The organism is Paracoccus sp. SMMA_5_TC, from assembly GCF_009696685.2.
Taxonomy (GTDB): domain Bacteria; phylum Pseudomonadota; class Alphaproteobacteria; order Rhodobacterales; family Rhodobacteraceae; genus Paracoccus.
Genome location: NZ_CP102355.1, coordinates 2,542,083 through 2,652,633 on the forward strand (window position 1 = coordinate 2,542,083; position 110,551 = coordinate 2,652,633).

Here is a 110,551-nt window from a genome sequence, read left to right on the forward strand (position 1 = left end):
CACCGATACCATCACTGCCCAGCAGCCGGTGGTCGCGATGGTCTTTGGTCAGTCGGGGCTGATGGCCGGCGCCGCCATCGCCGGCACCAAATACAGCCGCATCATCCCCTCGACATTCTAGCCAGGCACAGCCCGGCCCTAGCTGCCGTGGATGATGCGCACGTAATTGCGGGTTTCGGCATAAGGCGGCACGCCGCCATATTTCGCCACCGCCCCCGGCCCGGCGTTATAGGCCGCCAGCGCGAGGCGCCAGCTGCCAAAGGTGTTATACATCATGCGCAGGTAGCGGGCGCCGCCTTCCAGGTTCTGGATCGGGTCGCGCGCGTCCACCCCCAGTTTTGCCGCCGTTCCGGGCATCAGCTGGGCCAGACCCTGCGCCCCCTTGTGCGACCGGGCCGAAGGGTTCCAGCCCGATTCCTGCTGCACCAGGCGCAGGAAAAGATCCTCGGGGACGCCGTGCTTGCGGGCCATGGCGCGGGCATGGGGAAGATACTGACTGCGCCGATTGCCCCGATAGGCCGGGATCGCCGTGGGAATGTCCAGCTCCACCACGCTTTTCGTCGAGGTGCCGCCTGGTCGCAGCCGGGCCGATTGCTGATACTGCCCAGCCAGCCGGGTATCCATCAACCTGGTCTGCCGTTCGAACTGGGCCAGTCGGGACTTGCTGTCCTTGACCTGCAAGCGCAGACCTTGCGCGGATGCCGGTGCGGCGACGCTCAGCGCCAGCGTCAGGACGGCAGAAACCCGGCCGATACGGCCCAGCAGCGCACGATGGCTTGAAAGCATCTCTGATCCCTCATGCATGACGTGTCTTTTTTTTGGTCGGCAATATAGCCGAAATCGCGGCCGCCGCCGCAAGAGGATTCGTCTGCGGCTTTCCCGCCACAGATATCGGCGGAATCCTGCCGATGCGCCTTCCTTTACCTCGGCGCATCGCGGCACCGCTATCGTCCAGACTGCGGCCGCGCTACACCCGCGCAAGACAAGACAGAAAGGACTGGCGCATGGCAGGCAGCGTGAACAAGGTAATCCTGGTCGGCAATCTGGGGCAGGATCCGGAAATCCGCAGCTTCCAGAACGGTGGAAAGGTTGCGAATCTGCGCATCGCGACCAGCGAACAGTGGAAGGATCGCAATACCGGCGAACGTCGCGAACGCACCGAATGGCATACCGTCGTGATCTATTCCGAACCGCTTGTGCGCGTCGCCGAACAGTTCCTGAAAAAGGGCTCGAAGGTTTACGTGGAAGGCCAGCTCGAAACCCGCAAGTGGCAGGACCAGGCCGGCAACGACCGTTATTCGACCGAGGTGGCGCTGCGCCCGTTCCGCAGCGAACTGCATATGCTCGACGGCCGGGGCGGCGCTGGCGGCGGCGGACGTGACGAAGGCTATGGCGGTGGTTACGCGGGCGGCTATGGTGGCGGCAGCGGTGGCGGCGGCTCAACCCCGGCCGCATCGAACCGGCCCGACTTCGACGACGACATCCCGTTCTGATCGTCGCATCGCAACGATTTTCACGGCCGGCTCAGACCGGCCGTTTTCGTTTTCCCCGGGACAAGGGCCATGGCTTGTCTGGCCCTATCTTTCTGCGCAAACTGGCCCTGGACAGCGGCCGACAAAGGCCCCAGTCATCGCAAGCATGCTTTCGCCCGGAGCCCGGCCATGACCCTTGATCTGAACGCCAACGACATGTCCCATGTGGTCGCCGCCGACCGCAACCATGTCTGGCACCACCTCAGCCAGCACAAGCAATACGAAACCATCGACCCCCGAGTCTTTGTCGAGGGCAAGGGCATGCGCCTGTGGGATGCCACGGGGCGCGAGTTTCTGGACGCGGTGTCGGGCGGGGTCTGGACGGTCAATGTGGGTTATGGCCGCGAAAGCATCGCCAATGCCGTGCGCGACCAGCTGCTGAAGCTGAATTATTACGCCGGCGCGGCCGGCACCGTGCCCGGCGCCATTTTTGCCCGCAAGCTGATCGAAAAGATGCCGGGGATGAGCCGGGTCTATTATTCCAACTCGGGCTCCGAGGCGAATGAAAAGGTCTACAAGATGGTGCGCCAGATCGCGGCGCGCCATCACGACGGGCGCAAGTGGAAGATCCTTTATCGCGACCGCGACTATCACGGCACCACCATCGCGACGCTGGCAACCTCGGGTCAGGATCAGCGCGCGCAGCAATATGGCCCCTTCCCCGACGGCTTCGTGCGGGTGCCGCATTGCCTGGAATACCGCAAGCAGTGGGATGTCGAGAATTACGGCGAACGCGCCGCCGATGCCATCGAAGAGGTGATCCTGCGCGAAGGCCCCGATACCGTCGGCGCCATCGTGCTGGAGCCGGTCACAGCGGGCGGCGGCGTCATCACCCCGCCCGAAGGCTACTGGCCCCGCGTGCAGGAGATTTGCCGCAAATACGACATCCTGCTGCATATCGACGAGGTTGTCTGCGGCGTCGGCCGCACCGGAACCTGGTTCGGCTATCAGAATTATGGCATCCAGCCCGATTTCGTGACCATGGCCAAGGGGGTCGCCTCGGGTTATGCGGCGATTTCCTGCACCGTCACCACCGAACGCGTGTTCGAGATGTTCAAGGACGCACCCGAGGACGGGCTGAGCTATTTCCGCGATATCTCGACCTTCGGCGGCTGCACCGCCGGCCCCGCCGCCGCGATCGAGAACATGCGCATCATCGAGGATGAGGGCCTGCTGGAAAACACCGTGGCCATGGGCGATCGGGTGCTGGCCAACCTGCGCGCGCTGCAGGAACGCCATGCCGTGATCGGGGACGTGCGCGGCAAGGGACTGTTCTGCGGCGCCGAACTGGTCGCCGACCGCACCAGCAAGGAACCGGCCGAGGAAAAGCGCGTGCAGGCCGTGGTGGCCGAATGTCTGGCCCAGGGCGTCATCATCGGCGCGACCAACCGCTCGGTTCCGGGCTACAACAACACGCTGTGCCTGTCGCCGGCGCTGATCTCGACTGCCGATGACATCGACCGCATCACCGACACCATCGATCAGGCGCTGACAAAGGTGTTCGGCGGCTGACAGCGCGCATGAACCTGCGACCGGCCCCGCGCATGGCCCCGGGCCGGTCGTCACAGACGCGCAGCCCCACGCTTTCCCCGCGTCAAGCTGTGCCTTGCGCCACAAGCCGGCGCAATGATAGACCGGGTGCCACCCGGCGTCCGCAACGGACTGGCGGGACAGCAGAATGCACTACGTCGCACCAGGGGGAACACACAGGCATGACGATGACTCGGACCAGCTTTGACAAGAACGATCTGCTGGCCTGCGCCCGTGGCGAGTTGTTCGGCCCCGGCAATGCGCAACTTCCCGAACCGCCGATGCTGATGATGGACCGCATCACCGATATTTCTGCGGATGGCGGCCTGCATGGCAAGGGCCATGTGGTGGCGGAATTCGACATCCATCCCGACCTGTGGTTCTTTTCCTGCCATTTCCCCGGCAATCCGATCATGCCCGGCTGTCTGGGGCTGGACGGTTTGTGGCAGCTGACCGGCTTCAACCTGGGCTGGCGCGGCTGGCAGGGGCGCGGCTATGCCCTGGGCGTGGGCGAGGTCAAGCTGACCGGCATGGTTCGCCCGGACCGCAAGATGCTGCGCTATTACGTGGACTTTACCAAGGCGGTGCAGACTCGCCGCCTGACCATGGGGGTTGCCGACGGCCGCGTCGAGGCGGACGGCGAAACCATCTATGAGGTCAAGGACATGAAAGTGGCCCTGTCGGCCGCCTGACCAATGAACAAGGAGCACGCCATGCGCCGTGTCGTCATCACCGGGCTGGGCATCGTCTCGCCCATCGGCAACAATGCCGCCGAAGTCGCGCAAAGCCTGCGCGATGGTCGTTCGGGCATCGTCTTTGCCCCCGAATATGCCGAATACGGCTTTCGCAGCCAGGTTCACGGCATGCCGCAGATCGTGCTGGAGGATCATATAGACAAGCGCAACCTGCGCTTCATGGGCCCCGGCGCCGCCTACAATTTCATCGCCATGCAACAGGCGATCGAGGATGCGGGCCTGAGCCCCGACCAGGTGTCGAACGAGCGCACCGGGCTTGTGATGGGCTCGGGCGGGCCTTCGACCTCGAACCTGTTCGAGGCCCATCGCACCGTCATCGAAAAGGGCGCGCCCAAGCGGATGGGCCCCTTCATGGTGACGCGCTGCATGTCCTCGACCAATTCCGCCTGCCTCGCGACGCCCTTCAAGATCAAGGGCGTCAACTATTCGATCACTTCGGCCTGCTCGACCTCGGCCCATTGCGTGGGCAATGGCGCCGAGCTGATCCAGATGGGCAAACAGGACATCGTGTTCGCCGGAGGGGGCGAGGAACTGGACTGGACGCTTTCGTGCCTGTTCGATGCCATGGGTGCCATGTCGTCAAAGTATAACGACACCCCCGAAACCGCGTCGCGCCCGTTCGACGCCACCCGCGACGGCTTCGTCATCGCCGGCGGCGCCGGGGTGGTCGTGCTCGAGGAACTGAACCACGCCCTTGCACGTGGCGCCCGCATCTATGCCGAGGTCACCGGTTATGGTGCCACCAGCGACGGCTATGACATGGTGGCGCCGTCCGGCGAAGGTGGCGAACGCTCGATGCGGCTGGCGCTTTCCACCCTGCCCCCAGATCGCACCATCAGTTATGTGAACGCCCACGGCACCTCGACCCCGGTCGGCGATGTCGGCGAAATCAAGGCCCTGCGCCGGGTGTTCGGCGAAGGCTCGGTGCCGCCAGTGTCCTCGACAAAGTCGCTGACCGGCCATTCGCTGGGTGCGACCGGCGTGCATGAGGCGATCTATTCGCTGTTGATGATGCAGCACGGATTCATCGCCGCATCGGCCAATATCACCCAGCTGGACCCCGAAATCCGGCCCGAGGAAATCGCGATGCAGCGGGTGGACGGGGTTGAGTTCGATTCCATCCTGTCCAACAGCTTCGGTTTCGGCGGCACCAACGCGACGCTGGTGCTGTCGAAATACCGCGAATGAACCAGAACGAAGGTCACGGCATGAGCGAGTTGATGAAGGGCAAGCGCGGTCTGGTGATGGGGGTGGCCAATGACCGCTCGATCGCCTGGGGCATCGCCAGGGCGCTGGCCGAGCAGGGCGCCGAACTGGCGTTTTCCTATCAGGGCGAGGCCTTCGGCAAGCGGGTCGAGCCGCTGGCGCAATCCGTGGGCTCTGATTTCCTGCTGGATGTCGATGTGCTGGACGAGGCATCGCTGGATCGTGCCTTTGCCGCCATCGCCGATCGCTGGGGCACGCTGGATTTCCTGATCCACGCCATTGCTTTTTCCGACAAGAACGAACTGACCGGCCGCTTCATCAACACCAGCCGCGAGAATTTCAGGAACTCGCTGACGATTTCCTGCTATTCGCTGATCGATCTGGCCCGGCGTGCGCAGCCGTTGATGCGCAATGGCGGTTCTATCATCACCCTGACCTATGCCGGGTCGAACCGGGTCACACCGTTCTACAATGTCATGGGCGTGGCCAAGGCGGCGCTGGAATCCTCGGTCCGTTATCTGGCCAATGACCTTGGCCCCGAAGGCATCCGGGTGAATGCGATCAGCCCGGGCCCGATGAAAACCCTGGCCGGTGCCGCCATCGGCGGCGCGCGCAAGACCTATCGACATACCGAAGCCAATGCCCCCTTGCGGGCCAATGCCACGCTTGAGGCAATCGGCGGCACCGCCGTCTGGCTGTGTTCGGATTGGGGTGCCTGCACCACCGGCGAAATCGTGCTGGTCGATGGCGGCTATAACGTCCTCGGCATGCCGCAGCCGGAAAACCTGTGATGGAAACCCGGCATTTCCGGGCCGAGGATGGCACCCGCCTCGCCTATACCGATACGGGTGAGGGGCTGGCAGTGCTGGCACTGGCGGGATTGACCCGCACGGGGCGCGATTTCGATTATGTCGCGCCGCATCTGGACGGCGTTCGGCTGGTGCGGATGGATTACCGCGGTCGCGGGCAGTCCGAATGGTCGGGCGCCGCCACCTATACCGTCCTGCAAGAGGCGCGCGACGCCCTGGCGCTGCTGGATCATCTGGGCATCGAACGCGCTGCCCTGCTGGGCACCTCGCGCGGGGGGCTGATCGGCCTGCTGCTGGCGGCGACGGCGCATGATCGGCTGTCGGGCCTGTGCCTGAACGACATCGGTCCGGTGATCGAACGGCGCGGGCTTGAGCGCATCTTCGATTACGTCGGCCGCAATCCTGCGGGCAAGAGCCTGGAGCGTCTGGCCGAGCGTCTGCCCGCAAACATGCCGGGTTTTGCCAATGTGCCGGCCAGCCGCTGGCTGGAAGAGGCGCGGCTGCATTACGCCGAAACCCCCGAAGGGCTGCGCATCACCTATGACCCCGCCCTGCGCGAGGCGTTCCTGGCGGCCTTCGAGGGGCCGGCCGTGGACATGTGGCCGCTGTTCGATGCCACCCAGGGCCTGCCGCTGGCCCTGATCCGCGGGCAGAATTCGGACCTGCTGTCGCCCGAGACCGCCCGGGAAATGCAGCGCCGCCGTCCCGACATGATCTGGGCCGAGGTGCCTGATCGCGCACATGTGCCCTTCCTGGACGAACCCGAGGCACTGGCGGCGCTGCGCGATTGGCTAGACGCGGTCCGTATCCAGCGATCCTGATTATCCCGAAAGGCGGTTGGGCAGCCCCTGTCGGGGCTGCCGATGCGCCGTCATCCAGCCAGCAGCGCGGCGTTGCCACCTGCGGCCGTGGTGTCCACGCACAGGTGGCGTTCGTGGGCAACATGCGCCTGGTCGGGCCGGGCACAGATCAAGGGCGTGATCGGTCCCTTGCGCGCGGCCAGGGCCTTGGCATAGGCGCGGCCCTGATCCTCGGCACCCCACCACAGCACGGCGGAAAAGCCCTGCATCTCGGCCAGCGCCTCGGGCTCCAGCTGGCCGGACGCGGCCACCCCCTGCCCTTTCAGCGCCGCGACTGCCGCCATCTGCGCCTCGACCGCGCGCGGGCCGGGGCCAAGGCACAGCACCGGAGGCCGGCTGCTCAGCGACAGGCGGTTCAGCTCGCCGGTCGGGCCGGGCATCAGCATTTCCTCGACCCGGTGTTCGGCGGACCGGGCCAGCGCGGCGACAATGGCGCGGGCATCTGCGGGCTGGTCCCAGGTCTCGACCTCGGTCGCGACCGGCTGCGGTGCGAAGAAGCGCGGCAGATACAGCGGCCCGCCCGCCTTGGGCCCGGTGCCCGACAGTCCCTCGCCCCCGAAGGGTTGCGAGCCGACCACCGCGCCGATCTGGTTGCGGTTTACATAGATATTGCCGGCGTGGATGGCGTCGGCCACCTCTTGCACGCGGGAATCGATGCGCGTGTGCAGGCCAAAGGTCAGGCCATAGCCACGGGCATTGATGTCGGCGATCACCTTGTCCAGTTCGCCGGCGTGGAAGGTGGCGACATGCAGCACCGGGCCGAAGATCTCGCGCGGCAGGTCGTCGATCCCCCGCACGCGCAGCAATACGGGCGCAACGAAATGCCCGCCCTTGGGCGCCCAGACCCGGTGCAGGATGCGCTGTGCATTCTCTTCGACATAGCTGTCGATGCCCTGCTGGGCCTCGGCGTCGATCACCGGACCCACGTCGGTCGACAGCTGCCAGGGGTCGCCCACGCGCAATTCATCCATTGCGCCCTTGATCATCGCGATCAGATGCGGCGCGATATCCTCTTGCACGTAAAGGCAGCGCAGGGCCGAACAGCGCTGGCCGGCCGAACGGAAGCTTGAGGCGACGATGTCGCGCACCGCCTGTTCCGGCAGGGCGGTGGAATCGACGATCATCGCATTCAGCCCGCCGGTTTCGGCGATCAGCGGCGTGCCCGGCGCCATATGGGCGGCCATCGCCCTGGCGATGATCTGCGCGGTTTCGGTCGAGCCGGTGAACACCACCCCGCCCACGCGCGCATCCGAGGTCAGCGCCGCGCCCACGGTGCCGCCCTGACCCGGCAGCAATTGCAGCGCATGGCGCGGCACGCCGGCGCGGTGCAGCAGTTCAACCGCCATGGCCGCGATCAGCGACGTCTGTTCGGCCGGTTTGGCCAGCACCGCATTCCCTGCCATCAGCGCCGCCGCGATCTGGCCGGTAAAGATTGCCAGCGGGAAGTTCCAGGGGCTGATCGCGACGATGATCCCACGCGGGGCGCCGGTCGCGTTTTCGCCCTCGGCCGCGTAATAGCGCAGGAAATCGACCGCCTCGCGCAGTTCGCCCACGCAATCGGGCAGGATCTTGCCCGCCTCGCGCGCCAGCACGGCAAAGATGGGGCCAAAGTTTTCCTCATAGAGTTCCGCGGCGCGGCGCAGGGTTGCCGCACGCTCGACCGCGGGGGCATCCCAGATCGCGGCATCCTCAAGCGCGCGCGCGACGGTATCGGCATCGGCTTCGGTCACATGGGCGACCAGGCTGCCATCGGTGGGGCTAAGGACCGGAACGCGCTGGCCGCTGCCCGGGCGCAGGGTGATCGGCCCGGCGTCGGCAATGGCGCCGGCGCGGGCCTGGGCGATGCGCGCCAGCGTCGGCTCGTCGCTGAGGTCGAAGCCTTGCGAGTTCTGGCGGCGGGCGCCAAAGATCGCCTGCGGCTCGGCCAGCCCCGCCGGCGGCCTTGCCGACGCCAGCGCCGCGAACGGATCGCGCGCCACCTCCTCGGGGGATACCGATTCATCGACGATCTGATGCACGAAACTGCTGTTGGCGCCGTTTTCCAGCAGGCGCCGCACCAGATAGGCCAGCAGGTCGCGATGCGCGCCGACCGGGGCATAGATGCGGCAGCGGCCGTTGAAATCCTTCAGCACGATGTCGTGCAGCCTTTCGCCCATGCCGTGCAGACGCTGGAACTCAAAGGCGATGTCGCCCACCATTTCCAGCACCGCCGCCACGGTCTGCGCATTGTGGGTGGCAAATTGCGGATAGATCCGGTCGGCATAGCCGATCAGCTTGCGGGCATTGGCGATATAGCTGACATCGGTCGCGGTCTTGGTGGTGAACAGCGGAAAGCCGGGCATCCCCTCGACCTGGGCGCGCTTGATCTCGCTGTCCCAGTAAGCACCCTTGACCAGGCGCACCATGATCTTGCGGTCCAGACGGCTGGCCAGGTCGTAGAGCCAGTCGATGACCAGGCCCGCGCGCTTGCCATAGGCCTGGACCACGACGCCGAAGCCGTCCCAGCCGGCCAGCGAGGGGTCGGACAGCACCGCCTCGATCACCTTCATCGACAGCACCAGCCGGTCCTGTTCCTCGGCATCGATGTTCATGCCCATGCCGGCGGCCTTGGCCTGGCGGGCCAGCGACAGCACCACCGGCACCAGTTCGGCCATGACGCGCGCCTCTTGCGCGACCTCGTAACGGGGATGCAGCGCCGACAGCTTGATCGAAATGCCGGGGTTCATCTGCACCGAGCCCTTGTCGCAGGCCTTGGCGATGGCCGCGATGGCATCGGAATAGTCGCGGGCATAGCGCGCGGCATCAGCACCGGTCATCGCTGCCTCGCCCAGCATGTCGTAGCTGTAGGTAAAGCCCTGCGCCTCGCGGGTGCGGGCGCGCTCCAGCGCCTTGTGAATGGTTTCGCCCAGCACGAACTGCCGGCCCATTTCCTTCATCGCCCGGCCCACGGCGGCACGGATCACCGGCTCGCCCAGGCGACGGATGGCACCGCGCAGGGTGCCGGCGATGCCGCCCTGGTCGTCGTCCAGCACCTTGCCGGTCAGCATCAGCGCCCAGGTCGAGGCGTTCACCAGGCTCGAGGATGCCTCGCCCAGGTGCTTGCCCCAGTCCGAAGGCGCGATCTTGTCCTCGATCAGCGCGTCGATGGTTTCGCGGTCGGGCACACGCAGCATGGCCTCGGCCAGACACATCAGCGCCACGCCTTCGCGCGTCGACAGGCCGTATTCCGACAGGAAATGTTCCATCAGCGTCGGCTTGGCCTCGGCCCGGATGCGGCGCACCAGATCGGCGGCGCGATGGGTGATGGCGGCGCGCTGTTCCGCGCGCAAAGCGGCATCGGCCACCAGCCGTTCCAGCAGGGCTGTTTCGGATTGGAACTTTGCATCGGCGCCAAGGTCTGAAAGGGCAATGCGGGGCATCATTTTCTCCTGCGATATGAGGCGGGTGATACCGGGAAGCGCATGGACGATGTGACCATATTATGCCATCATTGCAGGAATACGCACCATTTTTTGACGGAATGACGGCACATGGACCAGATTCTGGACAATACCAACCGCAAGATCCTGCAGGAACTGGTGGAAAATGCCCGTATCCCGATCACCGAACTGGCACGCAAGGTGGGGCTGTCCAAGACCCCGGTGGCCCTGCGTATTCGCCAGATGGAGGAAATGGGCCTGATCACCGGCTATCGCGCCATCCTGTCGCCGCTGAAGCTGGGACTGACCCATGTCACCTATGTCGAGGCACGGCTGTCCGATACGCGGCAAAAGGCGCTGGAGCAGTTCAATGCCGCCGTGCGCGCCGTCCCCGAGATCGAGGAATGTTACATGATCGCCGGTGGTTTTGACTATCTGCTCAAGGTGCGGTCGCGGGATATGGCGCATTATCGCCAGATCATGGCCGAAAGCATCTCTGCCCTGCCCTATATCCACGCCACCAGCAGCTATGTATCGATGGAGGCGGTTGTCGAACAGAACTGGCCCGGCATCTGAAGGATGCCCGCCGGGTAATCCGTGCCCCAGACACGGCGGGCATCGCGCGCCAGCATTCTTGACTGCACTTCATCCAGCCGTCGCAACGCGGCGCGGGTGCATCCTGTCTCGTCCAGGGCGCGGCGCCAAAGGCGCAGGGCCGAACGACTGCTCCACGGCAGGGCGGCATGCGCCAGCCAATGGCGCAGCTCTGCCGGCAGAAGGTCATAGCCGGCCATGGGTGGTGCGTGCCGCCCGGGTAACGAACTGGCCAGGTTGCGCCGCATGCTCACGCCCCTCCTGCGCCCCAAGCAGGAAAGGGGTCACGCAGGCCAACCCAATCCATCGGGCGGAAATCAGTGGTCGGCAACAGCGCCGCATCCAGGGCCGCGGTGATCGCCCCCTTGTCCATCTCCAGCCCGATGAACACCAGTTCCTGCCGCCGATCCCCCCAGGGTTCAAGCCAATGGCGCCGCAGTTCCGCCCTGGCGTCCGGATGGGAAGGCCAGCGTTCGGCAGGCACCCCCGCCCACCATCTGCCAAGAGGCGTGACCGTCGAGATCGCCCCGGCAAGGCTGAATTCGGCCACCCAGTCGGGACGCGTCGCAAGCCAGAAATGCCCCTTGGCACGAATGACGCCAGGCAGATCGCCGTTCAGCACCCGATGCACACGGCCGGGATGGAACGGGCGGCGGGCGCGATACACGAAGGATGTGACCCCGTATTCCTCGGTCTCGGGGGTGTGGGCATCATGGCCGTAAAGTTCCTGCACCCACAGTGGATGCTGATGTGCGCGGTCGAAATCGAAAAGTCCTGTGTCCAGGATTTCCGCCGGATCGACCCGCCCGAAATCCGCCTCGACAATGCGGGCGTCCCGATTGAGGGCGCGAATGATGCGACGCGCCTGTTCGCAACGTTCGGGTCCGGCATCGCTGACCTTGTTCAGCACCACCACATCGGCAAACTCGATCTGATCTGTCAGCAGGTTCACCAGGCTGCGTTGATCGGCCTGACCCAGATGCTCGCCGCGATCCGCCAGAAAGTCATGGCTGGAAAAATCCCAGGTCAGATTGATCGCGTCGACGACCGTCACCATCGTATCCAGCCGGGCGACATCCGACAGGCTGCGGCCCTGTGCATCGCGGAAGTCGAAACTGGCAGCCACCGGCAGCGGCTCGGCAATGCCGGTCGATTCGATCAGCAGATAGTCGAAGCGTCCCGCTGCGGCCAGACGGCGCACCTCGATCAGCAGATCGTCGCGCAGGGTGCAGCAGATGCAGCCGTTGGTCATCTCGACCAGCTTTTCGTCGGTGCGCGACAGGCTGGCCCCCTCGCGCAACAGATCGGCATCGATGTTGACCTCGGACATGTCGTTGACGATCACCGCCACGCGGCGACCTTCACGATTGTTCAGGACATGATTGAGCAACGTGGTCTTGCCCGCCCCCAGAAATCCCGAAAGCACCGTCACCGGCAGACGCCGATCCCCCGCAGTCATGGCAACGCCTCATAAAAACGTAATGTTATTACGTATGAATTACCATTGACCTCGGCCGTGGGCAAGCGCTTTGACTGGCGCCTTCCTGCAAGCTGGGATAGAGCGGCCGAAAAGGGGGCCGCATGGATTTCAAATGGCTCGAGGATTTCCTGATCCTGGCGGAAACGCGCAGCTTTTCACGCTCGGCCGAACTGCGGGGTGTGACGCAAAGCGCCTTTAGCCGCCGAATCCGCGCGCTCGAGGAATGGCTAGGCACCGATCTTCTGTCGCGCGACAGCTACCCCGTCAGCCTGACCCCCGAAGGTATCGCCTTTCGCGAAACCGCCGAGGAAACCGTCCGCATGATCCTGGCGCGGCGGGCCGAATTTCGCGATCAGGCCCGCGCCCGCGGAGGAGAAATCTCGTTTCTGGCGCTGCACAGCCTGACCGTCACTTTCCTGCCGGGCTGGCTGATGCGTCTGAAAACGGCGGCCGGACAGATGACCAGCCGGGTCAAGCCGGAAAACTTCGACCGCTGCATCGACGCACTGGCCGAGGGTGGTTACGACTTCTTTCTGACCTATGCCCATCCGCAGGTGAACATCCCGCTGGACCCCGGCGGCTATCCGCATCTGGTCGTGGGTCAGGACAGCCTGGTGGCCGTCGCGCGTCCCGGCTGGCCGCCCGAGTGGCGACAGGACGGGATGCCCTTGCTACAATATTCACGCGGTTCCTTCCTGGGAACGCTGGCACGCATGGCCCAGGCCCAACCCGGCGCCCCACGTGTCTATGTCGCACATACCGACGAAGCCAGCATGGCCGAGGCGATGAAAAGCATGGCCGTTGCCGGACATGGTGTCGTCTGGCTGCCGCGCCTGCTGGTTGCCGGCGAAATCGAAAGCGGCCGGCTGGAAATCGTCGCACCCGAATTGCCCATGGAAATTCGTCTGTATCGCAATGCCGCCCGCGGTCGCGGCATCACCGGCCGGGTCTGGCGGGCGGCAGGTGAAATCGGCTGCGGTCATGCAATTCCGGAATAACCCAGCACGACTTGGCATTGGCGTTGCGGACGCAACGCCCCTAGATCGCGGGCATCGGGCGTGTCGGCGCCCATCATGCACATAATCGAAAATCCATGTTTCACGCATGCAGATCCCTGCCCGCCGACGCGGGCCGAACTGTCATGCCATCCGAGGTGACCATGACCCAGACCCGCATCGAACACGATCTGCTTGGCGACCGCGAGGTGCCCGCCGACGCCTATTGGGGGGTTCACACCCTGCGCGCGGTCGAAAACTTCCCGATCTCGGGGCGCAGGATCGGCGAGATCCCCGAACTGGTGCGCGCGCTGGCCGCGATCAAGCAGGCCGCCGCCTTGGCAAATGCCGATCTGGGGCTGCTTTCGGCCGAACGCCGCGATGCCATCGTCGCCGCCTGCGAGGAAATCCGCGCCGGCAAGCTGCACGATCAGTTCATCGTCGATCAGATCCAGGGCGGCGCCGGAACCTCGACCAACATGAACGCCAATGAGGTGATCGCCAACCGCGCGCTGGAAATCATGGGCCACGACAAGGGGCAGTATCAGTTCCTGCACCCCAATGAACATGTGAACATGAGCCAGTCGACCAATGACGTCTATCCGACGGCACTGCGGCTGGCGTCATGGCGCGGCCTGCAAAGACTGATCGCGGCATTGGCCAGCCTGCGCGGCGCCTTTGCCGCCAAGGCGGTGGAATTCTCTGACATCCTGAAAATGGGCCGCACGCAGTTGCAGGAGGCCGTGCCCATGACCCTGGGGCAGGAATTCAACACCTATGCCATCATGATCGGCGAGGATGAGGCGCGTCTGGCCGAGGTGTCGCATCTGCTGTGCGAAATCAACCTGGGCGCCACCGCCATCGGCACCGGCATCACCGCCCATCCCGAATATGCCGAACGGGTGCGCGCGCGCCTGGCCGAAATCACCGTGATCCCGGTGGTCACCGCCGCCGATCTGGTCGAGGCGACGCAGGACTGCGGCTGCTTCGTGCAGGTGTCGGGCGTGCTCAAGCGCGTGGCGGTCAAGCTGTCGAAAACCTGTAACGACCTGCGGCTGTTGTCCTCGGGGCCGCGGGCGGGTCTCAACGAAATCAACCTGCCCGCGCGGCAGGCCGGTTCCTCGATCATGCCGGGCAAGGTCAATCCCGTCATCCCCGAGGTGATGAACCAGATCTGTTTCGAGGTCATCGGCAACGACATGACCATCACCATGGCGGCCGAAGGTGGCCAGTTGCAGCTGAACGCCTTCGAGCCGGTGATCGCCTACAGCCTGTTCCGGTCGGTCGATCATCTGGTCGCCGGTTGTGCGACACTGCAGGACAACTGCGTGACCGGCATCACCGCCAATCGCGAGGTGCTCGGCGAAACCGTGCGACGCTCGATCGGGGTGGTCACGGCGCTGAACCCCTATATCGGTTACGCTGCCGCAACCGAGGTCGCGACCGAGGCGCATCTGACCGGCCGCGGTGTCTATGAGCTGGTGCTGGAAAAGGGGTTGCTGCCCAAGGACAGGCTGGATGCCATCCTGCGTCCCGAAACCCTGACGCGACCCTCCGCCCTGCTGGCCTGAGCAGGGCGTCGCCGGCGACAGCATGTCCTAGGCGTTGTCGCCGGCCACCTCGTCCAGCAGAAAGGCGCGAAACTTGCGAATCGCCGGGCGATTGCGCCGCCCCTGCGGATAGACCAGATAGAAATTCCGCCCGCTGCGGGAGATGATCGGGAACGGCTGGATCAGCCCGCCCGTCGCCAGTTCCAGCTGAAAGAAGCCCGGCTGCAACAGCGCGACGCCATAGCCGGCCAGCGCAGCGCGCGCCTCGTGCAGGTCGGTGCTCATGGTCAAGCCGGGCTTGTGCTGACTTTCCCAGTCCGCCACCCCGGCGGTGCGCATCCACAGCGCCCAGTTGGGATCGCCCCGATCCAGCAGCGGCAGCTTCAGCAGATCGGCGGGCTCGCGCAATTCGTGGCGGCGCGCCAGTTCCGGCGACAGCATTGGCGTGTATTCGACGGGCATAAGGAAATGCGCCTCGAGCCCCGGCCAGTTGCCGTTGCCGGCGCGGATGGCAACCGTCACATCCTCGCGCGCGAAATCGACCAGTGCGTCGCTGGTTTCCAGCCGAACGGCCAGGTTGGGGTTGTTCAGCTGAAACTTGCCCAGCCGCGACGACAACCACGCCCCCGCCAGCGTCGGCACGGTCGAGATGGAAAAGGTCGAGACCGCATCCGAAGCCGGCGCGGCAAAGGTTTCGCGCAGCATCTCGAATGCGTCGATGGTCGGACGGGCGAACATCGCGCCGGTTTCGGTCAGCGTCACCCCGCGCGGATTGCGCAGGAACAGCGGCGAGCCCAACCGTTCCTCAAGCACGCGAATCTGATAGCTGACTGCGGCCTGGGTCATGCCCAGCTCCTCGGCCGCGCGGGTGAAGCTGAGGTGACGGGCCACCGCCTCGAAGGCGCGCAGCGCCGCAAGCGGCGGGATGGACATAAGTTTGCCTTATACGGTCGTGCTGAGGCTTTGTTGGCAGTTTCCGTTGAAAAGTAGCATGTTGGCAGCATCCGGCAACCGCGCAATTCGCGGAAAGGAAAACAGGATGCCATATGACAACACGCCCATTCGGCGGCCATGGGGGCTTGCCGACCGACTGATGATGCTGTTGGGCCGCCGTGCCCATGACAATTTCCGCTGCCAGGACCGTATGGCGGCGCTGGACGATCCCGCGACGCGCCACGCGCTGAAGGATCTGCCCGATCACATCCTGCGCGACATCGGCGCCGAGGTGCATGCCAGCACCCGCACCGACGTCGAGGGCGAGGCGCTGCGCAAGCACCTGTGGTGATGGCGCGCGCCTAGCGCAGCCCCTGACAAAAGCGGCGGATGCGGTGGCAGGCATCCGCCAGCACCTCATCCGCAGTCGCGTAGGAAATGCGGAAATGCGGCGACAGGCCAAAGGCCGCGCCAAAGACGACTGCCACCCCGGTTTCATCCAGCAACGCCGTCGCAAAGGCCTGGTCATCGGAGATCACCCGCCCCCCGGCCGAGGTCTTGCCGATCAGATCCCGGATCGAGGGATAGACATAGAAAGCCCCCTGCGGCACCGGGCAGGTGATGCCCGGGCAATCGTTCAGCCCCGCCACCACCAGATCGCGCCGGCGCTGGAACACCGCCCGGCTGTCGCGGATGTAATCCTGCGGACCCTCCAGCGCCGCCAGCGCCGCATATTGGCTGACCGAACAGGGATTGGACGTGGATTGCGACTGCAAGGTGCCCATGGCCTTGATCAGCGGTTCCGGGCCGGCTCCATACCCGATGCGCCAGCCGGTCATCGCATAGGCCTTGGACACGCCATTCATGGTCAGTGTGCGGTCGCGCAGCCCCGGTTCGACCTGGGCGGGGGTCACGAAGCGAAAGTCGTCGAACACCAGATGTTCATAGATATCGTCGCTGAGCACCCAGACCTGCGGATGTCGCATCAGCACATCGGTCAGGCCGCGCATGTCATCGTGCCCGTATCCCGCCCCCGTCGGATTCGAGGGCGAATTCAGGATCACCCATTTGGTGCGCGGCGTGATCGCGGCCTGCAACTGTTCGGGGGTGATGCGGTAGCCGTTCTGCATCGCGCCCTCGACGATGACCGGGGTGCCGCCCGCCAACATCACCATGTCGGGATAACTGACCCAATAGGGCGCGGGGATGATGACCTCGTCGCCCGGGTTCAGCGTGGCCATCAACGCGTTATACAGGATCTGCTTGCCGCCGGTGCCCACAGTGACCTCGGCCGGGCTGTAATCCAGCCCGTTTTCGCGCCGGAACTTGGCGCAGATCGCCTGTTTCAGTTCAGCGATGCCATCGACGGCGGTATAGCGGGTGTGGCCGGCGTCGATGGCAGCCTTGGCCGCCTCGCGGATGTGCAGGGGGGTGTCGAAATCGGGCTCTCCGGCAGACAGGCTGATGATGTCGCGCCCGGCAGCGGCCAGTTCGCGGGCACGGCCTGTCATGGCGATGGTGGGCGAGGGTTTGACGCGGGCAAGCGTCTGAGACAAGAAGCTCATCGAACAGATCCTGTGGCTGGTTCCGCCCTGTCTAGGCGGGTGCCGATGCGCAGGCAAGCCGGAGGCAAAATGGACGACGACATCGCACGGCTGAAGCGGCTGCGGATGCGCAGCTGGCGGCGCGGCACCAAGGAAATGGACCTGATCCTGGGCCCCTTCGCCGACAGTCAGCTTGAGGGGTTGAGCGCCGAACAGCTCGACCAGTATGAGGCGCTGCTGGCGGAAAACGATCAGGATCTTTACCCCTGGATCAGCGCGCGCAGCCGCGGCGAAAGCTCCGGGCCGGCCGAACTGGCACCGATGCTGGACCTGGTGGCGCGCTTTGCCCTGGCGCGGCTGGCGGGGAAATAGCGACAATTTTAGCTAACTGCTTCGGAATTAACCGAAGATTGGGAAATATGGGGCAAGGTGGCGGAAACAAGCCACGAAACGGATACCGCATATGCATCAGCGCAGCCCTGCCCCATCGATGCCCGCACTGCGGGCCGTGTCGCGAAGCAGCCGCACGGAAGCCTATCTGGAAAGTCTGCAGATCCTTGAACGGCTGCATCGGCTTCTGCTTGATCTGGTCAAGGATGAATTCGAACGGATCGGCCGTTCGGACCTGACGCCGGTGCAGGCCCTGCTGATCTATAACCTGGGGGCGGCCGAGGTCACAGCGGGCGAGTTGCGCTCTCGTGGCATGTATCAGGGTTCCAACGTCTCCTACAATCTCAAGAAACTGGTGGAACTGGGATATGTCCACCACGAACGCTGTGAAATGGACCGTCGCTCGGTTCGGGTGCGGCTGACCGAACGCGGTTGGCAGGTGCGCGACTGCGTTGCGAACCTGTTTGCACGCCACGCCGAGGGGTTGGAGCTTTCGGGCGTCCTGGATGACCCGCCGATCGAGGCTGTTAACCTGCAATGGCGGCGGGTCGAACGGTTCTGGGTCGAACAGATCCGCTATATCTACTGATCGAATGACAGGCGCTGTTGCTGCGGCTGCCCCCTACCAGTGGCCTGTATTTTCCATGCTGGCCCAGGGCTCTTGCGGCGGCAGACGCTCGCCCGCCTGCAAGAGTTCGATAGAGATGTTGTCCGGGCTGCGCACAAAGGCCATGTGCCCGTCGCGCGGCGGTCGGTTGATGGTAACACCCGCTGCCATCAGCCGCTCGCACAGGTCGTAGATGTTTTCGACCTGATAGGCGAGATGGCCGAAATGCCGGCTGTCTGACGGCAGGCCGTCGTCGCCATCCCAGTTCCAGGTCAGTTCGACCGGGGTTTCCGGCTGGCCGGGCGGGGCCATGAACACCAGGGTGAACCGCCCCTGGTCGTTTTCGACGCGGCGAATCTCTTCAAGGCCCAGCAGGCGGTAAAAGGCGATGCTCTTGTCCAGATCCAGCACCCGGACCATGGTGTGCAGATAACGAATTTTCACGACGTTCCCTTCCTGATCTCGCAGCGTGACGGCTGACCTGCCAAAACGGCCGGCACGCCAGCGGGGTTCCTTCTGCAGTTCTTCGCGTATAACTACGCCGCAGGCAGTAAAGGAATCCCCCCATGACCCTGACGACCGAGCAACAGGCCCAGATCGATGAGTTGCGCGCCCAGCCGCGCCCCACCCTGCGTGCTGTCTCCGAGGGGATGGAGCGGCACCTTTACCAGCCGCATCCGGTTCTGGACCATGGCATGGTGCGGGTCATCGACTATATGGGCGATGATGCCGCCATTACCCAGGCCGCCCGGGTCAGCTATGGTCGCGGCACCAAATCGGTCAGCAATGACGAGGCGTTGATCCGCTATCTGATGCGGCATTGGCATTCGAGCCCCTTCGAGATGTGCGAGATCAAGCTGCATGTGAAGCTGCCGGTCTTTGTCGCGCGGCAATGGATCCGTCACCGCACAGCGAACGTGAACGAATATTCGGCACGCTATTCCATTCTCGACCGCGAGTTTTATATCCCCGCGCCCGAGCACCTGGCCGCGCAATCGACCGTCAACAACCAGGGTCGTGGCGAGGTTTTGCAGGGCGAAGAGGCTGCGCGGGTGCTGGACCTGCTGCGCCAGGACGCCATGCGCAGCTATGACCATTACGAGTCGCTGCTCAGTCAGGATGGCCAGCAGGGGCTTGCACGCGAACTGGCGCGGATGAACCTGCCCGCCAATATCTATACACAATGGTATTGGAAAGTGGATCTGCATAACCTGTTCCACTTCCTGCGGCTGCGGGCAGACGCCCATGCGCAATACGAAATCCGTGCCTATGCCGTGGCGATCTGCGACATCGTCCGCGATTGGGTGCCCCATGCCTATGCCGCCTTCCAGGACTATCGGCTGGGCGCGGTGCAACTGTCGGCGCAGGCCGTCGCGGTGCTGCGGCGTCGTCTTGCCGGCGAAACCGTGACGCAGGAAAACAGCGGCATGAGCAAGGGAGAATGGCGCGAGTTCGAGGCAATCTGGTCCTGATCGCGACCTTCTGCCCGGCCGGGACATCATCCCTGCCGGGCAGGCCATCCGCGCCAGATGAAAGTTCGGTCTAAAGTGCCGTCCAGCCGCCATCGACGGATATGGTGGTGCCTGTGATCTGGTCGGCCGCCGCCGAACACAGGAAAACAGCCGTCCCGCCCATCTGCTCGACTGTGGCGAATTGTCCCGACGGCTGGCGTTGCAACATGACCTTGGCGATCACGTCCTCGCGGCTCATGTTATGCGTCTTCATCTGGTCGGGGATCTGCTTTTCCACGATCGGGGTCAGCACATAGCCCGGGCAGATCGCATTGCAGGTTATGGCTTCCTGCGCGGTTTCCAGCGCAGTCACCTTGGTCAGGCCGACAATGCCGTGCTTGGCCGCCACATAGGCCGATTTGAACGGGCTGGCCGTCAGACCATGGGCTGACGCGATGTTGATGACCCTTCCCCAACCGGCCTGCCGCATCAGCGGCAGCGCCGCCGCAGTGGTGTGAAACGCCGAACTGAGGTTGATCGCGATGATCGCGTCCCATTTCTCGACCGGAAACTCGGGGATCGGCGCGACATGCTGGATACCGGCATTGTTGACCAGAATATCGCAGCGACCCGCCCGCTGGATCAGTTCGCGACACTGGTCGCCCTTCGACATGTCGGCCTGGATGTAGCGCGCGCTGACGCCGTGTTCGCGCGCCAGGTTTTCGGCCAGGGCATGGTCGTCGTCGCTGTCGGTAAAGCTGTTCAGCACGACATCAGCCCCGGCGCGGGCCAGTTCCTGCGCAACCCCCAACCCGATGCCTGAATTCGACCCGGTCACCACAGCCGTCTTGCCGCTCAGGAATTTCTGAAACATCGCCCTCTCCTGCCCTCATGACATTTTGACGGGGCGAGCATGAGCAAAAACCCCCGCCCGTCAAGCACGCCGCTCGGACCTGCCATGCGATCGAAACGGGATTGTTCGAATAAAAAAGCGCCCGCACGAGGCGGGCGCAAGTCATGAGGCAGGTTTCATACAGGCAAGAAACCTATCGAGCAGTGATTTATCTATACGCTTTTCGCCGGTTGAGTCCAATGGGGAAGTTTGCCTCGCGGCCAAGGGGCCGCTAATCTTGGCGCCAATCAGGTCAACGACCCCGAAACCAGGGCCTTCGAGCATGCGATTCTTCAAATTTACTAACGATTCCGCGATCTGGCGGACACTCGCCCTTTGCGTGTGTGTTGCATCCATGCCGCTGGCAAGTCCCGCCGAACCCGTCCATGCCATTGCAATGTATGGAGAACCGGCGCTGAAACCGGGCTTTACGCACCTGCCCTATGCCAATCCCGAAGCCCCAAAGGGCGGTGCGATTCGCCTTGCCGAAACCGGCACCTTCGATTCGCTCAATCCCTGGATCCTGATGGGGAATCCGGTCTGGCCGATCTTTACGCAGCCGGGATTGCTGACCGAATCGCTGATGATGCGATCCATCGACGAACCCTTCACCCTTTACGGGTTGCTGGCGGAAAGCGTCGAAACCGACCCTGAACGCAGTTGGGTCGAATTCACCCTGCGTCCCGAGGCGCGCTTTTCCGACGGCTCGCCGGTCACGGTCGAGGATGTGATGTGGTCCTATGAGACGCTGGGGACCAAGGGCCACCCGCGCTATACCTCGGTCTGGGCGCAGGTCGATAAGATGGAGCAGACCGGCCCCAACAAGATCCGCTTCAGCTTCAAGACCCGCGACCGCGAGCTGGCGCTGCTGATGGGGATGCGGCCGATCCTGAAAAAGGCCCAGTGGCAAGGGGTCGATTTCAGCCAGTCCAGCCTGACGCCGCCCATCGGCAGCGGTCCCTATGTCATCGACCAGGTCGATCCGGGCCGTTCCATCACCTTCCGGCGCAATCCCGACTACTGGGGCCGCGACCTGCCGGTGTCGCGCGGGCTGCACAATTTCGACACCATCCGCTACGACTATTTCGGGGACGCCGCCGCCATGTTCGAGGCGTTCAAGGCCGGCGAGATCGACGTGTGGCGCGAACTGGTCGCCGCGCGCTGGGACCGCGATTTCGACTTTCCGGCGATCCGCGACGGCCGGGTGGTCAAATCGGAAATCCCCCACCAGCGCCCGTCGGGCATCATCGGCCTGGTGATGAACACGCGCAATCCGCTTTTCGCCGACTGGCGGGTGCGCCAGGCCATGATCGAGGTCTTCAACTATCGTTTCATAAACCTGACGCTCAGCGGCGGCAAGGATCCCCGCATCACCAGCTATTTCGCCAATTCCGAACTGGCGATGCAACCGGGCCCGGCCCGCGGCCGCGAGGCCGAGTTGCTGGCACCCTATGCCGACAGCCTGCCCCCGGGCGCGCTGGAAGGCTATGTCCTGCCCGAAGGCGGCGACCGTGCCGTGGATCGGCAAGGCATCCGCGCGGCACTGGAGCTGTTGCGACTGGCGGGCTGGACGGTCCAGGAGGGCGAGTTGCGCAACGCACAGGGCCAGCCGTTCAAGTTCGAGATCCTGCTGAACCAGTCGGGCAGCGCCATGCGCACCAGCGCCGAAACCCGGCAGATCATCGACATCTTCGTCGAATCGCTGCGCAATCTGGGCATCCGGCCACAGGTGACGATGCTGGACGCCGCGCAATATGTCGAGCGCACCAACAATTACCAGTTCGACATGACCTGGTATGAACGCGGCCTGTCACTATCGCCAGGGAACGAACAGCGTCTTTACTGGGGCCGCGATGGCGTGACCAAGCCGGGCAGCCGCAACTGGATGGGCATGGATTCCCCGGCAGCCGAGGCGATGATCGATGCGATGCTGCAAGCCAGCTCGCCCGAGGATTACCGCGCCGCCGTCCGCGCGCTGGACCGCGTGCTGACCACCGGGCGCTACGTCATTCCGGTCAGCTATTCGCAGATTTCCCGCTTGGCCCATCGCGCCGACCTGCATTATCCTGAAAAGACGCCGCTTTATGGGGACTGGCCCGGCTTCATGCCGGAAACATGGTGGCGTGGGGAAGAACAATGAACCGCAGGCTGATCGCAACCTTGCTGGTGCTGTTGGCGTTGGCCGGATGCAACACCGTTGCCGGCGTGGGCGAGGATATCACCGGCATGTCGCGCCTGGTGCAGGGCAATCTGGGCGGCAGAGGAGGTTACTGATGAGATGGAGTAACGTTCAGGCCAACTGGTCCGCCTTTTACGAGGCGATCACCGAGAAATGGCCCGAAGTGGACGAGGACGACCTGGACGAGATCGACGGCGATCAGCGCGCCTTCATCCGCTATATCGCCAGAGTGACCGGGCAGGACATCGACGAGGCCAAGGACGAAATCCGCGAATGGCTGGCCGGGGAAATTCCGTCGGATGTGGTCATGGACCCGATCCACGACGGACATTCCATTGCCCTGTCGGCCAAATATGTCGGCGAAGGCGAGGACGAATATGCCGACGATGCCCGTTTTGGCGACGATGACGAGGATGCGGCCGATCTGGACGAGGCCCCGGGTCGCTGAACGCCCGTCGGTGGTTCCGTTTCAGGCGTCCAGATCGACCCAGACCGGCACGTGATCGCTGGGCTTGTCCTTGGCCCTTTCGTCGCGATCGATGCCCAGGTCGATCATCAGGTCCGCCGCCTCTGGTGATAGCAGGATGTGATCGATGCGGATGCCATTGTCCCTTTGCCACGCGCCGCCTTGGTAATCCCAGAATGTGAACGGCCCGCGCTGATCGCCGAAATGCCGGTCGCGCACCGCGTCCAGCCAGCCATCAAAGACGATCCGGCGCAGCGCCGCGCGGCTTTCGGGCTGAAACAGCGCATCCTCGCGCCATTTTTCAGGAAAGGCGGCGTCGCGCGGTTCGGGAATGACGTTGAAATCGCCCAGCATCACCGTCGGCAGCTCGGCCGTCAGCAGCTCGCGCGCCCGGGCGTGCAGTCGCGCCATCCAGGCCAGCTTGTAATCGAATTTGGGCCCCGGCTGCGGGTTGCCGTTGGGCAGATAAAGCCCCGCGACGCGCACCGCCTGCCGGCCGATCACCGTAGCCTCGATATAGCGCGCCTGTTCGTCCGACTGATCGCCGGGCAGCCCGCGCGCCACGTCCTCGAGCGGCAGGCGCGACAGGATCGCCACCCCGTTGAAGCTTTTCTGGCCGTGGGTTTCGATGTGATAGCCCAGATCCGCGATCGGCTCGCGCGGAAAGCCGTCATCCTGGGTCTTGATTTCCTGCAACACCACCACGTCGGGCAGCGCCTCGCGCAGCCAGCCGGTCAGCGTGTCGATCCGGGCGCGAACGCCGTTGATGTTGAATGTCGCGATCTTCATGGCGGCACACTAGCCGCGCGCCGCACGGCTGACCAGATCAGATCGAAAAGCTGGTGCCGCAGCCGCAGGACGAACTGGCATTGGGATTGTCGATGGCAAATCGCGCGCCAATCAGTTCATCGACGAAATCGATGGTCGCACCGGCCAGGAACGGCAGCGACACAGGATCGACCACCACGGTCTGCCCCCCGCCCTGCAGGACAAGGTCATCCTCGGCCACATCGTCCAGGCGGATGTCGTATTGAAAGCCCGAACAACCGCCGCCCGATACCGCGACGCGCAGCGGCCGGGCCGGGCCGTCGCCATTGATTTCGGCCAGCCGCGCAAAGGCACGTTCGGTCACGCGCGGTGGCAGGTTCAGTTCCAGGTTCATGGGGCGTTCCCGTTTCCGTCGTCAGGTTGGGAATATAGGGTTGCGCCGAAATTCTCGCAAGGAATGCACGGAGATCATGACGGTTCCCTATGCCTGCCACCCCCAGGACAGCCGCGGCCGGCGCTGGCCCGAACGCATGTCCACCTTTCGCAGCCCCTGGCAGCGCGACCGCGACCGCATCATCCATTCCTCGGCCTTTCGCCGTCTCAAGCACAAGACCCAGGTCTTTGTGGAACATGAGGGCGATTATTACCGCACCCGCCTGACCCATACCATCGAGGTGGCGCAGGTCGCCCGCACCATCGCCGGCGTGCTGGGGCTGAACGCGGATCTGGCAGAAACCGTCGCCCTGGCCCATGATCTGGGCCATCCCCCCTTCGGCCACACAGGCGAGGACGCGCTGGCCGCCTTGATGGCGCCCTATGGCGGCTTCGACCACAATGCCCAGGCGCTGCGCATCGTGACGCGCCTGGAACGGCATTACGCCGATTTCGACGGGCTGAACCTGACCTGGGAAAGCCTGGAAGGCATCGCCAAGCACAACGGCCCGGTCACTGGCGACCTGCCCTATGCCCTGGCCGAGGTGAATGCCGAATGGGATCTGGAGCTGTCCACCAACGCCAGCGCCGAGGCTCAGGTGGCCGCGGTCGCCGATGACGTGGCCTATAATCACCACGACCTGCATGACGGGCTGCGCGCGGGGCTGTTTGATGAAACCGACCTGGCGCAGCTGCCCGTGGTGGGCGACGCCTTTGCCGAGGTGGACGCCCTGCACCCGGGACTGGAGCCGATGCGCCGCCGGCACGAGGCGCTGCGCCGCGTCTTTGGCGTCATGGTCGAGGATGTGATCGCCGTGGCGCAGAACCGGCTGAGCAGCCTTCAGCCCCAAAGCGCCCAGGACATCCGCGACATGGACGGGCCAATCATCCGCTTTTCCAAGCCGCTCTATCAGAATCTCAAGGCGATCAAGCTGTTCCTGTTCACCCGCATGTATCGCGCGCCCTCTGTTGTGGCGGAACGCCAGCGCGTGACGCAGATGCTGAACGGCCTGTTCCCGCTGTATCTGAACGACCCGTCGAAGATGCCCGACCACTGGTTTCAGGCGGCCGAGGCGGCCGGCGACGAAACCGGCCGCGCCCGCGTCGTGCTGGATTACGTCGCCGGCATGACCGACCGCTTCGCCATTCAAGAGGCCGAGCGCCTTCTGGGCTAGAACGCGCCCGCTTTCCGCCGCCTATTCGGCGGCGTCATGCGCCTTCAGCCAATCCTGCATCATCTGGATTTCGGCGGTCTGGGCCTTGATGACCTCTTCGGCCAGCTTGCGCACCTGGGGATCCTTGCCGTGTTCCAGCACCACCTTGGCCATGTCGATGGCGCCCTGGTGATGCGGGATCATGCCGCGCATGAAGTCCACATCGGCGTCACCGCTGTAATCGATCATCATGTCGTCGTGCATGCGCTGCATCGCCGCCTGATAGCCGGCGCTCGCAGCGTCCTGGGCACCATGGCCCGCGTGATCCATCGTTGCGTGATCTTGGGCCAGGGCCGGTGTGGCCAGCACGGCAACCAGGGCAACTGCAATAAGGCGCATATCGTATCCTCCGCGTCAAATCCCGGAAATCAGGCCCGTTTTCGGAGCGGGACGCAAATGACAAGCCCGTCACCGGCGGCCGTCGCAAAACGTGATTGAACCCGCGCGGTCCCAGTGGCGTTTCCCCTGCAAACCCCCACGGAAATCGCATTTGCAGGAGCGACCGATGATCGTCAATTCCGGTTCGGCGAAATGGCAGGGCGGGCTCAAGGACGGGACGGGCAGTATCTCGACCCGGTCCGGCGCGCTCAGCGACCAGCCCTATGGCTTCAACACCAGGTTCGAGGGCAAGCCCGGCACCAACCCCGAGGAACTGATCGGTGCCGCCCATGCCGCCTGTTTCAGCATGGCGCTGTCCGGCCAGCTTGCCCAGGAAGGCATCACCGATGTGCGCATCGAAACCACTTCGGAAATCGGGCTGGACAAGGACGGCGACGGCTTTGCCATCAAGACCGCGCATCTGGTGACCCGCATTTCGGCCACCGGCGACAAGGCCGTGATCGAGGAATGCGCCCGCCGGGCCGAAAAGGGCTGCCCGGTCAGCAAGCTCTTGAACGCCCGCATCACCCTGGACGTGACGGTCCTGTGATGCTGATCCGATACGGCTATCGCATCACCCTGGAATCGGACGGGCCGGTTCCGCTGATCACGATGATGACCGCGCGCCCTGAACGCCGCATGGATCTGCGCGGCACCGAACAGTTCCGCACCGACCCCGAGGTGGCTTGCGCCACGCATCTGGACGTGTTCGGCAACCTGCGGATGCGCCTGACCGCCCCCGGCGGGCGGTTGACCCTGCAATCCGATGCGGTGATCGCCGACAGCGGCTTGCGTGACCCGATCTGCCCCGCGGCGCAGGAAATCCCGGTTGCATCCCTGCCCGACGAGGTGCTGCCCTACCTCGCACCCAGCCGCTATTGCGAATCCGACATGATGGGACAGATCGCCTGGGATCTGTTCGGCAATGTTGCGCCTGGCTGGCCGCGGGTGCAGGCGATCTGCGACTTTGTCCATCAGCGCCTGGTGTTCAGCTATGGCGATGCCGATGTGTTCCGCACCGCCCACAGTTCCTATGCCGAGCAGAAGGGGGTTTGCCGCGACTATGCGCATCTTGCCATAGCGCTCTGCCGCGCGCTGAACATCCCGGCCCGCTATGCCTTTGGCTATCTGGGCGACATCGGCGTGCCGCCCAGTCCCGACCCGATGGATTTCGCCGCCTGGATGCATGTCTGGCTGTCGGGTCGGTGGTGGGCGTTCGATCCGCGCAACAACAGCCCGCGTATCGGGCGCATCACCATCGGCCACGGCAGGGATGCCGCCGATGTGCCCATGATCGCCAGCTTCGGCACGCACCGCCTGGTCGATTTCAAGGTCTGGACCGATCAGGTCAAGGACGACCCGACCGATCCCCAAGACGGCTAGACCATCATTTCCTTGGTTGCGGTCAGCTTCAGTTCCGGGTGATCGCGCTGCACCCGGTCGATGTCCCATTGCAACCGCGTCAGATAGACCAGATCGCCATCATGATCGCGCGCCATGTGCTGCTTGTTGGCATTGGCGAACTGGTCGATGCGCTCCTTGGGGCCAGCCACCCAGCGGGCGCTGGTGAACTGCGACGGCTCGAACCGCACGGGCAGGCCGTATTCCAGTTCGATCCGGCTGGCCAGCACCTCGAATTGCAGCGCGCCCACCACCCCGACGATGAAGCCCGAGCCGATCATCGGCTTGAACACCTTGGCCGCGCCTTCCTCGGCAAATTGCATCAGCGCCTTTTCCAGGTGCTTGGCCTTCATCGGATCGCCCGCGCGTACGGTTTGCAACAGCTCGGGTGCAAAGCTGGGGATGCCGGTAAAGCGCAGCGCCTCGCCCTCGGTCAGCGCGTCGCCGATGCGCAGCTGGCCGTGGTTGGGGATGCCGATGATGTCGCCGGCCCAGGCCTCTTCGGCCAGTTCGCGGTCGGCGGCCAGGAACAGCACCGGGTTCGACACCGCCATCGGCTTTTTCGACCGCACGTGCAAAAGCTTCATCCCGCGCTCGAAATGCCCCGAGGCCAGGCGCACGAAGGCCACCCGGTCGCGGTGCTTGGGGTCCATGTTGGCCTGCACCTTGAACACAAAGCCGGTGACGGCGGATTCGTGCGGCGCGATTTCGCGTTCGGCCGAGTTCTGCGGCTGCGGCGGCGGCCCGAATTCGCCGATGCCGGTCATCAGCTCCTTGACGCCAAAGCTGTTGATCGCACTGCCGAACCAGATCGGGGTCATGTGCCCTTCCAGAAAGCTCTGGCGATCAAAGGCGGGCAGCAGTTCGCGCGCCATCTCGAGTTCCTCGCGCAGCCTGGCCAGCAGGTCGGCGGGCACGTGATCGGCCAGCCGCGGATCGTCCAGCCCCGAAATCTGGATCGATTCCGCCACCCGGTTGCGGTCGGCACGGTCCATGATCTCCAGCCGGTCATGCAGCAGGTCATAGGCCCCGACAAAATCGCGGCCCATGCCGATGGGCCAGCTTACCGGGGCGACATCGATGGCCAGGTTTTCCTGGATTTCGTCGATGATCTCGAAGGTATCGCGACTTTCACGATCCATCTTGTTGCAGAAGGTCAGGATCGGCAGATCGCGCAGGCGGCAGACCTCGAACAGCTTGCGGGTCTGGCTTTCCACACCCTTGGCGCCGTCGATGACCATGATCGCCGCATCGACTGCCGTCAGCGTGCGATAGGTGTCCTCGGAAAAGTCGCTGTGGCCGGGGGTGTCGACCAGGTTGAAGCGGTATTGGCCAAAGTCGAAGGACATCGCCGAGGCCGACACCGAAATCCCCCGGTCCTGTTCCATCTTCATGAAGTCCGAGCGCGTGCGCCGCGCCTCGCCCTTGGCGCGCACCTGGCCCGCCATCTGGATGGCCCCGCCGAACAGCAGGAATTTTTCCGTCAGCGTGGTCTTTCCAGCGTCCGGATGCGAAATGATCGCAAAGGTGCGGCGGCGGGCGATTTCGGGGGGCAGATCGGGTTGGTTGCTCATGCCCGGCCGTTTATCGCGGGCACGCGCGGTTCTCAAACGAATTGTTCGCGCATCAGGCGCTCTTCCAGCCCGTGACCGGGATCGAACAGCAGTCGGTGGCTGATCGACAGCTCGGTGCGAACCTCGACCCACAGCACGGAATCGACCCCCCGGGAATCGGCGTCGGCCATGACCGGACGCTTGTCCGATTCCAGCACGTCAAAGCGCAAGGTGGCCGAACTGGGCAATATCGCTCCGCGCCAGCGTCGGGGGCGAAAGGCGGCAATTGCGGTCAGGGCAAGGACATCCGACCCCAGCGGCAGAATCGGACCGTTGGCGGAATAGTTGTAGGCGGTTGAGCCCGCCGGCGTGCACAGCAACGCCCCATCGCAAACCAGTTCGCGCATCCGCACCTGCCCGTTGACACTGATCTGCAGACGCGCCGCCTGCGGACCCGCGCGCAACAGGCTGACCTCGTTGATCGCCAGGGCGCAGTGCTCATGTCCGTCGGTGGTTCCTGCTGTCATCGCCAGCGGATGAATGACGGTTTCCTCGGCCGCGCGGATGCGGGCGGGCAGGTCGTCATCGGAATAGGTGTTCATCAGGAAACCGACCGTGCCGCGATTCATGCCATAGACCGGCAGGCCGCGGTTCTGATGCATGACATTCAGCATCAGCCCGTCCCCCCCCAGCGCCACGATCACTTCGGCCTCGCGCATGGGAACGTGGCCATAGCGTTCTGACAGGGTTTCGGCCGCGGTAACCGCAGTTTCCGTGCTGCTGGCGATGAAATGCATCTTCATGCATGCCATCTTGCCGTCCGCACGCGCCGGCGCAAGCCCCTGCGACGGCGGCAAATCCTGCCGCATCGCCGTCGCATCCATCCTAGCCGGCGGCGACAAAACCCGCTAGAACCCCGCCAGGCCGCCTTTATGCATGAGGACCAGATGACCGACACCGGATTTTTCACCGAGACGCTGGATAGCCGCGACCCCGAAATCTTTGGCGCGATCCGCAAGGAACTGGGCCGCCAGCGCGACGAGATCGAACTGATCGCGTCGGAAAACATCGTCTCGAAGGCGGTGCTGGAGGCTCAGGGTTCGGTCCTGACCAACAAATATGCCGAAGGCTATCCCGGCAAGCGCTATTATGGCGGCTGCCAGTATGTCGACATCGTCGAAGAACTGGCGATCGAGCGCGCGAAAAAGCTTTTCGACTGCCAATTCGCCAATGTGCAGCCCAATTCCGGCAGCCAGATGAACCAGGCGGTATTCCTGGCACTGCTGCAGCCCGGCGACACCTTCATGGGGCTCGATCTGAATTCGGGCGGGCACCTGACCCATGGCAGCCCGGTGAACATGTCGGGCAAATGGTTCAACGTGGTCAGCTATGGCGTGCGCCAGCAGGATCAGCTGCTGGACATGGATGAGGTGCGCAGAAAGGCATTGGAACACAAGCCCAAGCTGATCGTGGCCGGCGGCACCGCCTATAGCCGCATCTGGGACTGGGCGGCATTCCGCGCCATCGCCGATGAGGTGGGCGCCTGGCTGATGGTGGACATGGCCCATATCGCCGGGCTGGTCGCGGGTGGCCAGCATCCCTCGCCCATCCCGCATGCGCATGTGGTCACCACCACCACGCACAAGTCGCTGCGTGGGCCGCGCGGCGGCATGGTGCTGACCAACGACGCCGATATCGCCAAGAAGATCAATTCGGCGGTGTTCCCCGGCCTTCAGGGCGGTCCCCTGATGCATGTGATCGCCGCCAAGGCCGTGGCTTTCGGCGAAGCGCTGCGCCCCGAGTTCAAGGACTATGCCGCGCAGGTCGTGGCCAATGCCCGCGCCATGGCGGACGAGCTGATGAAGGGCGGCATCGACATCGTGTCGGGCGGCACCGACAACCACCTGTGCCTGGCGGACCTGCGCCCCAAGGGCGTGACCGGCAAGGCAACCGAGGCGTCGCTGGGGCGTGCCCATATCACCTGCAACAAGAACGGTGTGCCCTTCGACCCCGAAAAGCCGTTCGTGACCTCGGGCATCCGCCTGGGCGCCCCGGCTGGCACCACCCGCGGCTTTGGCGAGGCCGAGTTCCGCCAGATCGCCCGCTGGATCGTCGAGGTCGTGGACGGCCTGGCTGCCAATGGCGAAAACGGCAATGCCGAGGTCGAGGCCAGGGTCAAGGCCGAAGTGGCTGCCCTTTGCGCGCGCTTCCCGCTTTACAACGGCATGTGAATGTCTGCCGGCGCGGGCTCAGACCAGTCCGCGCCGGGTCATGATCCAGACCGCGACCCCGGCCAGCACCAGCAACCCCAGGGCCACGCTGGCCGCAAAGCCTGCCATGCGCCCACGCATGCGCGCCCCCTGCCCCAAGGGCCGCAGATGCGCCAGCAGCGCGCGATGCGCCTGTCCCACGCGGGCCAGGTCGACCTGGCGGGCAAGGCGGGGGTTCTCGGCCAGGCGGTCGGCATCGGCCAGGATGCGGGCTTCGCGCCGCAGGCGACGCGGCAGAGCCCCACCCCGCTTGCGCAACATGATTTCAAGGCTGGCGTGCTGACCGCGACGCAGCCCGCCGTGGCGCGCGGCGATCAGGCTGGCGATTTCGTCAGCCATCGGCCTGATATCGTCAATCCGCATCGACATTTCCTTTCCCCAGCCAAGCTAGCCGCTCTGGTCACGGCTGACCAGTAGCGCTAGGCTGGCGGAATGATGTTGCAGTATACAGAAACCGGAACCGACACCGGGCAACCCCCGGTTTTGATTGCACACGGGCTGTTCGGATCGGGGCGCAACCTGGGCGGGCTTGCGCGGCGACTGGGCGAGACCCGGCGGGTGGTGCTGGTGGACATGCGCAACCATGGCGACAGTTTCCACGATCCCGACCACAGCTATCCGGCGCTGGCGCAGGATCTGGCGCAGGTGATCGACCATATCGGCGGACCCGCGGATCTGGTGGGTCATTCGATGGGCGGCAAGGCGGCCATGTGCCTTGCGCTGACCCGGCCCGATCTGGTCCGGCGGCTGGTGGTGCTGGACATCGCCCCCTACGCCTATGACCATAGCCAGAACGGGCTGATCGACGCAATGGAGGCGACAGATCTGACCGGCCTGCGCCTGCGGTCCGAGGCTGATGCACGTCTGGCACAACATATCGCGGATGCCGGCGTGCGCGCGTTTCTGCTGCAATCGCTGGACATGAAGGCCGAACCGCCGCGCTGGAAATTCAACCTGGCCGCATTGCGCGACCAGATGCCGTTGATCACCGGCTGGCCACGGATCGAGACGAACGGCTTCGACGGTCCGGCGCTGTTCCTGGCCGGAAACGAGTCGGATTATTGTCGCCCCCAGCAATGCGATGCCATCGGCCGGCATTTCCCGCAGGCGCAGATCATCCATATCCCGGGCGCAGGTCACTGGCTGCACGCCGACAAGCCCGCCGAAATCGCCGAGGCGGTGCTGTCCTTTCTGGGCTGACAGTCAGGCGCTCAGCCGCAATCCAGCGCCAGCCGCGCCTCGCCGGTATCGCCGGGCAGGCGCGTGATCAGACTGCCGGGAATCGCGCGGCAGCCGGTGGCCTGTTCAGCCGCCTGCCGCATCAGATCGGGAACCGGCGCCCTCTGCCGCGGCGTCAGGTAACCCAGGCGGATGACCTGAGCCCGGTTGCCTTGATGAAACACGGCAAAGCGGATGCCCTGTAGCGTGACATCGTGCCGCGCCGCGCCGAAAAACCCCGGCGAAGGCGAGGCGCAGGCGGAAACCAGCAGCACGATCAGACGGGCGAATCGCATCATGCTGGCATTGTCGCCTCGGCGGGTTAAGATCGCATTAACGGAACCTGACCAATAATCCGGCGTTTTTTGCTACAACCATGACCGAGCAGGAGCATCTGATGACCCGTTTTGCCAAGCTTATCCCTGTGTTTGCCCTGTTGGCGCTGGCCGCCTGCGAAACAGTCAAGGGCGCGGGGCGCGATCTGCAAACCGCAGGTCAGGTGGTTTCGCGCGAAAGCGCACAGGTGCAATCGGGCATGTAACCATTCCGCAAAGCGCGCCTCACCCCGGCAATTTTCCGCCGCCAGCCTGTCACCGCGATCAATTTCCCGCGGATCGCCACGACAAGCCGCGCAAGGCACTGGGAAGGGCGCGCGGCTCGGGCTAGAAAACCGGCATAGCACGATCACAGGACATTGCGATGCCCAGACTGACCATTCTATGCCCTCTGCTGGCTCTGCTGACCCTGGCCGCCTGCGAAACCATGCAAGGCGCAGGACGAGACATGCAGACCGCCGGCGCCTTGCTGACGCAACAGGCCGCCACCAGCCAAAGCCAGATCGGCAGCTACGCGCCCAGTGCAGCCGCCCCGGCACCTGGTTATTGATCCTGGCTTCGGCCGACGGGGGGCGGTATCGCGCCGCCCTTCTTGCTGCGCAAACGGCATGTTAAGATGAGCATCATCGCCTTGACGGGTCTGCGATCTGAAGGAGCGTGCGATGTTCGGAAACAGCGCCGAGCGGGCCGCCCCAGCTGCGGCCGACTATTCCATCCTTGACGACCTGCGACGATCCGAGCGCTATTACAGCCGCACCGCCCTGGTCAATTACATCTTTCACCATGCGGCGACCTGGGCCATCCTGGTGCTGTCGACGGCAATTCCGTTGCTGACACTGTCAGGCCTGCCTGATGGGCAACAGAAATGGCTGATGGCGATGCTGGGTGCGGCGGTGGCCGTGCTGCAGGGCTCGAAACAGATTTTCAACTGGCACGAACTCTGGATCACCTATCGCACCGCCCGGGAAGGGATCCGCCGCGAAAAGCTGCTGTTTCAATCTGCTGCCGGTCCATACGCGGCCTTGGGGGCGCCCGACCGGCAGGCACTGCTTGCCCAGCATATCGCCGCAATCCTCGAGGCCGAGGCAAAATCCTGGGTAGTCATCCGCGGCCGCGACAGAAGCGGCTCGGACAATGGCACGCCCAATCCGCAGGGGGTCGAAACCGGAAAGACGGAAACCGCGGACGACACGGCGAATGCCGCCTCCCATGCACAGCCGCCGGTCCGCCCAGGGGCCAAGGGCGGCTGACGCCGCCACGCAGCCAAGGCTCAGTTGTCCATCTTGAGCGCCTGGATGAAGGCGGTCTGCGGGATCTCGACCTTGCCGAATTGCCGCATCTTCTTTTTCCCGGCCTTCTGTTTTTCCAGCAGTTTCTTTTTCCGCGTCGCGTCGCCGCCATAGCATTTGGCGGTCACGTCCTTGCGCATCGCCGACAGGGTTTCGCGCGCAATCACCCGGCTGCCGATGGCCGCCTGGATCGGGATCTTGAACATGTGGCGCGGAATCAGCTCCTTGAGCTTTTCGACCATGGCCCGGCCGCGACTTTCGGCGCGGTCGCGATGCACCATGATTGCCAGCGCGTCCACCGGCTCGTCATTGACCAGGATCGACATCTTGACCAGATGATCCTCGCGGTATTCCGACAACTGATAGTCGAAACTGGCATAGCCCTTGGTCACCGATTTCAGCCGGTCGTAGAAATCGAACACCACTTCGGCCAGGGGCAGGTCATAGACCACCATGGCGCGATTGCCGGCATAGGTCAGATCCATCTGGATGCCGCGGCGGTCCTGACACAGTTTCAGCACATCGCCCAGATATTCGTCCGGCACCATGATCGTGGCCTTGATGCGCGGCTCTTCGATGTGGTCGACATAGGTCAGATCGGGCATGTCGGCGGGGTTGTGCAGGTCGCGCACCTCGCCGTCCTTCATGTGCAGCTTGAACACCACGCTCGGCGCGGTGGTGATCAGGTCCAGATCGTATTCGCGTTCCAGCCGGTCGCGGATCACCTCGAGGTGCAAGAGCCCCAGGAAACCGCAGCGAAAGCCAAAGCCCAGCGCCGCCGAGGTTTCCATCTCGTAGCTGAAGCTGGCGTCATTCAGGGCCAGTTTCTCGATGGCGTCGCGCAGCGCCTCGAAGTCATTGGCATCGACCGGGAACAGCCCGCAGAACACCACCGGTTGCGCCGGCTTGAACCCCGGCAGCGGCGTGTCGGTGCCCTTTTTCTCATGCGTGATGGTGTCGCCGACGCGGGTGTCGCGCACCTGCTTGATCGAGGCGGTCAGCACCCCGATCTCGCCCGGGCCCAGTTCGGGAATGTCCTGCATCTGCGGGCGCAGCACCGCCAGCTTGTCGATGCCATAGACGGCGCCGGTCTGCATCATGCGGATGCGGTCGCCCTTGCGGATCACGCCATCCATGACACGGATCATCACCACGACGCCCAGATAGGGGTCATACCAGCTGTCCACCAGCATCGCCTTCAGCGGCGCGTTCCGGTCGCCCTTGGGCGCCGGCAGGCGGGTCACGATCGCTTCCAGCACATCGGGGATGCCCAGACCGGTCTTGGCCGAAATCGGGATCGCGTCCGAGGCGTCGATGCCGATCACCTCCTCGATGTTTTCCTTGACCCGCTCGGGCTCGGCGGCGGGCAGGTCGATCTTGTTCAGCACCGGCACGATTTCATGCCCGGCGTCGATGGCCTGATAGACATTGGCCAGGGTCTGCGCCTCGACCCCCTGGCTGGCATCGACGACCAGCAACGATCCTTCGACCGCGCGCATCGAGCGGCTGACCTCATAGGCGAAATCGACGTGACCGGGGGTGTCGATCAGGTTCAGGATATAGGTTCGCCCATCGCGCGCCGGATATTCGATGCGCACGGTATTGGCCTTGATGGTGATGCCGCGTTCGCGCTCGATGTCCATGCTGTCCAGCAGCTGGGCCTTCATGTCGCGTTCGGCGACCGTGCCCGTCATCTGGATCAGGCGGTCGGCCAGGGTGGACTTGCCGTGGTCGATATGGGCCACGATCGAGAAATTGCGGATGAGATCAAGGTCGGTCATGGCGCGGCTATAGCGTGGCTTTGGCGTTGCGGAAAGGGGGATTCAGGGCGCAAGCAAACCTGCCTCGCGCAGCAGTCGCCGGCGCAGCAACGCCTCGCGCCACATGGTGTAGCACCCCGAGGCGACGATGATCGCGGCCCCGGTCATGGTCAGCGCATCCGGCCGCTCCCCGAACACCAGAAAGGCGAGGATCAGCGCGAACACCAGCCGCGCATAACGATAGGGCGCCAGCGCCGACGCCTCGCCCACCCTTGTGGCCGCCACCAGCAGCGCATAGCCACCGACACCCACCGCGATGCAGGCCAGAAACAGCAGCCATTGCCGGCCGTCAGGCATGACGAATTCCTGACCCAGAACCCATCCCATCAGCACCGAAGCGATCAGGATGGCGAAAAAGGCGGCGGCGGCAAGCTGTTCGGATCGCACCTGCGCCGGCACCCGGCGCGTCATCAGGTCGCGCGCAGCCAGCCCCACCACCGCCAGCAATGCCATCAGCGATACCGGCCGGAACCCCTCCAGCCCGGGGCGGATGACCAGCAGCACCCCCAGAAAGCCGACGATGATCGCGCTCCACCGTCGCCAGCCGACCGGCTCGCCCAGAAACAGCGCTGCGCCCAGCACGATCGCCAGCGGCAAGGCCTGCATGATCGCCGAGGTCGACGAAAGCTCGGTCAGAGCCAGTGCCACGACAATCCCGATCGAGCCCACCGCCTCGGCCAGGCTGCGCAACAGCACCACCGGCCGCAGCAGGTCAGGCGTGAACAGCCGCCCGCCTTTCAGCCACAGCATCCCGGCAAAGCTGGCAAAGCCCAGCAGCCCGATCAGCCCCAGCACCTGGGCATAGGGCAGTTCGGCCGCCAGCAGCTTGATGAACATGTCCTCGAAGGCAAACAGGACCATGGACACGACCATCAGCATCGCGCCGCGAAAGTTTTCGGTGACCATCTGGCCGTCGCCTCATGTCAGGGAATTGCAGAACCCGGGGTTTGCCGCGATCATAGGCAGATTGTCAGCCAAGCGAAAGGACGGGTCGATGAAATTCCGCGTCAGCGACATGAGCTGCGGCCACTGCACTGCCGCCATCGAAAAGGCCGTGGCCGAGGCCGGAGGCCAGGCAAAAGCCGATCTTCAGGATCACAGCGTCACTGTTGAAGGCCTGACCCCGGAACGCGCGGCCGATGTGATTCGAGAGGCGGGCTATACCCCCGAACCCGCCTGAGGCAGATATAGCGTCAGACCAGCCGGCAACGCCCAGATCCGTGCGCCCGTCGCCGTTGAGCGCGCCCAGGCTTTCTGCTAGCCTGCGGACGCAGAGGCGCGGCCGAAAGAGGGTGTTCAGCCCCGGTGCCGCACAGGCCCAAGCCGAGGAGACAGAGATGTTCGACCGCCTGATGATCGCCGCGGCCGCGGTGGTGCTGATCGTGCCGCCAGCCGTCGCCGGTCCAATCGATTCCGCCTGCATGCGATCGGATCGCGGAGCGCGCAGCACGCAGTTGTGCGGCTGCATCCAGCAGGTCGCAGACCAGACCCTGTCGCGCGCCGATCAGCGCCGCGCCGCACGCTTCTTTCAAGATGCCGACGCCGCGCAGAAGGTGCGCATGTCCAAAAGTGATGCCGACAACGCCTTCTGGGGGCGCTATAAGAACTTTGCCGCTGCGGCCGAGGCTTATTGCGCAAACTAGAGGTGTGAATGCGAATTGCCGTCCTGACCGGCGCCGGAATCTCGGCGGAAAGCGGCATTCGCACCTTTCGCGCCACCGATGGTCTGTGGGAGGAACACCGCATCGAGGATGTCGCTACCCCCGACGGCTTTCGCCGCAATCCCGTGCTGGTGCATCGATTCTACAACATGCGCCGGGCCGATGCCGCCCGCGCCCAGCCCAATGCGGCCCATCGAGCACTGGCGCGGCTGGCGCGTCACCATGACGTGACGCTGATCACCCAGAATGTCGATGACCTGCACGAACGCGGCGGCTCGACCGATGTCATCCACATGCATGGCAGCCTGCTTGGCGCCTTGTGCGCGCATTGCGGCCACCGCTGGCCGGCAACACTGATCATGCGCTCGCGCGATCCCTGCCCCGCCTGCAACACAGCCGCGACCCGCCCCGATATCGTCTGGTTCGGCGAGATCCCCTATCACATGGAACGGATCTGGGCCGCGGTCGAGGATGCAGACATCTTTGCGGCCATCGGCACTTCGGGTCAGGTCTATCCGGCAGCGGGCCTTGCCCAGCACGCCCGCCGCCACGGCGCGCAGACGGTTGAATTGAACCTGACCGCCTCGGCCATCAGCGGGGATTTCATGGACCACCGCACCGGGCCGGCGACGCAGGTGGTGCCCGCATGGGTGGACGAACTTTGCCGATGACGCTACGGGCCGCGCGCAGAGACTTGACGGCCCCCGTCGTGGCTGGTCCTGTGCCCGCCGCCACCCCGAACCGGACCGACATGACCGCACAGATCCTTGCCAATGCCCGCCTGATCCTGCCCGATGCCGTGAAAGCGGGGGGGCTGATCCTGGACAACGGCCGGATCGAGGCCGTCCTGCCCGATGGTCGGGTGCCGGCCGGCGCGCTGGACCTGCAGGGCGATTTTCTGGCCCCCGGCCTGGTCGAGTTGCATACCGACAACCTGGAACGCCACCTGCGGCCGCGTCCGGGCGTCGACTGGCCCCATGCCGGCGCGATATTGGCCCATGACGCCGAACTGGCGGGATGCGGCATCACCACCGTCTTCGACGCCATGCGGGTGGGCTCGATCCCCAGCGATTCCCCCGACGCCGATTACGACAAGTATGCCCGCGCGCTGGCCCACGAACTGGCAGCGATCCGCAATCGCGGCTGGCTGCGCATCAGTCACTTCCTGCATCTGCGGGCCGAGGTCTGTTCCGAAACGCTGCTGGCGGAACTGGACGAGTTCGGCCCCGAGGACGCCGTCGGCATCGTCAGCCTGATGGACCACACCCCGGGCCAGCGCCAGTTCCGCGACCTGTCCAAGCTGGCCCAATACGTTCAGGGAAAATACAAGCTGAGCGACAGCGATTTCGCCGACCATGTCGCCCGGCTGAAGGCCCTGCGCGCCCGGTATGGCGACGCGCATGAGGCGGCTGCGGTCGAAATCGCCCACCGTCTTGGCGCGGTGCTGGCCAGCCACGACGATACCACCGCCGAACATGTGGCCGTATCCGCCCGCCACGGGGTGCGGCTGGCCGAATTTCCCACCACGGCCGAGGCCGCCGCCGCCTGTCACGACCACGGCATCCGGGTGATGATGGGGGCCCCGAACCTGATCCGGGGCGGCAGCCATTCGGGAAACATCTCGGCCGCCGAGCTGGCGCGTCAGGGGCTGCTGGACATCCTGAGTTCGGACTACGTGCCCGCAAGCCTGCTCGCCGGGGCAATGATGCTGGCCCGGATCTGGGACGATCTGCCGCGCGCCATCGCCACGGTCACGGCCAATCCCGCCCGGGCGGCGGGGCTTGCCGATCGCGGCAGCATCGCGCCGGGCCAGCGCGCCGACCTGATCCGCTTTGCCACCATGGACGACACCCCGGTGATGCGCGCAACCTGGGTCGCGGGGCAGCGCGTCTGACCGCCCCGCCGCGCGCCGCCGAACTCAGGTGATCACATCGGGCTGGCTGCGGCCGGTGCGGGCGCCGATCCCGGCCAATTCGTCAGCGGCGCGAATGATGCCCGCCAGCGCCTGCTGCGGGTCGTCCTGCATCCGCGCGGGGTCGGTCTCCAGCCGCTCGAGATAGACGCGCAGGGTCGCGCCCTCGGTGCCGGTGCCCGACAGCCGCAGCACGATGCGACCTCCGCCTTCGGTGCGGATGCGCAGACCCTGCCCTTCGGCCCGCGACCCGTCCACCGGGTCGTCATAGGCGAATTCGTCCGCAGCCTCGATCCGCAACCCGGCGACGGTCTGGCCCGGCAGATCCGGCAATCGGGCGCGCAGATCGGCCATCAGCGCCTGCGCAGCAGCCGCATCGACCGCCTCATAGTCGTGGCGGGAATAGTAATTGCGGCCAAAGCGCGCCCAGTGTTCCGCCATGATCTGCGCCACGGGCTGGCGCCGCGCCGCCAGCACGTTCAGCCAGAACAGAACCGCCCACAGCCCGTCCTTTTCGCGCACATGGTCCGATCCGGTGCCCGCGCTTTCCTCGCCGCACAGCGTGGCGCGGCCGTCATCCAGCAGATTGCCAAAGAATTTCCAGCCGGTCGGGGTCTCGTGGCAGGGAATGCCCAGCGCCGCAGCCACCCTGTCCACTGCGCCCGACGTCGGCATCGACCGCGCCACCCCGCGCAGCCCGCCGGCATAGGCCGGCACCAGATGGGCATTGGCCGCCAGCACCGCCAGGCTGTCCGAGGGCGTCACATAGGCCCCTCGCCCCACGATCATGTTGCGATCCCCGTCCCCGTCCGAGGCGGCGCCGAAATCCGGCGCGTCGGGGCCGAACATGGCCTGCATCAGCTCGCGCGCCCAGATCGGGTTCGGATCGGGATGGCCGCCGCCGAAATCGGGGCTGGGTTCGGCATTCACCACCGACCCGGGGGCGGCGCCCAGATCGTGCTCGAGAATGGCGCGCGCATAGGGGCCGGTGACGGCGTGCATGGCATCGAACCGGATCCGAAAGCCCGAGGCGAACAGCGCCCGGATGGCATCGAAATCGAACAGGCGCCGCATCAGCGCGTGGTAATCGGCAACGGGATCGACCACCTCGACCTGCATCCCGCCCAGCATCCGCATTCCGGGCTCCGACAGGTCCACGTCCTGCGCGTCAAGGATGCGGTATTCGCTCAGGCTGCGGCTGGCGGCATGAATGGCGTCTGTCACCGCCTCGGGGGCGGGGCCGCCGTTGGCGATGTTGTATTTGACCCCGAAATCGCCCTGCGGGCCGCCCGGATTGTGGCTGGCCGACATGATTATGCCGCCATCGGCCCCACGCTGGCGGATCAGGTTCGAGGCCGCCGGCGTCGACAGCAGCGCGTTGCGCCCCACGATCACCCGCGCCGCACCCGAGGCCGCGGCCATGCGCAGGATCACCTGCGCCGCGCGATCGCTGAAATAGCGGCCGTCGCCGCCCAGCACATAGGTCTTGCCCTCGGCGCCGCCGGTCCCGTTCCAGATCGCCTGCACGAAGTTTTCCAGATAGTGCCGCTGCATGAACACCGGCGTCTTCTTGCGCAGGCCCGAAGTTCCGGGCTTCTGGCCGTCGATGGGCTGGGTGGGGACGATATGGATGGTCATGAAAGCTCCTGTCGGCCGTTGCCGGGCCCATGCTTGGCAGCTTGGCCGCGCGCAGGCAATCCCCCGGTCCGGGGCTAGAAATCCAGGCCCAGGTCCAGCGTGCGGGCCGAATGGGTCAGCGCCCCCACCGAGATGTAATCGACCCCGGTGGCCGCCACCTCGGCGATCCGCGCCAGGCGCATGTTCCCCGATGCCTCCAGAATCAGCCGGCCTTGCGTCATGCGCACGGCCTCGGCCAGGGTGGCGGTGTCCATGTTGTCCAAAAGCACCACATCGGCCCCGGTCTCGTCCAGCACTTCGGCCAGCTGGTCCAGCCGGTCGACCTCGATCTCGACGCGCATCATGTGCGAGGCGCGGGCCTTGACCGCCCGCAGCACCGGCCGGATGCCGCCGGCGGCGGCGATGTGATTGTCCTTGATCAGGATCGCATCGGACAGGCTGAAACGGTGGTTGAAACCGCCGCCGTGCAGCACCGCCTGCTTTTCCACCAGCCGCAGCCCCGGCGTCGTCTTGCGGGTGCAGGTGATGCGGGCGCGGGTGCCGGCGGTCTGGGCGACGTATTCCGCCGTCTGGCTGGCAATGCCGCTGAGCCGGCCGGCAAAGTTCAGCGCCACCCGTTCCCCGGTCAGGATCGAGGCCGCCTCGCCCTCGATCTCGGCCAGCACCGCGCCCTTGTCAAAACTTGCGCCGTCCCCGACCAGCGCGCGAAAGGCCAGGCCCGGATCGACCAGGCGAAAGGCGATGGCCGCCAGCTGCATCCCCGAGGCCACCCCCGCCTCGCGCGCGACGATACGGGCGCGGTAACGGGTGCCGGCAGGGATCACGGTGCGGGTGGTGATATCGCCATAGGTGCCCAGATCCTCGATCAGCGCGGCCCGCACCAGCGGCTCGAGGATCAGATCGGGCAAGGGGGGCATCGGGGTCATGGCTTCCTCTGGGTGATGGCATCGCGCAGCTCCAGCGCCTGGGCCAGGGTCATGCGCGAACGCTGGCCCTGCGCATGTGTCTGCGGAAAATCGCTGCGCCAATGGGCGCCGCGACTTTCCTGACGCAGCAAGGCGGCGGCGGCGATCAGCGTGGCGGTCGCGGTCATGTTCAGCAGCGCCGGACAGTCGGGCTGGGCGGCCTCGACCGCCGCGATTTCGCGCAGGCAGGCCTCAAGACCCTGGGCGTCGCGAATGACCCCGGCACCTCGTGTCATCGCCTGACGCAGCCGTGTCACCAGCGCCGGGTCCGGGCCGGGTGCCGGAGGCAACGCTGGCAGCACGACCGGCTCGGCAGCCACGGGCGCCGCGCCCAGGGTCTGCCCGATCGACAGCGCACAGCGACGGGCATAGACCAGCGCCTCGAGCAGTCCGTTCGAGGCCAGCCGGTTCGCCCCATGCAGCCCGGTCGCAGACGCCTCGCCGCAGACCCACAGCCCGGCCAGGCTGGCGCGACCCTGGTCGTCCACCGCCACCCCGCCCATGTGATAATGCGCCGCCGCCGCCACCGGAATCTGCTGGCGGGTGGGGTCGATCCCCGCCCGCAAGCAGGCCCCCGCCACGGCCGGGAAATCGTCCAGTATCCGCGCGCCCAGACAGGCACGCGTGTCCAGCATCGGCCGCAGCCCGGCCTGGGTCTGGGCAAAGATTGCCCGCGCCACCACGTCGCGCGGCGCCATTTCCGCATCGGGGTGCAGCGCCAGCATGAAGCGTTCGCCCCGGCTGTTGACCAGCACCGCCCCCTCGCCGCGCAGGGCCTCGGTCGCCAGGGGGGCGGGATCCTCGCCGATGTCGATGGCGGTCGGGTGGAACTGCACGAATTCGGCATCGGCGATCACCGCCCCGGCCCGGGCCGCCATGCCCATGGCCTGGCCGCGGATGCGCGGCGGGTTGGTGGTCACCGCATAAAGCCCGCCTGCGCCCCCGCCCGCCAGCAACACCGCCGGCGCCAGCAGCCGCAGCGGCGTCGAAACCTGCGGGCCCGCCAGACACAGATCGACCCCGACGACGCGGCCCCCATCCACGCAAAAGCCGGTCGCCATCACCCCTTCCAGCACCTGGACCGAGGGCGTCGCCCGCACCTGCGCCACCAGCGCCTGCATGATCTCGGCACCGGCCTGATCGCCGCGCACCCGCACCACACGCGCGAAACTGTGCGCAGCCTCGCGCGACAGCACATAGCTGCCGTCCGGCGCGCGATCGAAGGGTGTGCCCAGTTCGGTCAGGTCCAGGATATGGGCCCGCGCCTCTTCGGTGACCATGGCGGCCACGGCGGCGTCCACGGTTCCGGCGCCCGCCCGAAGGGTGTCGCGGGCATGGGCCTGGGCGCTGTCGGCCGGGTCCATCGCCGCGGCCACGCCGCCCTGCGCCCAGGCCGAACTGGCGCCCTGGCCCAGCGTTTCGGGCGAAATCATCAGCACCGGCCGCGGCGCCAGCTTCAGCGCCGCGTAAAGCGCCCCCAGGCCGGCGCCGACGATCACCACCCGCGGCGTCGCCAGCTGCGCCATTTCAGCCGGCAATCCGGCGCGACAGGTCGATCATCCGCTGCACCGCCCGGCGCGCGGGTTCGGCCACGGCGGGATCGACCTCGATGGCGGTGGTCATGGTGTGCAGCGACCACAGCACCTTTTCCAGCGTGATCTTCTGCATATAGGGGCACATGTTGCAGGGGCCCAGGAACTCGACATCCGGGTTCGCGTCCGAGATGTTGGCCGCCATGGAACATTCGGTGACCAGCATCACCTGCCGCGGCTGTTCGCGTTCCACCCAATCCTGGATATTCGCGGTCGAGCCGGCATAGTCCGCCTCGGCCACGACATCGGGCGGACATTCGGGATGGGCAATGATGCGGATGCCCGGATTCCATTCGCGGAAATCGCGCAGATCCTGGGCGGTGAAGCGTTCATGCACCACGCAGGCGCCGTCCCACCAGACGATGCGCTTTTGCGGCACTTTCCTGGCCACGTTCTGCGCAAGCCACTTGTCCGGGGTCATGATCACGGTATCGCCGTCCAGCGCCGCCACGATCTGCGCCGCATTGGCCGAGGTGCAGCAGATGTCCGAGGCAGCCTTTACCTCGGCGGTGGTGTTGACATAGCTGACCACCGGCGCGCCGGGGAAGCGCGCGCGCATCTCGGCGATGCCCTCTGCGGTGATGCTTTCGGCCAGCGAACAGCCTGCCTCCATGTCGGGCATCAGCACGGTCTTGGCCGGGTTCAGGATTTTCGAGGTTTCGGCCATGAAATGCACGCCGCATTGCACGATCACGTCGGCCTCGACCTCGGTGGCCTTGATCGCCAGGTGCAAGCTGTCGCCCACGACATCCGAAATGCCGTGATAGATCTGCGGCGTCATGTAGTTATGTGCCAGAACGACCGCGTTGCGCTCCTTTTTCAGCCGGTTGATGGCGGCGACATAGGGGGCATGGATCGCCCAGTCCGGCCAGGGCATCACCCGACCCATGCGGGCGTGGATGTCGGCCATGGCCTCGGCCAGTTCCAGCGAGGGCGCCAGATCGTAATGCGAGGCCAGCTCGCTGCGGATATGGGTCAGGTCGAGCATCTGTTCCCCCCTGGCTCTGCCTGCTGCACAAAGGCCCCGAACGCGCCCGCGGCCCCGAGGTCTCGTATCGCGCGGTTACTAAAAGAAAGCTGCGGGCACGGCAACGCAAATGCACCGCGTGCCACCAAAAGGCGCTAGCACCCGTGCCATTGTGCCGGGATCAGCCCGCGCAGGGCGTTGCCCACCCACAGCCGCACCTTGGGCAGATCTTCGGCCAGCAGGATTTCCTCGTGGCATTGGCCGCGCGCCAGCATGGTCCCCCGCAAGACGCCAGGCAACAGGCCGCAGCCAAGGGGCGGCGTGCGCAGCCCTTGGCCGCGGTCAAAGAACAGCGTGGTGATGCTGCCGTCGCAGACCTGTCCGTGCTGGTTCAGGAACACCACCTCGTCCAGCCCCGGCGCCAGCGCGGCGCGGGCGGCATCATAGGCCGCCCGGCGCGTGGTCTTGAGCCGCAACCACGGATCGTCGGCATCCAGCCGCGCCGCCGCCAGGCCCAGGCGCCATTCTGCCGCCGCAGCCGGCAGCGGCCCCGATTGCAGCGACAGGCCGCCCGCACGATCCAGCGTCAGGCGCAGGCGCGCGCCCTGCCCGGCCGGCCCGGTCAGCGCACGCCGCGCCGCCGCCAGATCGCAGGGCCAGCCCAGCGCCGCCGCCCCCCAGGCAAGGCGCGACAGATGCGCCTCGAGCAGCGGACAGTGGGTACCGTCCCACAGCACGGTTTCGATCAACCTCAGGTCGGGGTCGTCAGATCCTGCACGAAACGCGCTTTCCACAACGCTTCCTCCCATTCGCCATCCGGGGTCGAATCCTGCACGATCCCGCCGCCCACATTCAGCGTCACCTCGCCATCGGGCCAGACCGACAAGGTCCGGATGGCGACAGAAAAACAGGCCGCGCCATCCGGTGCCATCCAGCCGATCGCGCCGCAATAGATGCCGCGGGCAAATGGCTCGACCTCGCGGATGATCTGCATGGCCCGGATCTTGGGCGCACCGGTGACCGAGCCGCAGGGAAACAGCGCCCGCAACAGCGGCTCCAGCGCGGCCGGCTGTTGCAGGCGGCCGGTCACGCGCGAGCTCATCTGATGCACGGTGGCGAAACTGTCCACGGCGAAGAGTTCCGGCACCCGCACCGAGCCTGGATGCGAGATGCGCGCGATGTCGTTGCGCAGCAGATCGACGATCATCAGGTTTTCGGCGCGGTTCTTTTCCGATGCCGCCAGCGCCGCCGCCAGCGCCGCATCGCGCTGCGGATCGGGGTCGCGCGGGGCCGTGCCCTTCATCGGGCGCGTCTCGATCACGCCTTGCGCGTCAAGACGAAAGAACAGTTCTGGCGAGCGTGAAACCACGATGGGTCCGCAGCCCGGATCGGCATAGGCGCCAAAGCCGACCGGCTGGCGCGCGGCCAGCGCGGCGTAGAGTTCCCAAGGATTGCCCTGGCGCAGCCGGCTGGCGATCGGAAAGGTCAGGTTGATCTGATAGCAGTCTCCGGCGGCAATATAGTCCAGCGTGCGGTCAAAGGCGCGACGATAGTCACCGGGTGCAATCATCGGGCGCAGCGGATCCAGCCGCACCGCCGGCGGGGGCGGCAAGGCCGGGGCTGGGCCGGGGGCGTCATAGGCCCCCATGGCCAGCAAGGGGCCGCGCCGCGCATCGGGCATCTGTGCGGCCAGCGCCGGTTCCAGCGCATAGCCCAGTTCATAGGACAGACAGCCGGCAATCCACGCGCCCTGCCTGCGCAGATGTTCCAGCCGCTGCAGCGCCGGGGCAACCTCGGCCGGGGTTTCGGCCACGACCGTTTCCGCCGGGCCCTGAAACAAGGCCGGGCCCTGGGGGCCGAAATCGCACAGCAGGCTGCCCGGCGGCGGGGCGGGTCGCGTGGTCATGCGCAGCCAGCGCCCAGCGGCATGGTGAAGGTAAAGCGGGTTTCGGCCGGCGACGAGGTCACGCCCAGCGTGCCGCCATGCCCGCGCGCGATCTGGGAACAGATGTAAAGCCCCAGACCCAGCCCGCCATGGGCGCTGTCTGCCTGGCGGAAGAACGGCTGGAAAAGGCGCTGTTGCACCTCGGGCGGGATCGGAGTGCCAGCGTTGGACACCGATAGGCAAAAGTTGTCGGCATCGGTCACCGCCTCGAAGCGGATTGGTTGATCCGGGCAACCATGCGTCACCGCATTGCCCAGAAGGTTCGACACCATCTGCGCCATCCGGCGCGGATCGACCGCCACCGGCCGGTCGATGCTGATCCGGGGCTCGATGCTGCGATCGGGATGGGCGCGCAGGATCTCGCCCAGCGCCTGCTGCAACGTCTCGGCCAAGGGCACGCTGGCATCGGGCACGATCTCGATGCCCTGCGACAGTCGGCCGCGCGCCAGATCCAGCAGATTGTCCACCAGGTCTGTCATTCGGTCCACGGTCTGCTGCATGGTCACAACCAGCTGCGCTTCTTCCTCGGCAAGATCGGCGCGCGCAAGGATATTGGTGCCCGCGCGCAGCGCCGCCAGCGGATTGCGCAGATCATGGCCCAGAACCGCCAGGAACTGTTCGCGCAGCCGACCGATCCGGCGGCTTTCGCCCAGTTCCGCGCGGCCATCCCGCAGCGCCCGCCTGTCATCGATGGCGCGGCCGATCATCTGCGCAAACAGCCGGCACATGGGCAGGGCGGGGCCGCTCAGCAGAGGCACGGGCGTGGCACCGATCGCACAAAGGGTGCCGAAAACCGTGCCGTCGCCCAGCAGGATCGGCACCGAAAGATAGCTGCTGAGCCCGTATCGCGCCGGCACCGGATGGTCGGCATAGACCGGGTCGCGGGTGATATCCTCGATCACGATTTCCTGACGCAACTGCGCCACCTGGTGGCACAGCGTCGCCTCGGCCGGCAGCTGCTGGCCCGCCGCCAAGCCCGAACGCAGATGATCGGCCACCGCGCAGGCGGTCCACTGCTGCCCGGCCACGCGGCTGATGGCGGCAAAGCCCATGCCGCTGGTCTGGCAGACGACCTTCAGCAGATCGGGGACGAAGTCGATTTCGCCAATGATTTCGACCCAGTTTTCAGTGGCGGCGGACAAGCGTTCTCTCCTGCATTTCGGCGGCACGTTATCTTCTTGCAGAAACCTCGTCACGCGGTTTCGCAGGCGCGCCGCATCGCTGCCATCCGCCCGCCGCGCCCATGCCGTATTGCAGGCCACGGAAAGAACATTTATAGAACATTGCATGAAACGTTCCTTGCAGGACCGCCTGGCCATCCTGGCCGACGCGGCCAAATACGATGCCTCCTGCGCCTCCAGCGGCACCCGCCGGCGCGACGCCCGCCAGGGCGGCCTGGGCTCGACCGAGGGCATGGGCATCTGTCACGCCTATACGCCCGACGGGCGCTGCATCTCGCTTCTGAAGATCCTGCTGACGAATTTCTGCATCTATGACTGCGCCTATTGCATCAATCGCAGTTCCAGCAATGTCGCCCGCGCCCGCTTCAGCCCCGACGAGGTGATCTGGCTGGTGCTGGAATTCTACCGTCGCAATTATATCGAGGGCCTGTTCCTGTCATCGGGCATCGCGCGCAGCGCCGATCACACCATGGAACAGATGGTGCGGATCGCCCGCGACTTGCGGCAACGCCATGGCTTTCACGGCTATATCCACCTGAAAACCATCCCCGAGGCCTCGCCCGATCTGATCGCACAGGCTGGCCGCTATGCCGATCGGTTGTCGATCAATGTCGAACTGCCGACCGATCGCGGCCTGGCCGATCTGGCCCCCGAAAAGCGGCCGGGTCAGATCCGCGGGGCCATGGCCGACCTGCGGCTGCGGATCGAAGCCGCAGCCGAGCCCACCCTGCGCGGCCGGCGCCAGGATTTTGCCCCGGCCGGGCAATCGACGCAGATGATCGTGGGCGCCGACGGTGCCGATGACGCCACGATCCTGGGTGCCTCGGCCCGGCTTTACGACAGCTATGCGCTGAAGCGGGTCTATTATTCCGCCTTCAGCCCTATCCCCGATGCCTCGTCGCGGTTGCCGCCGGTGAAACCTCCCTTGCTGCGCGAACACCGCCTGTATCAGGCCGACTGGCTGTATCGGTTCTATGGCTTTTCGATGCAGGACATTACCAGCGCCCGACCGGACGGCATGCTGGACCTGGACCTTGACCCCAAGCTGGCCTGGGCGCTGGCCCATCGCGCCGCCTTTCCCGTCGACATCAACCGCGCCCCGCGCGAGATGCTGTTGCGCGTGCCCGGTCTGGGGCTGCGCACGGTCGAGGCGATCCTGAGCGCGCGCCGTCACCACCGCCTGACGCTTGATGATCTGGGCCGGCTGCGGGTGTCGTTGCGCAAGGTGCGCCCGTTCGTCTGCGCGCAGGGCTGGACGCCGCTGCGCCTGATCGACCGCAGCGACCTGCGCCAGATGTTTGCGCCGCCCCCGCAGCAACTGGCGCTGCTGTGATGCGACTGACGTTGCGGTCACAGGCCGATGCGGCCGAATGGCGCCAATTGGCGCGGGCGGCGTTTCAGGCCGGGTTGCCGCCGGAGGCGACGCGCTGGCAGGTGGATCCCGCCGCGCCATCCTGCCCGAAGGATGCAGGCCCCGCCATCCGCCCGCCGCCGCGCGTGCCGCGCGCCTTTCCCGATCTGGCAGCCAGCGCGCTTTGCCACGTTGAACCCGCGCGCTTCGAGCTGCTTTACAGCCTGTTGTGGCGCCTGCAGGATCGGCCGCAATTGCTGGACGATGCGACGGACCCCCAGGTATCGCGCCTGCGCCGGCTGACCCGGGCCGTGCGGCGCGATTGCCACAAGATGCACGCCTTTCTGCGCTTTCGCGAGTTGCCGGGCGATGGTCGGCGCCGCTTTGTGGCATGGTTCGAGCCCGATCATCACATCGTGGCCCGCGCCGCACCCTTTTTCGCTGCCCGCTTTGCCGACATGGACTGGCAGATCCTTACCCCTCGGGGCAGCGCCTGCTTTCACGCCGGCCGCCTGCGCTGCGACGAACATCCCGCCGCCAGGCCCGACCTGCCCACGGACGCGACCGAGGAATTGTGGCGCAGTTACTATGCCGCCACCTTCAACCCCGCTCGGCTGAAACTGCGGGCGATGCAATCGGAAATGCCCCGCAAATACTGGACCAACCTGCCCGAGGCGCAGCTGATCCCCGACCTTGTCGCGGGTGCCGAGGCCAGGGTGCGCGCCATGCAGCATCAGCCGCCGCGACAGCCGCCCGCTTTTCACGAACGCCTACAGGCCCGGCGCCAGGCGCAGGGCGCGACTGGCAAGGCTACCCCTGACGATCAGGGATGACATCGCCCTTTGTGACTTGAGGCGCGGCTTGCTGCTGACGCGCTGATGTGACCGGGCCGTGACGCCGCCTTACCCCTGCACCAGTGCGCGCAGGCTGGCCATGGTGCGGTCGTGATCCTGCTGATAGCCGATCAACCCGGCATAGGCGCCGTCGCGATCGAAGAGCAGCATCATCGAGGAATGATCCATGGTGTAGTCGCCGCCCTCTTGCGGCACCTTGCGCGCATAGATGCGGAATGCCTTGATCGCCTTGGCCATTTCCTCGGGTGATCCGGTGACGCCGGTCACGCCCGGCACCCAGGACAGGTATTCGCGCAGCGTCTCGACATCATCGCGTTCGGGGTCGACGGTGACAAAGAACACCCGCAACTTGTCCGCGTCCGCGCCCAGTTCCTCGCGCCAGGTGGCGATGTCGCCCAGCGTCGTGGGGCAGACATCCGGGCAATGGGTAAAGCCGAAGAAAACCGCCGAGGGCTGACCCTTCAGGGTTTCCTGGCTGAACGTGCTGCCATCGGTCGCGGTCAGCGCATAGTCGCCCTGCCCCAGGCTGGCCGCCCCCACCGCGGCGACCGATCCCCCGTTGCCGTGAACCGCGGCCAGACGCGGGGCCACGAACTGAAACCAGGCCACCGCCGCCAGCGCGGCCGCAACCAGCAACCACAAGGCCAGGCGCAAGGCCCCGACGCTGGATCCGGTTTTCCGCTGTGCCATCTGACTCTCCTGCCTTGCGCGCATCGCTGCCCCCTTGGGGGCCGGGCATGATCTGGCCGCTGGGCTGGCTGCTGTCAACCGGCTGCGCCATCGCCGCGCGCGACAAATCCGCGCGGCGGGCGGGGTGTTGTGCCTGGCCGCGCCACGGTTCATGCTGCGGCTTGCGGGTGAAAAGGGATATGTCATGTGGGACACGCTGCTGCTGATCGGAAAGGCCGCGCCGCTGGGTGACAGCGGCCTGGACAGCGCCATTGACAAGCGGCCGGTCGATCAGCCGCTGTTGCTGACCGCGACAGGCTTCGTCGGCGACGAGCAGGCCGACCGCCGCGTGCATGGCGGGCCGGAAAAGGCGGTCCATCACTATCCCCGCGATCATTACCCGACCTGGACCGGCGAATTGGCGGGGCTTTCAGGATCCGCGCCGCAGCCGGGGGCAACGGGGGCGCCAGCCCCCGCGGCGCGGCCTGCCCTCGATGGGCAGGCCGGGGCGGGCGCGCTCATCTCGGTGCAGACACTCCTCGCCCGACCAGGTGCCTTTGGCGAAAACATCTCGGCCACCGGCCTGACCGAAACCGATGTGGCGGTGGGCGACATCTTCCGCCTCGGCCGCGCCCTGGTGCAGGTGTCGCAGGGCCGACAGCCGTGCTGGAAACTGTCGCGCCGCTTCGGGGTGCCCGACATGGCCCGCCGGGTCCAGGACAGCGGCCGCACCGGCTGGTATTACCGCGTGCTGGAACCGGGCCCGGTGGCGCCCTGCGACCGCCTGATCCTGGTGGATCGCATCGCCCCAGACTGGACGCTGCACCGGCTGTGGCACGCGCTTTATGTCGAACGCCTGAACCGGGACGAACTGAGCGCCATCGCCGCGCTCGACATCCTGTCAGAGGGCTGGCGCCGCTATGCCGTGCGCCGGCTGGAAAGCGGTAGGGTCGAGGACTGGGCCCCCCGGCTCGAGGGCCGCGCATGAGCCTGATCATCTCGATCCAGAGCCAGGTGGTGATGGGCCATGTCGGCAATTCGGCGGCGGTCTTTCCGCTGCTGGCGGCCGGGCATCAGGTCGCGGCGGTGCCGACGGTCATCCTGTCCAACATCCCCGAATACCCGACGCTGCGCGGCCGCCCGCTGCCCGAGGATTTCTTTGCCGAATTGCTGCAGGGGCTTTGGGACCGGGAACTGCCGCAGCGTGCGGATTTCCTGCTGTCGGGCTATCTGGGCACGGCCGGAAATGCCCGGCTACTGGCCGATTTCGTCGCCCGCGCCAAGGCCGAAAACCCCGGCCTGCGCTATTACTGCGATCCGGTTCTGGGCGATGACGACCCAGGGCTTTATGTCCCGGCCGAAATAGCGCATATCCTGCGCGACCGGTTGTTGCCGCTGGCCGATCTGGCCTCGCCCAATGGGTTCGAGCTTGCCTGGCTGACCGGCACGCCCATTCGCAACCTGCGGGACGTGGACCGTGCCGCCCGGCAATTGCAGCTGGCTGCGGGGGCGCGGCTGATCGTGACCGGCTGCACCCTGGCGGACACCGCCCCCGGGATGATCGAAACCCTGATCCTCGATCAACAGGGCATTATCCGGCACCCCGCGCCGCGCCTGCCGGTGGCGCTGGCCGGAACCGGCGACCTGTTCGCAGCCCTGGTCACCGCATCGCTGGCCCAGGGTCAGGATCTGAACCAGGCGGTCGCATTTGCCCAGGCCCAGACCGCCCGCGCCCTGGCCGAAGGGGCGCGGCTGGGCCAGCGCGAAATCGCGCTGTCCGACCCGCAGTTCCGGGCCGCGCTGCTGGGCTAGCCCTTGCGCAGCGCGTTCATCAGGGCCGCGCCCAGCGCCCCGGGCTGATCCTGGACGCGGCCCGCGCCCTTGCTGGCCGGCGGCTTGGCCGCACGCGCATCCCGGCTGTCGCGGGTCGAGCCGCCACCATCCCGATTGCCACCGTTCTGGCCGCCGCCATCCTTGCGCATGGTCAAGCCGATGCGCTTGCGCGCCACATCGACCTCGGTCACCCGCACCTTGACCACATCGCCCACCTTCACGACCTCGTTCGGATCCTTGACGAAGCGGTCGGCCAGCTGGCTGATATGGACCAGCCCGTCCTGATGCACACCGATATCGACAAAGGCGCCAAAGGCCGCGACATTGGTCACTGTGCCCTCGAGCAGCATCCCCGGACGCAGGTCGCCGATCTGCTCGACCCCATCCGCGAAACTGGCGGTGACAAAGCTGGGGCGCGGATCGCGGCCGGGCTTTTCCAGTTCGGCCAGGATGTCGCGCACCGTAGGCAGGCCGAAATCGGCATCGACGAAATCCTGCGCCCGGATGCCGCGCAGTGCTTCGGGTTGCCCCATGATCTGGCGGATGTCGCGGCCGCAGGCGGCGACGATGCGGCGGGCCAGCCCATAGGCCTCGGGATGCACGGCCGAGGCATCCAGCGGCTCGTCCCCGTCGCGAATGCGCAGGAAACCGGCGCATTGCTCGAACGCGCGCGGTCCCAGCCCCGCAACCTTCTTCAGCGCCGCGCGGCTGCGAAAGGCGCCGGCGGCATCGCGATGGGCAACGATGGCCTGCGCCAGTGCCGGACCCAAACCCGCGACATGCGCCAGCAAGGGGGCCGAGGCTGTGTTCACATCCACCCCCACCGCGTTCACCGCGTCCTCGACCACCGCCTCGAGCGTGCGGGCCAGCTGGCGTTGATCGACGTCATGCTGATACTGGCCCACGCCGATCGATTCGGGCGGCACCTTGACCAGTTCGGCCAGCGGATCCTGCAACCGCCGTGCGATCGACACCGCCCCGCGCAGCGACACGTCCAGATCGGGAAACTCCCGCGCCGCCAGTTCCGAGGCCGAATAGACAGACGCCCCCGCCTCGCTGACGATGACCTTGACCGGCGCCTTGACTCCCGCCGGCAGCTTCCTGAGCACCTCGGCAACGAAGCGCTCGGTTTCCCGGCTGGCAGTGCCATTGCCGATGGCTACCAGTTCGATGCCATGGCGGACGATCACGGCGGCCAGCTGCGCCTCGGCTTCGCGCAGCTCGGACTTTGGTGGGAACGGATATAGGGTTGCCGTCTGCACCAGCTTGCCGGTGGCATCTACCGCGGCCAGCTTGACCCCGGTGCGGATGCCGGGATCAAGCCCGATGGTCGGCCGCGGCCCGGCGGGCGATGCCAGCAGCAGGTCCTTGAGGTTGCGGGCAAAGACCCTGATCGCCTCGGCATGGGCGCGGCTGCGCAATTCGGTCAGCAGATCGACATACATCGTATTCGACAGCCGCACCCGCCAGCACCATGCGGCGACCTTGCGCAGCCATTGATCGCCCGGATGTTCGCCCAGCGGCGCCAGTGCCGCACAGATGATGGCTTCGGCGCGCGCCGCACCACCCTCGGCTGGCGGGGCGATGTCGATGGTCAGCACCTCTTCCCTGGCGCCGCGCAGGATCGCCAGCGCCCGATGAGCGGGGATGCTGGCCCATTTTTCCGCATGATCGAAATAGTCGCTGAACTTGGCCCCGGCCTGTTCCTTGCCAGCCACGACCTTGGCGGCGATCACCGCCTCGGCCTGCATATAGGCGCGCAGACGCCCCAGCAGGTCGGCGTTTTCGGACAGCTCCTCGACCAGGATGTCGCGCGCCCCGTCCAGGGCGCCCTTGGCATCCGGCACGGCATCGGAAACATATGCCGTGGCCAGATCCTCGGGCGCGGCGCGGCGGTCGGCCTGAATGGCGCGCAACAGCGGCTCGAGCCCGTTTTCGCGGGCGATCATCGCCTTGGTGCGCCGCTTGGGTTTGTAGGGCAGGTAGATATCCTCAAGCGCGGCCTTGCTGTCGGCCGCATGGATGGCGCGAGCCAGATCGTCGGTCAGCTTCCCCTGACTGCGGATCGATTCCGTAATCACCGCCCGGCGCGCCTCAAGCTCGCGCAGATAGGACAGGCGCTCGGCCAGGCTGCGCAACTGGGTATCGTCCAGCCCGCCCGTCACCTCCTTGCGATAGCGCGCAATGAAAGGAACCGTCGCCCCGCCGTCAAGCAAGCCCGTGGCGGCAGCAACCTGGGCGGGACTGGCGTTGATTTCAACCGCAATGGTTCGGAAAATTCTGTCGGCTGCGTTCAAGTCTGGCATCCCCTGCAATCAGAAGGATGTCATAGACGATGCATCATCCGCATGAAAGCACTGCCGCCAGAGACGCTTTCAGCGCATGACGCGCCTCAGGCGATATTGGCCTGGGTTGCGCGCAAGCGCGCTTCAAAGCGGGGGGCAAGGCTGGGCATACGCATATCGCCCTTGGCCGAATCCATCGCTTGCCACAGGTCTGCCAGCACGGGCCAGTTCAACCCCAGCGGACCCTGGGTTTCCACAAGCCGCACCCGACCGTCCTGACGGCGCAGAGCCAGCCCCCGCAGCAGCGAATTCAGATGCGCGATCACCTCGGCCTCCAGTTCCGGGTCCACCTGCGCTTCGGCCAGGGCAAGCAATCCCGCACAATCGCCATCCAGATAAAGGCCTTGTGCCTCCAGCAGGTAGGTTTCGCAGATGGAAAAGCCCAGATCGCACCAATCCGTCATCGTGCCACCAAAGGCAATCTGCCCGTCGTCCGGCAGATGAGACCGCAGAGCGGCCGACTGATCGGAGTGACGCGCCGCACTGCTCATGCCCATGTTACCGCTTCCAAACATGAATGACCAACCTTCAATTGATTTACCGCTTAACAAGTTCAATTTTAGGGAATTGGTTCCCTGTGCCTAGCTAACCTTTCGGTCAGGTCGAAACAAGTTGAGGATTTTATTTCATAACATTGTTATTTATATTGAATTTCTTCAGAGCATCTTGTTTGGCGCACCAACCGATGGTTGTGACGAAGCAAATTCACCCTGTCCCGCCATGAAAAATGGCCGCCCCAGAGGGACGGCCAGAGGCATCGCCGCAGGCGGCAATCAGCAGCTGTAATACATCGCGTATTCGATCGGGTGCGGCGTATGCTCATAGGCATAGACCTCTTCCCATTTCAGCTTGATATAGGCCTCGAGCTGGTCGCGGGTGAACACATCGCCCGCCAGCAGGAAGTCCATGTCCTTCTCCAGTTCTTCCAGCGCCTCGCGCAGGCTGCCGCAGACCGTCGGGATCTCGGCCAGTTCCTCGGGCGGCAGGTCGTAAAGATCCTTGTCCGAGGCAGGGCCCGGATCGATCTTGTTCTTGATGCCGTCAAGACCGGCCATCAGCAGCGCGGCAAAGGCCAGATAGGGGTTGGCCGCCGGATCGGGGAAACGGGCCTCGACGCGCTTGGCCTTGGGGCTTTCCGTCCACGGAATCCGCACGCAGCCCGAACGGTTACGGGCCGAATAGGCGCGCAGCACCGGGGCCTCGAAGCCGGGGATGAGCCGCTTGTAGCTGTTGGTCGAGGGGTTGGTCAGCGCGTTTAGCGCCTTGGCGTGCTTGAGGATGCCGCCGATGAACCACAGCGCCTCCTGGCTGAGATCGGCGTATTTGTCGCCGGCGAACAGCGGCTTGCCATCCTTCCAGATCGACATGTTGACGTGCATGCCCGAGCCGTTGTCGCCCTTCATCGGCTTGGGCATGAAGGTCGCGGACTTGCCATAGGCATGGGCGACGTTGTGGATGACGTATTTGTATTTCTGGATGTTGTCGGCCTGTTCGACCAGTCCGCCGAAGATCATCCCCAGCTCATGCTGGGCGGTGGCGACCTCGTGGTGGTGCTTGTCGACCTTGATGCCCATGCGCTTCATCGTCGACAGCATCTCGCCACGGATGTCCTGGGCGGCGTCGATCGGGTTCACCGGGAAATAGCCGCCCTTGTGGGGGGCGCGGTGGGCCAGGTTGCCGTCCTCGTAATGGGTGTCGGTGTTCCAGGCGGCGTCGGCCGAGTCAATCTCGAACGAAACCTTTTGCGGCGTGATCGAATATTTCACGTCGTCGAACAGGAAGAATTCAGCCTCGGGGCCGAAATAGGCGACATCGCCGATGCCCGAGGACTTCAGATAGGCCTCGGCCTTGGCGGCGGTGCCGCGCGGATCGCGGGGATAGGCCTCACCGGTGTCGGGCTCGACCACATTGCAATGCACGCACAGCGTCTTTTCGGCATAGAACGGATCGATATAGACCGAGGACGGATCGGGCATCAGCTTCATGTCGGACTGGTCGATCGACTTCCACCCGGCGATGGACGAACCGTCGAACATGAAGCCTTCCTCGAAGAAGTCCTCGTCGATCAGGTCGACGACCAGCGTCACGTGCTGCAGCTTGCCCTTGGGATCGGTGAAGCGGACGTCGACATATTCGACCTCTTCCGTCTTCAGCAGATCCAGAACGTCCTTGACTTTCATTATGGTCATTCCTCCGTCAGTCGTCCCGGCGGCAAGGCCGGGCCATGGTGTCGTTTTGGTTGGCGGGCAAGGGATCAGACGGCGTCGTCGCCGGTTTCCCCGGTGCGGATACGGATGGCCTGTTCGACCGGGATGATGAAGATCTTGCCGTCGCCGATCTTTTCGGTGCGCGCCGCCGAGATGATCGCATCGACCGCCGCATCGACCATATCGTCGGGCAGCACCATCTCGATCTTCACCTTGGGCAGGAAATCGACGACATATTCCGCGCCGCGATACAATTCGGTATGCCCCTTCTGGCGGCCAAAGCCCTTGACCTCGGTCACTGACAGGCCCTGGACCCCGACTTCCTGCAGGGCCTCTTTGACGTCGTCCAGTTTGAAGGGTTTGATGATGGCTTCGACCTTCTTCATCGCCTTGTCCTTCTTTCGCGGCTTGCCTGCGTCCTGATTGGCGGGTTTGATGGGGCACGTCCATGCAGGTGAGCCCCCGCGATGGACCAGAGACCCGGATTTCGGCCGGTCTGCACAATATTTCATCATATTGCCTGAAAAATGGGCGAACAGAGACCATGAGCGAGCAGATCCTGACGATTCGGCAGATGCGGGCAGTCGAAGCTGCCGCGATGGCCTCGGGTGTGGCAGGTCGCGTGTTGATGGCACGCGCCGGCGCGGGTGTGGCGGGCATCCTGGCGCAGGCGCGCAGCGGCGAGCGCAGGCGGGCGGTGATCCTGTGCGGACCGGGCAACAATGGCGGCGATGGCTATGTCGTGGCGCGATTGCTGCGCGATCAGGGCTGGCATCTGCGCGTCGCGGCCCTGGCCGCGCCGGCGACGCAGGACGCCGCCGACGCGGCGCGGGCCTGGACTGGCCCGGTTGTCGCGCATGACAGCTTGCGCCCCGAGGATTTCGGCCCCGCCACGGTCTGCATCGACGCGCTGTTCGGGACCGGACTTGGACGGCCCATTCCGGCTTCGGCGCTGGGACTGCTGCAACAGGCGGCTGGCTTGGGCAGCCCGATCGTGGCGGTCGATATCCTCAGCGGAGTTTGCGCCGACAGCGGCCGGGTGCTGGGCGGGCTTGATCTGCCATCGGCGGCGCTGACCGTCACCTTTCACCGCCCCAAGCCCGGACATCTGCTGGCGCAGGGCGGCGATCTGGGCGGGCTGCTGCGCGTGGTCGATATCGGGCTGGAACCCTGGGCCAAGGTCGCTGGCCCAGACATCCGCCGGGCGGGGCCGTTGCCGGCGCTGCTCAAGCGCGCGGGGCATAAATACGATCATGGCCATGCGCTGATCCTGGCCGGCGGGCCGGGCAAGGGCGGGGCCGCACGGCTGGCGGCAAGGGCGGCGCTGCGCAGCGGCGCGGGGCTGGTGACCCTGGCCTGCCCGCCCGAGGCCCTGGCCGAAAACGCCGCGCGGCTGGATGCGGCGATGCTGCGCGCCCTGCCCGATGCCGCCGCGCTGGGTGCAAGCTTGCGCGACCCTCGGCTGACCGCACTGTGCCTTGGCCCGGGGCTGGGTGTTGATCGCGCGCCGGCGCTGGTCGAAGCGGCGCTGTCCTCCGGCCGACCCTGCGTGCTGGATGCGGATGCGCTGACTGCCTGGGCGGAAAATCCCCCGGCGCTGCTGGCGCAGCTGCATGGGGATTGCGTGCTGACCCCGCATGGCGGTGAATTTGCCCGGCTGTTTCCCGACATCGCCGCCACACTGGCGGCGCCGGCCGACCGCGGCCCGGCCTTTTCGCGCCTGGACGCGGCGCGGCTGGCGGCAGCACGGGCGGGCTGCGTGCTGCTGCTCAAGGGGCCGGACACGGTGGTGGCCGCCCCCGACGGCGGGGCGTTCATCGCGGCGGCGGTCGGCGAACAGGCCGCGCCCTGGCTTGCCACCGCTGGCTCGGGCGACGTTCTGGCCGGTCTGATCTGCGGATTGCTGGCGCGAGGGTTTGCCCCGCTGACGGCTGCAGCGACCGCCGCATGGCTGCATGCCGAGGCGGCGCGCGGCTTTGGCCCCGGCCTGATCGCCGAAGATCTGCCCGACCGGATTCCGGCGGTGCTGCAAAGCGTCGAGCGGCTTTTTCCCCCTCGCACCGCCGGCGCAGCTTTGCTATAGCGGCCGCGGCCCGTTCGATCGGGGACGGGGCCTTCGTGCGGGTGTGGCGAAATTGGCAGACGCACCAGATTTAGGTTCTGGCGCCGCAAGGCGTGGGGGTTCAAGTCCCTCCACCCGCACCATCGATCTGTCGGGAAGCCCTGCGGGCAATTTGTTGCGGACCCTGCGTTCCGCCGTTAAGAGGCCCGGCAAAGACAGGAGAATCCGATGATCCCGCGCTATTCCCGCCCCGAGATGGTCGCCATCTGGTCGCCCGAAACCAAGTTCCGCATCTGGTATGAGATCGAGGCGCATGCCTGCGACGCGCAAGCCGATCTGGGCGTGATCCCGCGCGAGAACGCCGAAGCGGTGTGGAAGGCGCGCGACGTGGAATTCGATGTGGCCCGCATCGACGAGATCGAGGCCGTGACCAAGCACGATGTCATCGCCTTTCTGACCCATCTGGCCGAGCATGTGGGTGCCGAAGAGGCACGATTCGTCCATCAGGGCATGACCAGTTCGGACGTTCTGGACACCACGCTGAACGTGCAGCTGGTGCGCGCCGCAGACATTCTGCTGGCCGACATGGACCGTGTGCTGGCAGCACTGAAAAAGCGCGCCTATGAGCACAAGGATACCATCCGCATCGGCCGCAGCCACGGCATCCACGCCGAACCGACGACCATGGGCCTGACCTTTGCACGGTTTTACGCGGAAATGGATCGCGGTCGCAAACGCCTGGAACTGGCGCGTGACGAAATCGCCACCGGCGCGATCTCGGGCGCGGTCGGCACATTCGCGAACATCGATCCCCGGGTCGAGGAACATGTCTGCGCCAAGCTTGGCCTGCGCCCGGAACCGATCAGCACCCAGGTGATCCCGCGCGACCGTCATGCGATGTTCTTTGCCACGCTGGGCGTGATCGCCAGCTCGATCGAGAACATCGCCATCGAGATCCGCCACATGCAGCGCACCGAGGTGCTCGAGGCCGAGGAATATTTCAGCCCCGGGCAAAAGGGCAGCTCGGCCATGCCGCACAAGCGCAACCCGGTGCTGACCGAAAACCTGACCGGCCTTGCGCGCCTGGTGCGCATGGCGGTGATCCCGGCGATGGAGAATGTCGCCCTGTGGCACGAACGCGACATCAGCCATTCCTCGGTCGAGCGCGGCATTGCGCCGGATACGACGATCACGCTTGATTTCGCGCTGAACCGGCTGGCGGGCGTGATCGAAAAGCTGGTGGTCTATCCCGATAACATGCTGAAGAACATGAACAAGTTCAAGGGGCTGGTCATGTCGCAACGGGTGCTGCTGGCGCTGACACAGGCCGGCGTATCGCGCGAGGACGCCTATCGCCTGGTGCAGCGCAACGCGATGAAGGTCTGGGAACAGGGCGCCGATTTCAAGACCGAACTGTTGGCCGACCCCGAGGTAACGGCGGCGCTGTCCCCCGCCGAGATCGAGGAAAAATTCGATCTGGGCTACCACACCAAGCACGTGGACACGATTTTCGCGCGCGTTTTCGGCGATCAGGCCGCGCGTTAACCGGTCATTGGCATTTTGCTGGCAGATTGCCCCCGGACGAAACGGAATCGGGGGCAATCCATGGGTGTGCCGACCATCGCACAGGCAGCGCTCAATCCCAGGCAGAAGGCGGCTGTGATCGTGCGGCTGATCCTGGCCGAGGGTGAGGATCTGGACCTGTCGCGCCTGCCGCCCGAATTGCAGACCGATCTGGCCCAGGAAATGGCGCTGATGGATCTGGTCGACCGTGACACCCGCAATGCCATCGTTGCCGAATTCTGCGACCGGCTGGAATCGGTGGGCCTGTCGTTCCCCGGCAACATCGATGGCACGCTTGAATTGCTTGGCACTCACCTGTCGCCCGGAACCACTGATCGACTGCGCCGGCTTGCGGCGCTGAACGGAACCGGCGATCCTTGGGACCGCATCGCCATCATGGCGCCGGCGGTCCTGGCACAGCTGGCACAGACCGAGGCGGTCGAGATTGCCGCGGTGATGTTTTCCAAATTGCCGGTGCCCCGCGCGGCCGAGGTCTTCGCGCTGCTGGATGCCGACCTCGCGCGCCGGATTGCTCATGCGATGTCGCTGACCGGTCGCATCCAGGCAGAGGCCCTGCAGCGCATTGGCAAGGCCTTGATCCAGGCAGCCGATGCGCTGCCACAGCCGCAGATCGCGGGCGATGCCGGCGAGCGGGTTGGCGCGATCCTGAACTCGTCGCCTTCGGCCACCCGCGACCGGGTTCTTGACGGGCTTGAGCGCGAGGATCCGGAATTTGCCAATGCGGTGCGAAAGAACATCTTCACATGGGCACATATTCCGCGTCGTATCGACCCCCGCGACATCGCCCGCATCATCCGCGAAGTGGACAATGCCGTGCTGATAAAGGCGCTTGCCGGGGCGACGGGCGAACTGGCCGACACCGCCGATTTCCTGCTGGCAGGCCTTTCCACGCGCCTTGCACAATCCTTGCGCGAAGAGATGCAGGAACTTGGCAAGGTGTCAGCCCGCGACGCGGAAGAGGCGATGGATCAGGTGGTCGCCGTCATCCGGCGCATGGAAGCTGCAGGCGACCTGTTCCTGATCTCTGCCGAAGCCGAAGATGAGGGTGCAGTGCCGGGGCCGCCATCCGACGACGGGTCAGCGGATGGCAGCGGATAAGGGCTTGACGGCCTTGCACCCCACCAATCCATGTGTCTGGCACATGATAAACAGACCTGGATGCATCAGGCTGCTGAACCGGATCACACAGCCCCAGGAGAACAAAGGAACAAGGCAAGGTGACAAATCAGATTGCGGTGGTGTTGGGCGCGCTGATTCTGGCGTTCCTGGGCATCGACCTGCTGACTCAGGACGGCCGGCTGACGCTGATGCTGGCGCGCCATCTGGCAGATTTCATCGAATATCTCAGCTTCTGGCGGTGATGTCGCACGATGCGCGCCATTCACGGGCAAATGCGCAGTTTTCACGGCTTTCAGCGGCGGTCCCCCTTTGCGTCCCGCCGCAAGCCGGGCTATCAGCAGCGCGACACATCATCAGCGTCGGAGGGATACCATGGCTGTCAAGGTGGCGATCAACGGCTTTGGCCGGATCGGTCGGAACGTGCTTCGCGCGATCATCGAATCGGGGCGCACCGATATCGAGGTGGTCGCAATCAACGATCTTGGGCCGGTTGAAACCAACGCCCACTTGCTGCGCTACGATTCGGTCCATGGGCGTTTCCCCGGCAAGGTCACGGTCAGCGGCGACAGCATCGATGTCGGGCGCGGTCCGATCAAGGTGACCGCGATCCGCAACCCGGCCGAGCTGCCCTGGGGTGATGTCGACGTGATCATGGAATGCACCGGCATCTTCACCTCGAAGGAAAAGGTGCAACCGCATCTTTCCACGGGCGCCAAGCGGGTGCTGATTTCCGCGCCCGGCGACAATGCCGACAAGACCATCGTCTTTGGCGTCAATGACAACACCCTGACCCGCGACGACATCGTGGTGTCGAATGCCAGCTGCACCACCAACTGCCTGTCGCCGGTGGCCAAGGTGCTGAACGACGCGATCGGCATCACCCGCGGCTTCATGACGACGATCCACAGCTATACCGGCGACCAGCCCACGCTGGACACGATGCACAAGGATCTCTACCGCGCCCGCGCAGCGGCACTGTCGATGATCCCGACATCGACCGGCGCGGCCAAGGCCGTGGGTCTGGTCCTGCCCGAGCTGAAGGGCAAGCTGGACGGCGTCGCCATCCGCGTGCCAACGCCGAATGTCTCGGTCGTCGATCTGGTGTTCGAGGCCGCCCGCGATACTTCGGTCGAGGAAATCAATGCCGCCATCCGCGCCGCCGCCGACGGCCCGCTGAAGGGCATCCTGGGCTATACCGACGAACCGCTGGTATCGTCGGATTTCAACCATGATTCGCATTCCTCGGTCTTTCACCTGGATCAGACCAAGGTCATGGAAAAGCGCATGTGCCGCATCCTGACCTGGTATGACAACGAATGGGGCTTTTCCAACCGGATGTCAGACACCGCGGTCGCAATGGGCAAGTTGATCTGACGGCCCCGCTGGCCTGCAAACGAAAACGCGCCCTTGCGGGCGCGTTTTTCATTTCCGGCCTGCGCCAGGCAGGCGTCACTTCTTTTTGGAAAGCCGGCGGACATTCGCCTTGGTGCGCCGGCGATAAGGACGCAGTGCCGCCGCCATCACCTTGTCGGCGCGCTGCCCCTGCCCCGCGGCCCGAATCGCCGCCTGCATCGCCTCGGATGCCGCATTGGCCTTTTCGATCACCATGCGCTGGGGCTCGGCCGCGTCCTGGCGGATCAGTCCCATCATGCCTGCCGTGCGCAGGGCAATCACTGTCTGCGCCTCGATGCTCATCTGCGCCACTTGCCGCCACAACAGCAATGGCGTCTGCATCGACCATAAGCTGAACATGGCCGTCACCTTTCACAAACCGCACAAAAGCAAGCCTTGCACCCACGCGAAAGCCTTGCCAAGCCCTTTCGTCGAACATTCTTTTGCCCTATGGCCGTAGCGCCATCCCCGCTACAGAGCGATTTCATGACCCAGACCGTAACGCTGCGACGTCCCGACGACTGGCACCTGCATCTGCGCGACGGCCAGATGCTGCAGGCAGTGGCTTCATATTCCGGCCATTTCGGCCGCGCGATCATCATGCCGAACCTCGTGCCGCCGGTGGTGACGGGGGCGCAGGCCGCCGCCTATCGCGACCGCATCCTGGCGGCATTGCCTGCCGGCGTGACGCTGCGTCCGCTGATGACGCTGTATCTGACCGAAACCACCGACGCCGCCGATCTGCTGGCCGCGCATCAGGCCGGCATCGTCACGGCGGTCAAGCTGTATCCCGCCGGGGCCACGACCAATTCCGCCAGTGGCGTGCGCGATTTCGACAAGGTGCGCGGCGTGCTCGAGGCCATGGCCACGGCCGGGATCCCGCTGTGCGTTCATGGCGAGGTCACCGATCCGGCCGTCGACATCTTCGACCGCGAGGCGGTGTTCATCGACCGTGTGCTGGAGCCGATCCGGCGCCGCACGCCGGGGCTGCGGGTGGTCATGGAACACATCACCACCACCGAAGGCGCCGATTACGTGCGCGCCAACGACGACATTGGCGCCACCATCACCACCCACCACCTGGTCATCAACCGCAACCACATCCTGGTGGGTGGGATCCGACCGCATTACTACTGCCTGCCGGTGGCCAAGCGCGAAACCCATCGCCTGGCGCTGCGCGCGGCCGCGACCTCGGGCGATCCGCGCTTCTTCCTGGGCACCGATTCGGCCCCGCACCCCGATCGGGCCAAGGAATCGGCCTGCGGCTGCGCCGGCTGCTTCACCGCGCCCAACACCCTGTCGATCCTGGCCCAGGTGTTCGAAGAGGAAGGCGCGCTGGACCGGCTCGAAGGATTTACCTCGCTGCACGGCGCGGCCTTCTATGGTCTGCCGGCCAGCGATGACCGCATCCGGCTGGTGCGTCGCGACACGCCCGCCAGCTATCCCACGCATATCTCTGCCGGCGACGACACGGTGACCGTGTTCGACCCGGGCTTTCCGCTGTTCTGGCACGTCGAGGATCCCGCATGACCCTGCCCTTTCCCCCGCGCGAGGAAATCGCCCGGCTGACCGCCCGCATGTTGCTGGAAATCAAGGCGGTGCATTTCAACGCCGTCGAGCCCTATACCTATGCCTCGGGGTTGAAGGGGCCGACCTATATCGATTGTCGCAAGCTGATCAGCTATCCGCGCATCCGCTCGACGCTGATGGATTTCATGGCGGCGACCGTCCTGCGCGACGCGGGGTTCGATGCCTTCGACAACATTGCCGGCGGCGAGACCGCGGGCATCCCCTTTGCCGCGCTGGTGGCCGAGCGGCTTGAACTGCCGATGACCTATGTGCGCAAGAAGCCCAAGGGTTACGGCCGCAACGCCCGCATCGAAGGCACCATGACCGAAGGCCAGCGCGTGCTGCTGGTCGAGGATCTGACCACCGACGGCGGCTCGAAGCTGAGCTTTGTCGATGCGATCCGAGACACCGGCGCCAGCTGCAACCATACCGCGGTGATCTTCTATTACGACATCTTTCCGGAAACCCGGCAGCGTCTGGCCGATCACGGCGTGACCTTGCATCATCTGTGCACCTGGTGGGATGTGCTGGCCGAGGCCAAGGACCAGGGCTTTTACGACGCCGCGACCCTGGCCGAGGTTGAAAGCTTTCTGACCGATCCGCGCGCCTGGCAGGCCGCCCATCCCTGACAAACTGCGTGCCGGAGGCAGCATCACCGACCCGTTCCCCGGACCACGGCGCGGGTCGGATTTCCTCCACAGCTTATCCACAGGATATCCCGATGGACCCCGCCCCGGATAAGGTGGATAAGGGCTATCTGTCCCCGTCGAACTTCCGGAGCCAAGGATGAGCGAGTTGCGCGCCGTCGAAATCAGGAAGCCCAGCGAGATCGCCTCGGCCGCGGCCGAACTGGCCGTGCCCTTTTCCATCGAGGCCGAACAGCAGCTGCTGGGTGCCTTGCTGACCAACAACGAGGTTTATGACCACGTTTCGCGTCTGGTTCAGGCCCGGCATTTCTACGACCCCGTGCACCGGCGCATCTATGAAATCTGCGTCGAACGCATTTCCAAGAATGCGCTGGCCAGCCCGGTGACGGTCAAGGCCTTCATGGAAAACGACCCGGGGCTGCGCGAACTGGGCGGGCCCGCCTATCTGGCGCGGCTGGCGGGGGCGGCGATTTCGTCCCATGCCGCGCGCGATTACGCGCAGATGATCCGCGAATTCGCCCTGCGCCGCGACCTGATCGCGCTGGGTCACGATATCGCGGCGCGCGCAACCACCGTTTCTGTCAACGATTCCGCCGAGGACCAGATCAAGGAGGCCGAGCAGACGCTTTACAAGCTGGCCGAACAAGGCGTGGCAGAACGCGGTTTCCAAAGCTTTCTGGCGGCTGTCACGGGCGCACTGAACGCCGCCAACGCCGCCTTCAGCCGCGGCGGCGGGCTGTCGGGGATTTCCACCGGTCTGATCGACCTGGACAACAAGATGGGGGGGCTGAACCGTTCCGACCTGATCATCCTGGCGGGACGGCCTTCGATGGGCAAGACTTCGCTGGCCACGAACATTGCCTTCAACGTGGCCAAGGCCCATCGCATGGGGGAATTGCCCGATGGCAGCCACGGCACCGTCGCTGGCGGCGTCGTCGGCTTTTTCAGTCTGGAAATGTCGGCCGAACAGCTTGCTGCCCGCATCCTGTCCGAGGCGGCCGAAGTTCCCAGCGAGGCGATCCGTCGGGGTGACATGACCGAAGAGGAATTCCGCCGCTTTGTCCAGGCCGCGCATGACCTGTCGAACTGTCCCCTCTATATCGACGATACGCCGGCATTGCCGATCAACCAGCTGGCGGCGCGGGCACGCAAGCTCAAGCGGACGATGGGGCTTGACCTGCTGATCGTGGACTATCTGCAGCTGCTGCGCGCGGCCTCGGCCAAGGACAGCCGCGTCAATGAAGTCAGCGAGATTACCCAGGGCCTGAAGGCCGTGGCCAAGGAACTGGACATCCCGGTCATCGCCCTGTCGCAGTTGTCGCGCCAGGTGGAATCGCGCGAGGACAAGCGCCCGCAGCTTTCCGACCTGCGCGAATCGGGTTCGATCGAGCAGGACGCCGATATCGTCATGTTCGTCTTTCGCGAGGAGTATTACCGCGAGCGCGAAAAGCCGGCCGATCATGATCTGGACAAGATGGCCGCCTGGCAGCAGATCATGGAGGCGTGCCACGGCAAGGCCGAGGTCATCATCGGCAAGCAGCGCCACGGCCCGATCGGCACGGTCGAACTGTCCTTCGAGGGGCGGTTCACGCGATTCGGCAATCTCGAGAAACATCGCTCATGGGATCGTTCGGAATGAATCTGCCGGTGCCCGTGGTAACGGTGGGGCTGCTCGTGGCCTCGAATCTTTTCATGACGATTGCCTGGTATGGGCATCTGAAATTCAAGTCGGCGCCGCTGCTGACGGTGATCCTGGTCAGCTGGGGCATTGCGTTCTTTGAATATGTCCTGCAGGTGCCGGCCAACCGCATCGGCTATGGCCATTTCAGCGCCGCACAGCTGAAAACCATTCAGGAAGTCATCAGTCTTTCGGTTTTCGTGCTGTTTTCATGGGCCTATCTGGGCGAAAAGATCACCCTGAACGTCATTGCCGGCTTTGCGCTGATCTGCCTCGGCGCGTTCCTGATCTTTCACAATTTCGGCACGTCGCATTGAAAGCGGCGTAACGTCGCGTCAACGGACCGTTGCCTTCCGCACCCACAATGCGGATGAAGCAGAGATGACAGCCGCCGTATCCGTCCCGCCCCGCCGCCCGCATCTGATCACGCTGGTGCTGCTTTCAGCAACCGGCGCCCTGGCCATGAACATCTTCCTGCCCTCTCTGCCCGGAATGGCACGGGATTTCGGCGTGGAATATGCCTTCATGCAGCTGTCGGTATCGGCATTTCTGGGTGTCAGCGCGGTGCTGCAACTGCTGTGCGGGCCGATCAGCGACCGATTCGGGCGCAGGCCCGTGGTGCTGGGCGCGTTCGGCATCTTCGTGCTGGCGACGCTGGGAACGTTGTGGGCACCCGATGCACATTGGTTCATGGCCTTTCGCCTGATCCAGGCCACGGTGACCGTGGGCTTCGTGATGAGCCGCGCGGTGGTGCGCGACATCGTGCCGGCGGAATCGGCGGCCAGCATGATCGGCTATGTCACCATGGCCATGTCGCTGGTGCCGATGGCGGCGCCGATCCTTGGCGGGGTGCTGGACGAGGCTTTCGGCTGGCAGGCCAGTTTTGTGGTCATGGGCGTGGCCGCGCTGGCGGTGATGGCCGTCTGCTGGTTCGACCTGAACGAAACCGCGCGCGGCGGCGGCGTGCCGATGCGCCAGCAATTGGCCACCTATCCCATCCTTGCCCGATCGCAACGCTTCTGGGGCTATGCCCTGGCCGCGACGCTGAGCGCGGGGGCGTTCTATGCCTATCTGGGGGGCGCCCCCTTCGTGGGGCGCACGGTTCTGCACCTGTCTGCGGCCGAGGTGGGTTACTGGTTCGCTGCCCCCTCGATCGGCTATGCGCTGGGCAATTTCATCTCGGCCCGGTTCTCGACCCGGGTGGGCATGAACCGGATGATTCTGGCCGGGGGCGTGGTCGCCACCGTGCCGCTCTTCGCGGCCTTGCTGGTCGATCTGGTGGCCGAACAGACACCGCTGATCTTTTTTGGTTCGGTCGCGTTCATGGGGCTGGGCAACGGAATGCTGCTGCCCAATGCCAACGCCGGCATGATGAGCGTGCGCCCGGAACTGGCGGGCACCGCGAGCGGGCTTGGGGGTGCAATGGCGGTCGCGGGCGGCGCGGGACTGGCCGCGCTGGCCGGGGCATTCCTGCACGATGACGCCACTGCAGCGCCGCTCTTGGCGATCATGACGCTGGTTTCGCTGGGTTCGATCCTTGCGGGGGTCTGGGTGATCCTTCGCCAGGCTCAGGTGATGCGCGCCGGCGTCTGATACCCCTTGCCCACCCCCCTTTGCAAAGCATATCCGATAATTTGCAAACGGGGTTGGTCCAGATGGCTACGCAAAAGATCTATGCCGGGGTGGCTTTGCGCGAGACGCGCGCGCGCGCGGGCCTGACCCAGCGGGCCTTTGCCGACCGGCTTGGGGTCTCGCTGCCCTATCTGTCGCAGATGGAAAACAATCACCGCCCGGTGTCGGCGGGGGTGCTGCTGCGGCTGGCGGCCGAATTTTCCGTCGATCTGGGCGCGATGGCGGTCGGCGACGCCGAACGCATGGTCATCGACATGGCCGAGGCGCTGGCCGATCCGCTGTTCGACAACCCGCCGCCGCGGGCCGATCTGCGCCTTGCTGCCACCAACGCTCCGGCGCTGGCACGCGCCTTTCTGGACCTGTATCGCGCCCATCGCGAAGGGCAGGAAAGGCTGGCGGCGCTGGACGAGGCGCTCGGTTCTGGGGCGCAGAATGCCACCTCTTCCGCATGGGAAGAGGTCCGCGATTTCTTCCATTATTGCGACAACTACATCGATGCGGTGGATCGCGCGGCGGAACATTTTGCCCGCAGCCAGCCAGAGATGCCGCCGCTGCAGCGGGCCATTGCCGCATTGACACAGCGCGGAATCACGGTCAGCACCCAGGAACTGGGCGTGGGGCCCGTCTATCGTCGCCAGGGCCAGCACATCACCCTGAATGCAGCGGCCGAACCGGCGACCCAGGCCTTTCAGCTGCTGCACCTGCTGGCGCTGGAAAGCCGCGCCGAACTGCTGGAGGCCACCCTGGAACTTGGGCGGTTCCGAAATGTCTCGGCGCGGGATATCGCACGCCTTGGGCTGGCGAACTATTTCGCCGGTGCGGCGATGATGCCCTATGGCCGTTTCCTGAGCGCCGCCCGCTCCGAACGCCACGATCTGGAACGGTTGGCGCATCTGTTTCACGCCTCTCTGGAGCAGGTTGCGCATCGCCTTTCAACCCTGCAAAGAGGCGGGGCGCGCGGGGTGCCGTTCTTTTTCGTGCGTGTGGATCAGGCGGGCACCATTACCAAGCGCCATTCCGCGACCCGGATGCAGTTTGCCCGCTTTGGTGGCGCCTGTCCGCTGTGGAATGTCCATCAGGCCTTCGAGACGCCGGGCCGCTTTCTGCGTCAGCTTGCCGAAACGCCGGATGGCAAGCGCTACCTGTTGCTGGCGCGCGACGTTTCCAAACCGGCCGGAGCCTTCGGGGCGCCAGTGCGCCGTTTTGCGATCGGACTGGGGTGCGAGATCGCCTATGCCCGCGATCTGGTCTATGCCGACGGCCTGGATCTGGGCAACCCCGCCTTGTTCGAGCCGATCGGCGTGTCCTGCCGGATCTGCCCGCGACCCAACTGTCATCAGCGCTCGGTACCCCCGGTTGACCGCACCATCCGCATTCCCCCGGACCGCCCCGGCCCCCTGCCCTACGAGTTTTCCTGAACCGCTACCCCGCCAGAGACGGCTGACCCAACGCGGCAAGACCGGCAAGGTTCCACCGGTCGCCCCCCTGCCATAGGCATCAATCCGCCCAAGGTTTGGTCGCCGTTTCGTGGCATGTTGCGGTTTTGGCACAGTTCCGATTTATGCATGCCAGCCGCAACCGCCCCTGCCTGGGTGGTCATGCAACAACAATGGATCCGGGACATTGCGCATTACCCATAGTCTGAATTCGGTGCTTGAGCGCTGGCTGCCTGAACAGCGTCTCTTCCTGAAATCGGAAAGCTCGACGCGATTTCTGCGCCTGCGACCGACCACCCAGCTCGCCGCCCTGGGCGGGATTGCGCTGCTTGTGGGCTGGTCGATCATCGCCAGTTCCATCCTGGTGATCGATGCCATCAGTGCGGGATCGTCCCGCGACGAAGCCCGCCGATCACAAATGGCCCTGGAATCGCGGCTGACCGATCTGTCGGCCGAACGCGACACGCGCGCGGCCGAAGCGGCGGCCGCACAGAACCGCTTTGCGGTAGCGCTGGATCAGGTTTCGCGCATGCAATCGCAGCTGCTGGAGTCCGAGGCCCGCCGGCATGAGCTGGAAACTGGCCTTGGCGTGGTGCAAACCAACCTCCAGCAGGCCGTCGCCGCCCAGCACAAGGCCGAAAGCCGGCTGTCCGCCACGGACGCGCCTGCCGATGCCGCCGAACTGCAGGCGGCGCTGGATATCCTGTCGGGTGAACTGCGCCAGGCGGCAAGCGAACGGGCCACGGCCCTGCGCGAGGCACAGGACGCGCGGCGCACGGCCCAGGCGCTGGAAATCGAGCGCGACCAGATCATCGCCCGCAACGACGAGATCCTGACCCAGCTGGAAGACGCCGTGACAGTTTCGGTCAAGCCGCTGGACGACATGTTCCGCAGTGTGGGGATGAATCCCGATCAGATCCTCGAGACCGTGCGCAAGGGGTATTCCGGCCAGGGCGGGCCGTTGAACCCGATCAGCTATTCCTCCAGCGGCAATGCCGAGATCACGCAGGGCGAAGCCAAGGCCAACGAGATCCTGATCACGCTGGACCAGATGAACAGCTATCGCATTGCCGTGGAAAAGATGCCCCTGGCGATGCCCGTGCAGTCTGCATTCCGGTTCACCTCGCCTTTCGGCCGCCGCTGGGGCCGCGCCCATGAAGGCATCGATCTGGCCGCCCCGGTCGGCACGCCGATCCATTCGACCGCCGAGGGCACGGTGATCTTTGCCGGATGGCAGCGCGGCTATGGCAACCTGATCAAGATCCAGCACGCGCTGGGTGTCGAAACCCGCTACGGCCATCTGTCCAAGATTCGGGTCAAGGTCGGGCAAAAGGTGTCGCGTGGCACGCGGATCGGTGATATGGGCAATACCGGACGCTCGACCGGTTCGCATCTGCATTACGAAGTGCGGGTGAACGGTCAGGCCATGAACCCCATGACCTTCATCAAGGCTGCCCAGAATGTTTTCTAAGACCCGTGTCACCGAACCCGGCCCCCGCACCCAGACGGCGCCCGAGCCCGCGACCGCCCGGCCTCTGGAAAACCCGGCTGATGTCCCCGCGGCCCAATCCGCCGCGGCTGCGCGCGGCCGCACCGCACCGTCGATCCTGTCGTCCGATCTGACGGTCAGCGGAAATCTGCAAACCGAAGGCGATATCCAGATCGAGGGCACGATCGAAGGCGATATCCGTGCCCATCAGCTGATTGTCGGCGAAAGCGCCACGATTCGCGGTGAGATCGTCGCTGAAGAGGTCGTGGTGCATGGGCGCGTCGTCGGCCGCGTGCGCGGTCTGAAGGTGCGACTGACCGCCACCGCCCGCGTCGAGGGCGACATCATCCACAAGACCATCGCCATTGAATCGGGCGCGCATTTCGAGGGCTCTGTGCAACGCCAGGAAGACCCGTTGACGAAATCTGCCGCGCCAAAACTTGCGGCTCCGGTCACGCCCCGGCTGGCCAACAGCGAATAGTCAGGACGGCGTCAGTCGATGTCGGGCGGCCCTGCGGCCGCCCTTTTTCATGCCCGCAGTCGCAAGGGTTCAGGGGTCGGGTCGGGCATCAGCTGGCGATACATGTGCCAACTGGCGTGCCCAAGAACCGGCAGCACCACCAGCAACCCGATGAACATTGTCGCGATGGCCGCAAACAGCAGCGCCGCGATCACTGCTGCCCAGACCGCCAGCACCAGCGGATTGGCCGCGACCGCCTGAAAGCTGGCAATGATTGCGGAAATCAGGTCGACCTCACGGTCGAGAATGAGCGGCAGGCCAACGACAGTGATCGAGAACAGCACCGCCGCAAAGCCGCCGCCGATCAGCGTGCCCACCAGAAGCATCACCAGCCCCCTGCCGTGAAACAGGATCTCGGCCGATTTGGTGATGTTGGTCAGCGACGACACGCCCATGAACAGCGCAAAGATGGTGTGGGCAACAAATACCCAGAACATGAACATCAGCAGGATCACCATGGCCATCGAGGGAACCTGTCGATCCTTTTGCGCCACCACCACCCCCAGGATCTGGCGCCAGTCCAGGGGCTGATCCATCTCGATGCGGCGGCTGACCTCGTAAAGGCCTACGGCGGCAAAGGGTGCAAGCAGGGGAAAGCCGACGACAAAGGGCATCAGCCACCACTCCTGCCCTGCCGCCAGCGCCACCGTGGCCAGCACCCAGCCGCCCAGCACGTAAAAGGCCGCAAACAGCAGGCCAAAGGCCGGCGCCCTGCGGAAGTCGCGCCACCCCTCGACCAGCACCTGTCCGATGGTGCCCATGCCGATGATGGCAGGCAGGGGAATTTCATCCGGGCCCGGGTCCGGCGCCGGATCGGGTAGCGGCGGTGGCTCACGCTCGGGTATGGGCTGCGGAAACGGCCTGGGTTCGGTCATGCCTGTTACGTCCTGTGTCGACGAACACAGGTTAGCAGGCTGTGGCAAAAGCGAAAGTCTCAGCGGGCGAATCGGGCCTTCAGGGCCTGCTCGACCGCAGGCGACACGAATTTCGACACATCCCCGCCCAGACGGGCGATTTCCTTGACCAGTTTCGAGGCAATGGCCTGGCGCCGCGCGTCCGCCATCAGGAACACGGTCTCGATATTCGAATCAAGCGCGCGGTTCATGCCAACCATCTGAAACTCGTATTCGAAATCGGCCACGGCGCGCAGGCCGCGCACGATGACCCTGGCACCCACGTCGCGCGCGCAGTCGATCAACAGGTTTTCAAAGGGATGCACGACGATTTCCCCGCCCGAGGCAGCGGCGATGCGGTCGCATTCGCTGCGCACCATCGCCACCCGGTCCTCAAGCGGGAACAGGGGCCCCTTGTCCCGGTTGATCGCCACGCCGATCACCAACCGGTCGACCAGTTCCATCGCGCGCTCGATGATGTCGATATGACCCAGGGTGATCGGGTCGAAAGTGCCGGGATACAGGCCAATGCGCATGATGGCTCCACCTTCGTGCGGATTCCCGCAGTCAAACAGGATTTCCGCGAAACTGCAAGCGGTTGCGCCCACTGGCCTGCGCAGGCGACGTCAGTTGCCCATGATCATCCCGGTCAGCGCCTCTTTCTCGGCCGCCAGTTCCTTGAGCCGGGCGGAAACCGCATCGCCGATCGACACCAGGCCGATCATCTCACCGGCGTCGTTCACCACGGGCAGGTGGCGGAAACGTCCCTGGGTCATCCGTTCAAGGATCACCAGCGCGTCCTCGCCCTTGGTGCAGGTCATCGGCTTTCGGGTCATCAGCTCGCTGATTGGCGCATCAAGGACGGGTGCGCCGCGCCGGCCCAATTCGCGCACGATGTCGCGTTCAGACAGGATGCCCAGCGGGATCTTTCCATCCTCGGACACCACCACCGCGCCGATCCGCTTCTCCGACAGCAGCTTGGCGGCCTCGGCCACGCTGGCGCCGGGGGCGATGGTGAAGATATCGCCATTGGGCTTCATCGACAGGATCTGGGTGACGAGCATGTTTGTCCTCCTGGCATCAGGCTCATGAAACGGCCTTGTGTCAGCGTTGCCGCAACCCGCGCTTGCGTCAAGGCCGATGTGCAGCCGCAGCAATCAGGGCTGCACCAGCGCCTCGAGCCGCGCCACCTCGGCCCGCAGCCCCTGGGCCAGCGCCTCGGCCAGCCGGGTCATGCGCTGGGACCGGCGGTCGTCGGCATGGCGGATCAACCAGAAGCTGCGTTTCAGCGCGATCTGGTCGGTCAGCACCCGCTGCACCCCCGGGCAAAACGGAATGGCGAAATCGTGCACGATTCCCAAGCCCGCCCCGGCGCGGATCGCCTGCATCTGCACCGACACCGAGTTCGAGGTCAGCTGCGCCCAATCGGCCCCGGTTTCGGGCAGATAATCCAGTTCGCGGTCAAAGATCATGTCGGCGATATAGCCGATCATGCGATGCCCCTGCAGGTCGGCGCGGCTGCGGATCGGCGGGTGCCGGCGCAAGTAATCCTGATGCCCGGCCAGATGCAGGTGATAATCGGTCAGCCGCTGCACCACCAGCCGACCCGCCTGCGGCTGGGATACGGCGATGGCCATGTCCGCTTCGCGCCGCGACAGGTTGAACACCCTGGGCAGGGCGACGATCTGGATTTCCAGCCCCGGGTGCGATTCGCACAGCCGCGCGCAGACCTGCGGCAGCAGATAGTTGGCACAACCGTCGGGGGCGCCGATACGCACCTGCCCGCCGAGGTCGCCGGGGCCGGTCAGCGCCTCGGCCGCGCCGGTCAGCGCCGCCTCGGCCGCCTCGGCATGGGGCAGCAGCCGCTCGCCCTCGGGCGCAAGCGCATAGCCCTGTGGCGTCTTGAGAAACAGCTTGGCCCCCAGCGCCGCCTCAAGCCGCGCCACCCGGCGGCCCACGGTCGAGGCATCGACACCCAACCGCCGGCCGGCGCCGGACAGGCTGTCGGCACGCGCCACCGCCAGAAAGATGCGCAGATCATCCCAATCCATGCCCGGCCTTTGCAGAAATGCAAAACGCTTTTGCCACACTGCCTCTTTCTGCGGCAGGGATGCAAGCCTATGATCCCCGCGACAGCGAACCCGACGGAGACAGCCATGCAGGAACTGAGCCACTGGATCGACGGCAAAGAGGTCAAGGGCACCTCGGGCCGGTTCAGCGATGTCTATAACCCCGCCACCGGCGAAATCATCGCCAAGGTGCCGCTGGCGACGCCGGCCGAACTGGACGCGGCCGTGCGCAGCGCCGAAAAGGCACAGGTCGCCTGGGCCGCCACCAACCCCCAGCGCCGCGCGCGGGTGATGATGAAATTCGGCCAGCTCATCAACGACAACATGGACGCCCTGGCCGAGCTGGTCAGCCGCGAACACGGCAAGACCCTGCCCGACGCCCGCGGCGACGTGCAGCGCGGCCTTGAGGTGATCGAGGTCTGCATGGGCGCCCCGGCGATGCTCAAGGGCGAATACACCGGCGATGCCGGCCCCGGCATCGACCTTTACGCCATGCGCCAGCCGCTGGGCGTGGTCGCCGGCATCACGCCGTTCAACTTTCCGGCCATGATCCCGCTGTGGAAGATGGGGCCGGCGCTGTCCGCCGGCAATGCCATGATCCTGAAGCCCTCGGAACGGGTTCCCTCGACCTCGATCATGCTGGCAAGGCTGGCGCAGGAAGCGGGGCTGCCCGACGGGGTGTTGCAGGTGGTGAACGGCGACAAGGAAATCGTCGACGCGATCCTGGATCACCCGACCATTCAGGCCGTGGGCTTTGTGGGCTCGACCCCGATCGCGCAATACATCTATGGCCGCGCGGCCAGCAACGGCAAGCGCGCACAGTGCTTCGGCGGCGCCAAGAACCACATGCTGATCATGCCCGACGCCGATCTGGACAAGGCTGCCGACGCGCTGGTCGGCGCGGGCTTCGGCGCGGCGGGCGAACGCTGCATGGCGATCTCGGTCGCGGTGCCGGTGGGGGAAAAGACCGCCGATGCGCTGATCGAACGGCTGGTGCCGCGCATCGAAAAGCTGAAGGTCGGTCCCTATACCGCCGGCGAGGATGTGGATTTCGGCCCGGTCATCACCAGGGCCGCGCAGGAGCGCATCAACCGGCTGATCGAATCCGGTGTGCAGCAGGGCGCCGATCTGGTGGTCGATGGTCGCGGGCTGAGCATCCAGGGCTACGAGAACGGCTTTTTCTGCGGCCCGTCGCTGTTCGACCGCGTGACCCGCGACATGGACATCTACAAGGAAGAAATCTTCGGTCCGGTATTGTCCACGGTCCGCACCCAGAACTACGAAGAGGCGCTGAAGCTGGTCATGGACAATGACTATGGCAACGGCACCGCGATCTTTACCGCCGATGGCGATACCGCCCGCGATTTCGCCAGCCGGGTGAACGTGGGCATGGTCGGCATCAACTTTCCGATCCCGGTGCCGCTGAGCTATTACACCTTCGGCGGCTGGAAGAAATCGGCATTCGGCGATCTGAACCAGTATGGTCCCGACGCATTCCGCTTCTATACCCGGACCAAGACCGTGACCGCGCGCTGGTTCTCGGGGATCAAGGACGGGGCCAGCCTGAACTTCAAGGCGCTGGACTGAAACGATCGGGCGGGGGCGACCCCGCCCGCAGCCCGTCGCCATTCGGGACGGCAAGCACGACATTCGCAAGGGGGGACGCATGGATTTCGCATTGAGCGAGGAACAGCAGGCCATCTTCGACATGGCACGGGATTTCGGGGCCGAACAGATCGCCCCCAATGCCCGCGCGTGGGAGGATCAGGGCACCATCCCCCGCGATCTGTGGCGCCAGGCCGCCGAACTGGGCTTTGGCGGGGTCTATGTCGACGAGGAATTCGGCGGCACCGGCCTGTCGCGGCTGGACGCCACCCTGGTGTTCGAGGCGCTGGCGATGTCCTGCCCCTCGGTCGGGTCTTTCCTGTCGATCCATAACATGTGCGGCGGCATGATCGACAAGTTCGGCACGCCCGAGAACAAGGCCCGCTGGCTGCCCGATCTGTGCAGCATGCAGAAGGTGTTTTCCTATTGCCTGACCGAACCCGGCTCGGGATCGGATGCGGCCGCTCTGCGCACCCGCGCCGAACGGGTGCCGGGGGGCTGGAAACTGAACGGCACCAAGGCCTTCATCTCGGGCGGCAGCTATTCGGACTGCTATCTGGTCATGGTGCGCACCGGCCAGGACGGGCCGCGCGGCATCTCGACCGTGGTGGTCGAGGCGGGCACACCCGGCCTCAGCTTCGGGGCGCTGGAGCACAAGATGGGCTGGAAGGCGCAACCGACCGCCCAGGTGCAGTTCGACGATTGCGTGATCCCCGAAGAAAACCTGATCGGCGAAGAGGGGCGCGGCTTTTCCTATGCCATGGCGGGGCTGGATGGCGGCCGGCTGAACATTTCGGCCGGCGCGCTGGGGGGCGCGCAGGCGGCGCTGGATGCGACCCTGCGCTATATGGGGGAACGGCGCGCCTTCGGCCAAAGCCTGGACCAGTTCCAGGCCCTGCAGTTCCGGCTGGCGGAGATGGAAACGGCGTTGCAGTCGGCGCGCATCTTCCTGCGCCAGGCCGCGTGGAAGCTGGATCACAAGACCGCCGATGCCACCAAGTTCTGTGCCATGGCCAAGCTGCTGGTGACCGACCGTGCCTTCGAGGTCGCCAACCAATGCCTGCAACTGCACGGCGGCTATGGCTATCTGGCCGATTACGGCATCGAAAAGATCGTGCGCGACCTGCGCGTGCATCAGATCCTGGAAGGCACCAATGAAATCATGCGGCTGATCGTCAGCCGCGCCCTGCTGGCCGAGAGGACGTGAATGGCTGACATCACCACCCGCAAGGACCGCAAGGCCGGTCGCATTACCTTCAGCCGCCCGCAGGCACTGAATGCGCTGAGCCATGACATGGCGCTGGCCATCGATGCGGCGCTGTGCGCCTGGCGCGACGATCCGCAGGTGGCACTGGTCATCATCGACGCCCAGGGCGACCGAGCCTTTTGCTCGGGCGGGGATATCGCGGCGGTCTATCGCGCGGGGCTGGCCGGCGATCACGCCGTCGGCCAGGCCTTCTTTGCCGACGAATACCGTATGAATGCGCGCATCGCCGAATTTCCCAAGCCCATCGTCGCCTTCATGCAGGGCTTTGTCATGGGCGGCGGCGTCGGCGTCGGCGGTCACGCCAGCCATCGCATTGTCGGCGACAGCACCCAGATTGCCATGCCCGAATGCGGAATCGGCCTGATCCCGGATGTGGGCGGCAGCTGGCTGCTGGCGCGGGCACCGGGACATGCCGGCGAATATCTGGGTTTGACCGGGGCGCGCATGGGTCCGGGCGATGCGATTCATGCAGGCTTTGCCGATGTGTATCTTCCCGAAGCCGAATGGGCCGAGCTGATCGACCGGCTGGCCGAAACCGCCGATCTGTCGCTGATCCAGGGCCGAGCCGCGCCCGCGGCACCGCTTGCACAGCTGGACCTGGCGCCCTTTGCCGCCGACAGCGTCGATGAGATCATTGCCAGGCTGACCGAACGCGGCGACGAGGCCGCGCTGAAGCCGCTGCGGCGCAATTCGCCCCTGTCGATGGCCGCGACGCTGGCCCTGGTGCGGGCGGCACGTCAGGACAGCGACCTGCGCCAAAGCCTGTCGCGCGAACTGCGCTTTACCGCCCGTGCCACAGCCGAAAGCGATTTCCTGGAAGGCGTCCGGGCGCAGCTGATCGACAAGGACCGCAACCCGAAATGGTCCGCCGACGCCAGCCCCGCACATGTCGCGGCCATGCTGGCGCCGCTGGCCAATGCCGAAATCAGATGGGAGGAATGCGCATGAAGATCGGTTTCATCGGATTGGGCAACATGGGCGGGCCGATGGCCGCCAATCTGGCCAAGGCCGGCCATCAGGTCACCGGCTTCGACCTGGCGGCACCGATGCCGCAGGGCGTCACCCCGGCCGCCAGCGCGGCAGAGGCGGCGCAAGGCGCCGAGGTCGTCATCACCATGCTGCCCAATGGCGCCATCCTGCGCAGCGTCGCGGACGAATTGATCCCCGCCATGGCGCCCGGTGCGGTGCTGTGCGACTGCTCGACCGTCGATGTCGACAGCGCGCGCACGGTGGCGGCGCAGGCCCGCGGCGCCGGCCTGGGCGCGCTGGATGCGCCGGTTTCGGGCGGGGTGACGGGCGCGGCGGCGGGCACGCTGACCTTCATGGTCGGCGGCGACGCCGATGCCTTTGACAGGGTGCGACCGCTTTTCGAGATCATGGGACAAAAGGCCGTGCATTGCGGCGATTCCGGCGCCGGTCAGGCCGCCAAGATCTGCAACAACATGATCCTGGGCGTCACCATGATCGCCACCTGCGAAGCCTTTGCCCTGGCCGACAAGCTGGGATTGGACCGGCAGAAGATGTTCGACGTGGTCTCGACCTCGTCCGGCTACAGCTGGAGCATGAACGCCTATTGCCCCGCGCCGGGCGTCGGTCCAAAGTCGCCCGCCGACAACGATTACAAGCCGGGATTTGCGGCCGAGCTGATGCTGAAGGATCTTCGGCTAAGCCAGCAGGCGGCCGCCGCAGTCGATGCCGATACGCCGATGGGCGAACTTGCAAGCCGGCTTTACGCCAGTTTTGTCGAGGAAGAGGACGGGCGTGGGCGCGATTTCTCGGCCATGTTGCCCCGATTTGAAAAGAGGCACCGCACCGGCTGACATCAGAGGGCGCGCTGCCATCAGAGGGCGCGCTGCCATCAGAGGGCGCGCTGCCATCAGAGGGCGCGACCGGGCCTGACAGGAAATCAGGGTCATAAATTTTTCATGAACACCGGATCCCGAGCCCGGGTTCCGGTGTTTATCATTTATCAATCTGCCTGTGTCAGGCTGTCGTCATGTTGCGCCTTGGTTCTGTTCTGATTCTGATCCTGTTGATTGCCCAGCCTGCGACGCTTGGGCAGGCAGGCAGCCATGGCAGCGCCGACCCCGACACAGCAGCAATCGCAGCGCCCCTGCGGATCGGCGAGCGGCTGGACGCGCAGCGTCTGCACAAGGTCACGCGGCCGGGTCTTTACGGCATGAGCCATCCCCCTCCGGGAAGCCGATACGGTATCATCGACGGCCGCTTGATCCGATACGATCCGGAAAGCGAAACGGTGCTGTCGATCATTCGCCAGATCGACCGTATCCTCGACTGATGCGGCCTATCCCTGCAGCAGCGCTCGGGCCGCCTCACGCGCAGCAGGGGTGATCGCCTCTCCCGAAAGCATGCGCGCGATTTCCTGCACCCTTTGATCCGGATCCAGAGCCGCCACGCAGGATGTGGTCATGTCGTTGCGGATCGACTTCGACACCCGGAAATGATGCCCACCCAACGCGGCCACCTGCGGGCTGTGGGTTACGACGAGCACTTGCGCGCCTTCGGCCAGGCGCGCCAGTCGTCTGCCGACGGCATCGGCGGTGGCTCCGCCCACCCCCCGGTCGATCTCGTCGAAGATCAGGGTCAGCGCATCATTTCCCCGCGCCAGGCAGACCTTGAGCGCGAGAAGAAAGCGCGACAGCTCGCCGCCCGAGGCGATGCGATCCAGCGGCCCGGCCGGTGCGCCGGGATTGGTGGCGACGGTAAAGGTGACCGCATCCTGGCCTTCGGGTCCGGGCTCGGCGGCGCTGACGAGGGTTTGGAAAACCGCCCGCTCCATCTTCAGCGGCGCAAGCTCGGCGGCCATCGCGGCATCGAGCCGCTTGGCCGCCGTGGCGCGCTGGCGGCTGACCGCGTCGGCCTCGGCCTGATATTCCAGATCGGCCTGGGCTACGGCCTGCTGCAGGCGCGCCAGATCGGCTTCGCCGGCATCTATCCGCAGCAGACGTTCGCGCAGCCGATCGGCCAGACCCGCCAGATCGTCGGCCAGCACATCATGCTTGCGTGCCAAGGCCCGCAGCGCGAACAGCCGCTCTTCGGTTGCTTCAAGATCGCGAGGATCGAATTCCATCGCCTCGAGCGCGGCTTCCACCCCCGAGCTTGCCTCGCCCAATTCGATCAAGGCCCGCTGCAGCGCCGCCACCGGCGCCTCGAGCCGGCCCTCGGCGCGGTCGGCAGCGGCTTCGAGCCAGCGCACCGCATCCAGCATTGCGCCCTCTGCACCGTCACTACCCAAGGCCTGCGCCGCACGGGCAACGTCGGCGCGGATACGTTCTGCCGCCTGCATGCTGCGCCGGGCGCTGTCCAGCGCGGCCTCTTCACCGGGTTGCGGCGCCAGCTTGTCCAGTTCGGCAACGGCGTGGCGCAGAAAATCCTCTTCCTGACGGGCGGCGGCAAGCGCGGCCTCGGCCGCCTCGAGCGCGGTGCGGGCCTCGCGCCGGGCGGCCCAGGCCTGGCGCAGCGCCGTCAGGTCCAGCCCGGCAAAGGCATCCAGCAATTGCCGATGACCGCGCGGATTGAGCAAACCGCGATCGTCGTGCTGGCCATGCAGTTCGACCAGCGTTTCCGAAAGCTGCCGCAGCACCTCGCCCGAAGCGCGGCGATCGTTGATCCAGCCGGTCTTGCGACCATCACCGCCGTTCACGCGCCTCAGGATCAGTTCGTCCCCCGAAAGCGCGAACCCGGCCTGGGACAGGATATCGCGGGCCGGATGTCGGTCGGGCAACTCGAACACGGCCGTCACCTCGCCCTGCGCAGCGCCTGCACGCACCAGATCGGCGCGGCCACGCCAGCCCAGCACAAAGCCCAGACAGTCCAGCAGAATGGATTTGCCGGCGCCGGTTTCGCCCGTCAGCACGTTCAGGCCCGGCCGGAAATCAAGCTCCAGCCGGTCGATCAGCAGCATGTCGCGGATGTCGAGATGCCGCAGCATCGGCGATCAAAGCCACTTGCCCTGGATCACCTGGCGATAGACATTGGTCAGCCAGCTGTTGCCGCGCGCCTCGGGCTTCAGGCCCTGGCCGCGCAGCTGCGCATAGGCATCCTCGTAGAAAGGCGAGGACTGGAAGTTGTGGCCCAGGATCGCCCCGGCTGTCTGCGCCTGATCGTTCAACCCCAGCGCCAGATAGGCTTCGACAAGGCGCATGAGCGCCTCGGGCGTGTGGCTGGTGGTCTGGAACTCCTCGACCACCACACGGAAGCGATTGATGGCGGCGGTGTAATGGCCGCGCTTGAGATAGTAGCGGCCGATTTCCATTTCCTTGGCCGCAAGATGGTCGAATGCCAGATCGAACTTCAGGATCGAGGAGCGCGCATATTCCGTATCCGGATATTGCTCGATGACCTCGCGCAGGGCCTGCAACGCCTGGAAGGTCAGGCCCTGGTCGCGGCCAACCTCGTCAATCTGATCGTAGTAGGACAGGGCCAGCAGATACTTGGCATAGGCCGCATCCTCGTCACCGGGATAGGTATCGATGAAACGCTGCGCCGCGCCGCGCGCCTCTTCGTAATTGCGGGCGCGATGCAGGGAATAGGCTTGCATGATCAAGGCGCGCTTGGCCCATTCGGAATAGGGGTAAAGCCGCTCGACCTCGGAAAAATACCTGATCGCTTCCTTGGGTTTGCGCGCATTCTCAAGTTCGTATTCGCCGCGCTTGTAAATCTGTTCGGCGGTAAAGCTTTCCAGCGAATCGTTCGCCGAGGTGCCGCCGCCACCACAAGCAGCCAAAAGGCCGACCGACAGCACAGCCGCGACCAAGGAACCCGATCTGATGCCTGTCATACCAACCCTGCCCGTCACGATTCTGTCCCGCCGCAAGGCGCAAGAGCCGCGCAGCCCGGTCGTCCTAGCATAGAAAAACGGGCTGCGCAAAATGCCAAAACCGCAAAAAAGCGCGCAATCGCGTCACGGTCAGGCGACCGCCAACTGACGTTGCTGACCGCGCAGCGCAGGGTCGGAAAACACGCCCGCCCCTGGCAGAGCGCGCTCCATCGCCGGGGTCAGGGTCTGCCATTCCCAGGCATCAGGCTGGGAGAAAAGCGCCCGCAGCAGCTTGTTGGTCAGCGCGTGACCGGCGCGGTGACCGGTATATCGCGCCAGAAGCGGCGCTCCGGCCAGGGCAAGATCGCCCACCGCATCCAGCATCTTGTGCCGCACGGCCTCATCGCGATGGCGCAAGCCGCCGGGGGACAGCACCTTGTCGCCATCGACCACCACCGCATTGAGATAGGTGCCGCCCAGGGCCAGCCCGTTCTGCTGCATGTGAACGACATCGGCTTGTCGGCAGAACGTGCGGCTGTCCATCAGCTCATGGACAAAGCTGCCATTCGCCATGTCCAGATATTTTTCCTGATGGCCGATAGCCGCGTCCGCGAAACTGATGTCGAAATGGATTTCCAGGTGGTCCGCAGGGGAAAGGCGCGCGAAAGCCTCGCCATTTTGAACCTCGACCTCGCGCAGGACGCGGATTGCCCGCAGCGGAGCCTGGGAATAGCGACGCAATCCCGCCTGCAGGATACCCTGAACGAATGGCGCGGCCGAACCGTCCAGGATCGGAACTTCGGGACCGTTCACTTCGACGATGGCATTGTGAATGCCGGTTCCGGCCAAGGCGGCCATGACATGTTCGACCGTCGAAACGGTCGCCCCCTGGCCATTGTCCAGAAGGGTGCAAAGCTGCGACGGCGTCACCCGATCCCACAAGGCCGGGATTCGTGCGCCGCCCAGATCGGTGCGCACAAAGACGATGCCATGATCGGCCGGCGCCGGCAAAATCGCCAGACGCACGGCCGCGCCCGAGTGCAGCCCGACGCCGCGGAACTGGGCTTTCTGTGCGATGGTGGTCTGCATGGTCTGGCCTGCGATAACTGTTCAAGACGAAAGGGGATTCCCCGTTACTGTCCGAGTTAGGCACGCCCCGCGCCCACCACAATTAACGATTTGTAACGACCTGAAACAAACGCCCGGCGCCGGACGACCCTTGGCGCCCCGATTTTCCAACCCTTTGTGTATAAACAGGAAAAGGCCCGCGTCAGCGGACCTTTTCAATCATTGCGCGCACAGAGTTGTGATCTGGCTAGTTCGCTTGCCGGCGCAGGAATGCCGGGATTTCCACATTCTCGCCCGCGCGATCAGGGCTGGCCAGATCGTCGAACCCGGCATCCAGCCCGTTGCGGCTGCGGGCAGCGACCCTTTCGCTGACGCGTTCAGCGATGGTGGATGCCGCGGGCTTTTCCGCCGGTTCGGCATGACCGGAAATCCGCTCGAGCATCCGGCTAAGTCCGCCCATGCGGCCATGAGGCCGCGCGGGTTCGGGTTGCGGCGCTGCGGTGCGCTGCTGCGCCGCTGCCGCGCGCTCGGGCGCCTTGGCTACGGCGGCGCTCAGACGCTGCATCACCGCGTCCGAGGGCGTGCCAGCCGGCGCCTGGGCGGTTCGGGTGGGGGCCACGAAACCGCTGGCATCGTTGTTCAGCGTATCGCGGGCCGGTGCAAGGGCGCTGGGTTGGCGCAGTTCGGGCTGATAGGCCGGGCGCGGCATCTCGTCATCCTCGAACCGGGCGGCGGGTTGCGGACGCACGGCTGCGGCAGGCTGCGGCGCTGCTTCGACGGGCGAACGGCGCGGCGGCACCGGCAGGTCATCCTCGACCTTGCTGTGGCTCAAGGGCGTCTGGGTCAAAGGCTCGCGCATCCCGCGGCGAGGCGCCGGAACCTCGGCGGCCGCGGCGTCGATTCCGGTCGCCACCACCGAAACCCGGATGGTGCCTTCCATGGACGGATCCAGGGTCGAACCGACGATGATATTGGCGTCGGGATCGACCTTCTCGCGGATCTTTTCCGCAGCCTCGTCCATCTCGAACAGGGTCAGGTCGTAACCGCCGGTGATGTTGATCAGAACACCCTTGGCGCCGTTCAGGCTGATTTCGTCCAGCAGCGGGTTCGCGATCGCCTTTTCGGCCGCCTGCACGGCGCGGTTTTCGCCCGAGGCTTCGCCCGTGCCCATCATCGCCTTGCCCATCTCGTCCATGACTGCGCGCACATCGGCAAAGTCGAGGTTGATCAGGCCGGGCCGAACCATCAGATCAGTCACGCCCTTGACGCCCTGGTAAAGCACGTCGTCGGCCATGGCGAAAGCTTCGGTGAAGGTGGTCTTTTCGTTGGCGAGGCGGAACAGGTTCTGGTTGGGAATGATGATCAGGGTATCGACGACCTTTTGCAGCGCCTCGACGCCTTCTTCGGCCTGGCGCATGCGCTTGCTGCCCTCGAACTGGAAGGGCTTGGTGACGACGCCGACGGTCAGGATGCCCATTTCACGCGCAGCCTGGGCAATGATCGGGGCGGCGCCGGTGCCGGTGCCGCCGCCCATGCCGGCGGTAATGAAGCACATATGCGCACCCATCAGGTGATCGACGATATCCTCGATCGTCTCCTCGGCCGCCTTGGCGCCGATGGCGGGCTTGGCACCGGCACCAAGGCCCTCAGTGACCTTGGGACCGATCTGGATGCGATGTTCGGCCTTGGACGATTGCAGCGCCTGGGCGTCGGTGTTCGCCACCACGAACTCGACACCCTCGAGCTGCTTTTCGATCATGTTGTTGACCGCATTGCCGCCCGCGCCGCCGACGCCGAAGACGGTGATCCGCGGCTTCAGTTCCTGGTCATCGTTCAGCATCAGATGGATCTGCCGTTCCATGTTTCGCCTGCCTTGTATGTTGCGCCGGACCTGCGCCGTGTCCGGTCGAATCCCCGTATTTGCCAAGCCTAACCAGATTCTCGGCAAGCGTCACCCGAAAAACACAGTCGTTCCACCAAATATGGCGGTGCCAATCGGCAGTTTCGGCGGCATCTTGCCCATTGCGCTGCATGTGGTGGAAATATGGATTTCCACCACCTGATGCGGCCCCGCAAGCGCCTACCAGTTGTTGCGGAACCAGCGATAGGCCCGGCGCAGGCTGCGGGCCGGATAATGTTCGGCGGGCATGTCGAAATCCCACCATTCGTCCTGAGGATGCGCCGTCAGCAACGCCAGGCCGACGGCCGATGAAAAACCGGGTGCGGTTGCGTTATGGGGCAGGCCCTGAATGCGCAGCGGGCGACCGATGCGAACGTTCTGCCCCAGCATCCGGGCCGCCAGCACGTCCAGCCCCGGGATCTGGCTGCCGCCGCCGGTCAGCACGATCTGGCGGGAGGGCATGTCGTCGAATCCCGCCGCATCCAGGATTTCGGCCACCTTCTCAAGGATTTCTTCCACACGGGGGCGCATGATCGCGATCAGGTCGGCGCGGCTGATGCTGCGCCGGTCGGTATCCCAGTCGCCGGTCTCTCCGCCCAGTTCGATCATCTCGCGGTCGTCGCGGCCGGTCACCTCCAACCCGCCATGCAGGGTCTTGAGCCGTTCGGCCTGCGCGTAACCGATGCGCAAACCCTGCGCGATGTCATGCGTTATCAGATCGCCACCAGCCCGCACCGCATCGGCAAAGATCATGTGCTTCTTGATGAATACCGACACGCCGGTGGTGCCGCCGCCCATGTCGATGCAGGCCGCACCCAGCTCCTGCTCGTCCTCGACCAGCGCGGCCAGGCCTGCGCCATAGGATGCCGAGGCGACCCCGGCCAGTTCCATGTCGCAGCGCCGGATGCAGGTCACAAGGTTCGACGCCGCCACCGCATCGATGGTCAGCACGTGCATGTCGCAAGCCAGGCGATTGCCCGATTGATCGCGCGGATCGGACAAACCCGAACGTCCGTCCAGCGCAAAATTCACCGGCTGAGCGTGCAGGACCTCGCGCCCCCTGCCAAAATCGGGCACCTCGCAGGACGCAAGCACCCGGGCCACGTCATGCTCGCCGACCCTGCCCCCGTCCAGCACGATCTCGCCTGCCAGCCCATAGCTGGCGGGACGCGCGCCAGAGATGCAGGCGATCACATGATCGACCCGCGCGCCGGCGACCTTCTGTGCCGACTGGATCACGGTGCGGATCGCGCGTTCGGTTTCGGCCATTACCTCGATTTCCCCGAACCGCATGCCGCGGGCCCGAGTGTGGGCGGTGCCGATCACACGAAAGTTGGACTGTCCCGCCATCGGGCCCACACCGTCGGTTTCCCGGAACTGGCTGGGGCCATCGAATTGCAACACCAGGCAAGCGATCTTCGAGGTTCCGATGTCCAGCACGGCGATCACGCCCCGCTGCATGGCCTGGCGGCGCATCGCGCGCATGGCGCGCTGACCTTGACACAGATCCTTCATCATGCCTGCCTCTTCAAGATTTTAACCGCTTTTCCTGGAGCTTTTCGAGGTCTTGTCTGCAACCGCCTCGATCGGTTTGCCGTCGGGACCGATTTCGGGGTGACCCCGTGCGCGGCGAATGGCGTTCTGGGCATCCAGCCCAAGCCGCACCACCGGGCGAGCCTGCAACCGCAGATCCACGACCTGCACATCGCGGTCCAGCAGATGCTGGGCGCGATCCTGGGCGATCACGCGCTCCAAGGCCAGCAGGGCGCCGTCCTCGGGCAGCAGGATACGCTGGCCGCGATCCAGCACTACGTCCCAGCGCCGCTCGCCGATGCGTTCCAGCCCGCGCAGCCGCGGCAGGATGGGGCCGGCCGCATCGATCAGCGCCAATGCCTCGGCAGCAGCACGATCGGCACCCTCTCCGGCGATGATGGGCAGATCGCCCCGAACATCGCGGGCGGTGGCAGAGGCGACGCGGTGGCCGGTCTTGTCCAGCATGTCGATACCGCGGGCATGGCGCCACATGATCGCAGGCACCCGTTCGGTCACCACCGCCGACAGCACGCCGCCGGGCTTGATGCGCAGATCGACCGCCTCGACCGCGTCCAGCGCCAGCACGCGATCACGCAGCTTGGCCAGATCGATTTCAAAGCTTGATGCCGGCAGTTCGACCGGCAGCATCGCCCGCAGCGCCTTGTCGACCACGGGCGACGCCCCCTCGACCGTCATCATCTTGACCATGAAGGCATCGCGGTGCTGAACCCGATCGACGATCGCGTCGATGCCGCCGGTCAGATGCGCGCGCCGGGTTTCGTCCGACAGCCAGATCCCCGCCACCAGTGCCGCCAGAAAGGCCGGCAGCCCGACATGGACCAGTCGCCGCACCAGCGGGCGCAGCATCATCCGGTTCAGGCGATAGGCCAGTCGCGAAGGCGCCGGATCCTTGCGCTGCGGGCGCGCTGCACCCATCGGCGCAGGACGCGCGGGCGCGGGACGGCCGGGCACCGGGCGCCCCCCCGCGCCGTCGTTCCGGTGAAACGGGTTCAATCCCTGCATAGCGCCTCCTCGACGATCCAGCGGCACAGTGCGGGGAAATCCATGCCCACATGCGCGGCCTGTTCTGGCGCCAGCGAGGTCGGGGTCATGCCGGGTTGGGTATTCACCTCAAGCATGATTAGCCCGGCCAGCCCGCGATCAGGATCCCAGCGAAAGTCGCTGCGGCTCAACCCGCGACAGCCCAGAGCCTTATGCGCCCGCACGGCATAGTCGCAACAGGCGTCCGCGATTTCTTGCGGAATTTCTGCCGGCACCACATGGCGCGATCCGCCGGGGCTGTATTTCGCGTCGTAATCATACCAGCCGTCGGTGATGATCTCGGTCACGCCCAGGGCACGGTCGCCCAGAACCGCGACCGTCAGTTCGCGCCCGGCGACATAGGCTTCGACCATGACCTGCGCCGGCATCTGCGCCGACAGCTGCGGCGGCCCGTTGGCGCCGTCGTGCACGATATAGACCCCGACCGAAGAGCCTTCGTCATTGGGCTTGACCACATAGGGGGGCGGCATCAGGTGGCCGCGGCGCACATCCTCGGCGGCGGCGATCAGGCTTTCGGCCACCGGCAGCCCGGCGGCGCGCAGCGCCTGCTTGGCGCGCGTCTTGTCCATCGCCAGCGCCGAAGCCAGAACCCCCGAATGGGTATAGCGATAGCCCAGCCAGTCCATCAGCCCCTGGACGCAGCCATCCTCGCCCCAGCGCCCGTGCAGGGCATTGAAGACCACGTCTGGCGCGTGCTCGGCCAGACGCTCGGGCAAGTCCTTGCCCGCATCAACTTCGACGACTTCATAGCCCGCCAGTCGCAGCGCCTTTGCGCATTCCCGACCCGATGACAGCGACACCTCGCGCTCGGCCGAGGGTCCGCCCATCAGGACCACGACTTTAGGGGCTGTCCCGCTCGACCTGCCCGCCAATTTATGCCTCTTGTTCCCGGTTGATCCGGGTGCTTATCAGGCAAGGATAGCCGCTTGTGCGAAATCGCAAAAGTCCCTTTTCATCCGGGACGCGAGATTTCCGCGCCCTCGCGCGGGTTACGGCCGACCGATGCGGATGACCTCCCATTGCAGGTCGTGGCCGCTGGTCTCGCGCACGCGCCTGCGCACAAGCTCGCCCAGGGCCTCAAGCTCGGCCGCGCTGGCGCCTTCGGCGTTCAAAAGGAAGTTCGGGTGTTTTTCCGACATCTGTGCGCCGCCCAGCCGATAGCCGCGCAATCCTGCCGCGTCGATCAGCGCCCAGGCCTTCAGCTCATGCGTATCGTCCGCCCGTCCGGTCGATGAAAACCCCGCCGGATTGCGAAAGGTCGATCCGGCGCTGCGTTCGCGGGTCGGCTGGCTGGCGTCGCGCCGCGCCAGCTGATCCTGCATCCGCCGCGCCAGCACATCGGGATCACCGGCAGGGGCGCGGAAGATTGCGCGGGTAATGACCCAGCCGGGCGGAATTTCGGCGTGGCGATAGGCCAGGCGCAAGGTTTCGGCGGCCAGGTCGTGAATGCTGCCGTCGCGGGCGACCGCGCGCACCTCGACCAGATGATCGGCAACATAGCTGCCATAGCAGCCTGCATTCATGCGCACCGCGCCGCCGATGCTGCCCGGAATCGTGCGCAGGAAGGTCAGGTCGCGCCCGGCTTCGGCTGCCTTGCGCGCCACATGCGCATCCAGCGCCGCCGCGCCGGCGGTAATCAGATCGCCGGAAATCTCGATGTTGTTGAAGCCCCGCCCCAGGCGGATCACAACCCCGGCCACCCCACCGTCACGCACGATCAGGTTCGAGCCCACACCCATCGCAAATACGTCCACATCGGGGTGCAGGTCACGCAGAAAGCCGGCCAGATCATCGATGTCGGCAGGCTGGAAAAACCAGTCGGCGGGCCCGCCCACGCGCAGCCAGGTCAGATCGGCCAAGGGGCGGTTCGGGGTCAGAACCCCGCGTGGTGTGGGCAGCATGATGTTCATGGCGGCGTGACTAATGCCCCGCCCGTGCGCCGTCAATGCGCCCGCCCCCGCCACGAGCGACGTTCAGGCAGTCGTCGTCGCGAGAAAATGCCCCGTCGGTCGTCGGCATGCCACCGTTCCCTGACCGGGGCCTGTTTGCCTTGCTAATGCGCATCTCCGCGTCGGCCCCGTCCACCAAAGGGGGGCCAGACCAGCAGCGACAATCCCAGCGACAGGAACAGCACCCCGAACACCGGCCCCAGCAGATAGGTCAGCCAGCCCAGAACCGGCACCCCTGTCAGCACAAGCCCCCACAGCATCGCCGAACGCTTGCGCGCAGAGACCCGTGGCAGCAGGCAGGCGCAAATACCCCACAGGATCGCACAACCCGCCGCGATCAGGGGGTGACTGGCCAACAGGATCATGCCGCTTTCTCGGTCAGCTGCTCGGGCAGGTTGTTGGCCCAGGCCGAAATCGTCCCGGCCCCCAGGCAGACCACCATGTCGCCGGGCCGCGCCTGCTCGCGCACCAGCCGCGCCAGGTCGGCCTCGTCCATCACCGCGCGGGCGTGGCGGTGACCATGGGCGATCAGCCCGGCTACCAGATCGTCGCGCGAGGCGCCCGGGATCGGCTCTTCGCCGGCCGAATAGACCTCGGCAATGGCGACGACATCGGCCTCGTTGAAACAGGTGCAGAAATCGTCGAACAGGTTCGACAGCCGGGTATAGCGGTGGGGCTGGTGCACGGCGATGACGCGGCCGGTCGTGGCCTGACGCGCCGCCTTCAGCACCGCGGCGATCTCGACCGGGTGGTGGCCGTAATCGTCGATGATGGTCACGCCGTTCACCTCGCCCACGCGGGTAAAGCGCCGACCGACACCGCCAAAGCGGGCAAGTGCCTCGCGGATCTGCGCGCGCTTCATGCCCAGGTGGCGCGCCACGGCCACCGCCGCCAGCGCATTGCTGACATTGTGATCGCCGGGCATCGGCAGGGTGCAGTCCTGGATCACCGGCACCTCGCCGTCGTTCAGCTCGGCCTCGCCCTGCAGGGCGATGTCGAAATGCGCGATGCCCTTTTCATAGCGCAAGTTCGTCGCCCGCACATCGGCCTGGGCGTTGAAGCCAAAGGTGCGCACGCGGCGATCGGTCAGCTTGCCCACCAGCGCCTGCACCTCGGGGTGATCGGTGCAGCAGACCGCCAGCCCATAGAACGGGATGTTCGAGACGAAATCGTAGAACCCCTTGCGCAGCGCGTCGAAGCTGCCCCAGTGCTCCATATGTTCGGGGTCGATATTGGTGACGATGGCGATGGTCGCCGGCAGACGGTTGAAGCTGCCGTCGCTTTCGTCGGCCTCGACCACCATCCACTCGCCCGCCCCGGCACGCGCATTGCTGCCATAGGCGTGGATCACCCCGCCGTTGATCACCGTCGGATCAAAGCCGCCCGCATCCAGCAGCGTGGCCACCATGGTGGTGGTCGTGGTCTTGCCATGGGTTCCGGCGATGGCGACGTTCGAGCGCAGGCGCATCAGTTCGGCCAGCATCTCGGCCCGGCGCACGATCGGCAGGCCGCGGCGGCGCGCCTCTTCAAGTTCGGGGTTGCCCTTCTTGATCGCGGTCGAGATCACCACCACGCCGGCTTCGCCGATATTGCCGGCGGACTGACCCTCGAAGATGGTGGCGCCCAGCTTTTCCAGCCGGTCGGTGATCTTGGAGCGCCTGACGTCCGACCCCTGCACCTGATAGCCCAGCGTCATCAGCACCTCGGCAATCCCGGACATGCCGATACCGCCGATGCCGATGAAATGGATGGGCCCCAGTTCGCCGGGAAGTTTGGTTGCTGCGTTCATCGGGTCAGTTCCGTCACTAGATCTGCAAGGCGCGTGGCCGCATCGGGGCGGCCCAGCGTCAGCGCCGCGGCCGCCATGCGGCTGGCCCGGGCTGGGTCGGAAAGAATGTCCCGCATGTCGCGCCTGAGGCTTTCGGCGTCAAGCACGGATTCGGGCAACAGCACCGCCGCGCCCGATTCCGCCATCGCGCGGGCATTCGCGGTCTGGTGATCGCCGGTGGCGGCGGCAAAGGGAATCAGGATTGCCGGCCGCCCGATCACGGTGATGTCGGCGATGGACGAGGCGCCGGCGCGGCTGATGACCAGCTGTGCCTGCGCCAGCCGGGCGGGCACGTCGTCGAAAAACGGCTGCACGCTGGCCGCGATGCCGGCATCGTTGTAGGCGGCCGTGACCCGCGCCGCGTCCTCGGCCCGGGCCTGATGGCTGACTTGCAGGCGCGCACGCAGATCCTGTGGCAGGCCGGCGATTGCCGCCGGCACCTGATCGGAAAGCACCCGCGCGCCCTGACTGCCGCCGATGACCAGAAGGTTCAGCGGCCCCTCGGCAGATGGTGGCTGATAGGGCGCGGCGGCGCGATCCAGCACCGCCTGTCGGACGGGATTGCCCGTATGAATCCCTGTGACCCCCTCGGGCAGGCTGGTGGGCCAGGTTCCACAGGCGACATGTGTCACACGGCGGGCAAAGGCCATGTTGACCCGCCCCATCACCCCGTTCTGTTCGTGGATCATCCGCGGAATGCCCAGCATCAGCGCCGCAGACATCGCCGGGATGGTCGGATAGCCGCCAAAGCCCACGACCACCGCGGGACGGTCGCTGCGCAGCGCCGCGCGCGCTGCCCAGATGCCGGCGCCGATGCGCAGGGGAACCGCCAGCCGCGCCAGCGCGCCGCCGCGCGCGGTTGTGGCCGAACTGACCACCTCGCGCGGGATTTCGGCGGGGAAATTGCCGGCGTAGCGCGCTCCGCGGTCATCGGTCGACAGCTTGACCCGCCAGCCGCGCGACAGCAGCACCTCGGCCAGGGACTGGGCGGGGAACATGTGCCCGCCGGTGCCACCGGCCGCGATCAGGCACAGGGGGCGGGCGTCCGTCATCCCCGGCCGCGCCCCAGCACGTCGCCGATGCGGCCCTGCGGCCGCGAGCGCGTCAACGCCAGCAGCATCCCCACCGCGATCCCCGAGGCGATCACCGACGAGCCGCCATAGCTGACAAAGGGCAGCGTCATCCCCTTGGCCGGCAGCAGCCGCACCGCCACGCCCATGTTGATCAGCGCCTGCACGCCGACCGCGCAGGCCAGGCCGGTGCCGGCGATGCGGGCAAAGGGATCGCGTTCGTCCTGCAAGCGCAGCAGCGAGCGGATGACGATGGTGGCGTAAAGAGCAATGATGATCAGCACCAGGATCAGGCCGTATTCCTCGGCCGCGACGGCGATGATGAAATCGGTATGGGCGTCGGGCAGCGACCATTTGACCGATCCCTCGCCCACGCCGACGCCGAAGAAGCCGCCTTCCTGGATGGCATTGGTGGCATAGCCCAGCTGGGTGCGCGGATCGACCTCGGCGGCCAGAAAGCCGTTGATGCGGCGCGCGAAATGTTCCGAGGCGCCATAGGCGAAGAACCCGCCCAGCATCGCCAGCCCCATCACGCCCCCCAGCAGATACAGCGGCGCACCGGCGATGAAATACATCACGCACCAGGAAAACAACACCAGCGATGCCTGCCCGAAATCGGGCTGAAGCGCCAGCAATACCACCACCAGGGCGGCGATGAAAAAGGAAATCAGCCTGCCGGGCGGGCCGCCCACCTCCTGATTGGCGGCAAAGCACCATGCGCAGGCGGCGATGAAACAGGGCTTGAGAAACTCGGATGGCTGGATCGAAACCCCGCCCGGCAGCCGCAGCCAGCGCACCGCCCCCTTGCCGAAATCGGTGCCGACAAAGGGCAGCGCCATCAGCACCACCAGCGCGACCAGAAAGCAGGCGACGCCCAGCCGCCGCACCTGTCGCGGCGAGAATGTCGACACGATCAGCATGATCAGCAGCGCCACGGCGCCGAAAACCGCCTGACGGGTGACATAATAGAACTGCGGCAGATTGTTCTTTTCCGCCAGCGGCACCGATGCCGCAAGCCCCAGCAGAAGCCCGACGGCAAACAGCCCCAGCACACAGGCCAGCGACCATCGGTCGACCGTTCGCCACCATCGGGGAAGAATCGGATCACCTGCCCGCACGGGCGTGGTGCCAAAGACCATCTCGGTCATGGGATACCGCCGTCACTGCCTCTGATTCCGGTCTCGCAGCGGTGCCGCGAGACTGCCCGGTTTTCCGGGTCTGGGGCGAAGCATAGCGCGCTTGTCCCCGCCGCGCTAGAACGGAATCATACGTCAGGGCAGAATGACGACGGACGCCCTGCGCGAAAGGCTGCGGGCCGGGAAATGCCCCGGCCCGCGCGGTTGCGAATGGATGCCGCGCCCCGGCGCTCAGTCGCGGGCAACCTGATGGCTGCCGTCGCGGCGGGTGCGCCACAGCGAATAGGCGACGCCCGTCCCCAGGATGGCAAAGGTGATCCCCAGCGACAGCGAGGGCGGAAACTTGGCCATGCCAAGCAGATCGGCGATGAATACCTTGGACCCGATGAACACCAGCAGCACCGCCAGCGCCTGCTTCAGATACTGGAAGCGGTGGATGATCGCCGCCAGAGCAAAGAACAGCGCCCGCAGCCCCAAAATGGCGAAGATGTTCGAGGTATAGACGATATAGGGGTCGGTGGTGATGGCAAAGACCGCCGGCACCGAGTCCACGGCAAAGATCACGTCAACGATCTCGATCATCACCAGCGCCAGCAGCAGCGGCGTGGCATAGCGACGCAGCCGCCCCGTCGCAGGATCGGGCTGACGCACCCAGAAGGCATGGCCGTGCAGATCCTGCGTCAGCGGCAGACGGCGACGCAGGAACTTCAGCACCGGGTTGTCGGCCATGTCATGCTCTTTTTCGCCGATGAACAGCATCTTGATGCCGGTCAGGATCAGGAAGCCGGCAAAGATATACAGGATCCAGCCGTATTGCGCGACCAGCGTTGCGCCGACGCCGATCATGATGCCGCGCAGCACGATCACGCCCAGGATGCCCCAGAACAGCACCCGGTGCTGATAGGCACGCGGGATCGACAGGGTGGTGAAGATCAGCGCGATGACAAAGACGTTGTCCATCGCCAGCGTCTTTTCGACGACAAAGGCGGTCAGGTATTCCGCCGCCGGGGCTGCGCCCAGCTGATACCAGACAAAGCCGCCGAACAGCAGCCCCAGACCAATATACATGGCCGAAAGCTTGAGGCTTTCGGCCACGCCGATTTCGTGATCCTTGCGGTTCAGCACTCCCAGGTCAAAGGCCAGCAGCGCGCCCACCAGCGCCAGAAACAGCAGCCACAACCACACGGGCGTGCCCAGAAACAAGGTCAGATAGAAAGGTTCCATTCCTACAGGCTCCCACATGCTACGAATGCCGGTGCTGGCCTGATGGGAAAGGTTCCGGGCTGGCACCGAGCAGGCTCGATGCGGTCCGACATCACGACAATCATGCCGTCAGAGGGGCCCGGTCCGCAGTCTGCAGATGGGAACGACGATCCAGGATGCAAGGGGAGGTGCAAAAAAAATGATCGCGGCGGCGACGATCCGCCTGCCCCCTTTCATCCCGCTTCGGCTGGGCTTAACTATCGGCCGACCGGACAGGGATGGATCATGCTTTACACGACCCGCGACGAATGGCTGCAGGCGCCGCGCAAGCGGATCCTGTTCTTTGGCATGTCGGGTCTGGGCAAGACCTATCTGGCCTCGATGCTGCGCGCCTCGGGCGAATGGTTCCATTACTCGGTCGATTACCGCATCGGCACCCGCTACATGGGCGAGCTGATCGCCGACAATTTCAAGCGCGAGGCGATGAAGGTGCCGTTCCTGCGCGAATTGCTGCTGTCGGATTCGGTCTATATCGCCAGCAACATCACCTTCGAGAATCTGGCTCCGCTGTCCACCTATCTGGGCAAGCCCGGCAGTGTCACCCGCGGCGGCCTGCCATTCGAGGAATACATGCGCCGCCAGGGCCAGCACCGCAGCGCCGAAATCGCCGCGCTGCTGGACACCAGTCACTTCATTCGCCGTGCCCGAGAACTTTACAACCTGGGCAATTTCGTCTGCGATTCCGGTGGCTCGGTCTGCGAGGTGGTGGACCCCTGGGCGGAACGCGATCCGGTGCTGGACAGCCTGGAACGCGACCTGCTGCTGGTCTGGATCAAGGGTTCGGCCGATCATACCGCCGAACTGGTGCGACGGTTCGACCGCGCGCCCAAGCCGATGTATTACCAGCCCGATTTCCTGGATCGCGCCTGGACCGACTACCGCGTGGAAAAGGGGCTGCGCGAGGATCAGGTCAACCCGGATGATTTCATCCGCTGGACTTATGCGCGCGCCCTGGAACACCGCCAGCCGCGCTATGCCGCCATGGCGCGCCGCGGCGTAACCATTCTGGCCGAGGAAGTGGCCGAGGTCAGAACTCCGGCCGATCTGATCCAACTGGTCGGCCGGGCGATCGACAGAAAGGATGCATGATGCCCATTACCCTGCCCAATGACCTGCCCGCCTTTGACATCCTGTCGAACGAAGGCGTGATGGTCATGTCGCCGGGCCGGGCAGCGACCCAGGACATCCGGCCGCTGCGCATCGGCCTGTTGAACCTGATGCCGAAAAAGATCCAGACCGAAAACCAGTTTGCCCGCCTGATCGGCGCAACGCCGTTGCAGATCGACTTTCAGCTGATCCGCATGTCCGATCACGAAAGCCGCAATACGGCGGCTGATCACATGGCCAGCTTCTACCGCACCTTCCGCGAGGTCGAGGCCTCGGGCGAGAAGTTCGACGGGCTGATCATCACCGGCGCCCCTGTCGAGCACCTGCCCTTTGAACAGGTGACCTATTGGCAGGAACTGACACGGGTGTTCGACTGGACCCAGCGCCATGTCCATTCCACATTCGGCGTATGCTGGGGTGGCATGGCCATGGCCTGGCATTTTCATCGTCTGCCAAAGCACATGCTGGACCAGAAGGCTTTCGGTTGCTTTCGCCATCAGAATCTGGCGCCTGCCTCGCCCTATCTGCGGGGTTTTTCCGACGATGTCCTGGTTCCGGTCAGCCGCTGGACCGAGGTGCGCCAGGCCGAGGTGGATGCCCGACCGGACCTGCGCACGCTGATCGCCTCGGACCAGGTGGGGCCCTGCCTGATCGAGGACGCCGGCCATCGCGCGCTCTATATCTTCAACCATCTGGAATATGACAGCACAACGCTGAAGGACGAATACGAACGCGACATCGCGGCGGGCAAGCCCATCAACGTGCCTGTCAACTACTACCCCGACGACGACCCTGCACGCACGCCCACGAACCGCTGGCGCAGCCATGCCCACCTGCTTTACGGTAACTGGATCAACGAGATCTATCAGACCACCTATTTCGATCTGAACCGCATCGGCGAGGGGTGAAAATGGCCCGTAACGGCAAGTCAGGCGGCAAGTCCAAAGACAAGGCCGATGAAAGGAAAAAGCCCGGCGCGGCGCCGGCCGCGGCGGGTTCGATTGCCGCAGCCCTGCCCGATCTGCCCTATGTCGGGGCGATCTCGGCCTATCTGGAAAGGGACGCGCCCGCCGATCTGCGCAAGATGCTGCAGGATGCTGACAAGGACGCGATTCTGGACCCCGGATATCCTTATCGCGAACAGATGAAATCGCGCGATTACGACGCCGCGATGCAGGGCCTGCAGGTGCAGCTGGTGCGGCTGATGCGCGACGTCATCCATACCGGCAAGCGGGTGGTGGTGCTGTTTGAAGGCCGCGATGCCGCAGGCAAGGGTGGCACCATCGAACGCGTGCGCGAAAACCTCAACCCGCGTTCGGCCTATATCGTCGCCTTGCCCAAACCCGATGAGCGCGAGGCAGGGCAATGGTATTTCCAGCGCTATGTCGACTGGCTGCCGGCGCAGGGCGAGATCGCGCTTTTCGACCGCAGCTGGTACAACCGCGGCGTGGTCGAACGCGTGTTCGGCTTTTCCTCGGCCACCCAGCGCGAGACCTTCTTTCGCCAGCTGCCCCTGTTCGAGGACATGCTGGTCGATGACGGCATCGTCCTGGTCAAGCTGTGGCTGAATGTCGGTCGCGCCGAACAGCTACGCCGCTTCCTGGACCGCGAACGCGACCCGCTGAAGCAATGGAAGCTCAGCCCCATCGACGTGGACGGTCTGGCGAAATGGGACGACTATACCCAGGCGATCCGCGACACGCTGACCCGCAGCCACACCGGCATCGCCCCCTGGACGGTCATCCGCGCCGATGACAAGCGCCGCGCGCGCATCGCGGCGATCCAGACCATCCTGCGCGCCGTGGATTTCGCCGGTCGCGACGATGCGATCATCGGCCAGCCCGATCCGCTGATCGCCGGCGGGCCGGAAATCCTGCCGGGATGATCGCGCGCGCCCGAAAGGGATTGCGGGCGCTCGGCCTGCGCGCGGCGCTGCTGGTGCTGTGGGGCGGTCTGGTCTTGCTGTCCCTGCCGGGCGGGGCGGCGCTTGCGCAGGACTTGCCGCAGTGGCGCAGCACGACGGTGAACGATTTCGCCGGGCTGATCGACGACGCCGACCGCCGCCATCTGGAACAGGCGCTGGACGATCTGGCCCGTCGCACCGGGGTTCAGGGCACCGTGGTCACCCTGCCCGACCGCGCCAGCTATGCCCGGGGCAACGAAACGCTCGAGGCCTTTGCCACACGGCTTTTCAATCATTGGGGCGTGGGTCAGGCCGACCGCGACGACGGCTTCATGCTGCTGGTCCTGCCGCAAGAGCGCGAGGCGCGGATCGAGCTGGGCCGGGGTTATCCCGGCGACGCCGACATCCTGGCGCAAGAGATCATGCGCAACACCATGCTGCCCGACCTGCGCCAGGGGCGCTATTCCCAGGCCATCCGCGCCGGCACCGATGCGGTGATCGCTCTGATCGCCGAACCACAGGCGCAGGGCCGCCCTATTGCCCCCCGCCGCGACAGCACGCTGGAACGCATCATGCCGTTTCTGTTCGGCGGGGCCTGGCTGCTGGCGCTGGGGGCAATGCTGCGCAAGGCATGGCGGCGCAACCGCTGTCCGCAATGCGGCCACCGCAGCTTGCAGACCACCGCCGACCCCCTGCCGACCCCCCTGCCCGAGGGGGGCCATATGGTGTCCCACGATCAGGTGACGCGCCGCTGCCCCGATTGCGGCTGGCAGGAAACGCGGCAACGCTTGCGCCCGCAGACGATCTGGTATGGCCCGACCGGCCAGGTGCTGCGCCGCGAGCCGACCCCCGGTTACCGGGCCAGCCGCGACCGCTCGGGCGGTTTTGGCGGCGGGTCCTCGCGCGGCGGCGGCGCCTCGGGCCGGTGGTAGGGGGCGCTGGCAAGGGGCGGGCGACGGGTTTGTGATCTCGCCCGGCGGCAGCGATGCGGCGCAAGGCTTGCGGCGACGCGGTCCGGCCGCTAGCGTCATCCCCATCCCACCACTTTCTGGAAAGGCCCCCGATGAACAAGCTGCGCCAATCTGCCGCCGCGTTCCTGCTTGCCGGCACCGCGCTGGGCACTGCCGCCCAGGCCGCCGACCCCCAACTGACGGTTTTCGACTGGGCCGGCTTTGAAGAACCCGTGATCTTCCAGGGCTATATCGACAAGCACGGCCAATCGCCGACCTTTGCCTTTTACGGCGACGATGACGAGGCCTATCAGAAGCTGGCTTCGGGCTTCAAGGCGGACGTGGCCCATCCCTGTTCGCAGATGGTGTCGAAATACCGCGATGCCGGCCTGATCGAACCCTGGGACGTGTCGAAAATTCCCGCCTTCGACACCATCGCGCCGCGCTTTCTGGATTCCGAGGTGTTCAAGGACGACAAGGGCGTTTGGTATATCCCGACCGACTGGGGCGCCACCGCCATCGCCTATAACCGCGACACCGTCCCGCAAGAGGATGTCGCCAGCCTGAACGTGTTCATCGATCCCAAGTATCAGGGCCGCGTGTCGCTGCCCGATTCGGCCGATGACGTCTGGGCGCTGGCCTATCTGGCCACCGGCGTCACCGACTGGACCGACGTGACCGACGAACAGTTCAAGGCTGCCGCCGACTGGCTGCGTCAGGCGCATCAGAATGTCGCCGCCTATTGGGCCGATCCGGCCGAACAGGCGCAGCTGATGGCCTCGGGCGCGGTCGATGTCGCCTGGTCGTGGAACGACGGCGTGGTGCTGCTGGAAAAGGACGGCTTCCCGGTCGGCTTCCAGCGCGCCCCCAAGGAAGGCAGCTCGACCTTCTTCTGCGGCTTCATCAACCTCAAGAACGGTCCGGGCAACGAGGACAAGGCCTATGACTTCATCAACGCCTGGCTGGCCCCCAGCGCGGCCAAGGGGCTTCTGGATACGATCGGCTATGGCCACACCTCGACCGTCGCCATGGAAACGATCAAGGACGAACCCGCCGTCAAGGAAGGTCTGAGCGAGGTCGACGCCCCGATCCTGGCCCAGACCCCGAACGACCCGGCGCAGCGCGAAAAGCAGCTGGCCGAATTCGAAAAGATCAAGGCCGGATTCTGATCGCCCGCGGCCGGCGACGGACTGTTTGCGCGCCCCGCCCCTGCGGCGGGGCGTTGCCATGTCGGGCGCCGCCCCGCACTTGCGCACGGGTTTGGGCGGGCCTATATTCCCCTTGTTCGGGTTCGCCCGGACTATGGACATAAACGCGCAGGTAATAAGCGGATCGGACCCGGGGGCGGTACCCGGCGGCTCCACCAAAATCCCTCGTTGGGGGTTCATGGGGCCGAAACAGGATCGACGAACGTCTAAAGCTGTTTGCTTTGTCTCGGTGAGCTACCACCGTTATCGGTGCAAAATGTACAGTTGCCAACGACAACCGTGCTCCGGTCGCTCTGGCTGCGTAAGCAGCTCGGGTAACCGAAAATCAAGCCCTTGCGCCTAGCAGCGTAAGGCGGGGCCCGCAGGAGCCTGGCAACAGAATCCTGCATTTTCCTTTCCGCTGGCTTTTCCGCCCCCTGCATCCTATCTGAGGGCGCATGCAAGGGGACGAGGCAATGAAAGACCTGACCACAGCCGATGCCGATGCGCTGATCGCCCAACTGGGCGGACGAGCGCGCGATGCCGCCGCCGTGCTGGCCGAGACCACGGCCGAACGCAAGCAAGCGGCGCTGCTGGCCGCAGCCGATGCGATCCTGGCCACTCAGGCCGAAATTCTCGCGGCCAATGACCGCGATCTGCAACATGCGCGCGACAAGGGCCTGGGCGCGGCGATGCTGGACCGGCTGACGCTGGACGCATCGCGCGTCGCCGCCATGGCCGACGGGCTGCGCACCGTCGCCGCCCAGCCCGATCCGGTCGGCCGGGTGCTGGCCGAATGGGACCGGCCGAACGGTCTGCACATCCGCCGCGTCGCCACCCCGCTGGGTGTGATCGGCGTCATCTATGAAAGCCGCCCGAATGTCACCGCCGATGCCGCCGCCCTGGCGCTGAAATCGGGAAATGCCGTCATCCTGCGCGGCGGCTCGGAAAGCCTGCACAGCTCGACCGCCATTCACGGCGCCATCGTCGCCGGCCTGCGCCAGGCAGGCCTGCCCGAGGCGGCGGTGCAGATGGTGCCCACGCGCGACCGCGAGGCGGTGGCGGCGATGCTGCGCGCCCAGGCTTATATCGACGTGATCGTGCCGCGCGGCGGCAAGGGCCTGGTGGGCCTGGTCCAGCAGCAGGCGCGGGTGCCGGTCTTTGCCCATCTTGAGGGCATCTGCCATGTCTATGCCGATGCCGACGCCGATCTGGAAAAGGCGCGGCGTGTGGTGCTGAACGCCAAGACCCGGCGCACCGGCGTCTGCGGCGCCGCTGAATGCCTGCTGATCGACCGCGGCTTTCGCGACCGCCATGGCGATGTGTTGATCGCCGACCTGCTGGCCGCCGGGGTCGAGGTCCGTGCCGAAGGCGAGCTGGCGCAGGTGCCGGGCACGGTTGCCGCCACGCCTTCGGATTTCGGGCACGAGTTTCTGGACAGCATCATTGCCGTGCGCCTGGTGGACGGCGTCGCGGGCGCGATCGAACACATCCGCCGCCATGGCTCGGGTCACACCGAATCGATCTTGACCGAAAACGACGCCACGGCCGAACGCTTCTTTCGCGGGCTGGACAGCGCCATTCTGATGCGCAACGCCTCGACCCAGTTCGCCGATGGCGGCGAATTCGGCATGGGCGCGGAAATCGGTATCGCCACCGGCAAGATGCACGCCCGCGGACCGGTCGGGGCAGAACAGCTGACCAGTTTCAAGTATCTGGTCACCGGCGACGGCACCATCCGCCCCTGATGACGGCCGAATGGCTGTATCAGGGACCGCATCAGCGCCTGGTGCGGTTTCGCGGGACGGGAACCCGGGGGCAGGCGGTCGTCAGCTTTGAACACGGGCGCGACCGCATGGACGGCTACGCCCCCGCCCAACCGCCGCGCTTTGCCCTGCGGCTGGGTCTGGATGTGCTGCTGGTGCAGACCGCGCGCCGCGACTGGTTCCTGTCGCCGGCCAGCGCCGCCCTGGCTCAGGCGCTGGCGCAGGCCACCGCCGATTATGCCGAGGTCATCGCCACCGGCTTTTCCATGGGCGGCTATGGGGCGCTGCTGTATTCGCGGGCCTGCCGCGCCAGCCGGGTTCTGCTGGTCTCGCCCCAGTATTCCATCGATCCGGCGATTGCCCCCTTCGACCCCGACCGGCACGGCAAGTTCACCCGCATCGGCCGGCCGATGCCGCGCCCGGAATCGTGGGGCGATCCGCAGGTCGGGGGCGTGTTGATCCATGATCCGCGCATCGCCGCCGACCGCGGCCATGCGGCATTGATCGCGGCGGCCTTTCCGCGCCTGCACCATGTCGCGCTGCCCTTTGGCGGGCATCCGGCGACGCTGGTTCTGGGCGAGGCCGGACGCGGCGTTGGCCGCATCGCCGAGGCGCTTGTGCATGACACGCTCGACCCCGCCGCCATCCGCGCCGACCATCGCGCGGCGCGGCGCCGGTCGCTGAACTATCACCTGCATCTGGCCCGCACCGCCCTGCCCCGCCACCGCGACCGCGCCTTGGCCCGATTGGCGGATCTGGCCCAGACCGGCACCGACCACATCCGTTTCGAGGCCGGGCTGGCGCTGTTGGAGGCCGGCGACGAACGCGGCGCCGCGCTGCTGTCGAACCTGCTGGATCAGGTCGTCGACCCGCCTGCCGCCTGGGCGCGCCGGCTGCAGCGGGCGCTGCAGGGCTAGAACGAAATCTCGCCGCCCTGATCGTCCAGATCCCAGTGCAAGACCCGTCCCGTCTCGGCCGCGCAGGTAGCAAGGGCCACGAAATGCACCTCGGACGGGGCGGGCTGGGACGGGGCGACCGTGCCCCCGCCCAGCCAGGCCCACAGGGCCGGGTCGCAACGGGTGCGGCTGGCCTCGGCCACCAGGCGCCAGCCGCGGGCGCCGCGACAGATCAGCACCGATCCGCCCCAGGGCATGGCGGTTTCCAGGCACATCAGCGCCAGCAGGATCATCTGCGCCTCGGGTCGCGGCAGGTCGCCCTGCGCATCCAGCCGCAGCCGCAGCCGCCCACCCCGTTCCAGATCGGCGATCAGCGCAGCCAGTTCTGCCAGGCTGAGGCGCTGGTCGGGCGCGCCCTGGCCGAAAGCCATACGGAAGCAACGCACCCGCGCTCCCGCCGCCGCCAGGCTTTCCTGAATCAGCTGAAGCTCGGCGCTTTTCGCGATGCCCGGAAAGTCACCCGACATCAGCAGCAGCTCCAGCCCATTGCCCACCGCGCCCAGCGGCGACACGATATCGTGGCACATGCGCGCCGCAATCAGCCCCGCCAGCCATCCCGGCGACCGGGCGGCGGGTGGGTGCATGTCGTGATGGATTGTCAGGTCGTCCATGGATGCTTAGCCTGTAATCGCTTCAATGAAAGTCGATCGGATGAATGAAATTCTGGAACCCGGAATGATCGTGCGTCACCCCGGCGCGCCCGAATGGGGCACGGGCCAGGTCCAGTCGCGCGTGGGCGATCGCATCACCATCAATTTTACCCACGCCGGCAAGCAGGTGGTCGATGGACGCCATGTCAATCTGGAACTTGTGCATATGGACCCCCGGTGATCACGCAAAGGTTATTTCAACCTTTGCGAGAGTCAACCGCGACATGACGACCCTTTGTCGCGCCCCGGCGCTGAAGGTTGCAATGCCACCCCGCCCCGCCTAGACAGGCGCCAACTGCACCCGAACCACGCCGCGGGGGACGATGACGCCTGAAACCTCTTACTTCGTAACCCGGCTGGCCACGGACGAGGCCGATCTGCTGTCGGCCCAGCGTCTGCGCTATCGGGTCTTTGTCCAGGAGCTGGGAGGCGACGGGCCGCTTGTCGACCACGAAAACGGTCTGGAGCGCGACGAATTCGATGGCGTCGTCGATCATCTGGTGCTGGTGGACAATCGCCGCTCGCGTGCGGCGCTGGATCATGTGGTCGGGGTGTATCGGTTGCTGCCGGGCGACAGGGCATTCGCGTTCGGTCGATTCTATTGCGATGGCGAATACGATCTGACCCCGCTGCGCGGCTGTGGCCGATCGCTGCTGGAACTGGGCCGATCCTGCATGGATCCGGAATTCCGGGGCGGCTCGGGAATGTTCCTGTTGTGGAACGCGCTGGCCGATTACGTCCTGTCGCGCCGCATCGAGCTGCTGTTCGGCGTTGCCTCGTTCCATGGCACAGATGTCGATGCCCTGGCGCAGCCTCTGTCCTGGCTGCATCACCATCACCTGGCACCGCCCGAGTTGCGCCCGCGCGCGCTTGAGAATGCATTTCAGCGCATGGACCTGATCCCGGCCGAGGCGCTGGACAGACGCGCCGCGATGACCGGCCTGCCGGCACTGATCAAGGCCTATCTGCGTCTGGGCGGCATGATCGGCGAAGGCGCCTGGCTCGACCACGAGTTCAACACCACGGACGTTTTCCTGATGCTGGACACTCAGGCCATGTCCGACAAGCATCGCAGATTCTACGAAACGCGGCGCGAGCAATGACAGCGGCCAATCGCGCGACCTGGCAGGACGATGGGATGCCTCCGTCGATCCCGCGACCCGGACCGCTGGGCTGGGTGCTGATTGCGCTGCGCGGGCTGTGTGTCAGCGCGGTCCTGCTGCTGGGGGTAATGCTGATCGTGCCATTGCGGCTGGTCGAACGCGCCTTGGCCGGGCCGCGCCGACCGGTCAGCGGACCGCATGTCCAGATCGTCTGCCGTTTGTGCCTGTGGATCATCGGCCTGCGATGGAGGTGTGAGGGCCAGCCGATGCGCGGGCCCGGCGCGGTGGTGGCCAATCATTCCAGCTGGCTGGACATCCTGGTGATGAATGCCGCCATGCCGGTGTTCTTTGTCGCCAAGGCCGAGGTGGCGGGCTGGCCGGGCATCAACATCCTGACCCGCGTCACCGACACGCATTTTGTCGCCCGCGATCCGCGTCTGGCGCGCCAGCAGGCGCAGGAATTTGCCACCCGCACCCGGGCCGGGCACCGGCTGCTGTTCTTTCCCGAAGGCACCAGCACCGATGGCCAGCGCGTCCTGACGTTCAAATCGACGCTGTTTCAGGGCTTTCTGGACCCTGCGCTGCCCCCGGACCTGGCAGTCCAACCCCTGTGCGTGCATTACCATGCCCCACCCGGCCGCGACCCGCGGTTCTATGGCTGGTGGGGGGATATGGCGCTGGGTCCGCATCTGCTGGCGGTGCTGGCGCAATATCCACAAGGTCGGGTCAGCGTGCGGCTGCTGCCGCCCATTCCGGTCGCCGGCGAAACCCGCAAGAGCCTGTGCGCCCAGGCCGAAGCCGCTGTGCGCGATGCTTTTCAGCGGTCGTGACCGCTGCTGCGATCACAGCGGCCAGAACAGGGGGATCACCAGACAGGCCACCACGCCGCAGATGATGTCCAACGGCACGCCCACGCGCACAAAGTCGCTGAACTTGTAGCCGCCCGGTCCATAGACCATCATGTGGGTCTGATAGCCGATCGGGGTGGCAAAGGCGACCGTGGCCGAAAACATCACCGCCACCACATAGGCCCGCGGATCGTGGCCCAGCGATTTCGCAAGCGCAATCGCAATCGGGGTCAGCAGCACCGCCACCGCATTGTTCGACAGCAGTTCTGTCATCACCAGCCCCAGGAAATAGACCGCGATCAGCGTCATGAAGGGCGACAGATGGCTGAGCCAGGGCGCGATCAGTTCCACGATCAGATCGACGGTGCCGGTGTATTCCAGCGCCTCGCCCACGGCCAGCATGGCAAAGATCATCGCCAGCAACCGCCCGTCGATGAACGAGAACGCCTCTTCGGCATCGACGCAGCGCGTCAGCAGCACCACGGCCGAGGCGACAAAGGCCAAGGCCAGGATCGGCGCCACATCCAGCGCCGCCAGCGTGACCACCGACAACAGGCAGATGATGGCGATGGGCGCCTTGGAGCGGCGAAAGGCACGGGCCGAGGGGCGCGAGACATCGACCAGTTCCATGTCGGCAGCCAGCCGGGCGATATCCTCGGGCGCACCCTCGAGCAGCAGGGTATCGCCCACCTGCACCACCAGATCGTCAAGCTGCCGGCCGATGTTCTGGCTGCGGCGATGCGCGGCCAGGACATAGACGCCATAGCGCCGGCGCAGCCGCATGTCGCCCAGCCGCCGGCCGATCAGCCGCGCGCCGGGCGAAATCAGCACCTCGACGGTCTCGGTGGCCACGGAACTCAGCTTGTCCACCATCTGGAAGTTCTTGTTGGCCTGCATTTCCAGCAGATCGGCCATGGCAGTGCGCAGCACCACGCGATCGCCCGGTTGCAGAACCGCCTCGGACAGGTTGCGCCGCAACGAAATGTCGCCGCGCAGAACGTCGATGACCCGGACCGCCTCACGTTTGAACACGGGCACTTCAAGCACGGATTGACCGACCAGGCTTGAATCCTCGGGGATCGCGACCTCGGTGAAATATTTCATCTCGCGCCGGTTGCCCAACAGCCCGGCCAGCGAGGTGCGTTCGGGCAGCAGTTTCCAGCCGATTGTGGCGAAATAGGCGATGCCCGCCAGGGTGATGGCAATGCCGACCGGCGCGATTTCAAAGATGGTAAAGGGGGTCATGCCCTGTTCGCGTGCCACACCATCGACCAGCAGGTTGGTCGAGGTGCCGATCAGCGTCATCATGCCGCCCAGCAGGGTGAAATAGCTTAGCGGCATCAGGAACTTGGATGGGGCAACCCCCATGGTCATGGCCAATTGGATGAAGATCGGGATCATCACTGCCACGACGGGCGTATTGTTCATGATGGCGGACGCCAGGATCACAAAGGCGAACAGACCGCACAAGGTCAGTCGCGGATGGGTGCTGGCCCGCGCGGTGATCATCTGCGACATCGCCTCGAGCGCGCCGGTCCGCAGCAAGCCCCCCATGATCAGGAACATGAAGGCGATGGTCCAGGGCGCGGCGTTCGACAGCACAGCCGCCGCGTCCTTGATCGGCAACAGGCCCAGAAACACCAGTGCGGCGGCAGTGCCAAAGGCGACCACCTCGGGCGGGTGTTTTTCACGGACGAATTCGATGAACATGACGGTCACGATGACCAGCATCGCGATCGCGGCATTGGAACCGGTCAGTTCAAGGCCAAGCATAACCTACCCGTTGTGAGGCACCGTAAATCACGGCTCTTTTGGTCGGCAATAACATCTTTTCTTGCCGCCCTGCAAGAAAAACACATCTGCCCGATCGCCTGCCCCATCGGGTCGGCTCAGCCCGTCGGGCTCAGCCTGCCGCCGCTGCGCACGGCCTGCACCGCAGTCGCCTTGCCGCTGCGGTCGTCGGTGGTGACCAGCACGCCGGCCAGGGTCGCCTCCCCCTCGGCCGGGGTAAAGCGATCCGAAGTCATGCCGGTCAGAAAGCGGCGCAGCGGCTCGGCCTTGTCCATGCCGATGACGCTGTCATAATCGCCGCACATGCCGGCATCGGTCTGATAGGCGGTGCCACGGTTCAGGATCATCGTGTCGGCAGTCGGCACATGGGTATGGGTGCCCACCACAAGGCTGGCGCGGCCGTCGCAGAAATGGCCCATCGCCATCTTCTCGCTGGTGGCCTCGGCGTGGATGTCCACCACCGCAGCCTGCACCAGACCGCCCAGGGGATGGGCCTTCAGCACCTGATCGATGGCGGAAAACGGATCGTCGAAGGGGCGTTTCATGAACACCTGCCCCAGCACCTGCGCCACCAGCACCTTGCGCCCGCGCGTTGCCTCGAACACGCGCGCGCCGCGGCCGGGGGCGGCCCTGGAATAATTCAGCGGCCGCAGGATGCGCGATTCGGTCTCGATAAAGGACAGCATCTCCTTCTGGTCGAAGGCGTGATCGCCCAAGGTGATGCAATCGGCCCCCGCCTGCAGCAGCAACCGCGCATGGGCCGCCGTCAGCCCCATGCCGCCGCTGGCATTTTCGCCATTCACCACGGTGAAATCCACGCCAAGCCGCTGTTTCAGCGGCTCGAGCCCCTCGGAAACGGCGCGGCGACCCGCGCGTCCCATCACATCGCCTAGATACAGGATTCGCATGGGCCAGCGTTAGGCCAAAGCCGGGGCCGGCTCAAGCCCCGGCACAGGAGCCTAGCCCAACCAGGCGCCCAGCGCGACGGCAATCAGGGCCAGCGCCGCCCCCGACAACATGGGCGCAAGCCAAGGCTGGCGCGGCGGCTGTGCCGGCGGAGCAGATTTTTCGCGCAGCACCTGCGGCAGTCGCTGTTCCAGGAATTCCGGCAGCAGCGGGGCAAAGCGCGCCAGCACCTGCGCCGAACGCGCCAGATCGCGGGCGGCGGCGCGCGGACCCAGATTGTCGCGGATATAGCTTTCGACGACCGGCCGCGCCACCTGCCACATGTTGATCTGCGGATCCAGCGATCGGGCGACGCCCTCGACCACGACCATGGTGCGCTGCAACAGGATCAGCTCGGTCCGGGTGGCCATGCCGAAACGTTCGGTCACCTCGAACAGATAGGCCAGCAGGTTCGCCATGGAAATCTGGCTGGCATCGGCGCCAAAGATCGGCTCGCCCACGGCGCGCAGGGCGCGAGAAAATTCCTTGATGTCGCGGTCGCCCGGCACATAGCCCGCCTCGAAATGCACGCGCGCGACGCGGTCGTAATCGCGGCGGATGAATCCCATCAGGATTTCGGCATAGACGCGGCGCGTGTATTCGTCGATTTCGCCCATGATGCCGAAATCGTAGATGATGATGTCGCCATCGGGTGCGACCTTCAGGTTGCCCTGATGCATGTCGGCGTGGAAGTAACCATCCCGCAGCGCATGGCGCAGGAACATCTGCAATACGCGTGCGGCCAGTTCGGGCAGATCGTGGCCGGCAGCGCGCAATGCGGCGACATCGCCCATGGGCAAGCCTTCGGCCCAATCCGTGGTAAGCACCCGCCGCGCGCTGAGATGCCAATGCGGCCGCGGCACCTTCATGCCGGTGTCAGCGGCAGTATTCTCGGCGAATTCCGAGGCCGAGGCCGCCTCGAGCCGCAGGTCCAGCTCTCCCATGACCACCGATTCGAAATGGGCAACCACATCGCGCGGCCGCAAGCGGCGCGTGGCGGGCGACAGGCGTTCGATCATGCCTGCGGCAAAATGAAAGGCATCGATGTCGCGGCGAAAGGCGGCCTCGATCCCTGGGCGCAGCACCTTGACCGCCACCTCGCGCCCGTTGTCGGCCCGGCGCGCCCGATGAACCTGCGCGATCGAAGCGGCCGCCACCGGCTCGGACAGGGTACTGAAGAGGTCATGCGCGGGACGCCCCAGTTCGGCCTGGATCGTCTGCAATGCCTGCGCCTGGTCAAAGGGCGGCAGCCGGTCCTGGAGCATCGTCAGCTGATCGGCCAGTTCCACCCCGACCACATCGGGCCGCGTCGACAGGATCTGCCCGAACTTGATATAGGCCGGCCCCAGCGCGGTGATGGCGCGGGTCACCGGCGGCAAGGCGGGATCGCCGCGATAGCCCAGCCAGGCAAAGGGCCAGCCCAGCACCCGCGCCGCCAGACGCACCCGCGCCGGCGCATTGACCGCATCCAGCGCCGCGCGCATGGCGCCGGTGCGCTCGAAGGTCGCGCCAGTGCGGATCAGGCGCCAGACATTATGGGGGCCACGCATCTAGAGCTTCCACCCCGAATGCAGCGCGGCAATGCCCATCGACAGGTTGCGCCACTGCACCCGACCAAAGCCCGCATCGCGGATCATCTGCGCGAAGCGGTCCTGATCGGGAAACCTGCGGATCGATTCCACCAGATACTGATAGCTGTCGCGGTCATTGGCGACCACCTGGCCCATGGCCGGGATCACGTTGAAGCTGTAGCGGTCGTAAAGCCATTGCAGCATCGGCACCGGGATCTGGCTGAACTCCAGCA

114 protein-coding genes, 1 tRNA gene and 1 other RNA gene (2 of these 116 only partly in view) are annotated in these 110,551 nt (G+C 65.6%); 64 read left to right on the top strand and 52 right to left on the bottom strand.

The window, feature by feature from the left end; all coding sequences use genetic code 11:
* Nucleotides 1-121: the 3' end of a YSC84-related protein gene (locus tag GB880_RS13085; protein WP_154493050.1), read on the top strand. 452 nt of this gene lie to the left of the window's left edge; the window shows 121 of its 573 coding nt (coding positions 453-573); the start codon falls outside the window, past its left edge; the stop codon is at nt 119-121.
* Nucleotides 122-138: 17 nt separating this feature from the next.
* On the opposite strand, the gene GB880_RS13090 is transcribed toward GB880_RS13085, so the two are convergent.
* Nucleotides 139-786, bottom strand: coding sequence for a lytic transglycosylase domain-containing protein (locus GB880_RS13090; RefSeq protein ID WP_154493052.1), 648 nt, complete (start codon nt 784-786; stop codon nt 139-141).
* 218 nt (nt 787-1,004) lie between these two features.
* On the opposite strand from GB880_RS13090, the gene ssb reads away from it, so the two are divergent.
* The 6 genes from ssb (at nt 1,005) to GB880_RS13120 (ending at nt 6,653) form a co-directional block, all read left to right on the top strand.
* Nucleotides 1,005-1,493 (top strand): single-stranded DNA-binding protein, encoded by a 489-nt coding sequence (gene ssb, locus GB880_RS13095; RefSeq protein WP_154493054.1) that lies wholly within the window; start codon nt 1,005-1,007, stop codon nt 1,491-1,493.
* 168 nt (nt 1,494-1,661) lie between these two features.
* A complete protein-coding gene (gene tpa / locus GB880_RS13100; protein ID WP_154493056.1) occupies nt 1,662-3,044 on the top strand; it encodes a hypotaurine--pyruvate aminotransferase Tpa in 1,383 nt (460 codons plus the stop codon).
* 200 nt (nt 3,045-3,244) lie between these two features.
* The gene (gene fabA / locus GB880_RS13105) at nt 3,245-3,754 is read left to right on the top strand and encodes a bifunctional 3-hydroxydecanoyl-ACP dehydratase/trans-2-decenoyl-ACP isomerase (RefSeq protein WP_154493058.1); all 510 of its coding nucleotides are present in this window, start codon (nt 3,245-3,247) and stop codon (nt 3,752-3,754) included.
* Between the two features lie 21 nt (nt 3,755-3,775).
* The gene (gene fabB, locus GB880_RS13110) at nt 3,776-5,005 is read left to right on the top strand and encodes a beta-ketoacyl-ACP synthase I (RefSeq protein ID WP_154493060.1); all 1,230 of its coding nucleotides are present in this window, start codon (nt 3,776-3,778) and stop codon (nt 5,003-5,005) included.
* A gap of 20 nt (nt 5,006-5,025) precedes the next feature.
* Nucleotides 5,026-5,814, top strand: a complete 789-nt coding sequence (locus GB880_RS13115; RefSeq protein WP_263467184.1) for an enoyl-ACP reductase FabI — start codon at nt 5,026-5,028, stop codon at nt 5,812-5,814.
* Complete coding sequence (locus GB880_RS13120; RefSeq protein ID WP_154493062.1) at nt 5,814-6,653, top strand: alpha/beta fold hydrolase; 840 nt, start codon at nt 5,814-5,816, stop codon at nt 6,651-6,653. The genes GB880_RS13115 and GB880_RS13120 overlap by 1 nt, the downstream gene beginning before the upstream one ends.
* A 50-nt stretch (nt 6,654-6,703) precedes the next feature.
* Here the strand turns inward: GB880_RS13120 and putA are convergent, their stop codons facing one another.
* Nucleotides 6,704-10,111 (bottom strand): bifunctional proline dehydrogenase/L-glutamate gamma-semialdehyde dehydrogenase PutA, encoded by a 3,408-nt coding sequence (gene putA / locus GB880_RS13125; RefSeq protein ID WP_154550504.1) that lies wholly within the window; start codon nt 10,109-10,111, stop codon nt 6,704-6,706.
* A gap of 111 nt (nt 10,112-10,222) precedes the next feature.
* On the opposite strand from putA, the gene GB880_RS13130 reads away from it, so the two are divergent.
* Entirely contained in the window at nt 10,223-10,687 is a 465-nt protein-coding gene (locus GB880_RS13130; RefSeq protein WP_154492885.1) for an Lrp/AsnC family transcriptional regulator, read from the top strand.
* Here GB880_RS13130 and GB880_RS13135 read toward each other — a convergent pair.
* Both GB880_RS13135 and GB880_RS13140 read right to left on the bottom strand, forming a co-directional pair.
* Complete coding sequence (locus GB880_RS13135) at nt 10,639-10,953, bottom strand: DUF6525 family protein (RefSeq protein WP_195840739.1); 315 nt, start codon at nt 10,951-10,953, stop codon at nt 10,639-10,641. The two genes, GB880_RS13130 and GB880_RS13135, sit on opposite strands and share 49 nt — an antisense overlap.
* Nucleotides 10,954-10,955: 2 nt before the next feature.
* Nucleotides 10,956-12,164 (bottom strand): GTP-binding protein, encoded by a 1,209-nt coding sequence (locus GB880_RS13140; RefSeq protein ID WP_154492883.1) that lies wholly within the window; start codon nt 12,162-12,164, stop codon nt 10,956-10,958.
* 122 nt (nt 12,165-12,286) lie between these two features.
* Here GB880_RS13140 and GB880_RS13145 point away from each other — a divergent pair, with 122 nt between their 5' ends.
* Complete coding sequence (locus GB880_RS13145; RefSeq protein WP_154492863.1) at nt 12,287-13,183, top strand: LysR family transcriptional regulator; 897 nt, start codon at nt 12,287-12,289, stop codon at nt 13,181-13,183.
* A gap of 161 nt (nt 13,184-13,344) precedes the next feature.
* Nucleotides 13,345-14,751: an aspartate ammonia-lyase gene (gene aspA / locus GB880_RS13150; protein WP_154492861.1), complete on the top strand. Its 1,407-nt coding sequence runs from the start codon at nt 13,345-13,347 to the stop codon at nt 14,749-14,751.
* Nucleotides 14,752-14,778: 27 nt separating this feature from the next.
* Here the strand turns inward: aspA and GB880_RS13155 are convergent, their stop codons facing one another.
* Nucleotides 14,779-15,663: a LysR substrate-binding domain-containing protein gene (locus GB880_RS13155; RefSeq protein ID WP_154492859.1), complete on the bottom strand. Its 885-nt coding sequence runs from the start codon at nt 15,661-15,663 to the stop codon at nt 14,779-14,781.
* A gap of 106 nt (nt 15,664-15,769) precedes the next feature.
* Between GB880_RS13155 and GB880_RS13160 the strand changes: the two genes are divergently transcribed.
* Nucleotides 15,770-16,015, top strand: coding sequence for a DUF1127 domain-containing protein (locus GB880_RS13160; RefSeq protein ID WP_154492857.1), 246 nt, complete (start codon nt 15,770-15,772; stop codon nt 16,013-16,015).
* A 10-nt stretch (nt 16,016-16,025) separates the two neighbouring features.
* Here GB880_RS13160 and GB880_RS13165 read toward each other — a convergent pair whose 3' ends face one another.
* Nucleotides 16,026-17,228, bottom strand: coding sequence for a pyridoxal phosphate-dependent aminotransferase (locus GB880_RS13165; RefSeq protein ID WP_154492855.1), 1,203 nt, complete (start codon nt 17,226-17,228; stop codon nt 16,026-16,028).
* Between the two features lie 69 nt (nt 17,229-17,297).
* Here GB880_RS13165 and GB880_RS13170 point away from each other — a divergent pair, with 69 nt between their 5' ends.
* Nucleotides 17,298-17,579, top strand: coding sequence for an FAD assembly factor SdhE (locus GB880_RS13170; RefSeq protein ID WP_154492853.1), 282 nt, complete (start codon nt 17,298-17,300; stop codon nt 17,577-17,579).
* A 91-nt stretch (nt 17,580-17,670) separates the two neighbouring features.
* Complete coding sequence (locus GB880_RS13175; RefSeq protein WP_154492851.1) at nt 17,671-18,186, top strand: helix-turn-helix domain-containing protein; 516 nt, start codon at nt 17,671-17,673, stop codon at nt 18,184-18,186.
* A 33-nt stretch (nt 18,187-18,219) separates the two neighbouring features.
* On the opposite strand, the gene GB880_RS13180 is transcribed toward GB880_RS13175, so the two are convergent.
* Entirely contained in the window at nt 18,220-18,648 is a 429-nt protein-coding gene (locus GB880_RS13180) for a VOC family protein (protein WP_263467185.1), read from the bottom strand.
* A gap of 122 nt (nt 18,649-18,770) precedes the next feature.
* Between GB880_RS13180 and thyX the strand changes: the two genes are divergently transcribed.
* Nucleotides 18,771-19,676 carry an FAD-dependent thymidylate synthase gene (gene thyX, locus GB880_RS13185; protein ID WP_154492849.1) on the top strand — a complete coding sequence of 302 codons (906 nt, stop codon included), beginning with the start codon at nt 18,771-18,773 and terminating at the stop codon, nt 19,674-19,676.
* A 70-nt stretch (nt 19,677-19,746) separates the two neighbouring features.
* Here the strand turns inward: thyX and GB880_RS13190 are convergent, their stop codons facing one another.
* Nucleotides 19,747-20,529 (bottom strand): 3-hydroxybutyrate dehydrogenase, encoded by a 783-nt coding sequence (locus GB880_RS13190; protein ID WP_154492847.1) that lies wholly within the window; start codon nt 20,527-20,529, stop codon nt 19,747-19,749.
* 301 nt (nt 20,530-20,830) lie between these two features.
* Between GB880_RS13190 and GB880_RS13195 the strand changes: the two genes are divergently transcribed.
* Genes GB880_RS13195 through GB880_RS13205 form a run of 3 tightly spaced genes read left to right on the top strand, consistent with a single transcriptional unit; the run spans nt 20,831 to nt 23,174 of the window.
* The gene (locus tag GB880_RS13195) at nt 20,831-22,687 is read left to right on the top strand and encodes an extracellular solute-binding protein (RefSeq protein ID WP_154492845.1); all 1,857 of its coding nucleotides are present in this window, start codon (nt 20,831-20,833) and stop codon (nt 22,685-22,687) included.
* Nucleotides 22,684-22,821, top strand: a complete 138-nt coding sequence (locus GB880_RS13200; protein ID WP_195840738.1) for a hypothetical protein — start codon at nt 22,684-22,686, stop codon at nt 22,819-22,821. Before GB880_RS13195 ends, GB880_RS13200 begins: the two co-directional genes overlap by 4 nt.
* Complete coding sequence (locus GB880_RS13205) at nt 22,821-23,174, top strand: hypothetical protein (RefSeq protein ID WP_154492843.1); 354 nt, start codon at nt 22,821-22,823, stop codon at nt 23,172-23,174. The genes GB880_RS13200 and GB880_RS13205 overlap by 1 nt, the downstream gene beginning before the upstream one ends.
* Before the next feature lie 21 nt (nt 23,175-23,195).
* Here the strand turns inward: GB880_RS13205 and xth are convergent, their stop codons facing one another.
* On the bottom strand, nt 23,196-23,981 hold the full coding sequence (gene xth, locus GB880_RS13210) for an exodeoxyribonuclease III (RefSeq protein WP_154492838.1): 786 nt from the start codon (nt 23,979-23,981) through the stop codon (nt 23,196-23,198).
* 37 nt (nt 23,982-24,018) lie between these two features.
* Complete coding sequence (locus GB880_RS13215; protein WP_154492836.1) at nt 24,019-24,354, bottom strand: HesB/IscA family protein; 336 nt, start codon at nt 24,352-24,354, stop codon at nt 24,019-24,021.
* Between the two features lie 76 nt (nt 24,355-24,430).
* On the opposite strand from GB880_RS13215, the gene GB880_RS13220 reads away from it, so the two are divergent.
* Nucleotides 24,431-25,567 (top strand): deoxyguanosinetriphosphate triphosphohydrolase, encoded by a 1,137-nt coding sequence (locus GB880_RS13220; RefSeq protein ID WP_154492834.1) that lies wholly within the window; start codon nt 24,431-24,433, stop codon nt 25,565-25,567.
* A gap of 21 nt (nt 25,568-25,588) precedes the next feature.
* Here GB880_RS13220 and copM read toward each other — a convergent pair whose 3' ends face one another.
* Nucleotides 25,589-25,945, bottom strand: coding sequence for a CopM family metallochaperone (gene copM / locus GB880_RS13225; RefSeq protein ID WP_154492832.1), 357 nt, complete (start codon nt 25,943-25,945; stop codon nt 25,589-25,591).
* A 166-nt stretch (nt 25,946-26,111) separates the two neighbouring features.
* Here copM and GB880_RS13230 point away from each other — a divergent pair, with 166 nt between their 5' ends.
* Both GB880_RS13230 and GB880_RS13235 read left to right on the top strand, forming a co-directional pair.
* Nucleotides 26,112-26,534 carry an OsmC family protein gene (locus GB880_RS13230; protein WP_154492830.1) on the top strand — a complete coding sequence of 141 codons (423 nt, stop codon included), beginning with the start codon at nt 26,112-26,114 and terminating at the stop codon, nt 26,532-26,534.
* Nucleotides 26,534-27,367: a transglutaminase-like domain-containing protein gene (locus GB880_RS13235; protein ID WP_154492828.1), complete on the top strand. Its 834-nt coding sequence runs from the start codon at nt 26,534-26,536 to the stop codon at nt 27,365-27,367. Before GB880_RS13230 ends, GB880_RS13235 begins: the two co-directional genes overlap by 1 nt.
* Here the strand turns inward: GB880_RS13235 and GB880_RS13240 are convergent.
* Both GB880_RS13240 and GB880_RS13245 read right to left on the bottom strand, forming a co-directional pair.
* On the bottom strand, nt 27,364-28,959 hold the full coding sequence (locus GB880_RS13240; protein ID WP_154492826.1) for a peptide chain release factor 3: 1,596 nt from the start codon (nt 28,957-28,959) through the stop codon (nt 27,364-27,366). The genes GB880_RS13235 and GB880_RS13240 overlap by 4 nt on opposite strands.
* A 32-nt stretch (nt 28,960-28,991) precedes the next feature.
* On the bottom strand, nt 28,992-29,741 hold the full coding sequence (locus GB880_RS13245; RefSeq protein ID WP_263467186.1) for an NAD kinase: 750 nt from the start codon (nt 29,739-29,741) through the stop codon (nt 28,992-28,994).
* 144 nt (nt 29,742-29,885) lie between these two features.
* On the opposite strand from GB880_RS13245, the gene glyA reads away from it, so the two are divergent.
* Nucleotides 29,886-31,169 carry a serine hydroxymethyltransferase gene (gene glyA / locus GB880_RS13250; RefSeq protein WP_154492824.1) on the top strand — a complete coding sequence of 428 codons (1,284 nt, stop codon included), beginning with the start codon at nt 29,886-29,888 and terminating at the stop codon, nt 31,167-31,169.
* Nucleotides 31,170-31,187: 18 nt separating this feature from the next.
* Here the strand turns inward: glyA and GB880_RS13255 are convergent, their stop codons facing one another.
* Nucleotides 31,188-31,571 (bottom strand): hypothetical protein, encoded by a 384-nt coding sequence (locus GB880_RS13255; RefSeq protein WP_154492822.1) that lies wholly within the window; start codon nt 31,569-31,571, stop codon nt 31,188-31,190.
* A gap of 69 nt (nt 31,572-31,640) precedes the next feature.
* Here GB880_RS13255 and GB880_RS13260 point away from each other — a divergent pair, with 69 nt between their 5' ends.
* Nucleotides 31,641-32,408, top strand: a complete 768-nt coding sequence (locus tag GB880_RS13260; RefSeq protein ID WP_154492820.1) for an alpha/beta fold hydrolase — start codon at nt 31,641-31,643, stop codon at nt 32,406-32,408.
* An 11-nt stretch (nt 32,409-32,419) separates the two neighbouring features.
* Here the strand turns inward: GB880_RS13260 and GB880_RS13265 are convergent, their stop codons facing one another.
* Entirely contained in the window at nt 32,420-32,725 is a 306-nt protein-coding gene (locus GB880_RS13265; RefSeq protein ID WP_229774336.1) for a hypothetical protein, read from the bottom strand.
* A 98-nt stretch (nt 32,726-32,823) separates the two neighbouring features.
* Here GB880_RS13265 and GB880_RS13270 point away from each other — a divergent pair, with 98 nt between their 5' ends.
* The 3 genes from GB880_RS13270 to GB880_RS13280 all read left to right on the top strand — a co-directional run bounded on the left by GB880_RS13270 (nt 32,824) and on the right by GB880_RS13280 (nt 34,011).
* The gene (locus tag GB880_RS13270) at nt 32,824-32,967 is read left to right on the top strand and encodes an entericidin A/B family lipoprotein (RefSeq protein ID WP_154492816.1); all 144 of its coding nucleotides are present in this window, start codon (nt 32,824-32,826) and stop codon (nt 32,965-32,967) included.
* A 158-nt stretch (nt 32,968-33,125) separates the two neighbouring features.
* A complete protein-coding gene (locus GB880_RS13275) occupies nt 33,126-33,311 on the top strand; it encodes an entericidin A/B family lipoprotein (RefSeq protein WP_154492814.1) in 186 nt (61 codons plus the stop codon).
* 112 nt (nt 33,312-33,423) lie between these two features.
* Nucleotides 33,424-34,011, top strand: coding sequence for a DUF4231 domain-containing protein (locus GB880_RS13280; RefSeq protein WP_154492812.1), 588 nt, complete (start codon nt 33,424-33,426; stop codon nt 34,009-34,011).
* 20 nt (nt 34,012-34,031) lie between these two features.
* On the opposite strand, the gene lepA is transcribed toward GB880_RS13280, so the two are convergent.
* Both lepA and GB880_RS13290 read right to left on the bottom strand, forming a co-directional pair.
* Nucleotides 34,032-35,831 (bottom strand): translation elongation factor 4, encoded by a 1,800-nt coding sequence (gene lepA, locus GB880_RS13285; protein WP_154492810.1) that lies wholly within the window; start codon nt 35,829-35,831, stop codon nt 34,032-34,034.
* A 42-nt stretch (nt 35,832-35,873) separates the two neighbouring features.
* Nucleotides 35,874-36,776 (bottom strand): DMT family transporter, encoded by a 903-nt coding sequence (locus GB880_RS13290; RefSeq protein WP_154492808.1) that lies wholly within the window; start codon nt 36,774-36,776, stop codon nt 35,874-35,876.
* 88 nt (nt 36,777-36,864) lie between these two features.
* Here GB880_RS13290 and GB880_RS13295 point away from each other — a divergent pair, with 88 nt between their 5' ends.
* From GB880_RS13295 to GB880_RS13310, 4 genes are all read left to right on the top strand, one after another.
* Nucleotides 36,865-37,050, top strand: a complete 186-nt coding sequence (locus GB880_RS13295) for a heavy-metal-associated domain-containing protein (protein WP_154492806.1) — start codon at nt 36,865-36,867, stop codon at nt 37,048-37,050.
* A gap of 157 nt (nt 37,051-37,207) precedes the next feature.
* Nucleotides 37,208-37,513: a hypothetical protein gene (locus GB880_RS13300; protein WP_154492804.1), complete on the top strand. Its 306-nt coding sequence runs from the start codon at nt 37,208-37,210 to the stop codon at nt 37,511-37,513.
* Between the two features lie 8 nt (nt 37,514-37,521).
* Nucleotides 37,522-38,202, top strand: a complete 681-nt coding sequence (locus tag GB880_RS13305; protein ID WP_154492802.1) for an NAD-dependent deacylase — start codon at nt 37,522-37,524, stop codon at nt 38,200-38,202.
* Between the two features lie 80 nt (nt 38,203-38,282).
* The gene (locus GB880_RS13310; protein WP_154492800.1) at nt 38,283-39,425 is read left to right on the top strand and encodes an alpha-D-ribose 1-methylphosphonate 5-triphosphate diphosphatase; all 1,143 of its coding nucleotides are present in this window, start codon (nt 38,283-38,285) and stop codon (nt 39,423-39,425) included.
* A gap of 24 nt (nt 39,426-39,449) precedes the next feature.
* On the opposite strand, the gene GB880_RS13315 is transcribed toward GB880_RS13310, so the two are convergent.
* The 7 genes from GB880_RS13315 to GB880_RS13345 all read right to left on the bottom strand — a co-directional run bounded on the left by GB880_RS13315 (nt 39,450) and on the right by GB880_RS13345 (nt 47,692).
* Nucleotides 39,450-41,081 carry an alpha-D-glucose phosphate-specific phosphoglucomutase gene (locus GB880_RS13315; RefSeq protein ID WP_154550502.1) on the bottom strand — a complete coding sequence of 544 codons (1,632 nt, stop codon included), beginning with the start codon at nt 41,079-41,081 and terminating at the stop codon, nt 39,450-39,452.
* A gap of 74 nt (nt 41,082-41,155) precedes the next feature.
* Nucleotides 41,156-42,007, bottom strand: coding sequence for a carboxylating nicotinate-nucleotide diphosphorylase (gene nadC / locus GB880_RS13320; RefSeq protein WP_154492798.1), 852 nt, complete (start codon nt 42,005-42,007; stop codon nt 41,156-41,158).
* Nucleotides 42,004-43,572: an L-aspartate oxidase gene (locus GB880_RS13325; protein WP_263467187.1), complete on the bottom strand. Its 1,569-nt coding sequence runs from the start codon at nt 43,570-43,572 to the stop codon at nt 42,004-42,006. The genes nadC and GB880_RS13325 overlap by 4 nt, the downstream gene beginning before the upstream one ends.
* A 1-nt stretch (nt 43,573) precedes the next feature.
* The gene (gene nadA / locus GB880_RS13330) at nt 43,574-44,626 is read right to left on the bottom strand and encodes a quinolinate synthase NadA (RefSeq protein ID WP_154494626.1); all 1,053 of its coding nucleotides are present in this window, start codon (nt 44,624-44,626) and stop codon (nt 43,574-43,576) included.
* A 134-nt stretch (nt 44,627-44,760) separates the two neighbouring features.
* The gene (locus GB880_RS13335) at nt 44,761-45,414 is read right to left on the bottom strand and encodes an aminotransferase class IV family protein (RefSeq protein ID WP_263467188.1); all 654 of its coding nucleotides are present in this window, start codon (nt 45,412-45,414) and stop codon (nt 44,761-44,763) included.
* On the bottom strand, nt 45,357-46,511 hold the full coding sequence (locus GB880_RS13340) for an aminodeoxychorismate synthase component I (protein WP_154494367.1): 1,155 nt from the start codon (nt 46,509-46,511) through the stop codon (nt 45,357-45,359). Before GB880_RS13340 ends, GB880_RS13335 begins: the two co-directional genes overlap by 58 nt.
* Entirely contained in the window at nt 46,508-47,692 is a 1,185-nt protein-coding gene (locus GB880_RS13345; protein ID WP_195840868.1) for a GAF domain-containing sensor histidine kinase, read from the bottom strand. The genes GB880_RS13340 and GB880_RS13345 overlap by 4 nt, the downstream gene beginning before the upstream one ends.
* A 145-nt stretch (nt 47,693-47,837) precedes the next feature.
* Here GB880_RS13345 and GB880_RS13350 point away from each other — a divergent pair, with 145 nt between their 5' ends.
* Both GB880_RS13350 and GB880_RS13355 read left to right on the top strand, forming a co-directional pair.
* Nucleotides 47,838-49,064: a putative DNA modification/repair radical SAM protein gene (locus tag GB880_RS13350; RefSeq protein ID WP_154494365.1), complete on the top strand. Its 1,227-nt coding sequence runs from the start codon at nt 47,838-47,840 to the stop codon at nt 49,062-49,064.
* Nucleotides 49,064-49,915, top strand: coding sequence for a TIGR03915 family putative DNA repair protein (locus GB880_RS13355; protein WP_154494364.1), 852 nt, complete (start codon nt 49,064-49,066; stop codon nt 49,913-49,915). The genes GB880_RS13350 and GB880_RS13355 overlap by 1 nt, the downstream gene beginning before the upstream one ends.
* A 69-nt stretch (nt 49,916-49,984) precedes the next feature.
* Here GB880_RS13355 and GB880_RS13360 read toward each other — a convergent pair whose 3' ends face one another.
* Nucleotides 49,985-50,626, bottom strand: coding sequence for an SCO family protein (locus tag GB880_RS13360; RefSeq protein ID WP_154494363.1), 642 nt, complete (start codon nt 50,624-50,626; stop codon nt 49,985-49,987).
* Nucleotides 50,627-50,810: 184 nt separating this feature from the next.
* Between GB880_RS13360 and GB880_RS13365 the strand changes: the two genes are divergently transcribed.
* Nucleotides 50,811-51,593, top strand: a complete 783-nt coding sequence (locus GB880_RS13365) for an MOSC domain-containing protein (protein WP_154494362.1) — start codon at nt 50,811-50,813, stop codon at nt 51,591-51,593.
* Nucleotides 51,590-52,417 carry a pyridoxal kinase gene (gene pdxY, locus GB880_RS13370; RefSeq protein WP_154550716.1) on the top strand — a complete coding sequence of 276 codons (828 nt, stop codon included), beginning with the start codon at nt 51,590-51,592 and terminating at the stop codon, nt 52,415-52,417. The genes GB880_RS13365 and pdxY overlap by 4 nt, the downstream gene beginning before the upstream one ends.
* Here the strand turns inward: pdxY and GB880_RS13375 are convergent.
* The 4 genes from GB880_RS13375 to GB880_RS13390 form a co-directional block, all read right to left on the bottom strand.
* Nucleotides 52,414-54,744 (bottom strand): Tex family protein, encoded by a 2,331-nt coding sequence (locus GB880_RS13375; protein WP_263467189.1) that lies wholly within the window; start codon nt 54,742-54,744, stop codon nt 52,414-52,416. The two genes, pdxY and GB880_RS13375, sit on opposite strands and share 4 nt — an antisense overlap.
* An 86-nt stretch (nt 54,745-54,830) precedes the next feature.
* The gene (locus GB880_RS13380; protein WP_154494428.1) at nt 54,831-55,298 is read right to left on the bottom strand and encodes a hypothetical protein; all 468 of its coding nucleotides are present in this window, start codon (nt 55,296-55,298) and stop codon (nt 54,831-54,833) included.
* A 258-nt stretch (nt 55,299-55,556) separates the two neighbouring features.
* Entirely contained in the window at nt 55,557-56,963 is a 1,407-nt protein-coding gene (glnA, locus tag GB880_RS13385) for a type I glutamate--ammonia ligase (protein ID WP_154494430.1), read from the bottom strand.
* A 74-nt stretch (nt 56,964-57,037) separates the two neighbouring features.
* Nucleotides 57,038-57,376 carry a P-II family nitrogen regulator gene (locus GB880_RS13390; protein ID WP_154494427.1) on the bottom strand — a complete coding sequence of 113 codons (339 nt, stop codon included), beginning with the start codon at nt 57,374-57,376 and terminating at the stop codon, nt 57,038-57,040.
* A gap of 158 nt (nt 57,377-57,534) precedes the next feature.
* On the opposite strand from GB880_RS13390, the gene GB880_RS13395 reads away from it, so the two are divergent.
* The 6 genes from GB880_RS13395 to gap all read left to right on the top strand — a co-directional run bounded on the left by GB880_RS13395 (nt 57,535) and on the right by gap (nt 63,129).
* Nucleotides 57,535-59,073, top strand: a complete 1,539-nt coding sequence (locus GB880_RS13395) for an NAD(P)H-hydrate dehydratase (RefSeq protein ID WP_263467190.1) — start codon at nt 57,535-57,537, stop codon at nt 59,071-59,073.
* Nucleotides 59,074-59,110: 37 nt separating this feature from the next.
* A tRNA-Leu gene (locus GB880_RS13400) sits at nt 59,111-59,195 on the top strand.
* Between the two features lie 85 nt (nt 59,196-59,280).
* Nucleotides 59,281-60,597 (top strand): adenylosuccinate lyase, encoded by a 1,317-nt coding sequence (gene purB, locus GB880_RS13405; RefSeq protein WP_154493884.1) that lies wholly within the window; start codon nt 59,281-59,283, stop codon nt 60,595-60,597.
* A gap of 60 nt (nt 60,598-60,657) precedes the next feature.
* A complete protein-coding gene (locus tag GB880_RS13410; RefSeq protein WP_154493885.1) occupies nt 60,658-61,734 on the top strand; it encodes a flagellar motor switch protein FliG in 1,077 nt (358 codons plus the stop codon).
* Nucleotides 61,735-61,853: 119 nt separating this feature from the next.
* Entirely contained in the window at nt 61,854-61,997 is a 144-nt protein-coding gene (locus GB880_RS13415; protein ID WP_154493886.1) for a hypothetical protein, read from the top strand.
* Nucleotides 61,998-62,127: 130 nt separating this feature from the next.
* Nucleotides 62,128-63,129: a type I glyceraldehyde-3-phosphate dehydrogenase gene (gap, locus tag GB880_RS13420; protein ID WP_154493887.1), complete on the top strand. Its 1,002-nt coding sequence runs from the start codon at nt 62,128-62,130 to the stop codon at nt 63,127-63,129.
* Nucleotides 63,130-63,204: 75 nt separating this feature from the next.
* Here the strand turns inward: gap and GB880_RS13425 are convergent, their stop codons facing one another.
* On the bottom strand, nt 63,205-63,507 hold the full coding sequence (locus GB880_RS13425) for an antibiotic ABC transporter (RefSeq protein WP_154493888.1): 303 nt from the start codon (nt 63,505-63,507) through the stop codon (nt 63,205-63,207).
* Between the two features lie 126 nt (nt 63,508-63,633).
* Between GB880_RS13425 and pyrC the strand changes: the two genes are divergently transcribed.
* The 8 genes from pyrC (at nt 63,634) to GB880_RS13465 (ending at nt 72,079) form a co-directional block, all read left to right on the top strand.
* Nucleotides 63,634-64,677 carry a dihydroorotase gene (gene pyrC, locus GB880_RS13430; RefSeq protein ID WP_154493889.1) on the top strand — a complete coding sequence of 348 codons (1,044 nt, stop codon included), beginning with the start codon at nt 63,634-63,636 and terminating at the stop codon, nt 64,675-64,677.
* The gene (locus GB880_RS13435; protein WP_154493890.1) at nt 64,674-65,345 is read left to right on the top strand and encodes an orotate phosphoribosyltransferase; all 672 of its coding nucleotides are present in this window, start codon (nt 64,674-64,676) and stop codon (nt 65,343-65,345) included. Before pyrC ends, GB880_RS13435 begins: the two co-directional genes overlap by 4 nt.
* Nucleotides 65,346-65,502: 157 nt before the next feature.
* The gene (locus GB880_RS13440; RefSeq protein ID WP_154493891.1) at nt 65,503-67,002 is read left to right on the top strand and encodes a replicative DNA helicase; all 1,500 of its coding nucleotides are present in this window, start codon (nt 65,503-65,505) and stop codon (nt 67,000-67,002) included.
* Nucleotides 66,999-67,358, top strand: a complete 360-nt coding sequence (locus GB880_RS13445) for a DMT family protein (RefSeq protein WP_154493892.1) — start codon at nt 66,999-67,001, stop codon at nt 67,356-67,358. Before GB880_RS13440 ends, GB880_RS13445 begins: the two co-directional genes overlap by 4 nt.
* Nucleotides 67,359-67,422: 64 nt before the next feature.
* Complete coding sequence (locus tag GB880_RS13450) at nt 67,423-68,634, top strand: multidrug effflux MFS transporter (protein ID WP_154550649.1); 1,212 nt, start codon at nt 67,423-67,425, stop codon at nt 68,632-68,634.
* Nucleotides 68,635-68,696: 62 nt separating this feature from the next.
* Complete coding sequence (locus GB880_RS13455) at nt 68,697-70,091, top strand: helix-turn-helix domain-containing protein (protein ID WP_154493893.1); 1,395 nt, start codon at nt 68,697-68,699, stop codon at nt 70,089-70,091.
* Between the two features lie 205 nt (nt 70,092-70,296).
* Nucleotides 70,297-71,580, top strand: a complete 1,284-nt coding sequence (locus tag GB880_RS13460; protein WP_154493894.1) for a M23 family metallopeptidase — start codon at nt 70,297-70,299, stop codon at nt 71,578-71,580.
* Complete coding sequence (locus GB880_RS13465) at nt 71,570-72,079, top strand: bactofilin family protein (protein ID WP_154493895.1); 510 nt, start codon at nt 71,570-71,572, stop codon at nt 72,077-72,079. The genes GB880_RS13460 and GB880_RS13465 overlap by 11 nt, the downstream gene beginning before the upstream one ends.
* Before the next feature lie 47 nt (nt 72,080-72,126).
* Here the strand turns inward: GB880_RS13465 and GB880_RS13470 are convergent, their stop codons facing one another.
* From GB880_RS13470 to GB880_RS13485, 4 genes are all read right to left on the bottom strand, one after another.
* Nucleotides 72,127-72,993 (bottom strand): DUF2189 domain-containing protein, encoded by an 867-nt coding sequence (locus GB880_RS13470; protein ID WP_154493896.1) that lies wholly within the window; start codon nt 72,991-72,993, stop codon nt 72,127-72,129.
* Nucleotides 72,994-73,052: 59 nt separating this feature from the next.
* Nucleotides 73,053-73,547, bottom strand: coding sequence for a pantetheine-phosphate adenylyltransferase (gene coaD, locus GB880_RS13475; protein WP_154493897.1), 495 nt, complete (start codon nt 73,545-73,547; stop codon nt 73,053-73,055).
* A 90-nt stretch (nt 73,548-73,637) separates the two neighbouring features.
* Nucleotides 73,638-74,075, bottom strand: a complete 438-nt coding sequence (locus GB880_RS13480; RefSeq protein ID WP_154493898.1) for a CBS domain-containing protein — start codon at nt 74,073-74,075, stop codon at nt 73,638-73,640.
* A gap of 93 nt (nt 74,076-74,168) precedes the next feature.
* The gene (locus GB880_RS13485; protein WP_263467191.1) at nt 74,169-75,062 is read right to left on the bottom strand and encodes a LysR family transcriptional regulator; all 894 of its coding nucleotides are present in this window, start codon (nt 75,060-75,062) and stop codon (nt 74,169-74,171) included.
* 105 nt (nt 75,063-75,167) lie between these two features.
* Between GB880_RS13485 and GB880_RS13490 the strand changes: the two genes are divergently transcribed.
* The 5 genes from GB880_RS13490 (at nt 75,168) to GB880_RS13510 (ending at nt 80,251) form a co-directional block, all read left to right on the top strand.
* Nucleotides 75,168-76,667, top strand: coding sequence for a CoA-acylating methylmalonate-semialdehyde dehydrogenase (locus tag GB880_RS13490; RefSeq protein ID WP_154494398.1), 1,500 nt, complete (start codon nt 75,168-75,170; stop codon nt 76,665-76,667).
* Nucleotides 76,668-76,746: 79 nt separating this feature from the next.
* The gene (locus tag GB880_RS13495; protein WP_154494397.1) at nt 76,747-77,892 is read left to right on the top strand and encodes an acyl-CoA dehydrogenase family protein; all 1,146 of its coding nucleotides are present in this window, start codon (nt 76,747-76,749) and stop codon (nt 77,890-77,892) included.
* The gene (locus tag GB880_RS13500) at nt 77,893-78,900 is read left to right on the top strand and encodes an enoyl-CoA hydratase/isomerase family protein (protein ID WP_154494396.1); all 1,008 of its coding nucleotides are present in this window, start codon (nt 77,893-77,895) and stop codon (nt 78,898-78,900) included.
* A complete protein-coding gene (gene mmsB, locus GB880_RS13505) occupies nt 78,897-79,772 on the top strand; it encodes a 3-hydroxyisobutyrate dehydrogenase (protein ID WP_154494395.1) in 876 nt (291 codons plus the stop codon). Before GB880_RS13500 ends, mmsB begins: the two co-directional genes overlap by 4 nt.
* A gap of 176 nt (nt 79,773-79,948) precedes the next feature.
* Nucleotides 79,949-80,251 carry a hypothetical protein gene (locus GB880_RS13510; protein ID WP_154494394.1) on the top strand — a complete coding sequence of 101 codons (303 nt, stop codon included), beginning with the start codon at nt 79,949-79,951 and terminating at the stop codon, nt 80,249-80,251.
* Between the two features lie 6 nt (nt 80,252-80,257).
* Here GB880_RS13510 and recN read toward each other — a convergent pair whose 3' ends face one another.
* The 4 genes from recN to ftsZ form a co-directional block, all read right to left on the bottom strand.
* Nucleotides 80,258-81,904, bottom strand: a complete 1,647-nt coding sequence (recN, locus tag GB880_RS13515; protein ID WP_263467192.1) for a DNA repair protein RecN — start codon at nt 81,902-81,904, stop codon at nt 80,258-80,260.
* A gap of 6 nt (nt 81,905-81,910) precedes the next feature.
* Complete coding sequence (locus GB880_RS13520) at nt 81,911-82,753, bottom strand: outer membrane protein assembly factor BamD (protein ID WP_154493817.1); 843 nt, start codon at nt 82,751-82,753, stop codon at nt 81,911-81,913.
* Nucleotides 82,754-82,882: 129 nt separating this feature from the next.
* A complete protein-coding gene (lpxC, locus tag GB880_RS13525) occupies nt 82,883-83,821 on the bottom strand; it encodes a UDP-3-O-acyl-N-acetylglucosamine deacetylase (protein WP_154493816.1) in 939 nt (312 codons plus the stop codon).
* A 226-nt stretch (nt 83,822-84,047) separates the two neighbouring features.
* Complete coding sequence (gene ftsZ, locus GB880_RS13530) at nt 84,048-85,661, bottom strand: cell division protein FtsZ (RefSeq protein ID WP_154493815.1); 1,614 nt, start codon at nt 85,659-85,661, stop codon at nt 84,048-84,050.
* Between ftsZ and GB880_RS13535 the strand changes: the two genes are divergently transcribed.
* Nucleotides 85,660-85,863 carry a hypothetical protein gene (locus GB880_RS13535; protein WP_154493814.1) on the top strand — a complete coding sequence of 68 codons (204 nt, stop codon included), beginning with the start codon at nt 85,660-85,662 and terminating at the stop codon, nt 85,861-85,863. The genes ftsZ and GB880_RS13535 overlap by 2 nt on opposite strands.
* Before the next feature lie 17 nt (nt 85,864-85,880).
* Here the strand turns inward: GB880_RS13535 and ftsA are convergent, their stop codons facing one another.
* From ftsA to GB880_RS13580, 9 genes are all read right to left on the bottom strand, one after another.
* Nucleotides 85,881-87,215, bottom strand: a complete 1,335-nt coding sequence (gene ftsA / locus GB880_RS13540; RefSeq protein ID WP_154493819.1) for a cell division protein FtsA — start codon at nt 87,213-87,215, stop codon at nt 85,881-85,883.
* Nucleotides 87,216-87,236: 21 nt separating this feature from the next.
* On the bottom strand, nt 87,237-88,256 hold the full coding sequence (locus GB880_RS13545) for a cell division protein FtsQ/DivIB (RefSeq protein WP_154493813.1): 1,020 nt from the start codon (nt 88,254-88,256) through the stop codon (nt 87,237-87,239).
* A complete protein-coding gene (locus tag GB880_RS13550; RefSeq protein ID WP_154493812.1) occupies nt 88,244-89,167 on the bottom strand; it encodes a D-alanine--D-alanine ligase in 924 nt (307 codons plus the stop codon). The genes GB880_RS13545 and GB880_RS13550 overlap by 13 nt, the downstream gene beginning before the upstream one ends.
* A gap of 117 nt (nt 89,168-89,284) precedes the next feature.
* Entirely contained in the window at nt 89,285-90,196 is a 912-nt protein-coding gene (gene murB / locus GB880_RS13555) for a UDP-N-acetylmuramate dehydrogenase (protein WP_195840843.1), read from the bottom strand.
* Between the two features lie 152 nt (nt 90,197-90,348).
* The gene (locus GB880_RS13560) at nt 90,349-90,609 is read right to left on the bottom strand and encodes a DUF2484 family protein (protein ID WP_154493810.1); all 261 of its coding nucleotides are present in this window, start codon (nt 90,607-90,609) and stop codon (nt 90,349-90,351) included.
* Nucleotides 90,606-92,033, bottom strand: coding sequence for a UDP-N-acetylmuramate--L-alanine ligase (gene murC, locus GB880_RS13565; protein ID WP_154493809.1), 1,428 nt, complete (start codon nt 92,031-92,033; stop codon nt 90,606-90,608). Before murC ends, GB880_RS13560 begins: the two co-directional genes overlap by 4 nt.
* A complete protein-coding gene (gene murG / locus GB880_RS13570) occupies nt 92,030-93,124 on the bottom strand; it encodes an undecaprenyldiphospho-muramoylpentapeptide beta-N-acetylglucosaminyltransferase (protein WP_154493808.1) in 1,095 nt (364 codons plus the stop codon). The genes murC and murG overlap by 4 nt, the downstream gene beginning before the upstream one ends.
* On the bottom strand, nt 93,121-94,290 hold the full coding sequence (locus tag GB880_RS13575; protein WP_154493807.1) for a peptidoglycan glycosyltransferase FtsW: 1,170 nt from the start codon (nt 94,288-94,290) through the stop codon (nt 93,121-93,123). The genes murG and GB880_RS13575 overlap by 4 nt, the downstream gene beginning before the upstream one ends.
* Nucleotides 94,291-94,509: 219 nt before the next feature.
* On the bottom strand, nt 94,510-95,502 hold the full coding sequence (locus GB880_RS13580; RefSeq protein WP_154493806.1) for a TerC family protein: 993 nt from the start codon (nt 95,500-95,502) through the stop codon (nt 94,510-94,512).
* Between the two features lie 264 nt (nt 95,503-95,766).
* Between GB880_RS13580 and GB880_RS13585 the strand changes: the two genes are divergently transcribed.
* The 8 genes from GB880_RS13585 (at nt 95,767) to GB880_RS13620 (ending at nt 103,371) form a co-directional block, all read left to right on the top strand.
* Complete coding sequence (locus tag GB880_RS13585; protein WP_154493805.1) at nt 95,767-96,630, top strand: ATPase; 864 nt, start codon at nt 95,767-95,769, stop codon at nt 96,628-96,630.
* Complete coding sequence (metA, locus tag GB880_RS13590) at nt 96,630-97,556, top strand: homoserine O-acetyltransferase MetA (protein WP_154493804.1); 927 nt, start codon at nt 96,630-96,632, stop codon at nt 97,554-97,556. Before GB880_RS13585 ends, metA begins: the two co-directional genes overlap by 1 nt.
* A 2-nt stretch (nt 97,557-97,558) precedes the next feature.
* Nucleotides 97,559-98,533 (top strand): polyphosphate kinase 2, encoded by a 975-nt coding sequence (gene ppk2, locus GB880_RS13595; RefSeq protein WP_154493803.1) that lies wholly within the window; start codon nt 97,559-97,561, stop codon nt 98,531-98,533.
* On the top strand, nt 98,530-99,483 hold the full coding sequence (locus GB880_RS13600; RefSeq protein ID WP_263467193.1) for a TPM domain-containing protein: 954 nt from the start codon (nt 98,530-98,532) through the stop codon (nt 99,481-99,483). Before ppk2 ends, GB880_RS13600 begins: the two co-directional genes overlap by 4 nt.
* A gap of 131 nt (nt 99,484-99,614) precedes the next feature.
* Nucleotides 99,615-100,670: an ABC transporter substrate-binding protein gene (locus tag GB880_RS13605; protein WP_154493728.1), complete on the top strand. Its 1,056-nt coding sequence runs from the start codon at nt 99,615-99,617 to the stop codon at nt 100,668-100,670.
* 75 nt (nt 100,671-100,745) lie between these two features.
* Nucleotides 100,746-101,099, top strand: a transfer-messenger RNA (tmRNA) gene (gene ssrA, locus GB880_RS13610).
* Nucleotides 101,100-101,164: 65 nt separating this feature from the next.
* Nucleotides 101,165-102,436, top strand: a complete 1,272-nt coding sequence (locus tag GB880_RS13615) for a glutamate-5-semialdehyde dehydrogenase (protein WP_154493729.1) — start codon at nt 101,165-101,167, stop codon at nt 102,434-102,436.
* Nucleotides 102,436-103,371, top strand: a complete 936-nt coding sequence (locus GB880_RS13620; protein ID WP_154550639.1) for a hypothetical protein — start codon at nt 102,436-102,438, stop codon at nt 103,369-103,371. The genes GB880_RS13615 and GB880_RS13620 overlap by 1 nt, the downstream gene beginning before the upstream one ends.
* On the opposite strand, the gene GB880_RS13625 is transcribed toward GB880_RS13620, so the two are convergent.
* Nucleotides 103,368-104,021 (bottom strand): histidine phosphotransferase family protein, encoded by a 654-nt coding sequence (locus GB880_RS13625; protein WP_154493731.1) that lies wholly within the window; start codon nt 104,019-104,021, stop codon nt 103,368-103,370. The genes GB880_RS13620 and GB880_RS13625 overlap by 4 nt on opposite strands.
* A gap of 40 nt (nt 104,022-104,061) precedes the next feature.
* Between GB880_RS13625 and GB880_RS13630 the strand changes: the two genes are divergently transcribed.
* The 3 genes from GB880_RS13630 to GB880_RS13640 all read left to right on the top strand — a co-directional run bounded on the left by GB880_RS13630 (nt 104,062) and on the right by GB880_RS13640 (nt 105,993).
* A complete protein-coding gene (locus GB880_RS13630) occupies nt 104,062-104,241 on the top strand; it encodes a DUF3553 domain-containing protein (RefSeq protein WP_154493732.1) in 180 nt (59 codons plus the stop codon).
* Nucleotides 104,242-104,383: 142 nt separating this feature from the next.
* A complete protein-coding gene (locus tag GB880_RS13635) occupies nt 104,384-105,163 on the top strand; it encodes a GNAT family N-acetyltransferase (protein WP_154493733.1) in 780 nt (259 codons plus the stop codon).
* On the top strand, nt 105,160-105,993 hold the full coding sequence (locus tag GB880_RS13640; RefSeq protein ID WP_154493734.1) for a lysophospholipid acyltransferase family protein: 834 nt from the start codon (nt 105,160-105,162) through the stop codon (nt 105,991-105,993). The genes GB880_RS13635 and GB880_RS13640 overlap by 4 nt, the downstream gene beginning before the upstream one ends.
* A gap of 12 nt (nt 105,994-106,005) precedes the next feature.
* Here the strand turns inward: GB880_RS13640 and GB880_RS13645 are convergent, their stop codons facing one another.
* The 4 genes from GB880_RS13645 to ubiE all read right to left on the bottom strand — a co-directional run.
* A complete protein-coding gene (locus tag GB880_RS13645; protein ID WP_154493735.1) occupies nt 106,006-107,784 on the bottom strand; it encodes an SLC13 family permease in 1,779 nt (592 codons plus the stop codon).
* 116 nt (nt 107,785-107,900) lie between these two features.
* Nucleotides 107,901-108,710, bottom strand: coding sequence for a TIGR00282 family metallophosphoesterase (locus GB880_RS13650; protein WP_154493736.1), 810 nt, complete (start codon nt 108,708-108,710; stop codon nt 107,901-107,903).
* Nucleotides 108,711-108,761: 51 nt separating this feature from the next.
* A complete protein-coding gene (ubiB, locus tag GB880_RS13655) occupies nt 108,762-110,297 on the bottom strand; it encodes a 2-polyprenylphenol 6-hydroxylase (protein WP_154493737.1) in 1,536 nt (511 codons plus the stop codon).
* Nucleotides 110,298-110,551: the final stretch of a bifunctional demethylmenaquinone methyltransferase/2-methoxy-6-polyprenyl-1,4-benzoquinol methylase UbiE gene (gene ubiE / locus GB880_RS13660; protein ID WP_154493738.1), read on the bottom strand. 499 nt of this gene lie beyond the right edge of the window; only the last 254 of its 753 coding nucleotides appear in the window; its start codon lies beyond the right edge, outside the window — the gene reads right to left on this strand; the stop codon is at nt 110,298-110,300.

Excerpts from the sequence above, each read along its gene's own strand:
- GB880_RS13090 (WP_154493052.1), bottom strand. The coding sequence starts at position 786 with ATGCTTTCAAGCCATCGTGCGCTGCTGGGCCGTATCGGCCGGGTTTCT.
- ssb (WP_154493054.1), top strand. The coding sequence starts at position 1,005 with ATGGCAGGCAGCGTGAACAAGGTAATCCTGGTCGGCAATCTGGGGCAG.
- tpa (WP_154493056.1), top strand. The coding sequence starts at position 1,662 with ATGACCCTTGATCTGAACGCCAACGACATGTCCCATGTGGTCGCCGCC.
- fabA (WP_154493058.1), top strand. The coding sequence starts at position 3,245 with ATGACGATGACTCGGACCAGCTTTGACAAGAACGATCTGCTGGCCTGC.
- fabB (WP_154493060.1), top strand. The coding sequence starts at position 3,776 with ATGCGCCGTGTCGTCATCACCGGGCTGGGCATCGTCTCGCCCATCGGC.
- GB880_RS13115 (WP_263467184.1), top strand. The coding sequence starts at position 5,026 with ATGAGCGAGTTGATGAAGGGCAAGCGCGGTCTGGTGATGGGGGTGGCC.
- GB880_RS13120 (WP_154493062.1), top strand. The coding sequence starts at position 5,814 with ATGGAAACCCGGCATTTCCGGGCCGAGGATGGCACCCGCCTCGCCTAT.
- putA (WP_154550504.1), bottom strand. The coding sequence starts at position 10,111 with ATGCCCCGCATTGCCCTTTCAGACCTTGGCGCCGATGCAAAGTTCCAA.
- GB880_RS13130 (WP_154492885.1), top strand. The coding sequence starts at position 10,223 with ATGGACCAGATTCTGGACAATACCAACCGCAAGATCCTGCAGGAACTG.
- GB880_RS13135 (WP_195840739.1), bottom strand. The coding sequence starts at position 10,953 with ATGCGGCGCAACCTGGCCAGTTCGTTACCCGGGCGGCACGCACCACCC.
- GB880_RS13140 (WP_154492883.1), bottom strand. The coding sequence starts at position 12,164 with ATGACTGCGGGGGATCGGCGTCTGCCGGTGACGGTGCTTTCGGGATTT.
- GB880_RS13145 (WP_154492863.1), top strand. The coding sequence starts at position 12,287 with ATGGATTTCAAATGGCTCGAGGATTTCCTGATCCTGGCGGAAACGCGC.
- aspA (WP_154492861.1), top strand. The coding sequence starts at position 13,345 with ATGACCCAGACCCGCATCGAACACGATCTGCTTGGCGACCGCGAGGTG.
- GB880_RS13155 (WP_154492859.1), bottom strand. The coding sequence starts at position 15,663 with ATGTCCATCCCGCCGCTTGCGGCGCTGCGCGCCTTCGAGGCGGTGGCC.
- GB880_RS13160 (WP_154492857.1), top strand. The coding sequence starts at position 15,770 with ATGCCATATGACAACACGCCCATTCGGCGGCCATGGGGGCTTGCCGAC.
- GB880_RS13165 (WP_154492855.1), bottom strand. The coding sequence starts at position 17,228 with ATGAGCTTCTTGTCTCAGACGCTTGCCCGCGTCAAACCCTCGCCCACC.
- GB880_RS13170 (WP_154492853.1), top strand. The coding sequence starts at position 17,298 with ATGGACGACGACATCGCACGGCTGAAGCGGCTGCGGATGCGCAGCTGG.
- GB880_RS13175 (WP_154492851.1), top strand. The coding sequence starts at position 17,671 with ATGCATCAGCGCAGCCCTGCCCCATCGATGCCCGCACTGCGGGCCGTG.
- thyX (WP_154492849.1), top strand. The coding sequence starts at position 18,771 with ATGACCCTGACGACCGAGCAACAGGCCCAGATCGATGAGTTGCGCGCC.
- GB880_RS13190 (WP_154492847.1), bottom strand. The coding sequence starts at position 20,529 with ATGTTTCAGAAATTCCTGAGCGGCAAGACGGCTGTGGTGACCGGGTCG.
- GB880_RS13195 (WP_154492845.1), top strand. The coding sequence starts at position 20,831 with ATGCGATTCTTCAAATTTACTAACGATTCCGCGATCTGGCGGACACTC.
- GB880_RS13200 (WP_195840738.1), top strand. The coding sequence starts at position 22,684 with ATGAACCGCAGGCTGATCGCAACCTTGCTGGTGCTGTTGGCGTTGGCC.
- GB880_RS13205 (WP_154492843.1), top strand. The coding sequence starts at position 22,821 with ATGAGATGGAGTAACGTTCAGGCCAACTGGTCCGCCTTTTACGAGGCG.
- xth (WP_154492838.1), bottom strand. The coding sequence starts at position 23,981 with ATGAAGATCGCGACATTCAACATCAACGGCGTTCGCGCCCGGATCGAC.
- GB880_RS13215 (WP_154492836.1), bottom strand. The coding sequence starts at position 24,354 with ATGAACCTGGAACTGAACCTGCCACCGCGCGTGACCGAACGTGCCTTT.
- GB880_RS13220 (WP_154492834.1), top strand. The coding sequence starts at position 24,431 with ATGACGGTTCCCTATGCCTGCCACCCCCAGGACAGCCGCGGCCGGCGC.
- copM (WP_154492832.1), bottom strand. The coding sequence starts at position 25,945 with ATGCGCCTTATTGCAGTTGCCCTGGTTGCCGTGCTGGCCACACCGGCC.
- GB880_RS13230 (WP_154492830.1), top strand. The coding sequence starts at position 26,112 with ATGATCGTCAATTCCGGTTCGGCGAAATGGCAGGGCGGGCTCAAGGAC.
- GB880_RS13235 (WP_154492828.1), top strand. The coding sequence starts at position 26,534 with ATGCTGATCCGATACGGCTATCGCATCACCCTGGAATCGGACGGGCCG.
- GB880_RS13240 (WP_154492826.1), bottom strand. The coding sequence starts at position 28,959 with ATGAGCAACCAACCCGATCTGCCCCCCGAAATCGCCCGCCGCCGCACC.
- GB880_RS13245 (WP_263467186.1), bottom strand. The coding sequence starts at position 29,741 with ATGAAGATGCATTTCATCGCCAGCAGCACGGAAACTGCGGTTACCGCG.
- glyA (WP_154492824.1), top strand. The coding sequence starts at position 29,886 with ATGACCGACACCGGATTTTTCACCGAGACGCTGGATAGCCGCGACCCC.
- GB880_RS13255 (WP_154492822.1), bottom strand. The coding sequence starts at position 31,571 with ATGCGGATTGACGATATCAGGCCGATGGCTGACGAAATCGCCAGCCTG.
- GB880_RS13260 (WP_154492820.1), top strand. The coding sequence starts at position 31,641 with ATGATGTTGCAGTATACAGAAACCGGAACCGACACCGGGCAACCCCCG.
- GB880_RS13265 (WP_229774336.1), bottom strand. The coding sequence starts at position 32,725 with ATGATGCGATTCGCCCGTCTGATCGTGCTGCTGGTTTCCGCCTGCGCC.
- GB880_RS13270 (WP_154492816.1), top strand. The coding sequence starts at position 32,824 with ATGACCCGTTTTGCCAAGCTTATCCCTGTGTTTGCCCTGTTGGCGCTG.
- GB880_RS13275 (WP_154492814.1), top strand. The coding sequence starts at position 33,126 with ATGCCCAGACTGACCATTCTATGCCCTCTGCTGGCTCTGCTGACCCTG.
- GB880_RS13280 (WP_154492812.1), top strand. The coding sequence starts at position 33,424 with ATGTTCGGAAACAGCGCCGAGCGGGCCGCCCCAGCTGCGGCCGACTAT.
- lepA (WP_154492810.1), bottom strand. The coding sequence starts at position 35,831 with ATGACCGACCTTGATCTCATCCGCAATTTCTCGATCGTGGCCCATATC.
- GB880_RS13290 (WP_154492808.1), bottom strand. The coding sequence starts at position 36,776 with ATGGTCACCGAAAACTTTCGCGGCGCGATGCTGATGGTCGTGTCCATG.
- GB880_RS13295 (WP_154492806.1), top strand. The coding sequence starts at position 36,865 with ATGAAATTCCGCGTCAGCGACATGAGCTGCGGCCACTGCACTGCCGCC.
- GB880_RS13300 (WP_154492804.1), top strand. The coding sequence starts at position 37,208 with ATGTTCGACCGCCTGATGATCGCCGCGGCCGCGGTGGTGCTGATCGTG.
- GB880_RS13305 (WP_154492802.1), top strand. The coding sequence starts at position 37,522 with ATGCGAATTGCCGTCCTGACCGGCGCCGGAATCTCGGCGGAAAGCGGC.
- GB880_RS13310 (WP_154492800.1), top strand. The coding sequence starts at position 38,283 with ATGACCGCACAGATCCTTGCCAATGCCCGCCTGATCCTGCCCGATGCC.
- GB880_RS13315 (WP_154550502.1), bottom strand. The coding sequence starts at position 41,081 with ATGACCATCCATATCGTCCCCACCCAGCCCATCGACGGCCAGAAGCCC.
- nadC (WP_154492798.1), bottom strand. The coding sequence starts at position 42,007 with ATGACCCCGATGCCCCCCTTGCCCGATCTGATCCTCGAGCCGCTGGTG.
- GB880_RS13325 (WP_263467187.1), bottom strand. The coding sequence starts at position 43,572 with ATGGCGCAGCTGGCGACGCCGCGGGTGGTGATCGTCGGCGCCGGCCTG.
- nadA (WP_154494626.1), bottom strand. The coding sequence starts at position 44,626 with ATGCTCGACCTGACCCATATCCGCAGCGAGCTGGCCTCGCATTACGAT.
- GB880_RS13335 (WP_263467188.1), bottom strand. The coding sequence starts at position 45,414 with ATGGGAGGAAGCGTTGTGGAAAGCGCGTTTCGTGCAGGATCTGACGAC.
- GB880_RS13340 (WP_154494367.1), bottom strand. The coding sequence starts at position 46,511 with ATGACCACGCGACCCGCCCCGCCGCCGGGCAGCCTGCTGTGCGATTTC.
- GB880_RS13350 (WP_154494365.1), top strand. The coding sequence starts at position 47,838 with ATGAAACGTTCCTTGCAGGACCGCCTGGCCATCCTGGCCGACGCGGCC.
- GB880_RS13355 (WP_154494364.1), top strand. The coding sequence starts at position 49,064 with ATGCGACTGACGTTGCGGTCACAGGCCGATGCGGCCGAATGGCGCCAA.
- GB880_RS13360 (WP_154494363.1), bottom strand. The coding sequence starts at position 50,626 with ATGGCACAGCGGAAAACCGGATCCAGCGTCGGGGCCTTGCGCCTGGCC.
- GB880_RS13365 (WP_154494362.1), top strand. The coding sequence starts at position 50,811 with ATGTGGGACACGCTGCTGCTGATCGGAAAGGCCGCGCCGCTGGGTGAC.
- pdxY (WP_154550716.1), top strand. The coding sequence starts at position 51,590 with ATGAGCCTGATCATCTCGATCCAGAGCCAGGTGGTGATGGGCCATGTC.
- GB880_RS13375 (WP_263467189.1), bottom strand. The coding sequence starts at position 54,744 with ATGCCAGACTTGAACGCAGCCGACAGAATTTTCCGAACCATTGCGGTT.
- GB880_RS13380 (WP_154494428.1), bottom strand. The coding sequence starts at position 55,298 with ATGTTTGGAAGCGGTAACATGGGCATGAGCAGTGCGGCGCGTCACTCC.
- glnA (WP_154494430.1), bottom strand. The coding sequence starts at position 56,963 with ATGAAAGTCAAGGACGTTCTGGATCTGCTGAAGACGGAAGAGGTCGAA.
- GB880_RS13390 (WP_154494427.1), bottom strand. The coding sequence starts at position 57,376 with ATGAAGAAGGTCGAAGCCATCATCAAACCCTTCAAACTGGACGACGTC.
- GB880_RS13395 (WP_263467190.1), top strand. The coding sequence starts at position 57,535 with ATGAGCGAGCAGATCCTGACGATTCGGCAGATGCGGGCAGTCGAAGCT.
- purB (WP_154493884.1), top strand. The coding sequence starts at position 59,281 with ATGATCCCGCGCTATTCCCGCCCCGAGATGGTCGCCATCTGGTCGCCC.
- GB880_RS13410 (WP_154493885.1), top strand. The coding sequence starts at position 60,658 with ATGGGTGTGCCGACCATCGCACAGGCAGCGCTCAATCCCAGGCAGAAG.
- gap (WP_154493887.1), top strand. The coding sequence starts at position 62,128 with ATGGCTGTCAAGGTGGCGATCAACGGCTTTGGCCGGATCGGTCGGAAC.
- GB880_RS13425 (WP_154493888.1), bottom strand. The coding sequence starts at position 63,507 with ATGTTCAGCTTATGGTCGATGCAGACGCCATTGCTGTTGTGGCGGCAA.
- pyrC (WP_154493889.1), top strand. The coding sequence starts at position 63,634 with ATGACCCAGACCGTAACGCTGCGACGTCCCGACGACTGGCACCTGCAT.
- GB880_RS13435 (WP_154493890.1), top strand. The coding sequence starts at position 64,674 with ATGACCCTGCCCTTTCCCCCGCGCGAGGAAATCGCCCGGCTGACCGCC.
- GB880_RS13440 (WP_154493891.1), top strand. The coding sequence starts at position 65,503 with ATGAGCGAGTTGCGCGCCGTCGAAATCAGGAAGCCCAGCGAGATCGCC.
- GB880_RS13445 (WP_154493892.1), top strand. The coding sequence starts at position 66,999 with ATGAATCTGCCGGTGCCCGTGGTAACGGTGGGGCTGCTCGTGGCCTCG.
- GB880_RS13450 (WP_154550649.1), top strand. The coding sequence starts at position 67,423 with ATGACAGCCGCCGTATCCGTCCCGCCCCGCCGCCCGCATCTGATCACG.
- GB880_RS13455 (WP_154493893.1), top strand. The coding sequence starts at position 68,697 with ATGGCTACGCAAAAGATCTATGCCGGGGTGGCTTTGCGCGAGACGCGC.
- GB880_RS13465 (WP_154493895.1), top strand. The coding sequence starts at position 71,570 with ATGTTTTCTAAGACCCGTGTCACCGAACCCGGCCCCCGCACCCAGACG.
- GB880_RS13470 (WP_154493896.1), bottom strand. The coding sequence starts at position 72,993 with ATGACCGAACCCAGGCCGTTTCCGCAGCCCATACCCGAGCGTGAGCCA.
- coaD (WP_154493897.1), bottom strand. The coding sequence starts at position 73,547 with ATGCGCATTGGCCTGTATCCCGGCACTTTCGACCCGATCACCCTGGGT.
- GB880_RS13480 (WP_154493898.1), bottom strand. The coding sequence starts at position 74,075 with ATGCTCGTCACCCAGATCCTGTCGATGAAGCCCAATGGCGATATCTTC.
- GB880_RS13485 (WP_263467191.1), bottom strand. The coding sequence starts at position 75,062 with ATGGATTGGGATGATCTGCGCATCTTTCTGGCGGTGGCGCGTGCCGAC.
- GB880_RS13490 (WP_154494398.1), top strand. The coding sequence starts at position 75,168 with ATGCAGGAACTGAGCCACTGGATCGACGGCAAAGAGGTCAAGGGCACC.
- GB880_RS13495 (WP_154494397.1), top strand. The coding sequence starts at position 76,747 with ATGGATTTCGCATTGAGCGAGGAACAGCAGGCCATCTTCGACATGGCA.
- GB880_RS13500 (WP_154494396.1), top strand. The coding sequence starts at position 77,893 with ATGGCTGACATCACCACCCGCAAGGACCGCAAGGCCGGTCGCATTACC.
- mmsB (WP_154494395.1), top strand. The coding sequence starts at position 78,897 with ATGAAGATCGGTTTCATCGGATTGGGCAACATGGGCGGGCCGATGGCC.
- GB880_RS13510 (WP_154494394.1), top strand. The coding sequence starts at position 79,949 with ATGTTGCGCCTTGGTTCTGTTCTGATTCTGATCCTGTTGATTGCCCAG.
- recN (WP_263467192.1), bottom strand. The coding sequence starts at position 81,904 with ATGCTGCGGCATCTCGACATCCGCGACATGCTGCTGATCGACCGGCTG.
- GB880_RS13520 (WP_154493817.1), bottom strand. The coding sequence starts at position 82,753 with ATGACAGGCATCAGATCGGGTTCCTTGGTCGCGGCTGTGCTGTCGGTC.
- lpxC (WP_154493816.1), bottom strand. The coding sequence starts at position 83,821 with ATGCAGACCACCATCGCACAGAAAGCCCAGTTCCGCGGCGTCGGGCTG.
- GB880_RS13535 (WP_154493814.1), top strand. The coding sequence starts at position 85,660 with ATGTTTCGCCTGCCTTGTATGTTGCGCCGGACCTGCGCCGTGTCCGGT.
- ftsZ (WP_154493815.1), bottom strand. The coding sequence starts at position 85,661 with ATGGAACGGCAGATCCATCTGATGCTGAACGATGACCAGGAACTGAAG.
- ftsA (WP_154493819.1), bottom strand. The coding sequence starts at position 87,215 with ATGAAGGATCTGTGTCAAGGTCAGCGCGCCATGCGCGCGATGCGCCGC.
- GB880_RS13545 (WP_154493813.1), bottom strand. The coding sequence starts at position 88,256 with ATGCAGGGATTGAACCCGTTTCACCGGAACGACGGCGCGGGGGGGCGC.
- murB (WP_195840843.1), bottom strand. The coding sequence starts at position 90,196 with ATGCTGCCCACACCACGCGGGGTTCTGACCCCGAACCGCCCCTTGGCC.
- GB880_RS13560 (WP_154493810.1), bottom strand. The coding sequence starts at position 90,609 with ATGATCCTGTTGGCCAGTCACCCCCTGATCGCGGCGGGTTGTGCGATC.
- murC (WP_154493809.1), bottom strand. The coding sequence starts at position 92,033 with ATGAACGCAGCAACCAAACTTCCCGGCGAACTGGGGCCCATCCATTTC.
- murG (WP_154493808.1), bottom strand. The coding sequence starts at position 93,124 with ATGACGGACGCCCGCCCCCTGTGCCTGATCGCGGCCGGTGGCACCGGC.
- GB880_RS13575 (WP_154493807.1), bottom strand. The coding sequence starts at position 94,290 with ATGACCGAGATGGTCTTTGGCACCACGCCCGTGCGGGCAGGTGATCCG.
- GB880_RS13580 (WP_154493806.1), bottom strand. The coding sequence starts at position 95,502 with ATGGAACCTTTCTATCTGACCTTGTTTCTGGGCACGCCCGTGTGGTTG.
- GB880_RS13585 (WP_154493805.1), top strand. The coding sequence starts at position 95,767 with ATGCTTTACACGACCCGCGACGAATGGCTGCAGGCGCCGCGCAAGCGG.
- metA (WP_154493804.1), top strand. The coding sequence starts at position 96,630 with ATGCCCATTACCCTGCCCAATGACCTGCCCGCCTTTGACATCCTGTCG.
- ppk2 (WP_154493803.1), top strand. The coding sequence starts at position 97,559 with ATGGCCCGTAACGGCAAGTCAGGCGGCAAGTCCAAAGACAAGGCCGAT.
- GB880_RS13600 (WP_263467193.1), top strand. The coding sequence starts at position 98,530 with ATGATCGCGCGCGCCCGAAAGGGATTGCGGGCGCTCGGCCTGCGCGCG.
- GB880_RS13605 (WP_154493728.1), top strand. The coding sequence starts at position 99,615 with ATGAACAAGCTGCGCCAATCTGCCGCCGCGTTCCTGCTTGCCGGCACC.
- GB880_RS13615 (WP_154493729.1), top strand. The coding sequence starts at position 101,165 with ATGAAAGACCTGACCACAGCCGATGCCGATGCGCTGATCGCCCAACTG.
- GB880_RS13620 (WP_154550639.1), top strand. The coding sequence starts at position 102,436 with ATGACGGCCGAATGGCTGTATCAGGGACCGCATCAGCGCCTGGTGCGG.
- GB880_RS13625 (WP_154493731.1), bottom strand. The coding sequence starts at position 104,021 with ATGGACGACCTGACAATCCATCACGACATGCACCCACCCGCCGCCCGG.
- GB880_RS13630 (WP_154493732.1), top strand. The coding sequence starts at position 104,062 with ATGAATGAAATTCTGGAACCCGGAATGATCGTGCGTCACCCCGGCGCG.
- GB880_RS13635 (WP_154493733.1), top strand. The coding sequence starts at position 104,384 with ATGACGCCTGAAACCTCTTACTTCGTAACCCGGCTGGCCACGGACGAG.
- GB880_RS13640 (WP_154493734.1), top strand. The coding sequence starts at position 105,160 with ATGACAGCGGCCAATCGCGCGACCTGGCAGGACGATGGGATGCCTCCG.
- GB880_RS13645 (WP_154493735.1), bottom strand. The coding sequence starts at position 107,784 with ATGCTTGGCCTTGAACTGACCGGTTCCAATGCCGCGATCGCGATGCTG.
- GB880_RS13650 (WP_154493736.1), bottom strand. The coding sequence starts at position 108,710 with ATGCGAATCCTGTATCTAGGCGATGTGATGGGACGCGCGGGTCGCCGC.
- ubiB (WP_154493737.1), bottom strand. The coding sequence starts at position 110,297 with ATGCGTGGCCCCCATAATGTCTGGCGCCTGATCCGCACTGGCGCGACC.